The organism is Asaia spathodeae NBRC 105894, from assembly GCF_025994195.1.
Classification (GTDB): Bacteria; Pseudomonadota; Alphaproteobacteria; order Acetobacterales; family Acetobacteraceae; genus Asaia; species Asaia siamensis.
Genome location: NZ_BAPY01000073.1, coordinates 1 through 115,343, shown reverse-complemented (window position 1 = coordinate 115,343; position 115,343 = coordinate 1). Strand labels below are relative to the sequence as shown.

Below are 115,343 nucleotides of genomic sequence, written 5' to 3'. Positions count from 1 at the left end.
AAAATGAAAACGCTCGGCCTCAGTGGCCCCCTGACAATCGACACGCCAGTGACTACCCCGGCTTTCGCGTCGGCGCAGGGCCGCAGAAGCGATGGCAGCGCCAACCAGCGCGTGATCGTCGCGATCGGCGAGCGGGGTGAGATAGGTGGCAAGCGCCTCAAGCCCATCCTGATCACGGAGAATACCCGCCCCTTTATCCATCTGCTGGCCGAAACTTGCTGCCCCCAGCCGCGCCGGACGCGATGGATCCTGACAGGAATGGCGCTCGCGCGGCCCGTTATTAACGTCCCAGGCGACAGCCCGCCCCATGACGAATGCCTCAAGCAGCGAATTGCTCGCCAGACGATTGGCACCATGCAGCCCCGTGCATGCCACTTCGCCACAGGCCCAGAGCCCGGCAAGACTGGCGCGACCATGCAGGTCGGTCGCAACCCCGCCCATATGATAATGCACCGCTGGACGCACCGGAATGGGCTCGCGATCCGGATCGATCCCGTGCTGTCGGCAGGAAAGCGCAATACCGGGGAACTGGCGTGAGAAGATCTGTTTGAGCCCCTTTCCCGTCTTGCCGCTTCTGGCATCGAGAAAAACGCGATGCCCTTCGAGGCGATGCCGCGCAATCGCCCGCGACACCCGGTCACGCGACTGCAACTCGTCGGTGAAACGGGTGCCGGTCTCGTCAATCAGTACGGCACCAGCGCCTCTGACAGCCTCGCTGATCAGCGGCGAGCGCGCGCCGCCTGTTTCAACATCGAGTGCAGTCGGATGAAACTGCACGAATTCCATATCCGCCAGTTGCGCCCCGGCGCGGGCCGCTGCAGCAAGGCCGCGCCCTGTATTGCTGTTGGGGCTTGTCGCCCCGGCATAGAGCGCCCCTGCCCCGCCACACGCAAGAATGCAGGTATTGGTCGGAATAAACTGCCCCGTATTGAGCCAGACACCGCGCACCCGCCCCTCGACCGCATGGATATGTTCGAGTGTCACGCCATCGAGCACCACAATGCGTGGCAGGCTTTTCACCTGGGCAATGAGTGCCTGCATGATGCCAGCGCCGCTGCCGTCGCCGCGCACATGGGCGATGCGGGCACGCGAATGCGCGGCTTCGAGATGCAGATCGAGGCTGCTGCTCCCTTTGCGGTTGAAGGCGACGCCCCAGTCGAGCAGGGTCTCGATAGCAGAAGGCCCGGCTCCGATGATGGCCTCGACGGCCCTGCGATCGCACAGACCGTCACCGGCAGCCAGCGTATCGCGAATATGCAGTGCCACATCGTCGTCATGACCGATGGCGGCAGCCAGCCCGCCCTGCGCCAGCATGCTGGCGGCTTCCTCACCAAGCGGGGTCGGGCTGAGAACCACACAGGGCCTGTCGAGATGCAGGGCAGCGGAGAGTCCGGCGAGCCCGGCCCCTGCAATGACCGGCCAACCTGCAAACCGGGTGAGCGTCATCATCACGGCGCCCTCAGATGGCCAGCATCCGCTCGACCGCTCGACGCGCCTGCGGAAAGAGCGCCTCGGGAATGGTGACTTCCTCTTCCATGTTTTCCAGCGCGCGACGGATGGAAGACAAGGTGATGCGCTTCATATGCGGGCAGAGATTGCAGGGACGCACGAATTCCACTGCCGGGTTGAGCGCTGCCAGATTATCGCTCATCGAGCACTCGGTCACGAGCAGCACCTTGCGTGGCTGTTTTACGGCCACGAATTCCATCATCCCTGCCGTCGAGCCGGCATAATCGGCCTCGGCCACCACGTCAGGCGGGCATTCGGGATGGGCCAATACAACCACGCCGGGATGCATGCGGCGATACTGACGGATTTCGAGAGGGGTGAAGCGCTCATGCACCTCGCAATGACCGGGCCAGGTGAGCATCTCGATGCCGGTCTCGTTCTGGATGTTCTGCGCCAGAAACTCGTCAGGAATCATGATGACACGCGGCACACCGAGGCTTTCGACAACCTTCTTCGCATTGCCGGAGGTGCAGCAGATATCGGTCTCTGCTTTCACAGCGACCGAACTGTTGACGTAGGTGACGACCGGCACGCCGGGATAGGTCGCCTTGAGCGCGCGCACATTCTCGGCCGTAATGGATTCTGCAAGCGAGCACCCGGCCATCGAATCAGGGATGAGCACCGTCTTTTCCGGGTTCATGAGCTTGGCGGTCTCGGCCATGAAATGCACGCCCGCCATGACGATCACCTGCTCCTGGGTGTTCTGCGCCTCTCGCGCCAGAGCAAGACTGTCACCGCGTATGTCGGAGATGCAGTGAAAGATCTCGGGGGTCTGATAATTATGCGCGAGGATCACCGCATTGCGTTCGCGCTTCAGGCGCAGAATGGCCCTGATGTCATCGGCGAAATTCTGCTCCCAGTCCTCGCGGGTCATCAGGCGGGAAACGGGCTCGTAAAGCGCATCGCTGCGGTCTCTGACGAGGGTCATCTGATCCATGAGATCCACTCCGCTCTTTATGCTCTTATTGAGCATAATAGGGATAAAACTGTTCGTTCCCTTACATTGGGATCGCCCCCCGGTATTTCAAAGCCACGATCCCGTGATTTCGATGAATTTTCCAGCCTTTGGAAATCCGGCCGCCACGGCGTCGTTTCAGATCGATCGTGCGATGGGCAGTTTCGACCCCATGAGATGACGCGTGCCAATCACGGCGCCCTTGAAGCGATAGAGCCGCGCCGGGCGCCCCTGAGCCTGCATTTCCGCCTCGCCGGTTTCCTCCACCAGATCCTGGGCAAGAATGAGCCTGCGGAAGTTCTGTTTATGCATCGGGCGCCCGGCAATGGCCTCGACCGTGCGCTGCAACTGCCAGAGGGTGAATGTCTCGGGCATCAATTCGAACACGACGGGGCGATAGCGTATCTTCGCGCGCAATCGGGCCAGAGCCGTGGCCAGAATACGCCGCCTGTCCGACGGCATGGAGCGCCCTGGCGCGAGCCATGACGCCGGATGGCGCGATTCCGGCAAAAGCCCGGCCTCCCAGAGCAGCTCGTAACGGTGCAGCACGAGCTCGTCATTCCAGGGTTGCCCGTCGAGCCCGAAGGTTTCGGCACATCGCCACAACCGCGCCGCATCACGCCCTGCCCATCGGGAGAGCGCGCGGCCTATATCTGCATCGAGCTGCTCGGCGCCTTTTTCGCGCCGGTTCTCCCATGGGAAATACTCATAAAGCCCCCGCCAGCCTTCCTGCGCATCCTCGAGCCGGGTGAGTCCCATATAGGAGATACGGATCAGCCTTGGCTGATCCTGACCACCAGCCTCTTCCCCCGTTGCCTCGGCAAAGGTGTAAAGCTGTTCGATATGCCCGAGATGGCATTGTGTCTGCTGTTCGACCCAGAGCCTCATCCCCCGCTGCAAGGAACGATGGGCAGTTTCGAGCGGACCGGAGGGCAGATTGCGCCCATGATCGAGGGTCAGGACCAGCGGCATCTCATCCTGCACCGCAATCAGCACGGCCACGAGTTCCGAGCGTATCTCATTCATGCCGAGACGACCCGGCCTGTCGTGAGCAGAAGCAGGCCACGCAGGATTTCTGCCGGTGTCGGCGGACAGCCTCTGAGCGCCACATCGCATTGCTCCACGCCGGAGAGACCGGCCTCCATGATTCCCCCGAGCGTTGCATAATTCGTACTGAACGGCCCCTGCCCCAGCGCGCAATCGCCGATGGCAACAACGCCCTTGGGTGAGGGCATGGCTGCCCAGCGGGCCTGAAGCGCAGGCAGCAGGGCGCGCGTCACACACCCGACGACAAAAAGCAGTTCGGCATCATGGGGGGTATCGACAAAGCGTATGTCATGTCGCGCGAGATCATACGCTGCCCCCTGCAGGGCATTGGCCTCGATCAGACAACCATCACAACCGCCACCGGCAACGAGATGCAGCGTCAGGGGACGCGGTGCCGGTGGCAGGGCGCTGCGGGGCCGCCAGCGATGGGCGTCCAGAAGCGCGCGCAGGTAAATCATGGACAGATCCGCTCATTCAATTCGACCCGGATTTGACCACAAAGAATGCGCCCGAAAAACCCCCGTCCCCGTCGCGTCATCGGTTCACGCCCTGTTCGCCCGGCCCGGTCGACAGGACCGGAGCACGCCTGACCGCAACCCGAAGCCAGCGTGGCGCGCCATCAACAACGGGGGCAAATTGCCGGGCTGCGTCGTTTTGCCCATGACGATATGCACAAGTTGCGGTAAGCCGGAAACATGACCTGCGACACTGCCCTCCCTTTCGATGCCGATGCCTTGCTCGCCCTTGCCGCCCGACTGGCAGATGAGGCCGCAACGCTCATCAACGCCATTCGTGACCGTGGATTTGAGACGATCATCAAGGCCGACAAATCACCGGTAACAGAGGCTGATCAGGCAGCAGAGCGTCACATTCTGGCCGGTCTGCGCGCTGCCACCCCCAATATTCCTGCCATCGGGGAAGAGGAAGTTGCCAACGGCACCTTTGTTGAACCCGGCGAGACCTACTGGCTGGTCGACCCTCTGGACGGGACACGCGAATTCGCTGCCGGACGCAATGATTTCACGGTCAATATCGGGCTGATTCACCAGAACCGTGCCGTTCTGGGCGCCATGGCGCTGCCCGCCTATGGCCAGCTCTATACGGGTCTGGTTGGCAAGGGTGCCTGGCGTCGTGACAGCAATGGGCTGACCGAGATTTCTGCGGTTCTCCCCCCGGAAGACGGTTTGCGCATTCTCGCATCGCGCCATTATGCCGATGATCCGAGGCTGAAAGAGTGGCTGGCGGGTCGCAAGGTCGGCACGCTGGGCAATATCGGCTCTGCCGCAAAATTCGCCCGCGTGGCTGAAGGCGCCGCCGATTTCTACCCGCGCCTTGGCCCGACCATGGAGTGGGACACGGCCGCGCCCCAGGCCATTGTCGAAGCCGCTGGCGGCCATATTCTGGATGAGCAGGGGAAGCCGCTCACTTATGGCAAGCCCGGCTGGTTCAACCCGCCCTTTCTGTGCACTGGCCGTCATCCCGCAGGAGAGCACGACGCATGACCGAGATCCTGAAAGCCGATCCCGACGCCATCGCCCGTGCCGCCGCGCTTCTGCTCGACGGCAAGCTGGTCGCTTTTGGCACCGAGACCGTTTACGGGCTTGGCGCTCTGGCCACGTCGAACACGGCCGTTGCGCATATCTTCGCTGCCAAGAACCGCCCGCGCTTCAACCCGTTGATCAGCCATTTTGCCAGCACCGAAGCTGCCTTCGCCCATGTCGAGCCGACCGAACTGGCCTATCGCCTTGCCGAAAAATTCTGGCCCGGCCCGCTGACCATGATCCTGCCGCGCAAGAGCGGCTCGACCATCTGCGATCTGGCCACGGCAGGTCTGCCGACAGTGGCGTTGCGTGTGCCACGCGGCAAGACGGCCCTGGCCCTTCTTGAGGCAGTCGGTCAGCCCGTTGCCGCGCCATCTGCCAATCCCTCAGGCCGTGTCAGCCCGTCCGACGCTTTTCATGTGCTGCGCAACATGCATGGCCGTATCGATGCCATTCTTGACTCCGGCCCCTGCTCGGTCGGGCTGGAAAGCACCGTGATCGATCTGTCGCGCGAAGTGCCTTTCCTGCTGCGTCCAGGCGGAATCACGCTTGAGCAGCTCGAATCCGTGTGTGGTACGATCCGCAACCCCGATGATTATGCGACCAAGCTGCCCTCATCGCCGGGCATGCTCGCCTCGCATTACGCGCCTGGCCTGCCCGTGCGGCTGAATGCCGAGTCGGTTAGCGAAAACGAGGCCCTGCTGGCTTTCGGTGACGCGCTTCCCGGTGCCGGACTCGTCTATAATCTCAGCGAGACTGGCGATCTTGAAGAAGCTGCCGCGCGTCTTTTTGCCGGGCTGCGCTTTCTCGATGGGGAAGGCCAGCGCCGGGGGCTGCAAACCATCGCCGCCATGCCGGTACCCCGCCATGGGCTGGGCCTGGCCATTCTCGACCGTTTGCGTCGCGCGGCGAGCCCGCGCCCTGTCGCTGGTGGCGATGACGACGATCTGGAGAGCATGATCGGCTGATGTCCGGCTCGTTCGACCCAAAGGAACTCAAGGTTCTCTCGGATATTCTTGCGCTCGTTCTCGAAGAGCAGGAAGGGCAATCCATCGCAGCGCTCAGCGCGCTGCGCTCACGTGCGAAGAAAAGCGCCATGACCGGGGGGGCACTGAAAAATCTTTTTGTCGCCATTGCCCCCAATCCACCACCTCGCGCCAAACCCAGAGCGACACGCTCGACGAAGACCGCCGAGAGCGGTGCCGACACACTGGCTGCCCGCCAGCAGATCGTGACGCTCACCAATAATCTGCGCCAGATGGATCTCGAATTGCGCAATTCCCGCGCAAGACTGGAATCCGTAAGGTCGGAACTGTTTCAGACCCAGCAATCACGCGCTGAGCTTCAGTCGAAACTCCTCACCAAGGAGTCACGCAAACCTTTTGCCAGAATTCTCATCTGGTGCGGTTTTGCAGCAGGAATTCTGATCGGCATTGCAGGCACGCAGTTCATTCATTCGGTCGTGGATACACCGCGCATGGATCGCTCGATCTATCTTCGCTGAGCGAGACAAGCCGCTCCCCCTCGCGCCCGGCGGGGCGCAAGCCTCGACGAATGACTGTCCCGACTATTTGTCCTTGTTTGACGCTGCTTCGACAGCACAAAGCCCGAGAAATGGCGGTATGACCTGACGCGTCTGCTCGCAGTCAGGTTTCAGTCACGCAACCCACCCATGATGGGTCGGAGCTCAACGCGGCTCTGGCTGCGTCGCCGGACAGGCGGGCGGGGCTGGCATGAGACGAAGTAGAGCCCCATCGTGAAAATCATGTTCGATACGATCATGAAAAGACTGGCCAGCATCAATGCGCCATTGCCGGTTACGCCAACCCATAATGAGTAGATCAGAAAACCGACATTGAGCGGGCGCATACCAAACAGCATCGAACGCAGCGGATTGGCCTGACCCGGCTTGACCAGCCCGCGCATTCTCATGATGGCGAGATAGAAAGCGACGAACAGGACCCAGTTCAGAATATTGAACACGGAATCACCAATCGAGGCATAGCCGCTGATGGAAAGGATGACGATCGCAGCCAGGAAGAAGACGATCGCCCCGAGTTGCAGGCTCATCCCGAGTTCCGCCGAAGGGAGCTTTTCGGGCAACCTGTCCGAGACCGGCTGAAAGACCCTATCGAGCAGCCAGAGATCGGCCTGATTGATGCGTTCGACAAATGTGGACATGGGACTGATTTACCGCGCTCGCGCTCTTCACGCACCCGTTTTCTTCGTCGCCGCAAGAGGAGCCCCCTCCCACCGGCCTCCCCCGACAGAAGCGCAGGCATATCCCAATACAAGATAAAATCTCTGAAAGTTAATCATATAATTTTTGACAATAAATATCGTTAAAAAGATGATAATCGTTCCGAATCGACAAAGGTTATCCCTCTATGCTTCATCCGGCCCTTCTCGATCGTCTCTGCAAGACTTACGACGGCAGGAAAATTCTGGATGATATCAGCGTTTCTCTGGCGCCCGGCAGTATCAATGCGCTCCTGGGGCCTAACGGCGCCGGCAAGACGACCCTCATCGGATGTCTTCTGGGGTTGCTCGTGCCTGACTCAGGCGCTGTTCGCATCTGGGGTGAAAACGCCGACAAGCTGAGCCCTGAAACGCGGTGTCGCATCGGCTTCGTCCCCCAGACAATGACAGGCCTCACCTGGTTTCGCGTGCAGGAACTCAAGGATTATCTCTCCGCCTTTCGCAACCAGCCAGAAGGTGCGGAAGACAGACGCTGGGCAGATTGGGCGGCACTCGATCCCAAAGCCCGTATCTCGACCCTGTCAGGTGGAGAGCGCCAACGCCTTGCCATCGTGCTGGCCCTGCGCTTCTCACCCGATCTGATCATTCTCGACGAGCCGGTCGCGAGCCTCGACCCGATGGCACGGCATGATTTCATCGCGCTTTTGTCTCAGACCGTACAGCGACGCGAGACGACAGCCCTGATCTCGTCTCATATCATCTCCGATCTGGAACGCATCTGCGATCGCTTTCTTGTCATGAAGAAAGGAAGATTGATCGGCGATCTGAGCGCCGAGGTTTTTGCCGGTGAGATACGGCGCCTCGCCATATGGCCCGATACGGCGCTCGGTCTGGAGGTCTTGGCTGACCTGCCCGATGGCAGTGTCTGGGTGCGTGGCTGGCGACCTGAACTGGACGCGAGGAATCTGCCGGTTCTTGCAGGCGATATGGAAGCCTATTTTCTGGCGCTGACACGATGAACGCCACCAGAAGCCTCTCAACGACGCAAACCCTTCGAGACTGCCTGCGCTCCATGCGGCTTTATGTCTCGCCTGTTTTCCTGCGCGAGAACCCTGTCGTTATCCTGGCCGTTTTTTATACGGCTCTTTGCTTTACTCTCGCATTCCTGTTCGGGAATGTCCGGTTCTGGCATAACGGGCACTATGCCATTCCCCCTGTTCTGGCCCCGACCTGGTGGGTTTCGCTTTATGCCGGATTTTCGGCAATCAGCCTGCATTACTGGCGACAGGTTCGAACACCGACGACCTATCTCCTCAATCGGCTGCAGCGCGCTGAATATCATGCGATCCTTGTCATGGCGCTGGCCTTGGGTGTCCTGCTTGCTCTTCCTCCTCTGCTGACGGGCGCCCCTGCGGTCAACTGCTTCGCGCTGGAAGCCATTGCCATGGTTTTCTGGTGCAGCCCCAGGCCCGTCAACCGCGCAGCGGCCCTGCGAAGCGTGATGACGCCACTGGGTATTGTCAGAGCGCTCGGGTTTATCTTTCTGCTTGTTCCCAGAATGCAGAACTATCTGTTCTCCATGCCCTGGTACACCGCAATCGGCATCATGATCGTCTGTCTCGGTATGGTCCTGCACCTCTATCGTCTGAGCGATTATCGTCTGGCATCCCAAACCCCTCGCCCCATCCTTGATGGCAGCCCAAAGCGCATCTCCACTGTCATTGAGCGTCTCAGCGCCGTCATCCTCTGGCGCCCTTCATGGCTTGTCCGTCTGCCTCTCGCCGATCCTCTTCAGACCGGCAGCCCGATTGCCGTCATCCTGATGGTTGTCGTCGCAACGCTTATTTTCGGAGGCGTGACAGAAATCATTGCGTGGATGGCAGACGGGGTCGCCCCGTCTTTCATCGCCCTGCGCCATCGTTTGCCTGACCTCGCGCGTCAGAGCCTCCTTCTGATCGGCGTAAGTCTTTCAGCCTGGATGACCCAGCGCGCAGACTGGCCCTTTCTTCTGACGCTTGGGCCTTACGGAAGCAAACGCGCCTTTGCCCAGGCAGTCTATCGTCTTCATCTGCAAAGGGCCCTTCAGGCCAGTCTCATCGCGGGTACGATGATCGCCCTGACTGGATGGTTCGATCATCGGGCAACGCTCACCTGGGCTTTGGCGACAGGCTGGTCCTGTGGCGTGGCTCTGATAGGAACCAGTTGTCTGCCTACGCTCGCCTTTATCATCCCGCGGCTCAATCGTCGGGCGACAATCGCGTTTCTCAATATCGGCGCCATGGTGCTGGGATTGCAACTCGCGACATCCCTCATCCTGCAGACAGGGTTCTGGTGGCGCTGGCTGCTTGCACCGGCATCGCTCATCATTGCTGCCCTGTTTTATGTTCTTGTCCCGCCGCGTCTTGCCGCACAGGACTGGCCGATCGAACCGCCCCGTTAGCCGCAGGCAACATGGACAGACTACGACAAGCTGTTACGCTGCCTGTTATTCACCGCTTTTCCTGCCATCAGGAGTTCAACATGGCCGTGCTGCCTCATCTGCGCAAAATGCTTCTGGCGTCGAGCCTGCTCGTCGCCCCCGCACTGACCCTCCCCGCTCTGGCAGCCCCCGCCACTCCGGCCCCTCATGCCGCCACCGCAATGGACAGCGCCGTAAAGGCCACCCTGCCGAACGGGCTGCGCGTCGTGATCGTGCCCGATCGCCTTGCCCCGGTGGTGCAGACACAGGTCATCTATCTTGCCGGTTCGGCAGCTGCACCCAATGGCTTTCCGGGTACGGCGCATGCGCTCGAACACATGATGTTCAATGGCTCCAAGGCCCTCAGCCGCGACCAGCTTTCGACCGTCAGCGCACGCATCGGCAATGTCAGCAATGCCTTCACGACTGAAGACACGACACAGTTCTATTTTCAGGCACCCGCGCATTACCTCGATCTCCTGCTCAAAATCGAAGCCGATCGCATGCGCAATGTCCTGCTGACAGACGCTGATTGGGGACATGAGCGCGGTGCTATCGAACAGGAAGTCGCCCGCGACCTTTCGATGCCTTTCCAGCGCTATACGATCGCGCTGAATCGCGCCCTGTTCGGGGGCACGCCCTATGAGCACGATGCGCTGGGCACGCGTGCCTCCTTCGACAAGACCGACGCCAAACTGCTGCGCGGCTTCTATGACAGCTGGTACCAGCCCAACAACGCGATCCTGCTCATCGTCGGGGATATCGATCCCGCGACCACGCTCGACAAGGTGCGCAGCCAGTTCAGCGCCATCCCCTCGGGCAAGCTCCCCGCCCGCCCAGTGGTCGAGCCGGCCCCCGTCACACCGCAGACCATCAAGATCGACAGCGACTACGCCACAGGCATTCTGAGCATCGCCTATCGTATGCCCGGCTCGCAGAGCCCGGATTACGCAGCGGCGCAAATTCTTGCAGATGTCCTGAGCAGTCAGCGCGGCGCTCTTTTCGCTCTTGTGCCTCAGGGCAAGGCATTGGGAACCGAGTTTTCCTATAACGCCCGCGTGCATGCCGGTGTCGGCAGTGCGCTGGCCGCCTTCCCCAAGGGGCAGGACCCCAGCGCGCTGCTGGGTGAAGTGCGCGGCATTCTCGAAACGATCCGCCAGAAAGGCGTGCCTGCCGATCTGGTCGAGGCGGCCAAGCGCAAGGAAATTGCCGCTCTTGAATTCAACGCCAACAGCATTACCGATCTGACCCAGAGCTGGGCCGATGCGCTGGCCTATAGCGGCGTGAATTCACCCGCCGATCTGGTGAAGGCCTATCGCGGCGTCACGCTTGAGCAGGTCAATGCTCTTGCTGCCCGCCTGCTCGACCCGGCTCATGCTGTGACCGGCATTCTGACTCCATCGGGGGGCAAGTCACCCCAGATCGGTGGCGCCAAGGGGCCGGAATCGCTTCTGCCGCCGCCCAGCAAGAATATCACCCTGCCCGACTGGGCGGCGACGGCTCTGGCCGATCTGCCCAAGCCCGAGCCACTCAGCCTGCCCGCACGCTACACGCTCAAGAATGGCATCACCCTTCTGGTGCAGCCCGAGCATGTCAGCCATACAATCCGCCTCTACGGCTCCATCCGCCATAACAGCTACCTGCAGCAGCCCAAGGGCAAGGAAGGCGTTGCCGATCTGACGAGCGATCTTTTCCTGTTCGGCAGCACGAGCCATGATCGCCTCGCTTTCGCAGCGGCCCTCGACGCCCTCGCCTCTGATGCCAGTGGGGGTGTCTCCTTCTCTCTCAGCACGCTCAGCGCCAATTTTGACAAGACGCTGGCACTCCTGGCTGAAAACGAGCTTCACCCGGCTTTCCCCGCGCAGGCTTTCATGATCATGAAGCAGCAGGCCATCGCGACGCAGGCAGGCGTTCTGCAATCGCCCGGCTATCGCTTCCAGCGTGCCGTGACAAAAGCGCTCTCCCCCGCCGATGATCCGTCACTTCGCGAAACCACACCCCAGACGCTCTCGTCGATTTCGCTGGCTGATGTGCAGGATTTCTACAAGGCCGCCTATCGTCCCGACCTGACCACCATTGTCGTGATCGGTGACATCACCCCGGAAAAGGCCAGGGCTTCGGTCGAGTCGGCATTCGGCGCCTGGACCGCGACAGGCCCACAACCTGCGGTTGACCTGCCCGCGCGCCCCCAGAGCAAGCATTCGCAGGCGATCATCGACGACCCCGGTCGCGTGCAGGATTCCGTCTACCTCGCCCAGACCGTCGCCAGCGGCGTGAAGAACCCCGATCGCTATGCACTTGAAGTCGGCAATGAAGTTCTCGGCTCTGGCTTTTCGTCGCGTCTCATGCAGGATCTGCGCGTACGCAGCGGCATGGTCTACACCACAGGCTCCGACTTCGCCTGGTCGGCCAATCGCGGCGCTTTCATGATCTCTTACGGGTCGGACCCGGACAAGACCAGCAAGGCCCGCGATGCTGCCCTGCGCAACGTCTCGTCCATGCAATCCAGCCCAGTCTCTGACGACGAACTGCTCAACGCCAAGGCGTCGATCCTGCGCGCTATCCCGATGGAGCGCGCCAGCTTCGGCGGTATTGCCGGTCAGTATCTGTCGCTTGTCGATCTCGGCCTGCCCCTCACCGAGCCCGATGACCGCGCCAGGGCCGTCTACGCCATGAGCGCCAGACAGGTGCAGGACGCCTTCCATCACTGGGTTCGCCCTGATGAGATGGCCCAGATCATTCGTGGTCCTGCGCCGAAATAACGGGTCTTTTCGGGGCTCTGCCCCGAACCTCGCCAAAGGGCGGTCGCCCTTTGGATACCCGTTTGTCAGAAGTCTGAAGGGGCGGCGCCTGAGGCTTCAGCAATCGCCGCAGCCTCCTCTTCAAGATAGGCGGCCAGATCGCCGCCGGTCGCCGCATTCAGGTCGCGTTCGGAAATACCGACCTCACCTGCCGCAGCGACACAGGCCTGAGCAGCCTGCGCTGGCGTGCCCCAATGCTGGTGATGCGTTTCGACCCAGCTATCGAGCCATTCATCGATATCTTCGCTGGTCATGATCAGCGGGTTCCGAACAGGCGGTCGCCTGCATCGCCCAGACCCGGACGGATATAGCCTTTTTCGTCCAGACCGCGATCGACCGCACAGGTCACGACACGCACATCGGGATGACGCTCTGCAAGGCAGGCCACACCCTCAGGCGCAGCAAGCAGGCAGACGAAAATAATCTTGCGCACGCCGCTGGCCTTGATGCGATCAAGTGCCGCCGCCGCGCTGTGGCCAGTGGCCAGCATGGGATCGACCACAATGCAGTCGCGCTCGGCCACGTCATCAGGCAGCTTCATGTAGTATTCGACCGCTTCGAGCGTATCGTGATCGCGATAGAGCCCGACATGGCCCACACGGGCTGCAGGAATGAGGTCGAGCATACCGTCCAGAATACCGTTGCCCGCACGCAGGATCGACACGAAGCAGAGCTTCTTGCCGGAGAGCTGACGCCCCTCCATGCGCTCGAGCGGGGTATCGATCTCGACCGGCTCGGTGCTGAGGTCGCGCGTGGCCTCATAGCACATGAGCAGGCTCAGCTCGCGCGTCAGCCTTCTGAACCCCGCAGTCGAGGTAGAGGCCTGACGCAGACGGGTCAGCTTGTGTTGAACGAGCGGGTGGTCGAGCACGACCAGGGAGTCAGGAAGGGCAGTCATGGCGCGGTCCTTACCGAAAATTCGTTGCGCTGTCAGCTTGGTTCGAAGCGAAGCGCCACACCATTCATGCAAAAACGCAATCCGGTCGGTTTCGGCCCGTCAGGGAAGACATGACCCAGATGACCCTTGCACCCGGCGCAATGCACCTCGATACGTGTCATGCCCAGTGTCTTGTCGACCGTGGTTTCGGTCATGCCGTCGCGCGGCCTGAAAAAGGACGGCCAGCCACTACCGCTCTCATATTTGGTCGATGAGTCGAACAAAGGCTCGCCGCAGCCGGCACAATGATAGACGCCCTCGCGCTTTTCATCATTGAGCGGGCTCGAACCCGGTCGCTCCGTGCCATGCTCGCGCAGCACGCGATGCTGCTCGGGGGTCAAGGGCAGGCCACAGCTTGGCATCTGGATATCGTCGCTCATGGAAAGGATCCTTTTTCCGGGGCGGGTAGACGGAAGAATACGCCAGATATGGCGCCTCAGCGTGTTTTTTCCAGCGCCTCACTCTGCTTGCGGTTCAATTTCAGCTGGTCGACAAGACGGGTGAGAAAGTCATCGGCAATGGGGCGCGTATGATGCCTCATAGGCTGGGCTGCAAAAAGCGCACCCGATGGCAGACGATAGCCAGGCAGGACGCGCATGAGCCTGCCCTCTGCCAGAGGCTGCGCACATAATTCGAGACTGGCTGCAATGATGCCGCTGCCTGCACAGGCAAAATCGAGACGGATCGGCGCGGGTGTCGCAGCAATGCGACTGTCGAGCGGAATATCGATCTGCCCTGCCGCACATCGTCCCTCCTCCTCTTCGATCGGAATAAGTGTCCAGCCCTGCTCGCCGGGGCGGGTAAGGCAGGGAAACGAGGAAAGATCCTGCGGTATGGCGGGATGGCCCTGCCTCGCGAGAAACTCCGGCGAGGCGAACAGGGCGATATCATAGGTGCCTATACGCCTGATGCGATAATCACCCTCATTCATCTCATCTCGCCGGTGGCTGAGAAAGATATCGCATTCGGCGCGCTTGAAATCGGGCAGGCTGACGCTGGCCTCAAGCGATATCCGCATGGCCGGGTTCTGCGAAAGCATTTCCCTGACAATCGGATTGACGCAGGAAATCAGAATTTCGGGCGGCGCCGCAATGCGCAGCACACCACCGCTGCGGGCATCACGACAGAGCGCCGCCACACCATTATCGAGTGTATCAAGCAAGGGCGCCACAAAGGCACTGAGACGCTCACCCGCTTCGGTCAGACGCAGGCCGTCAGCCCCTGTTTCGACAAGACTCAAACCGAGACGGGTTTCCAGCCGCTCGACACTGCGCGAGACGCTGGTGGCATGCACACCGAGCCGTCTGGCAGCGCGCGTGTAGCTCAGACTATCGGCGACTGCGACAAAAACACTGTATTCGTTCCGGCTCATCCTGAATTTATGCAGTCATGACCTGCGTTATTGCAAGATTTCGGCCTTTCGAACTGCGTTATGATGTCTCGAATTCAGTCAGAAAGGCGGCAGTCCTTGCCGTCTCCTGACCCAAAGGAGATTTTCCGTGGCGAACACCATAATCGAACGGGCCAGAACACGTCCCGCAGCAGTCATTGGCGCGGGCACGCTCGGCAGACGCATTGCGCTGATGCTCGCGGCGCGTGGCGGGCAGGTGCGTCTGTTCGACAGCAACGCCTCAGCGGCGCAGGCCGGTCTCGACTACGCACGACAAACACTTGCGAGTGTGGTCGCCACACTCGAGGGTGGCGTGGCCGGTCAGATCGACAGCGCCCCCACGCTGGAGGCCGCAATCGACGGCGCCTGGCTGATTATCGAGGCACTTCCCGAGCGACTGGATCTCAAGATCCCTCTTTTCGGCAAGCTGTCGCAAAAAGCGGCGCCCGACGCGATTCTGGCGACGAATTCATCGTCTTACCCTTCCAGCAAGATGGCGGCGGAAGTTGCGGACAAATCTCGCATGCTCAACACGCATTTCATGATGCCACCCGAGCAGCGTGCGGTGGAACTCATGTCCTGCGGCGCCACGAGACCAGGATTGATGGAAGAACTCGCTGGCTATTTTTCGACGCTGGGGCTTTCACCCTATATCGCGCAGAAAGAAAGCATCGGCTTCATCGAAAACCGTATCTGGGCCGCCATCAAGCGTGAGGCGCTCTGCGTTGCCGCCGAAGGGGTCGCCACTCCCGAAGTGATCGACCGCATCTACTGCGAGACACAGGGCACGCCCATGGGGCCGTTCCGTGCCATGGACCGGGTCGGGCTCGATATCGTGCTGCAAATCGAGGAGCATTATGCGCGCGCCTATCCGCACCTGCCCGAGGCACCGCGTGTGCTTCTGAAAAAGATGATTGCCGAGAACCGCCTTGGCCTCAAAACGGGTCGCGGCTTCTATGATTACAGCGAAAAGGGAACCGCATCATGAGTGACGATCCCATCCTCTACACACTCGAAACCGCGCCTCCTGCCATCACGGCGCTGTCGACACGCGACGGGCGCGTCGTTGGGCATGTCGACGCACGCTGGGGAACGCCTGACGGAATCTGGGTCGACCAGGCTGCAGGTCAGATCACCTGGACGAATATGGGGGCAGACTGGGAGGCCCCCGACGGTACGATCGAGCGTGCCCGGCTTGATGGCAGTCAGCATGAGATACTGGTGGGCAAGGGCCAGATCGTCACTCCCAAGCAGCTTGCCGTCGATCAGCCCGGCGGGCATCTCTACTGGTGCGACCGCGAAGGCATGAGGATCATGCGTAGCGCTCTCGACGGAACAGCCGTCGAGGTGCTGCTGAAACGCGGAGACTATCCTCAGGACATGCCCGATTACTCGCGCCAGTGCGTGGGCATTGCCCTCGATCTGGTCAACCGTCAGATCTACTGGACGCAGAAAGGCTCACCCAAGGGCGGTATCGGCCGGATCTTTCGCATGCCCATGGCAATGGCTGACGGCGCCGATCCGGCAGACCGTCACGATATCGAGATTCTGGCCGATCATCTGCCTGAGCCCATCGACCTGCATGTCTTTCCCGGCTCCGGTCACCTTTACTGGACCGATCGTGGAGCGCCGCCGGATGGCAACAGCCTGAACATGGCGCGCATCGACCGAAGAGGGCTTTTCGACCGCAAGGTAATCCTGCGCGGCCTTGATGAGGGCATCGGCCTCGCCATCGACAAGGCAGAAAAACAGGCCTTCGTCAGCGATCTGGGGGGAACGATCCGTGTGGTCGATCTGGAGACGGGCGAGAGCCGCGTGCTGCGCCAGCAATCAGCTACGACAGGCGTCTATCTGGTTGAATGAGCGCAATTTTCCCCGGCCTGAAGAGCGTCGGGAGGGGCCAGCGCCTGCTGGCCCCTCACTTTTCTTGTGATCGCAGTAACCTCAATAAAATTGCCTCCGCCCTCGGGGGGAGAGTTCGCATAAGCGCCGAAATGCGTCATGATACGCGCAAAATTGCAGGAGACTTCTCATGTCCGCATCGCATTCCGGCACGCCACGCCCGGTCATGCTCGTCATTCTCGACGGGTTCGGTGACAGCGCAACCCATGAAGACAACGCTGTTGCCCTCGCCAACACGCCGAATTTCGACCGTCTCTGGGCCAGCTCCCCCCATGCCTATCTCAAGGCCTGCGGTGAAGATGTGGGTCTGCCCGAGGGGCAGATGGGCAATTCCGAAGTCGGCCATCTCAATATCGGTGCCGGTCGCGTGGTCATGCAGGACCTGCCGCGCATCACCCGCGCCGCACGTGACGGCTCTCTGTCCCAGAACCCGGCTCTCTGCGCCTTCATTGATGCGCTGAAAGCCAGCGGCGGCACCTGTCATCTCGTCGGCCTTGTCTCGCCGGGTGGCGTTCATGCCCATATGGATCACATCGCTGCCCTTGCAAAAATCGTGGCTGCCGCCGGGGTAAAGGTGGCCCTGCACGTGTTCTCTGACGGGCGCGACACGGCTCCCGATTCAGGCGATGGCTATATCCGCACCCTTGCAGCCGAACTGCCCGCAGGGGCGTCGATCGCGACCATCAGCGGGCGCTACTACGCAATGGATCGCGATAACCGCTGGGAGCGCGTCAGCCTTGCCTATGACGTGATCGTATCCGCCAAGGGCGAGCACGCCGCCGATGCGCTCTCCGTTCTGCCTGCCAGCCAGGCGAAGGGCGTGACCGATGAATTCGTCATCCCGACCGTGATCGGTGACTATGCCGGCATGAAGGATGGCGACGGCATTCTGTCGGCCAATTTCCGCGCAGACCGCATCCGCGAACTGCTCGACGCCATGCTCTTCCCCGATTTCGACGGGTTTGTGCGCTCGAAGATCGTCAAGTTTGCCTCTGTCTGCGGCATGACAGCCTATAGCTCGGCTCTGGCGCCGTTCATGAGTGTGATGTTCCCCAAGCAATCGATGGAGCATCTTCTGGGCGATGTCGTCTCTCAGGCCGGTCTGGCACAGCTGCGCATGGCCGAAACCGAGAAATACCCGCATGTGACCTACTTCCTCAACGGCGGGCGCGAAGCCATCCTGCCTGGTGAAGAGCGCATTCTGGTCCCCTCGCCCAAGGTCGCGACCTATGACCTTCAGCCGGAAATGTCGGCACCCGAACTGACCGATCGTGCGGTTGAGTCGATCGAGAGCGGCAAATTCGACCTGATCGTCCTGAACTTCGCCAATCCGGACATGGTGGGCCATACGGGCGTGCTGTCTGCCGCCATCAAGGCCTGCGAGGCCGTCGATACCGGTCTTGGACGTATCGTCGACGCCATCGACAAGATGGGCGGCGCACTTATCGTCACGGCCGATCACGGCAATTGCGAAACCATGCGCGACCCGGTGACGGGTGGTGTGCATACCGCGCACACGCTCAACCGCGTGCCGGTCATCCTGCATGGCGGGCGCGGCATTCCCGCGATCCATGACGGCCGTCTGGCCGATCTGGCCCCGACGCTGCTGACCCTGATGAACCTGAAAAAGCCGGCAGAAATGACCGGCAAATGCCTCATCAACGGCTAAGCCTGTACATGCCGGTCAAGAAACCGCTCCTGACCGGTTCCCTGCTGCTTGGGGTCTGTCTCATGGGACAGACCCCGATGCTTGCCGCGACCAACGCCAGACATGCCGCCCAGAGCGCCAGCCAGAAGGCCCTCGACAAGGCAAAGCGTGACCGCGAGGCTCTCCTTTCGCGCAAGGCCCACGAGGCAGCGCTGATTGACGCCCAACGCAAGGCCCAGACAAAAGCCGCTCAGGACGCTGCTTTGCAGGCGGAACGCGCGCGCCATTTTTCTGCCCTGAGCGATCAGGCTGCGACAGCGCTCGCCGAGACAGAAAAACAGATCGACAGCCTCACGCAGGAAATTGCGCAGCTCACCGAGCAGCAGAAGCGGCAAACGGCGGCTCTTGCCCGCAGACGGGCCAGCCTGCAGGCCATTCTGCCCGTGGCGCTGCGTCTTGCGCGCTACCCGAGCACGTCATTTGTCGCCCTGTCCGGTCAGGCAGATGAGTCGGTTCAGGGGCTGAGTCTCATCGCAGGTCTGGCCCGCCTCACCACCCGGCAGGCAGACGATCTTCGTGGACAGGAAGCCCTTCTTCGCCAGACCGCGCAGCATCTTGCTGAGCGCAACGAGGCACTCGAGAAAGCCAGACAGACGCAGGCACGACTGCGTGACGCCAATGCGCGCAAGATGGACGATGCGACGAAGCAACAGGAAGAAGCCGAGGCCCGTCTGAAAGAGGCTCGCGCCGAAATCGCTTCTGCCACAGCTACTGCCGCCACACTCGATGACGCGCTCACCGCCATAGACAGGACACAGGCCCGTCTGCGCGCGCGTATGGAAGAGGAAGCAAAGGCGCTTGCGCTGCAGAACCAGAAGGAAAAGGCCCAGGCCATGAGCAGCCAGGCCAGACGCCTGAGCGGTCCGGCAGGCGGCGGCATCAGCCATGGGGGCGGGCATGGCCCGGTTGCAGGCAGTATCGTCACCGCATGGCATCAGGACACGGAAAGCGGCCCGGCCACGGGCATCACCTATATGGCGCAGGCATCGAGCCCGGTCAGCGCGCCCTGCGCCGGTCAGATCGATTTTGCGGGGCCGTTTCGCTCTTTCGGCAATATGATCATTCTCGACTGCGGGCGCCATTACCGCTTTGTCCTGTCCGGCATCGGGCAGCTTTCCGTGGCAAGCGGTCAGAATGTCAGTCGCAACATGGCGCTGGGCGCCATGGACGCTGCTGGCGGGCGGCTCTTCGTGCAGCTGCGCTCTGGCAGCAAGATCATCGATCCGCGCCCCTATCTCTGACGGGAGACGCGACAGGATCGGGCAAACCGAATTGCATGATCGCGCTTGGCGAGTCTGTGTTGTTTCGACAGACTGCGTTAAGAACGCTATAGATTTCTGACTTCCGCCCGGCAGGGTTCCCGGTTTTCGGGTCCTGCAGGCAAAGAGACGCTAACAGGATCGGCTCCGGGCCGGATTCAAGGGATGAATTGCATGAAGCTCCGCACTGGTCTGCTGCTCGGAACGGCATTCCTGGCCGGAATCACCGCCGGTCCGACGTTGGAAGCCTTGATGGCGCCAAGCCTTGGGCAGATGATCAGCAGCAAGGCCTTCGCGAAGGAGGTCGCCGCCGACCCCGACAATCACAGCGAGACCCTGCGCCTGCTGACCCTGTTCGGTACCGTGCTCGATCTGGTGCGCGCCGAGTATGTCGAACCGGTCAGCGACAAGGATCTGATCAACAACGCGCTCGACGGCATGGTCGGCGGTCTCGATCCGCATAGCTCCTATATGAACGAAAAGCAGTTCAAGGACATGCAGATCCAGATCAGCGGCAAGTTCGGCGGTCTGGGCGTTCAGGTCCAGCAGCAGAACGGCCATATCCGTGTGGTTTCGCCCATCGATGGCACCCCTGCCTCGCGCGCCGGGCTCAAGCCGGGTGACTACATCACCGAAGTCGATGGCAAGTCTCTCGAAGGCATGACACTTGATCAGGCCGTCACCAAGATGCGTGGCGATCCGGGTACCAAGATCACGCTGACGATCATTCGCGCCAAGGAGCCCAAGCCGCTCAAGATCACCATGACGCGTGAAGTCGTGCATGTGCAGGTCGTGCGTTCGGCGCTCTATGGCAATATCGGCTATATCCGTATTTCCGAATTCGATGACGACACCGAAACCGCAATGCATGAGGCCTTCGACAAGCTCAAGGCCAAGGCGGGTGGCAAGCTGCAGGGTCTCGTGCTCGATCTGCGTCTCAATCCGGGCGGCAAGCTCGATCAGGCCATTTCGGTCAGTGACGATTTCATCCCGGAGGGTGAGATTGTCTCGATCCGCGGGCGTCATGCCGAAAACAACCGTCGCTGGGATGCCAAGGGCACCGATATCACCGGCAAGCTGCCGATCGTGGTTCTGATCGATGGCGGTTCGGCCTCGGCTTCGGAAATCGTGGCCGGTGCGCTTCAGGACCACCGTCGCGCTGTGCTTCTGGGCGAAAAATCCTTTGGCAAGGGCTCGGTCCAGTCACTGATCCCCGTGCCCGGTCATGGGGCGGTACGCCTGACCACGGCACGCTATTACACGCCCTCGGGGCGCTCGATCCAGGCGCTGGGCATTGCCCCGGATATCATGGTGAAGGAGAGCAAGGACGACGATGGCTACGGCTATCGAGAGGCCGATCTTGCCCATATCATCACCAATACGGGCGGCAACAAGAACAAGGCGCCGGTACGCACCGATCTGCCGTCGATTTCGACCAGCATTCCCAATGCCCCGCCGGAAAACTGGCCGCGCTTCGAACTGTCCAAGCCCGCGACGGATTTCCAGCTTCAGCAGGGTCTGCGTGTGGTGCGCGCCATGGCCTCTCTTCCCGACGAGGCGCTTCCTCTGGGTCAGCCAGCCGCCGACAAACCGTCGGACAAGAAAGACCAGAAACCGGCCCCGGCACCTGCCGCTCCGCCGGCACCAGCACCCAAGCACTGATCCTACCCCTTGCCGGCCCCCTCAGTGGGGCCGGTTTCTTATGAGCCTTCCGTCATGATCGATCCTGAAACCCTTCCCTATCGTCCCAATGTCGGCATCATGCTGTTCAATCGCGCGGGCGCGCTTTTTCTGGCCAGGCGCACTGACCTCAAGGATGTATGGCAATGCCCGCAGGGCGGCATAGACGACAATGAATCGCCTGAAGAAGCCGCTATCAGGGAGCTGCGTGAAGAAACCGGCCTGCGTCATGCCACGCTGCTCGGCAGTTTTCCCGGCTGGTTGTCCTATGATCTGCCGCCCCATCTGATCGGCAAGGCGCTGCATGGCAAATATCGCGGCCAGACACAGCGCTGGTTTGCAATGCGCATGACCGAGGAGGACAGCGCCATCGACCTGATGGGCGACGGCACCGAACCGGCAGAGTTCGACCGCTGGGAATGGGTCGCACCGCAGGACGTCACGCGTTTCAATCTGGGCTTCAAGCGACCGCTCTATGAAAAGCTTCTGCCCGTTCTCGCTGCGCTCGCCCCCGCCTTATAGGGGCGTGTTTTCCATCGCCTGCCGCGGCACATCCTGCGGGACAGCGACAGGCACGTCCACAAGGTCGAGAGACTGGTTGCGTACGAGGCGGGCGTAAAGCCCGCCCTGGGCCTGAAGCTCGGCATGGGTGCCGAGTTCGACAGCCATACCCTCGCTCATCACAATGATCAGATCGGCGCTTTTGACCGTCGAGAGACGATGCGCCACGATAATCGTGGTGCGGTCGCGCCTGAGATCGGCAAGCGTCTTCTGAACCTTGGCTTCGCTCTCTGAATCGAGCGCGCTGGTGGCTTCGTCGAGCAGCAGCAGACGCGGGTCACGCAGAAGCGCACGCGCCAGCGCCACGCGCTGACGCTGGCCACCGGACAGACGCTGCCCGCCCGGCCCGACGCGCGTATCCAGCCCCTCAGGCAGGGTGTCGGCAAAATCGACGGCAGCGGCCAAGGCTGCTGCCTCGACTTCGGCGCGGCTCGCATTCGGGCGTCCGATACGGATATTTTCCAGCACCGACATATCGAAAAGCGTGGTGTCCTGGCTGACATAGGCAATGGCATCGCGCAGATCGGCAAGACGCAGATCACGAAGATCGACCCCGTCCAGCAATATTCCGCCGCCATTCACATCATGCAGACGAGGGATAAGCGACAATGCCGTCGACTTGCCTGCGCCTGACGGCCCGACAAGCGCCACGGTCCAGCCCGGACGCACATCGAAATTCAGCCCCTTCAGGCCGATGCGTCCATCGGGATAGGCAAAATGGGCATCCTGAAAAACCAGACGACCATGACCCGGTGGCAAGGGGCGCGCATCGGGACGTTCCGCAACGGCGGGTGGCTCGTCGATCACAGAGAAAACGCGCTCAAGCCCGCCAAGCCCTTCCTGAAGGGCCGCATTCAGCGAACCAAGCGATCGCAACGGACGCGAGGCGGCGAAAAGTGCGGCGATGAAAGCGGTAAAATCGCCAAGCGTGGCGCCGCCCATGGCCGCGCGCCACCCCGCAAAGCCGAGAACGGCTGCAATAGCCGTACCACCCAGCACCTCGAGTACGGGATCGACACGGGCGCGACCGCGTGAGATGCGCCAGAACGCGTTGTGCAGCAGGGTAAGCGAACGATCGATACGCGTCGCTTCGCTGTCTTCCATGCGATAGACACGAACCTGACGCGCCAGAGCGAAGCTCTCATTGAGCAGGGTCGCCGTCTCGCCAATCTGTTCCTGCATGCCGCCAGAGGCACGACGCACACGCTTGCCGAGCTTCTGGATAGGCACAGCCGCGACGGGATAGAGCACGAGCGCAATCAGGCTCAGTTCCCAGTCGGTATAGATCATCGAGGCAACGAGGCCGACAACCGTCACCACATCGCCCAGCGCATTGACCGCGCGGATCATGGCCTCGCGTATCGACACGGCATCGGTGGTGAAACGCGCGGCCCATTGTGCCGGTGCCTCACGCTCGATACGGGCGATATCGGCCGTCAGCGCGTGGGCAAACATGCGCGATTGCAGGCCGCGTATGACCACCAGGACCAGACTCTGCACCGAAAGGGTCTGTCCGTACTGGCTGGCGGCCTTGAGCCCTGTCACCAGAACCACAAGTGCAGGCACCTGATAGAGGATGCGCGGATCATGCACGGCAAACATATCGACAGCGCGCTTGATCACGAGAGGATAAAGCGCAGTCAGACCTGCTGTCAGAATGGTCAGAACCACCACACCGGCCAGTCGGCCAACATGCTGACGCACCTCTTCGCGCCAGATACGCCAGAGCATCTGTCGGCCCTGCGCACCCTGAGGATCAATGCGGCGCAAAGGGGGCTGGCTTGCCTGCTGCGGTATTTTCATTCCTGCCATTTACCGCCCAAGGCCTTGCGGGGAAAGGGGCAGACGGTTTTTGAGTTCCCTCAGGCAGGCTTCTCGATCAGGCAGGCAGCCTCTGGCGCGCCACCAGCGCGTCACCGCCCCGATCAGCACGCCGATATCCTTGCCTGCCGGAACCCCGAGCGCCACGGCATCGCGGCCCGCAACGGGAAAGACCGGCACGACCATTGCCGCAAGCCGCGCCCGGAGTATGTCCCAGCCTGACTGGCCCTGCACACCGGAATCGGCCTGCGCAGACCAGCTTCGGTCGATCAGGCTTTCCTTCGGGTGACAGGAAAGAAGGCGACGAAGGCAATCATCGCTCAGCTCCGGCACAAACATGGCAGCCTCGGGCATGACACACCCATCCTGATCGAAGGATGTCAGGCGGTTTGCCGGGTTCATACGCGCCAGACGCTCGATCTGCTTGCCTGACAGACGCAGTTTTCCTGCCAGATCGGGCGCATCGCTCAGTACGCCCAGACGCAGAAGCCCGTCTTCAGGCAGACCGTTATCGAGCGCTCGCGCCAGCCGGTCGAGACGCGGGGCTGGAACGATCGGCGCCAGAATGCCAGCCTCATCCATATGCCCGAGCGTACGCATGAGATGCGGGCCGACCAGAATGCGCAGCATCTCGCTGGCCAGTCTTTCGCCAGACAGCCCGGCAATGAGCCCGGCACGGGCAGTTATGGCAGACAGGGCCTCTACATCCGGCTTTTCATCGCCGAACCGGGCATCGAAACGGAAAAAGCGCAGGATGCGCAGCGCGTCTTCCTCGATACGCTGACCGGCATCGCCGACAAAGCGCAGTCGATGCGCCTTCAGATCGTCCTGTCCACCGAAATAGTCGTGGATCTCGCCGTGGCGGTCGCAGAACAGCGCATTGATGGTGAAATCGCGCCTTGCCGCATCTTCCTGCCAGTCGGTCGTCCAGGCCACCTCAGCATGACGGCCGTCAGTCGTGATATCCCGGCGCAATGTCGTGATCTCATAAGGCACGCGTGCGATCAGCGCAGTGATCGTACCATGGGACAGACCCGTAGGGATGGTCTTGACCCCGGCGGCTTCCAGCCTCGCCTGCATCTCTTCTGGCGGTTCGGGTGTCGCCAGATCGAGATCATGCACATCCTGGCCGCCGAGCAGAAGATCACGCACGGACCCTCCGACCAGACGCGCCTGTGGCAGGATCGACCAGATGCGGTCGAGGCCGGAACGGTCAGGCAGGAGATCGAGAATCGTCACGTCAGATCCAGTGGAAGGGAACGAACCCCCGCCCTGTCTTCAGGATCAGGGCATGGAGGCGAGTGGAAAGAAGCAATCCTGGCTCCACACACCCATGCAGGGCCGGCAGCCAACATGACCCGGCACTGCCAGGGCAACGAGCTCATAATAGACCGGGCGCGACAATCGGGCGAGTATCGGCTTGTCACCATCGCCACGCCTGACCTGCACATAGGGAATCGCTGCACAATCCTCAGAAGGTGGGCGCTGCCAGTCGACGATCAGCGGATGGGCCGGACCGACGCAGAGCAGTTCATCCATGTTCGTGCGCAGACAGAGATTCTGCTGCCGACCGCAAACGCCTCTGAAATCGAGCTCGCGCACAATGAAGGGCACATCCTCGACCTGAATCGTTCCGTTTTCACTCGGGGTGCGCAGCCAGTACGCCCCCTCTGCGTCGCGCGTGAGCATGGAGCCAAACAGACAGAGCATCTCCTTGCGACGCACCGGAGAGCCCCGATAGAGCCATGTGCCGTCACGCTTGATGAGAAAAGGCAGCACGCGGGGTGTCGCTGCCCCTGCCGCGATCCCGTCATGGCTTTCTGCACCGGAAAGGCACTCGACCTCATGCCTGCCCTGCATCTCTGCGCAATCTGGTGTTTCTGCGCAGTCTGACGTCCGTTTTGCCACTCCGTCTTTCAACGCTCTCTCCGCTTGCGGTCCAAAAATCTCGTCTCATGCTGCAAGTTGGGTCGTCTTATGGCTTGATGAAACCCCCGGAACTGTCAGATTGACAAATATGAGCCAGAACGACCTCTCTTCCTTTTCCGCCGATAGTCCTGCCGATCTCGCCATGGCCGAGCGCCTGACCGCGCAACTCGGCGCTGTCAGAGACGCAATCGGGCAGATTGTGCTCGGGCAACGCGATGTGATCGACCGGCTTCTGGTCACCATTCTGTCTGGTGGTCACGCGCTTTTGATCGGCGCACCCGGTCTGGGCAAGACGCTGCTCGTCAGTACGGCGGCGCAGGTGCTGGGGCTCGATACACGGCGCGTGCAGTTCACACCCGATCTGATGCCCTCCGACATCACGGGCAGCGATATCCTCGATGAGGATGAAAATGGCCGTCGTTTCTTTCGTTTCGTGAAGGGGCCGATCTTCACGCAGCTTCTTCTGGCCGATGAAATCAACCGCGCCAGCCCGCGCACCCAGTCCGCCCTGCTTCAGGCCATGCAGGAATATGAGGTGGCTCAGGCTGGCACCAATCACAAGCTGCCGCGCCCCTTCCATGTTCTGGCAACCCAGAACCCGATCGAGCAGGAAGGCACCTATCCGCTGCCGGAAGCACAGCTCGATCGCTTCATGCTGCGTATCGCCCTGACCTTTCCCGAGCGTGATGCCGAGCGCGACATGCTGCTGCAGACAACCGGCGCCCTCACTGCAGAAGCGCCTGTGCTGCTTTCGGCTCGCAGTCTGATCGAGGCACAGGCGCTCGTGCGCCGCCTGCCCGTAGGCGAGAAAGTACTCGAGGCCATTCTTACCCTTGTGCGCGGGCTTCGTCCGGAAACCGCCTACAGGCCCGAACTGGCAAGCTCCCTTCTCTATGGCCCCGGCCCGCGTGCGGCACAGGCGCTCATGCTGAGCTGCCGCGCCCAGGCCCTGCTCGACGGACGACTGGCGCCGAGCCTGGACGATGTCGCCGAACTGGCCGAGCCTGTGCTCGCCCACCGTATGGCGCTGAGCTTCTCGGCCCGTGCCTCGGGGCTCAAGGTCGAAGAGCTCATCGCCAAGGCCGTTGAGGCGCTTCTCTGACCGTGAGCGGTTTTTTCGGGAAGTGGCGGCGTCAGAAAAGCGCCGCCAGCGCTTCGTCGGCCCAGACGCCCGCGCTCACGCCAGAAGCCGAGGCCCTTCTGCCTCCTCTGGTGATCGAAGCCGAACGCATCGGGCAGCAGCTTCGCGCAGGTGTGCATCATCAACATCGTGCCGGTGCAGGCGAGGATTTCTGGCAATATCGCCCGGCCCATGATCATGAGCCCGCCCATCGCATTGACTGGCGCCAGTCGGCGCGCAGCGACCAGCTCTGGGTGCGCGAACGCGAGGCCGAAGGCGCGCAGCAACTCACCTTATGGTGCGACCCCTCGCCTTCAATGGACTGGCAGTCACGCCCCGACCTGCCACGCAAGAACGCCCAGGCGCAGCTTGCTACTCTGGCCCTTGCCGCAGCGGCGCTGCATGGCGGCGAGCGCGTCGCCCTTCTGAACGGACCGGAACAGGGACGATCGGTCAGTGGCCCTCATGCGCTGCCCCGCCTCGCCCAGAATCTCGTTCTCGGCCCGTCTGTTTCCCTGCCCTCACTCGATACGCTGCGCCCCTATGGCCAGCTCATTCTGGTGAGCGATTTCCTGGTCACGCCTGACGCGATGGAAAAACTGCTGGCCGATGTTGCCGCAAGACCCGCACGCACCGAACTGCTCTGTGTGCTCGACCCGGCAGAGCGCAGCCTGCCTTATGCAGGGCGCATCACCTTCGACAGTCTCGAAGCCGAGGGCGATCTGACGCTTCCCGCCGTAGAGACGCTTGCGGAATCCTATGAGCGCGAAATGCGCGCCCATCTCGACCGGCTGTCTCATATGGCCGAATCCCATCGCGCAGGCTTCACGCTGCATCACACCGATCAACCCCTGTTGCCTGCCCTGCTCGCGCTTTATGCGCGGCTCACAGGGGGGCGTCTGCACGCATGATCTTTCTTACCCCCCTTGCGCTGATAGGGCTGGTTGCCCTGCCCGTCATCTACTGGCTGGTCAAGGCGACGCCGCCCCCGCCAAAAGAGCAGGCCTATCCGTCTCTCCAGATTTTGCGCCGCCTGCGAGCTGGCCGGGCCGATACGGCACGTTCGCCACTCTGGCTGCTTGTTCTGCGCCTGCTTGCTGTCGCTCTTCTGGTGCTTGGCCTGTCCCAGCCTGTCTGGCTTGGTCGCGATCTCAGCGCACAGCCTTCCCAGGATCTGGAGCTGGTTCTCGATAATGGCTGGGCAGCCGTCCCTCACTGGCAGGAGCGCCTGCGCGCTGCGCGCAGCCTTGCCGAAAGGCGGTTTCGCGCCGGACATGAGGTCACGCTTCTTCTGAGCGCGCCCGATGCCGATGGCAGCATGGCCGCGCCGTTTACCACCCGTGACCGCGCCCGTTTCGAAGAGCGTCTTCTCGCGCTCACGCCACATTCCTGGCCTGCGGACCGGACACAGAGCGCCAGGCAGATCGAAGCGCTTCGGGACAATACGGCGCAGGGCACCGTGCGCGACATCGTGCTGCTTTCGGATGGTGTCTCGACCCCGGCCGATTCGTCACTTGCCAAGGCGCTGCATGCCTCAGGCAGTCGCGTGAGCGACATGCGCTGGCCGGGCTGCGACACGATGCTGCTTTCGGCCCATCAGGGTGATAACGGGGCCCTGACAGCGTCTTTCAGCGCGCTGCCCTGCCCCACACGCCCTCTTGCAGTGCGGGCACGTGACGAGAATGGCGGTACGCTCGGCATTTTCCCCCTCACCGGGAAAGATGCCAGCGGCACTGACCTCCCCCTGCCGCCTCTGCTGCGCAATCGTGCCACCCGTCTGGCGCTGGAAAGCGACACGCTGCCTCTGCCCGGCCCTTCTGCGCTCTATCTGCTTGACGCAGGACAGCGCCGTCACCCTGTGGGCCTGCTGACCCCCGGCACGCAGGACACGCCCCTGACGGGTCAGGGATTCTTTCTGGCTCAGGCCATCGAGGGCGTCGGCGAACTTCATCGTGGCGCGGTGCCTGATCTGCTGAAGCAGAAGCTCTCGGTTCTGATTGCGACCGATGGCACGCTTGCCGATGACGATACCCGCAGACGCGTTGCCGACTGGGTACGTCATGGTGGCGTGCTGATACGCTTTGCCGGCCCGGTTCTCGCATCGGACCCGAATGCATCATCCCCCGACAAGGCTAGGACCCTGTTGCCCGTGCCGCTGATGGGCGGTATGCGTCAACTCGGTGGCCCCATGTCATGGGGCAAGCCGCAAGTGCTTTCGGCCTTTGCAGAACATTCGCCTTTCGACGGCCTGACCCTGCCCAAGGAAGTCACTGTCACCCGTCAGGTTCTGGCCCAGCCCACCGCCGAACTGGGCGACCATGTCTGGGCAAGACTGAGCGATGGTACGCCGCTGGTGACCGCAAGCGCCTTCGGCCAAGGTGAGCTTGTGCTGTTTCATGTGACAGGCACAGCCGACTGGTCGAGCCTGCCGCTTTCCGGACTTTTCCCCGCGATGCTCGAGCGGCTGGTTCAGCGCTCTGTCGGTCAGAAAGACCAGTCGGAACTGCGTCAGCTCGTTCCCTTCACCATGCTCGATGCGCATGGACAACTTGTCGCCCCGCCTGAAGCCGCACGCCCGCTATCGGTTGAGGCCTTTGCCACGACCAGACCCGATGTGCAGCATCCGCCCGGCTTTTACGGCCCGCGACTGTCGCGTCGTGCGTTCAATCTGGGCGACCATCTGCCCCCCATCACGCCGGAAGCCCTGATGGGGACGGCTCTGACGCCCGATCATGTCTCACTCGATCATGCACTTGCCCCGTATTCGCTGGGTGCGGCGCTGCTTCTGCTGCTGGCTGATTTTCTCGTCGCGCTCTGGCTACGCGGGATGCTCGGACGTCTGGCAATGCTTGGTCTTCTGGTCGCAGCACCAGCTCTCATGGCGCCCCACTGCGCCCTGGCGCAGGAAGATGACGAGACCCCGAAAACCCAGGCCGTCACCCATGGCACCGTGCCGGGAGCCGCGCTCGAAACCCGCCTTGGCTATGTGCTGACAGGTCATGACGATATCGATCAAGCCTCGCGCGAGGGGCTTCAGGGCCTGTCGAATTATGCCTCGGATCGCTCCTCTGCCGTGATGGGCCATCCTGATGGGGTGACCCCCGGCAAGGACGATCTGGCCTATTATCCGATGCTCTACTGGCCCATCACCGAAGACGTGCAGGAAGACCCGAAGCGCTCTGCAGCCCTGAACAGCTTCATGGCGCATGGTGGTATCCTGATGCTCGACACGCAAGGGGTCGGCTCCGAACTCTCGACGCAGGATGAAGGTCAGACACGCTCGGCGCTCAAAAGGGCTACCGCGGGTCTGGTCGTGCCGCCGCTGAGCAAGCTCGACGACCATCATGTTCTGGCCCACAGTTTTTACCTGCTTCACGATTTTCCCGGCCGCGTGCAGGGTCTGCCCGTCTGGGTGGCGCGCAGCGGCGATGACAGCAATGACGATGTCAGCCCTATCATCATCGGCGCAGGCGACTGGGCTCATGCCTGGGCCATGGATGCGCAGGGCAATACGCCCTATGCCGTCATTCCCGGCGGTGATGACCAACGCACCCAGGCCTATCGCTTTGGTGTCAATCTGCTGCTCTACGCCCTGACCGGCAATTACAAGGCCGACCAGATGCGTGTTCCCGAACTTCTGAAGAGGATGGAACAATGATCCATCTCACCTTCATGCCCCTCATCCCGGTCTGGCTGCTCGCACTGGCCGCCGGGCTGGCCGTCATTATCGGCGTCTACGCATTGCTGCGCCGGGTTCCGGGCAGTCTGGCGCGCATGCTGGCGCTGCTGCTGCTCGTCTTCTGGCTGGCCGGTCCGCGCCTGAGCCGTCCTTTCTTCGAACCGGCTCCGCAGGATGTCCTGCTGGTGGTCGATCACTCACCCTCCATGGCGCTGCGCAACCGCCTCGACAGTGCTGAAAAAGCCGCTGCTCGCCTTCAGGAAGAGGCGCACGCCATACCGGGCCTCACCCTGCACACCGTGACTGTTCAGGGTGGCGATGGCCATGGCACACGTCTTTTCGACGCCATCGATCAGGCGGACCTCCCCCCGGGACGGTTCAGCGGCGCCATTCTGCTGACCGATGGCATGGTGCATGATGCACCCTCTGCCCTCCCCCCGCTTTTCCAGCGTGACGGCAGGATTCTGCCGCTGCATGTTCTGCTGACGGGCAAGGGTGAGGAAACAGATCGCAGACTGCGCATTCTGCAGGCACCCCCTTATGCCCTCGTCGGCAAGGACGCGACCCTGCGCATGGTGGTGGACGATCTCGGCGCAGCAGGAAAGCAGCCCGTCACGCTCACCCTGCGTCAGGGAGACGAGCCGCCACGGCAAATTCCGGCCATTTCGGGCGAACCGCTCGAATTGACCGTGCCGGTCAGGCATCCGGGTGAAACGCTGATCACGCTTTCGGCTGCGCCTCTCGCCGGTGAGGTCAGCCCGCGCAACAACAGTGCCATCGTGCGCATCAACGGGGTGCGCGACAGGCTCAAGGTATTGCTGGTTTCCGGCACACCCAATCAGGGCGAGCGCGTCTGGCGTCGTCTGCTCAAGGCCGATCCTTCCGTCGATCTCGTGCATTTCACCATTCTGCGGCCACCGGACAAGGATGACGGCACGCCGCTTTCCGATCTCGCCCTGATTCCGTTCCCGATCAAGGAGCTGTTTCAGGACAAGATCAAACAATTCGATCTGATCATTCTCGATGGTTTCCACAATGCCGGAATCCTGCCGCAGGATTACCTCGCCAATATCGCCGATTACGTGCGTGAGGGCGGCGGGCTGCTGCTGACTGCCGGGCCGGAATTCACCGAGGACGGCACGTTGCAGGATACGCCTCTGGCCGACATCCTGCCCGCGCATGTGCCACCGAATGGTGTGATCAACGAACGTTTCGTACCAAAACCAACCGAGTCAGGCCAACGCCACCCGGTAACGGCGGGCCTGCCCCAGCCATGGGGACCGTGGTATCGCGGGCTGGCATCGGATTCGCTTCACGGCACGTCCCTTCTGACAGGGCCCGAAAACCAGCCGCTTCTTGTGCTCGACACCGTGCGCAAGGGGCGCGTGGCATTGCTTCTGTCCGATCAGCTCTGGCTCTGGTCACGAGGCGAAGGCGGTGGTGGCCCCCAGGCCGAACTGCTCAAGCGGCTGTCTCACTGGCTGATGAAAGAGCCTGAGCTGGAAGAAAACCAGCTTCGTGCCTCGATCAGGGAAAACAGCCTGCATATCGAACGTCACAGCGATTCGACCCGTCTGACCAGCCCTGCACGCGTGACGGCGCCGGACGGCACCAGTCATTCCGTCACCCTCAAACCAGCGACGAATGGCGTGTTTGCCAACACTGTGCCGACCAATGGTCAGGACGGTCTGTGGGTGGTGCGGCAGGACGGTCTCACGGCTGTCGCCGCACAGGCCACGCGCAACCCGATCGAGGATGCCGATCTGCGTGCCACGGCGACCATTCTCTCGCCTCTCGCCAGGCAAAGCCATAGTGCCACGCTCTGGCTGGGTGAGAACACGGTAACACCGCAGATCAGGCAGGTCACGTCCGGCAATTTTGCGGGTTCGGGCTGGATCGGATTTCCGCGTCAGCTTGTGCCGGTTGCCTCTTCGAGCCGACTGACTGAACTCTGCCCGTCCTGGCTTGCCCTTTTGGGCACGCTGGCCCTTCTCTTTATCGGATGGTGGCGCGAAGGCAGACTTCGCCGCCGATAGGGAGTCGCCAGCTTCTTAACGATCGCTTATAGTCTTCTCATGCGCCACTCGAGACGTCACATGAATGTCAAACGACTTTTTCCCCTGATGCTGACGACGGCTCTGGCCGCGTCGCCCGTGTTCTTTATTCCGTGGCATGCCGCGCATGCGCAGTCTGCCGACGATGCGGAAGCGGAACAGGAAGCCGAAGAGGCGCAGAAGAAGGCAGAGGCACGCCGTGCTGCCAAGGCTGCTGCGCCGCCATCGGCCCTTCCCGGAGCTGACTCTCAGGAATCGGATGCAGGTCACGCCAATGTCGACCTCAACCCGACTGAGGCCCTTTTCGATGCCATCAACCGTGGCTCGCTGAACGCCGCCAAGGAAGCGCTCAATCGTGGTGCGGACATGAACGCCAAGAACGTTCTGTTCCAGACGCCGCTCGATATGGCCATCGACCTCAATCGCAAGGACATCATGTTCCTGCTGCTCTCGATGCGTAACTATGGCGATAACGGTTTCGCCGCCGAAACCACCCATTCCGAGATCGAAACCGATTCCAAGGGCAATGGGCATCTGACGATCAAGGGCAAGGGCCGCAAGGGCACTTCCGCCATGGCTGTTGCGGGCAAGCCCCGGCACGATGCGTCGGGCGGTCAGCCCCAGCCCACCATCGGCTTTCTCGGCTTCGGCGGCTGAACATCGCCCTGGCGTCCGATCGCCCCGTCTCCTGACGGGGCGTCGAATACCGGCGCGGATGATCTGAATCGATCCGCGCCCCTTCCCATCTTCAGTCTATCGGCGCGTCATGGCGCAGGGAACGCGTCCAGCGCGGCAGATCAAGGGTAGATCCTGTGATCGGGGTCAACGCATCGCTTCGCACTTCAAGACGATAACGCCCCGCCTCTCGTACCCATTCCTCCCCTACGATCCGGGCGAGCAGGTGCTTTTCGATCTCTACCGCGACAGAAGCCGTCTCACCCGGTGCGAGCGAGACTTTCGAGAACCCAACCAGACGCGGCTGGAACGACGCATCACCGTCGCGCAGGGCGTAGATCTGCACGACTTCCGCACCAGCAACCGGCCCGACATTGGTCAGGACCACGCTGACGGAGGCGAGATCGGCCTCGGGTTGCAGCGGACCGTATTCGAACTGCGTATAGCTCAGTCCGAAGCCGAAGGGATAAGCGACGCTTTTTCCGGTACGGGAGAACCAGCGATAACCGACATCCGCGCCTTCGATATCGTAGTCCCGATGCACGATCGACTTGTCCACGGGCTGGCCAGGATTGGAAATGACGGTGTCCGGGTCGATCTGCTCCGGTCTTGGCAGATCCGCCTCACTCAGCGGCGTCGTATAAGGCTGACGTCCTGAAGGGTTGACCTGACCGAACAGGATTGCAGCGATGGCCTCGCCACCGCCCGAACCGACATAGAAGGCGTTCAGAATGGCAGGAACCTGCTCACGCCACGGCATGAGAACAGGCCCTCCGGTTTCCAGCACCACGATCGTCTTCGGGTTTGCCGCAGCCAGCTCGGCAATCAGCGCCTCCTGCCCATCCGGCAGGGCAAGCCCCTGCACATCCTGACCTTCGGTGCGCCACAGCTCGGCAAAGAGGATGACGACGTCAGCCTCACGCGCCTTTTCCGAGACGGCGGCATGATCCTTGCCATCGTCATAGATCACTTCCGTATTGGGCGAGAGCTGGCGGATTGCCTGAACAGGCGATGACGGGTGATAGACTTTTTCGAGTGGCACACCGGCAAATTCTGCGCCCTTGAGCTTCAGACTGCCTGTTGGCGTGACAGAGGATGACCCACCGCCGGACAGCACACCGCTATCGGCATGGGCACCCACGACCAGTATACGATCGAGCGTCTTGCGCAGCGGGAGAAGCGCATTTTCGTTACGCAGCAAAACGATACCGCCTTCAGCCGCACGCCTGGCGATTGCCTTATGCGCCTCGTAATCGATCGTCCCGCCCGGTTTCGCAGGATGATCGACAGCACCGACGGCAAACAGACTGCGCAGCTGACGGGTGATGGCGAGATCGAGACGCTCGGCAGGCACAGCGCCGGTCCTGATCGCCTCGTTCAACGGCGCACCGAAAAACGGCTCGGGATCGATATTGGCGCCGGATTGCACATCCAGCCCGGACATGATCGCCTTAACGGTCGTATGGGTGGCGCCCCAGTCAGACATGGCCCAGCCGCGATAGCCCCAGTCGTCACGCAGCACCTGGGTCAGCAGAAACGCGTTTTCCGACGCCCAGACCCCGTTGACCAGATTATAGCCCGGCATGACGGCACCCGGCTGACCGATCTCGATGGCCATTTCGAAAGCCAGCAGATCGCTCTCACGCAGGGCGGTCTCGCTGATATCGGAGCTGATCATCACACGACCCGTTTCCTCGGGATTGATCGCATAATGCTTGATGGTCGACACGACATGACAGGACTGGATGCCGGCAACCGATCCACCGGCGATATGGCCGGTCAGGAGGGGGTCTTCTGAGACGTATTCGAAAATACGCCCGCCGCGGGGCTCACGCAGCAGATTGGCGCCGCCACCCAGCACGACGTTGAAGCCTTTTGCATGCCCCTCCCGCCCGACGACCTGTCCAGTCTCTCTTGCCAGGGCAGGATCGAAAGAGGCGCCAAGCATCAGTGAGGAAGGGAGCGCCGTCGCTGTATCGCCCGGCCTGACATCGGCCAGATTGCCTATGCCCAGACTGGCATCGCTCTGCTGTTGCGCTGGCAGACCCAGCGCAGGCATGGCGGGGAAATAACCGGCTGACCCTATCGCGCCCTCGGGCTTCTTCGCGCCGTTACCGGGAATGGCCATCGGACCGGAAACCCACGACATTTTCTGGTCATGGCTCATGGCGCGGGTTGCAGCACGGGCGCGGCTGTCGGGGTCGCGGGCCGGGTCCAGCCATTCCTGAGCGTTTTCGGGCTTTTTCTCGTCCATGATCGCTTGATGCTCCTGCGGTCTCAACTCGTACCCGCCCTGCCCCATGGCTGCGTCCTTGCTGCCGGGAAGCGGGATCCGTACCAATGCGGCGGCACGATCCCCCCTCTAAACCCGGAGACGGGAGCACAGGCACCGAGGTCATCAGAAAGCAGGCCTGTTTTCTGAACGCAGAAACAGACGATGTTTTTCACAGGAAAGACGCAGAAGGACGCCCGGCAATCATTTGTAAGGTTTTTTATTTCGATACGACAATGAAGTATCGAACATCATCATCGATCGAATCCGGCCAATCGCCACCCTGAATACAAGGGGCGAATACTTTCAACTATACCGGATCCATCATCATCCCTAGGTCTTGTTATCGCAAAATCGTCAACAAGACCCGGGAGTTACCTGATCGACCTGGCGTTCAGCCAACGTTGCGCAGGGGCGTCTGGGCCTGCTCGGTACGCAGGATATCGATCTGCAGGACTTCGCCCTGGCGTTCGAAATACCAGAAGGTCCAGCCATTGCACGAAGGCGCATTGGTCAGAATGGCCCCCATCTTGTGGATCGACCCGCGATGCGAGCCGGAAACAAGACTGCCATCGGGCATGACGGTTGCGCTCAGACGACGCTGGCGGTCGAACAGCTCCGTTCCGGCAGGCAGTGCCCCCTGCTCGACGAAGCTTCCGAACGGAATCCGCGGTAGTTCGCGCTTGGCTGGGGTAATGGCCAGCTGGTCGTCCGACAGACGGGTTTCGGCCTCGACGCGTGCCCGTGCCGCCTCGATATAGTCGGGGTGGCGCTCGATACCGATGAAACGACGTCCGAGACGCTTGGCCATCGCGGCTGTGGTACCGCTGCCCGAGAACGGATCGAGCACGATGTCATCAACGACGGTCGAGGCAATCAGAACGCGATGCAGCAGGCTCTCGGGCTTCTGGGTCGGGTGAAGCTTCAGACCATGGGCATTGCGCAGACGCTCATTGCCGGTGCAGAGCGGCAGGTACCAGTCACTGCGCATCTGCATATCGTCATTGAGGGCCTTCATGGCCTGATAATTGAAGCGGTATTTGCTCTCCGGCCCACGCGCTGCCCAGATCAGGGTTTCATGCGCATTCGTGAAGCGACGGCCGCGGAAATTCGGCATCGGATTGGCCTTGCGCCATACGATATCGTTCAGGATCCAGAAACCGAGATCCTGCATAATGGCGCCGAGGCGGAAGACGTTGTGATACGAACCGATCACCCAGATCGTGCCATCCTTGGTCAGGAGGCGACGCGCTTCAGCCAGCCATTCACGGGTGAAATTGTCGTATGTGGCGTAATCGGCAAACTTGTCCCAAGCGTCATCGACACCGTCGACAACGGTTTCGTCGGGACGGCGCAGTTCGCCACGCAGCTGCAGATTATAGGGCGGATCGGCGAAAATGCAGTCGATGCTCGCATCGGGCAGGCTGCGCATCGTTTCAATGCATTCACCGCACAGGATCTGATCGAGGGGAAAATCCTGCATTAGATGGCTCCGACCATATGGGCTGCGCCAGCGAGATGGGCGCGTATAGGGGCAAATTCGCGGCGGTGATGAGGCGTGACACCAGCCTGTTTCAAACCAGCCATATGCAGGGCCGTGCCGTAACCGGCATTCTTTTCCCACCCATAGGCATTGTGGCGCTCGGAAAGACGCGTCATGAGCCGGTCTCGCGTCACCTTGGCAATGATGGACGCGCCGGCAATAGAGAGACTTTTGCGATCGCCGCCGACAACCGCCACGGCAGGGCAACCCAGATCAGGCAGGCGATTGCCATCGACGAGAGCGCAATCGGGAATGATGCCCAGATGCTGCAGTGCCCGCTTCATGGCGAGATGGCACGCCTTGCCGATATTGATCGCCTCGATTTCTGCAACCGATGCCGCGCCCAGCCCGACGCGCACCGATGGTGTCTGCATGAGGGCCGCATAGGCGGCATCACGACGCTTTGCCGTCAGCTTTTTCGAATCATCGATCAGCGTGGCCAGAGCCGCGACGGGCGGCGTCAGGAAAATTAGCGCTGCGGCGATGACGGGACCCGCCAACGGACCGCGTCCGACCTCGTCGAGGCCGACCACGCTCTTTTCAGGTGCCCCATTGGCAGATTCGAGAGCGTAGTCTGGCATGAGCGGTCGCAGGATCCTTGACGAGAAGAAACAGGTCGGACTGCCCGAGTCGCACAGTCATTCGAATCGCTTTTGAATCACCCGAATCGCGCTGTAAACCCCTGTTACGCGTCGCGGATTCTTTTTTCCTCTGTCAATACGAAGAAAGGGGACCGCATCACTGCGATCCCCCCTCCGAAATACGTCCCTGACGGGCGATATTATTTCTTCTTCGAACGACCGAAGAAGATTGCGCCAAGGATCGTGCCGACCAGAATGGCCACGCTGAGCGAGATCAGCGGACGGTCCTGCACGAAGGCGGTTGCTTTTTCGAGCGTGGTCTCGGCATCATCGTAAAGATCGGCGAATTCCTGCTGCGCCATGCCGGAAAGCTGGTCGATCTTGCCTTCGGCCTGAAGCTTTGCGTCGCCTGTCAGGCCACCGGCAGCATCCTTGAGACGGCCCTTGGCTTCGTCGAGCAGGCCTTCACCCTTGTTTTCAACTGCATCGGCCATTGTCATAATCCTTTCACTAAACGGAATGCGAAACATCCGTGACGATAAGAGCAACGAGGCATAAGCAAAACGGTTTCGTTCGGCTACACGCAATATCGGCAGCCATGCGGCGATGTGACGTAACGCAGTGTGTTTTGAATTGTTTCGTCATTGAACTAGAATTTAGCTGACGTCATGATAGGGCGGCCTCAAATAACGTATGTCTCAGACACCAGAACGCACATGTGACCGCGCCTGGATTTGGGTGATGGAAGACGAGAAGAGATGACTGACCAGACGGGCCCCGATCGGACCCAGCCTGCGCGCCATACTGCGCCCCATGCCTCAGCTTCGCCCATGCCGGGCAAGCCGCGCCGGAGGCGCCGCCTGCTCTTCGTGATTGGCGGGGTAATCGTTCTGCTTCTTGCCGTCGCGTTTCTGCGCCCGCACAGCACAACCCATCACGCTGGCCGTGGCAGCCACAAGAGCGGCGCAGGCGCGCAACGCAACAGCGATGCGAGCCCCGTTGCGGTGGCTGTGGTCAAGACCGGCAACATGCCCGAGATCCTGACCGAGCTCGGCACGGTTGTGCCCATCACCAACGTCACGGTGCAGGCGCGTGTGAGCGGCTACATCATGAATGTCGAATTCAAGGAAGGTCAGCACGTCAAGGCAGGCGACGAACTCGTGCTGATCGATCCGCGCCCCTATCAGGTGGCGCTCGAGCAGCAGCTCGGCACGCTGCAGCAGGACAAGGCCCAGCTTGCCGACGCCCAGGTCAATGCAGCGCGTTATGCCAAGCTGATCGCCCAGAACTCGATCGCGGCCATGACGGCAAAAGACGCCGAATACAAGGTCCAGCAGCTCGAAGGCACGGTCAAGCTCGATCAGGCCAATGTCGATAATGCCCGCCTCAACCTCTATTACTGCCATATCCTGGCGCCTGTTGACGGTCGCGTCGGTATCCGCGCGGTCGATATGGGCAATTACTTTACGGCAGGTCAGTCGGGTGGTCTCACCATCCTGACCCAGATGCAGCCGATCTCGGTCATCTTCACCCTGCCTCAGGACCAGCTGCCGCAGGTCATGGATCGCCTGCGACAGGTGGGCGAGCTGCCGGTCGAGGCCTGGGACAGCGCCAATCTGAACAGGATCGCCACCGGCTCGGTCAAGGCTGTCGACAGCCAGATCGACACCGCCACCGGTACGGTGCGTATGCGCGCCATCTTCTCGAACGAGGACGAGCATCTCTTCCCGAACCAGTTCGTGAATGCCCGCCTGCTGGTCGACACGCTGCATGATGTGATCCTGCTCTCGTCCAATGCGCTGCAGACGGGGCCTGACGGGCAGTTCGTCTATGTCGTGAAGGATGACAACACGGTTGAGATGCGCACCGTCACCACCGGCATTGCGAGCAATGACGTGACGGTCATCAAGTCCGGCCTCAAGCTGGGCGAGCGCGTCGTGACCGATGGCACGAACCATCTGCGCCCCGGTGCCAAGGTTACCATCCCGGCCGATGACAGCGACAAGAGCGCAGACAAGGGCGATGCCAAGTCGACAACGCCTTCCGCTCCCGCCGCCAAGCCCGCGCAGTAAGCCCGCCCATGAACCCGTCACGCCTCTTTATCGATCGTCCGGTCGCAACCTCGCTGCTGATGCTGGCGATCATGCTGACCGGGTTTCTCGGCTATCACTTCCTGCCGATATCGGCCCTGCCTCAGGTCGAATATCCCACTATCACGGTCTCGACCTTCTATCCGGGCGCTGGCCCGGATGTGATGGCCACCTCCGTCACGGCGCCGCTCGAGACGCAGCTCGGCCAGATGCCAGGCCTCGACCAGATGACCTCACAGTCTTCCGGCGGTGCCTCTGTCATCACGCTGCGCTTCGGGCTCGACATGTCGATGGATATCGCCGAGCAGGAGGTGCAGGCGGCCATCAACCAGTCCAATTCGCTGCTGCCGACCGATCTGCCTGCCCCGCCGATCTATGCCAAGGTCAATCCGGCCGACACCCCCGTTCTGACCCTTGGCATCACCTCGCGCACCCTGCCCCTTACCGAGGTGCAGGATTTCGTGAATACGCGCCTGCAGCAGCGCGTCAGCCAGATTTCGGGGGTCGGTCTCGTCACGCTTTCGGGTGGCAACCGCAAGGCCATCCGGGTCAGGCTCAATATTCCCAAGCTGACTTCCTATGGCATCGCGATCGATACGGTTCGCACCACCATCGGGACGGTCAACATCAACTCGCCTACAGGCACGTTCGACGGGCCGCATCGCTCGACCACGCTGCGCATCGATGGCCAGATCTCTTCTGTCGACCAGTTGATGAACCAGATCATCGCCTATCAGAATAACGGCCCGATCCGCCTGCGCGATGTCGGCACCGTCGTTCAGGGGCCGGAGAATGATCAGCTCGCCGCCTGGTCGGACAAGACACCTGCGCTCATCCTGAACGTTCAGCGCCAGCCCGGCGCCAATGTCATCTCGGTGGTCGATAATGTGCTGGCCGTGCTGCCGGAACTGCGCAAGACCCTGCCCCCCGGCATCGAGATCACGCCGCTGACCGATCGCACCACCACCATTCGCGCCTCGGTGTCGGATGTGGAATTCGAGCTGGCCATGGCCATGCTGCTCGTTGTCGCAGTGATCTTTGTCTTCCTGTTCAACGTGCCTGCCACGATCATCCCGAGCCTGAGCGTACCGCTGTCACTCATCGGCACGCTGGCCGTGATGTATCTGCTCGATTTCTCTCTCGATAATCTTTCGCTCATGGCACTCACCATCGCGACAGGCTTCGTGGTTGATGACGCCATCGTCGTGATCGAGAACATCGCGCGCTATATCGAGATGGGCGAAGACCGCTATACGGCGGCCGTCAAGGGATCGCAGGAGATCGGCTTTACGATCATCTCGCTGACAGTCTCGCTGATTGCCGTGCTGATTCCGCTGCTGTTCATGAGCGATGTCGTGGGACGCCTGTTCCATGAATTTGCCATGACGCTGGCCATCACCATCGTGATTTCGGCCATTGTCTCCATCACCCTCGTGCCGATGATGTGCGCCCGCCTGCTGAGCGAACGCCCGCATGATGCCGAGCACGGCACACGCTTCCAGCGCCTGGCTGCCAAGGTCGGCAACGCGATCGATCGTGTCATCGCCGGTTATGCGCGCTGGCTCGATTTCGTGCTGCGCCACCAGACGGCCACGCTCATTGTGGCGCTGGGCACGTTCGTGCTGACCTTCGTGCTGGCCATGGCCATTCCGAAGGGCTTCTTCCCCCGTCAGGATACGGGCGTGGTGCAGGGCATCACGGAAATGGCCCAGGCCATCTCCTTCGACAGCATGAAGAAGCATCAGGAAGCGGTGATTGCCGAGGTTTTGAAAGACCCCGACGTCGCCAGCGTGTCGAGCTTTGTCGGCGTCGATGGTCAGAACATGACGCTCAATGTCGGGCGTATGCTGATCAATCTCAAACCGCTGGAACAACGCACGAGCGGGCTTTCAGCCATTCTCAAGCGCCTGGCCGCCAATGGCAGCGCAACGCCCGGCGCCCGGCTCTATCTGCAGCCGGTGCAGGATCTCTCGCTCGATTCAACGGTTTCGGCCACGCAGTATCAGTTCCTGCTTGAAAACCCCGATTACGACACGTTCAAGATCTGGGTTCCCAAGCTCCTGACCGCGCTGCAGAACGAACCCGCTCTGGCCGATGTGACCTCAGACCTTCAGGCTGAAGGGCTGGTGGCCCATGTCAATCTCGACCGCACCAATGGCGCACGCTATTCGATCACGCCCCAGACGATCGATAACCTGCTCTATGACAGCTACGGCCAGCGTCAGATCTCGACGATCTACACGCAGTCAAACCAGTATCGCGTTATCCTCGAGACCGAGCCGCGCTTCCAGCACGATCTGGCGAGCCTGAACCAGCTTTATCTGCCCGGCATCTCCAGCGAGGCAGGCCAGAGCTCTTCAGGCCCCACACGACTGCCGACATCGGGGCTGGTGCCGCTGCATCAGGTGACGACCATCACAAAGGGTCTGGCACCGCTGCTCATCACGCATTTTGGCCAGTTTCCGGCAACCACGATCTCGTTCAACGTGGCCGATGGCTATTCGCTCGGTACGGCGACCAATGCCATCGATCATGCGGCGACAAGCATCGGCCTGCCGCCAGCCTTCCAGAGCGCGTTCCAGGGCACGGCAGCGGCTTTCCGTTCGTCGCTCAGCAATGAGCTCTATCTGGTAATTGCGGCCCTCATGGCGGTCTATATCGTGCTGGGTGTGCTCTATGAGAGCTTCATCCATCCGATCACCATTCTCTCGACCCTGCCCTCAGCCGCCATCGGGGCGCTGCTGGCCCTGTCGCTTTGCGGCATGGATCTGGATGTGATGGGCATTATCGGCATCGTGCTGCTGATCGGCATCGTGAAAAAGAACGCCATCATGATGATCGACTTCGCCCTTGAGGCGGAACGTCTCGACGGGCTTGCGCCTCTCGATGCGATCCGTCGCGCTGCGCTGCTGCGTTTCCGCCCGATCCTCATGACCACGCTGGCTGCGTTCTTCGGCGCGCTGCCGCTGATGCTCGGTCAGGGTGTCGGCTCCGAACTGCGCCGCCCGCTTGGTGTCGCCATTGTCGGCGGGTTGCTGCTGTCGCAGCTCCTGACGCTGTTCACCACGCCGGTCATCTATCTGCTGATGGATCGCATAGCTGCGGCCACACGCCGTCGCTTCGGTATGCGCAGCATGTCCGAGCGTCTTGCTGAACAGGGTGGCGAGTGAACATCACCCGCCCCTTCATCCTGCGGCCGGTCGCGACCTCGCTTCTGACCGCAGCGATGCTGATCGCCGGCCTTCTGGCCTATACGATGCTGCCCGTGGCCGATCTGCCCAATGTGGATATGCCCGTCATCATGGTGCAGGCCCAGCAATCGGGCGGCTCACCCACCGAAATCGCCAGCACCATCGCGGCGCCGCTCGAGCGCCATCTGGGCGCCATTGCCGGTCTGTCCGAGATGACCTCGCAATCGATGGTCAATCAGGCCCGGATCATTCTTCAGTTCGATCTGTCGCGTGACATCAATGGTGCCGCACGCGATGTCGAAGCGGCACTGCAGGCAGCCCGCGCCGATCTGCCCACCACGCTGCGCACAAACCCGAGCTATCAGAAGGCCAACCCGAACGGTGCGCCCATTCTGGTCATGGCGCTGACCTCGCCCACCAAAACGCCCGCCATGCTCTATGATCAGGCAACGAATGTGCTGCAGCAGCAGCTTAGCCAGGTGCAGGGCGTGGGCGAGGTTGAAGTGGGCGGCGGCGCGCTGCCTGCCGTGCGCGTCGAGGTCAACCCGCTTCTGCTCTACAAATACGGCATCGGCTTTGAGGACGTGCGCGCCTCTCTGGCCTCTGCCAACGCCAACACCCCCAAGGGCTTCATCGATTCCAACGGGTTTCGCTTCACCCTCGATACCAATGATCAGGCAGAAAAGGCGCAGGCCTATCGCGATCTGATCATCGCCTATCGCAATGCGCGCCCCGTGCGTCTGTCGAGCGTGGCCGAGATCAATGACAGTGTCGAAAACCTGCGCACGCTCGGCGTCTATAATGGCCAGCGCGCCGTCGTGGGGCTGGTCTTCGCGCAGGCAGGGGCCAATGTCGTCAAGACCACGGATGAGATCAAGGCGCGGCTGCCGCTCATCCGCGCTGCCCTGCCGCCCGATATCGACCTGCATATCGCCGTCGATCGCTCCAAGACCATCCGTGCCGCGCTCGATGACACCAAGCTGACGCTGATTCTGGCCGTCATTCTGGTGGTGCTGGTCGTTCTCGTCTTCCTTCAGTCGGCACCGGCCATTCTGGTGCCTGCCATCGTGGTGCCCACCTCGATCATCGCGACATTCGCAGCCATGAAGCTCATGGGGTATCAGCTCGACAACATGTCGCTGATGGCCCTGACCATCTCGACAGGCTTCGTGGTCGATGACGCCATCGTGGTGCTGGAGAATATCACCCGCTACCTCGAACAGGGATTGTCACCGCTCAAGGCCGCCCTGACCGGCGCTGGCGAGGTCGCCTTTACGGTCGTCTCCATCACGCTTTCGCTGATCGCGGTTTTTGTCCCCATCATCCTGCTGGGGGGTATTGCCGGACGCCTGTTCCACGAATTCGCCATGACGATCTCGATCACGCTGGTGATCTCGATGATCCTCTCGCTCTCTCTTACCCCGATGATCTGCGCCCTGCTGCTGCGCCCTGCAAAGACAGAACACAAGCGTGCGCGCATCGCGATCTATCTCGACCGCCAGATCACCCGCATTACCGACGGCTACGTGGTCTCTCTTGACTGGTCGCTGCGCCATCGCTGGCTCATGCTGCTGAGCCTGCCGCTCACCCTGTTCATCGCCGGCGCCCTTTTCGTGAAAATGCCGAAAGGGTTTTTCCCGGACGAGGATACCGGCATGATGATGGGCCACATCATTGGTGACCAGTCTTCCTCGTTCAGCCAGATGAGCGACAAGACCTATGAGGTGGCCAAAACGGTCTCGCAGGATCGCGACGTGGAGGCGATTGTCGGCTTTCTTGGCGGCAGACAGGCCAATCAGGCCAATCTTTTTGCCTCGCTCAAGGACAAGTCCGCGCGCAATGACACGGTGACCCAGACCATCGAAAGGCTGGGCCGCAAGTTCAGCAAGATGGTTGGCGCCGAAATCTTTTTCATGGCTCCCGGCGCCGTGCGGGCAGGAGCCCGTGGTGGCAATGCCTCCTACCAGTATGCGCTGCAGGGCCCGGATGCCGACGAGCTTTTCGCCCTGACGCCGAAAGTCGTCGAAGCCTTCCAGAAGCTTCCCGAGTTGATGGATGTCTCATCGGACCTCAGCGAAGGCGGCTCGGCGCTTGATGTGAAGATCAATCGCGACCTCTCCTCACGCTTTCAGATCACCCCGCAGCTCGTCTCCAACATTCTCTATGACGCCTATGGTCAACGCACGGCGTCGGTCATCTACAAGCCCATCAACCAGTATCATGTGATCATGGAAGCCGCACCGCGCTTCTGGAAAGACCCGACCTCGCTCAACCAGGTCTGGATCAGCACATCCGGTGGCACGGCTTCTGGCAGCGTCGCGTCGAACCGGATCCGCGTCGTCACAACCAGCACGGATTCAACCAGCGTTTCGACCGCCGATTCGAATTACCAGAACCAGATGGCCAATAGCCTGGCCGGGGGCAGCAACACCTCATCGGGTTCTGCTGTTGCGACCAGCACTGAAACGATGGTGCCGCTTTCCCTCACCTCTCATATCCTGCCCGGTACGACCGCGCTCAGCGTCAATCATCAGGGGCAATCTGTCGCCACGACGATTTCCTTCAACCTGCGTCAGGGCGTGTCTCTGGGTGATGCCGTGACCGCCATCAACGCGGCGCTGGTCAAGCTGCACGTGCCTTCTGACATCCAGGGCGGTTTTGCAGGCAATGCCGCACTGTTCCAGAAATCGGTCAATGACGAACCGCTACTGATTCTCGCTGCACTGGCAGCGGTCTATATCGTGCTGGGCGTGCTGTATGAGAGCCTGGTGCATCCCATCACCATTCTCTCCACCCTGCCCTCTGCCGGTGTGGGTGCCATTCTGGCCCTGCAGGTTTTCGGCGAGGAGTTCTCGCTGATCGCCATGATCGGCGTGATCCTGCTTATCGGGATCGTCAAGAAGAACGCCATCATGCTGATCGATTTCGCCATGCAGGCCCAGCGCGAGGGCGCCACGCCCGAAGAGGCCATCCGCATGGCGAGCGCGCTGCGGTTTCGCCCTATCATCATGACCTCGCTCGCCGCAGCGCTCGGGGCGGTTCCGTTGATCATTGCCAATGGTTATGGTGCAGAATTGCGCCGCCCTCTCGGCATTTCCATTCTCGGTGGTCTGGTGGTCAGCCAGGCCCTCACCCTTTACAGCACGCCCGCCGTGTTCCTGACGCTCGACGCCATGGGACGCGCGGTCAAACGCCGCCTTCATTCTCTCGTCGCACTCTTCCGCCCGCGCCATCAGGATCAGACTCAAGGATGACTCCCTTTCCGTCCCGCTCAGCCCGACGCTTCAGCCTCCTTGCCGCATGTTGCACGCCCCTGCTTTCAGGCTGCTTCATGGTCGGTCCTGACTATCACCGCCCTCATGCTGTCATCTCGGCAAAGTTCAAGGAGGCCCCAAAGCCACCGCCGGGCTGGGGCGTGGCACAGCCGCAGCTCGCCGAAGCCTCCAAGGGGGCCTGGTGGGAGATCTATCATGACCCGCAGCTGAACTGGCTTGAGTCGCAGGTCGCGATCTCGAACCAGAACGTCAAGCAATACGAAGCCCAGTATCGCAAGGCGGAAGCCACGATCGATTCGATACGCGCCCAGCTCTTTCCGACGCTTTCGGGCTCGTTCAGCTTCAGCCGGAACGCACAGGGTGGCAGTTCGCGCAGCGCAAGCACGGGCTCTGTGGTCAATTACTCGTCCACCACCACGGTCAATACCTGGAATACAGGTCCTTCCGCTTCCTGGACGCTCGATGTGTGGGGGCGTATTCGCCGGCAGATTCAGCAGCAGGTTACCGCCACTCAGGCCAGCGCAGCAGATCTGGCCAATGCCCAGCTCTCCTATCAGTCGCAACTGGCGAATGCCTATTTCAACCTGCGCTACCAGGACAGCCTGAAGAAGCTCTATCAGGACAATGTCGGCTATTTCCAGCAGGCCCTGACGATCGTGCAGAACCAGGTCGATGCCGGCGTGACTGACCCGAGTTCGCTCTGGCAGGCGCGTTATCAGCTGCAGCAGACACAGGCCCAGGCCACACAGGCTGGCGTGGCGCGTGCCCAGTACGAGCATGCCATTGCCGTCCTGATTGGCCGCGCCCCTGCCGATCTGAGCATTCCGGTTGGCACCCTGACGACAACGCTGCCGACGCCTCCGACGGCCGTTCCGTCGCTGCTCTTGCAGCGTCGCCCCGATATCGCTGCGGCAGAACGCAACATGGAAGGGTATAATGCCGAGATCGGCTATTACATCGCCGCCTTCTATCCGGAGATTTCGGTCAGCGCGACCTATGGCTATAGCGGCAACCCTCTGCAAACCTTGATCCAGGCAGCCACACGTTTCTGGTCGCTGGGTGCCTCATCGACCGAGACCCTGTTCAATGGTGGCGCTCGTACGGCGGCAGTGCGTTCGGCCCGTGCCGATTACGACGCCTCTGTCGCAACCTACCGTCAGACCGTGCTGACCGCCTTGCAGGGCGTGGAGGATAATCTCTCCAATCTGCGTATCCTGAACGAACAGATGATCGATCAGGATGTCGCGGTGAAATCTGCGCAGGAAGCCGTTCGCGTGTCGATGAACGAATATATTGCTGGTACGCAGACCTACACGACCGTGCTGACCAGCCAGCAGAACGCCCTGAGCTACGAAGTGCAGGCACTGGGCATTCACCAGAATATCGCCATTTCACATGTCGACCTGATTGTGGCCCTTGGCGGTGGCTGGGATGTCTCGCAACTGCCGAGCAAGGCGTCTCTCCAGACCAACAACCCGCTTCTTCCCGAATTCATGTCCAAGACGAAGCAATAAGGCTCGGGTGTTCAAAGACCGGAGCACAAAAAAAGGGGAAGGCCCAAAGGCCCTCCCCTTTTTTATTGTTCAGACTCCTGGTCGGTCAGGTCACTGCCTTGCCGACGAACACCGCAATGACGAGAAACAGCACGAACAGCGCGATGAACAGGAAGAAGAGAATCTTCGCGATACCGGCGGAAGCGGCCGAGATACCGGTAAAGCCGAACAGACCCGCAATCAGCGAGATGATCAGGAAGAAAATAGCAAGCTTGAGCATGGGAGAGCCCTCATTGTTCTGTCCGGGGTCAACGCGATGTCGCAATGAAAGTTCGTCCTGTAATCTCCTTGCGGTTACCGCATGTCTTATGGGATTTCGGGAAACACAAACACGACAGCAAATTCCTCGCACCAGAGCTCCATCGTCTCACTGAACTGGTTCAGGCGACGGAAATAACGCTCATGCTCGCGCCGCCAGTACGCGAGGCTTCTGTCGCCTTCCCCTTCCTTTGCAGCGAAATCCTCGCCCACATCGCAATAGCGTCTTTTCTTGAGGCTGCGCGTCTGCGTGATTGCCCGAGGCTGATCCCTGCCGTCACAGACGACGCTCAATTTGCCTATACGCGTCTGCTGCCCGTCGGAGGCAGCCCAACAGGTTCCGGTCTTGAGACCGCGCAGAACGAGATCGAGAAGTTCGTCGGCCAGGGCCGGACTATCGCCGAAGGAGAAGCGCTCAAGGCTTCCCCAGTCTTTTGGCGGTTTGGGAAGAAGATCAGACATCGACCCAGAAAAAAGGCGCCGTCGACAACTGTCAACGGCGCCTTGCGAGTGCAACAGATAGCCTCGCTGCGGCGGGGCCTAGTGCCCGACTGCCGTGATGCTCTCACCCCGGGCGAGCGCCTCCTGCGTATAGCGGCGGGCTTCATCAGAGATGCGCAGGGTGACTGTCATGCCAGCAGCAGCGAGATAGATCAGGGCGAAAGCCCAGATGATCCCCTCCATGCCGAAGCCGAAGACGCTCTCACAGATACCGGCAATGGCAGGACCAACCCAGGTGCTTGCACCCGCGCCCAGACCAAGAATCGAGAGCGCTGCAGCCTTCTCCTTCGGGCAGATCTGCGGCATCAGGCCGGAGAGCGGCACGAAGGCGGCTACAGTAGCGCCATAGAAGATGCCAACCGCCGCTGCAGCAGCAAAATTGCCCGGATACCAGACCGGAATGTAATAGAAGAGCGGGATCGAGACAAAACCACCGATACCGCCGAAGACCGACACGATGAACCGGTGACCCAGCGCATCAGCCAGCATGCCCGATACCAGATTGAACAGGATGTTGCTGAGGAAGATCAGGGAAAGCAGGTTCAGCCACTGCCCCTGGGTGAAGCCCAGATGGTCAATGAAGAAGGCGGGCATGATCGCAAGGAAGGCATATTCCGACGACGTGTCGATGGTGCGCACGATACCCGCAATAAGGGTCTTGGGCTCACGCCACATGATGCTGATCGAGCCAAAGAAGATGTCTTTCGTGCTCACATGGTCGGGCAGGAGACGCTTCTTGCCAGTGGGTTCATGCGTAAAGAGCAGGGCCACCAGACCACCCAGAATGACGAGGCCGAGCGAGCACCAGAATGTCGCCAGTTCGCCGATAGCAGGAATGGCATAGCGCGCGAACTGCGAGCCCAGCGTCGGCAGACCGGCCGAGAAGGAAAACCAGAACCAGCCCGCAGCGGAGCCCAGCATGTTGGCAGGCGTTGCGGCAGCAATCCAAACGAGAAAGCCGTAGGCAAAGAGCGGATAGGCAAAACCGCGCAGCGTGTAGAACAGGAGCGTCATCGTGAAGTTGTTGGGGCCGAGGCCGAGCGCGAGCAGCCCGACTTCCAGAACCGCCCAGAGGATCAGACCGATCCACATCACCTTCTTGGGCCCGTAGAGATCGGAAAGCGGCCCTGAGAACCAGGCCGAGATCATGACCGTTATACCGTAGGTCGTGAACAGCAGGTTCACGTCGCCCTGGGTATGGCCGTTATGGAGCATGAAGGTATCGAGATAGCCTGCCTCAACGCCGTCGCCGATCATGAACAGCAGCAGGCCGACGAAGCCGAAGAAGAGAGGGCGTGGAATACCGAGGATCTCTGCGATCCCGCGTCTCTGGGTGGTGGTTGCCTCAGACAAAGAAGCTCTCCTGTATCTACACGCAGCACGAGCGTTGCCGGACCTCATTGCCCGGGGCGGCATGGGATGCGTGGTGACTGGTCCTACGAGAGTGCTCGGACCTGTATGGGGGCCAGGATCGATGAACGCCGTGATGCGCCCAGATATCCGTCCTGACATCGCAATTCCGCATGAATACGGCGATGCGACCCAATCTGCTCATATATCCCACGCTTCGCGCTCAGATTGATCAGATCGGCTTGTTGAGACGGTCTTAACCGAATTGAGAAGAATTTGTAAGCCAAAAACAAAAAGGGCCGGACAGATCCCTGCCCGGCCCTCCTCGCACTCACTGAAGCGTGTAGCTTCAGGCAGCCATCGGCTCTTCACCGGACTGGTTGAACACCGGGCCGCTATCCTTGCCCTTGGCGTCAACGTCGCGGTCAACCATTTCGACAACAGCCATGTCAGCGTTGTCGCCATAGCGAACGCCAGCCTTCAGAACGCGGGTGTAACCACCCGAACGGCCCTGATAGCGCTCTGCAATGGTCGAGAACAGCTTGGTGACGATGGTCTCGTCGCGCAGCTGGGCAAAGGCCTGGCGGCGAGCGTGCAGCGTGCCACGCTTGCCGAGGGTGATCAGCTTCTCGACGATCGGGCGAATTTCCTTCGCCTTGGGCAGCGTCGTCGTGATCTGCTCGTGCTTGATGATAGCCACGGCCATGTTGCGGAACATGGCAGCGCGGTGGGTCGAGGTAACATTGAGCTTACGCCCAGCAACACCATGACGCATGATCGGGTTTCCTTACTCTACTTTCTTCCGGATGGGGCTCAGAACGTCTCGTCGAGACGCTTTGCCAGATCCTCAATGTTCTCGGGAGGCCAGGCCGGAACATTCATGCCCAGCGACAGACCCATGGAAGTCAGGACTTCCTTGATTTCATTCAGCGACTTGCGTCCGAAATTCGGCGTGCGCAGCATTTCCTGTTCGGATTTCTGCACGAGATCGCCGATATAGACGATGTTGTCGTTCTTCAGGCAGTTCGCGCTACGAACGGAGAGTTCGAGCTCGTCAACCTTGCGAAGCAGGTTACGGTTGAACGGCAGATCGTCACGCGGCTCTTCCTGACGGACCGGGCGCGGCTCATCGAAATTGATGAACAGCTGCAGCTGGTCCTGCAGGATGCGGGCTGCGAGAGCGAGGCTGTCTTCCGGCGTAACGGCACCGTTGGTCTCGACCGTGAGCAGAAGCTTGTCGTAATCGGTGACCTGACCAACGCGGGTCGGCTCAACCTTGTACGAGACCTTGCGAACCGGGGAGTAGATCGCGTCGATGGGGATAAGCCCGATCGGTGCGTCTTCCGGACGGTTTGCAGCAGCCGGGACGTAGCCCTTGCCCATGTTGACCGTGAATTCCATGCCGAGCTTCACGCCGTCATCAAGCGTGCAGATCACGAGGTCGGGGTTCATGATCTCGATGTCATGACCGGCCTGGATCTGGCCTGCACGCACTTCGCCGGGGCCAGTAGCCGTCAGCACCATGCGCTTGGGGCCTTCGCCATGCATACGCAGGGCAAGCTGCTTGATGTTCAGCACGATATCCGTCACGTCCTCGCGGACGCCCGGCACGGACGAGAACTCATGCAGCACGCCGTCGATCTGGATCGCCGTTACAGCGGCGCCCTGAAGCGAAGACAACAGAACGCGACGGATCGCATTGCCGAGTGTCATGCCGAAACCACGCTCCAGCGGCTCGGCGATCACCGTGGCTGTCTGCGTGGGCACGGAGCCGGGCGCGACTTCCAGCTTTTCCGGCTTGATAAGGGACTGCCAGTTCTTCTGGAGGACCAATGTCGTGGCCTTTCAAACAACTTGTCCCGCTGGGGCCCAACGGAACATCAACCGCGCCGGAGCGCGGTCAGAACGTGCCGGTGGCCTCTCCCGGGGGAGAAACCACCTACGGACGGGTGGTGACAGACGAGCGGCCCCCGAGGGGGCCGCAGTCAATCAGACGCGACGACGCTTGCGCGGACGGCAGCCGTTATGCGGCACCGGGGTCATGTCGCGGATCGACGTGATCGAGAAGCCAACGGCCTGAAGGGCGCGGAGAGCGCTCTCACGGCCCGAACCCGGACCCGAAACTTCGATTTCCAGCGTCTCCATGCCGTGGTCGCGAGCCTTGCGGCCAGCGTCTTCAGCAGCAACCTGAGCGGCATACGGGGTCGACTTGCGCGAACCCTTGAAGCCCTGGGCGCCAGCCGAAGACCAGGCAATCGAGTTGCCCTGGGCGTCGGAGATGGTGATCATGGTGTTGTTGAACGTCGAAAGAACGTGCGCGACACCAGAGATGATGTTCTTGCGCTCCTTCTTGCGGATACGCGGAGTTGCGGCCTTGGCCATAGTGAGGTCGTCCTGTCAGTCTTGGCAATGAGCGAAGGGCAGAGGACAGCCTGTTGGCCGCCACTCGCCACGATCCGCTTAAGATGCGCGAATTAGCGCGTAGCTTTCTTCTTACCGGCAATCGCTACGGCCTTGCCCTTGCGGGTACGGGCGTTCGTGTGCGTACGCTGGCCGCGCACCGGCAGACCACGGCGATGACGGAGGCCACGATAGCAACCAAGGTCCATCAGACGCTTGATGTTCATCGCGGTTTCGCGGCGGAGGTCACCCTCGACGCGGTAATCGCCATCGATCAGTTCGCGGATCTTCACGATCTCATCGTCGCTCAGCTCGTTAACGCGCTTCGCTTCAGGTACTTCGAGCTTGGAGCAGATTGCCTTCGCCGTCGACGGACCAATGCCGTAGATGTAGCTCAGGGCAATGACTACCCGCTTGTTCGTCGGAATATTTACGCCGGCAATACGCGCCACGCCACTCACTCCCTGCCCGACCGAGTAGGTCAGGCTCTCTTTTTGCTTCGACCCAAAGCTTGGGCCAGTTCAATCGAAACTGTTCAGTCCGCTAAAGAATCGACCGCTCTGAAAGGGTCGATCACGGCGTCTGACAGCACCTGTGTCGAGGGCGCGCAATATATCGAGCACCCCCTGCGAGTCAAATAAAACCGTTCACTTTTGCGTGATCGGCTTCATGAGCCTCATTTGTCAAGGCCTAGCGCCGCCACGATCGACGCATGCACAGCCTCAAGGCTCTGCATGCCATCAACGCGGCGCAGGCGGCCTGCGTTCTCATAATAAGGCAGGATCGGGGCCGTCTGGTCCTTGTAGACCTGGATACGACGACGCACCGTCTCCGGCTCGTCATCCGCACGTCGCGAGCCATCAGGCGCGCGACGTGACGCAAGACGGGCCACAATCTGCTCGGCATCGACCTCGATGAGGATCACGGCGTCAATCTTGACCCCACGCTCCTGCAACATGACGTCGAGTGCCTCTGCCTGGCTTTCCGTACGCGGGAATCCGTCGAGGATGAATCCCTGCGCACAATCGGCCTTGAGCGTGCGGCTCTTGATCAGGTCGATCATCACCTCGTCGGAGACAAACTGCCCGGACTCGACAATGCTCTTCACCTTGAGGCCGAGCGGCGTCCCCTCTGCCATCTCGTTGCGCAGCATATCCCCGGTGGAGATATGAGCGAGCTTGAATTCCTGCTCAAGCAGATCGGCCTGGGTGCCTTTTCCTGCACCTGGCGGGCCAAGAAGGATGATGTTCATCGACGACGCATTCCTCTCGCCTGATCCGCCTTGCCGTTACCGCGACCGCGCTGCTTGCGAATCAGACCCTGATAGCGATGGGCAACGAGATGCGACTGAACCTGGGTCATGGTGTCGATCGTCACCGAGACGATAATGATCAGACTCGTGCCACCAAAATAGAAGGGCACGTTGTAACGGCTGATCAGGATCTGCGGAAGCAGACACACCGCAACAAGATAGAGAGCACCGATCGTCGTCAGACGCGAAAGGATACGATCGAAATAACGCGCCGTGTTCGACCCCGGACGGATGCCCGGCACGAATCCACCCTGCTTGCGCAGGTTCTCAGCCGTTTCTTCCGGGTTGAACGTCACCGCGGCATAAAAATAGGAGAAGAAGAGGATCATCACCGCGTAGAAGACCATATAGAGCGGCTGACCCTGCCCGAACTCCTGCCCAAGGGTGTTGACCCAGCCAGGCACATTTTTGCCGTTCATGAAGCCCGAGATCGTGACAGGGATCAGCAGCACCGACGAGGCGAAGATCGGCGGAATGACGCCAGCCGTGTTCACCTTGAGCGGCATATGCGACGAATCACCGCCGAACATCCGGCTGCCGACCTGCCGCTTGGGATACTGGATGACCACACGACGCTGCGCCTGCTCCATGAACACGATGAACGCGATCGTAGCACCGGCAAGCACCAGGAAAAGCAGCACGAAGAAGGGCGACAATGCCCCCGTGTAGCCCAGCTGGAAGAGGCTAGAGAGCGCATGGGGCAAATTGGCAACGATACCGGCGAAGATGATCAGCGAAATGCCGTTGCCCACGCCACGCGAGGTGATCTGCTCACCCAGCCACATGAGGAACATCGTTCCGCCCACGAGGGTGATCACACTCGACAGGATGAAGAACGGACCCGGTGAAACCACCGCAAGCGTACCGGTCTTCGTCGCCATGTGCTCGAGCCCGACCGCGAGACCATAGGCCTGGAACAAGGCAATGAGCACGGTGAGGTAGCGCGTGTAAGCGTTGAGCTTCTTGCGCCCCTGCTCACCTTCCTTCTTCAGCGCTTCCAGCGACGGCAGTGCCGTCGAGAGCAACTGCACGATGATCGAGGCGCTGATATAGGGCATGATGTTGAGCGCAAACACGGCCATACGACCGAGTGAGCCACCGCTGAACATGTCGAACATGCCGATGATGCCGCCCTGGTTCTGCTGCAGCAGCTGCCCCAGGACTGTCGCGTCGACACCGGGCACCGGAATATAGGTGCCGAGGCGATAGATGATGAGCGCGCCCAGCGTGAACCAGATACGCTTTTTCAACTCGGTCGCCTTGGCGAACGAGCTCAGATTGAGATTGGCGGCAAGCTGCTCGGCTGCGGAGGCCATCCACCGGTCCTTTCAACAAAAACAGCGTCACCGCGCAGGCGCGGGACGCTGTTCATGATTACCTGTGCCCGCCCTGCACCGCAACGGCACAGAGCGTTCTTATCGGGCGATCAGGCCTCGGCGGGAGCCTCGGCCTTGGCGGCAACCTTGACAGAGCCACCAGCCTTCTCGACAGCCGCGATAGCGGTTGCGGAAGCACCGGAGACTTCGACGGTCACAGCGCGGGTCAGCTCGCCCTTTGCCAGCAGGCGGATACCGGCATACTTGCCAGTGCCAACCAGACCAGCGGCGCGCAGCACCTCTTCCGTGATCGTCACGCCTGCCTGAAGCTTGCCATCAGCCAGTGCACGGTCGATGGCGCCCAGGTTCACAGGAGCAAATTCCTTGCGGAAGATGTTCTTGAACCCGCGCTTCGGCATACGGCGATACAGCGGAAGCTGACCACCCTCGAAACCATTCAGGGATACGCCTTCACGGGCCTTCTGACCCTTGACGCCGCGACCCGAAGTCTTGCCTTTGCCCGAGCCGATACCACGACCCAGACGCTTCTTGCGGTAACGCGCACCGGCGTTATCGCGCAGTTCATTAAGGTTCATATCAACCCTCCACCTGGATAAGGTGGGCAACCTTGCGGATCATGCCGCGAACTGAAGGGGTGTCCTCCAGCTCACGCTCACTGCCGATTCCGCGCAGACCGAGACCCACGAGGGTATCAGCCTGGCCGGGCTTGCGCCCGATAGCGGAAGCGATCTGCTTGACGCGAACAGTCTTGTTCTCAGCCATGGGTCGCCTCCGCTGCGTCTTCGGTCTGCGAATCGCGCTTGGCGAACAGCTCGGACGCCTTCTTGCCACGGCGGCTTGCGACAGCGCGGGGGCTGCTGCAACGCTCGAGCGCGTCGAAGGTCGCCTTGACCATGTTATGCGGGTTACGGGTCCCGAGGGACTTCGCAACAACGTCGTTTACGCCCAGCGATTCGAAGACAGCGCGCATCGGGCCGCCTGCGATGATCCCGGTTCCGGCTTCAGCTGCACGAACCACGACCTTGCCAGCACCGAAATGCCCGAAAGAATCGTGATGAAGCGTACGGCCTTCCTTCATCGGAACGCGGATCATGGTGCGCTTAGCGCGTTCAGTCGCCTTGCGGATTGCCTCGGGAACTTCACGAGCCTTGCCCGCACCATACCCAACGCGACCCTTCTGGTCACCAACCACAACCAGAGCAGCAAAAGCGAAACGACGTCCGCCCTTTACCACCTTGGCCACGCGGTTGATGGTTACCAGCTTGTCGACCAGATCGTCGCCTTCGCGTTCCCGCTCGCGACCACCACGGCCGCCTTCTCTTGGCTCACGTGCCATGTGTGATCCTTCCTTAGAACGAAAGGCCGCCCTCACGGGCAGCTTCGGCCAGCGCCTTGACGCGGCCATGATAGAGATATGCACCGCGATCGAACACGACCGCCGTCACGCCAGCGGCGAGAGCGCGCTCTGCAACCAGCTTGCCGACAACCGAAGCGGCTTCGACATTCGCGCCGGTCTTGCCAGCTTCGCGCAGGGTCTTTTCGAGGGTCGAAGCGCTGGCGAGCGTTACGCCCTGCGCATCGTCGATAACCTGTGCATAAATGTTCTTGCCTGAACGGAAGACCGACAAACGCGGCCGGCCACCGCTCTTGCGGCGAAGCTGGAAGCGAAGCCGCTGACGGCGCCGTTCCTGCAATCCATGCTGCGTAGCCATTATTTCTTCTTGCCTTCCTTACGACGGAGAACTTCGGTCTCGTAACGCACGCCCTTGCCCTTATAGGGTTCCGGCTTGCGGAAGTTACGGATGTCGAGCGCAACCTGACCAACACGCTGCTTGTCGTTCCCTTCGACCGTAATGGCCGTGGGACGAGGCGTGGTGATCTTCACGTCGGCGGGGATCGGATAGACGACGTCATGGGAATAACCCAGGTTCATCACCAGGTTCGAACCCTGCACGCTGGCACGGAAACCCGTTCCGGTGATTTCCAGCGTCTTGCTGAAACCCTCGGAAACGCCCTTGACCAGATTAGCGACGATAGCGCGGGTTGTGCCCCACATCGTCCAGGTCTCACGCGAACGGTTACCGACCGGCTTGATCGACACCTTGCCGTCTTCGACCTTGGCCTCGACGAAACGCGTCAGCGGCATGCTCAGAGAGCCACGCTTACCCTTGGCCGTCAGCGACCCGTTGGCAATGGAAACGTCCACGCCTGCAGGAATGACAACCGGATACTTGCCTACTCGTGACATGTGATCCTCCTTAGAAGACGCGGCAGAGGACTTCGCCACCGACATTCGCGGCGCGAGCCTCGATATCCGAAAGGATACCGCGCGGGGTGGACAGGATCGACACGCCGAGACCGGCATACACGCGCGGCAGTTCCTTGATCTTGGAATACACGCGACGGCCCGGCTTGGACACGCGGTGGATTTCCTTGATCACGGGCTGGCCGTCAGCATATTTCAGCTCGATGCGCAGCTGGGAGATACCGGCACGCAGCTCTTCCGTGGTGTAACCACGAATATAGCCTTCGCGACGCAGCGCTTCCAGAACGTTTGCACGCAGCTTGGAAGCAGGTGCGATGCAAGCCGCGTGACGGGCACGCTGGGCATTGCGAATGCGGGTGAGCATATCACCCAACGGATCGGATAGGGACATTCGCTTCTACCTTACCAGCTCGACTTGACCATACCGGGGATCTGGCCGGTTGAGGCCAGGTCGCGCAGAGCGATACGGCTCAGCTCGAACTTGCGGTAGTTCGCGCGGGGACGTCCCGAAACCTTGCAGCGCAGACGGAAACGAACGCGCGACCCGTTGCGCGGCATTTCTGCCAGCTTCAGGGTTGCGTCGAAACGCTCCTCTACCGGAAGGGTCCGGTCCTTGATGATATCTTTCAACGCGGTCCGCTTCGCCTTGTCGCGCTGCGCCATATAGGCGCGCTTGGCGTTGCGGTTCACGGCGGAGATTTTTGCCATGCTAAATCTTCTCCCGGAACCTGTCGGGCCAATCCCAACGGTTTTCCAAACAGCGTGTGTATATAGGGAGCCGGGATTGCTTTGGAAAGCAAAAAACCCGGCTCAACCCGATAAATCAGGCAGTGAAGGGCAGATCGAACGCCTTGAGCAGCGCTTTTGCCTCTTCATCCGTCTTCGCCGTGGTGACGAAGATGATGTCCATGCCACGTACGGAGTCGATCTTGTCGTAATCGATTTCCGGGAACACGATCTGCTCCTTGATGCCCATGGCAAAGTTGCCACGACCGTCAAAGCCCTTGTTCGGGGGCAGACCGCGGAAGTCACGGATGCGCGGCATCGCGATCGTCACGAGACGATCAAGGAATTCGTACATACGCGTGCGACGCAGGGTCACCTTGCAGCCGATGGGCAGGCCTTCACGGATCTTGAAGCCGGCGATTGCCTTGCGGGCAACCGTCTTGACGGGCTTCTGACCGGAGATGGCTGCCATTTCGGCAACGGCGGCATCGAGCTGCTTCTGGTCGCCGGCGGCTTCGCCAACGCCCATGTTCAGGACGATCTTTTCCAGCTTCGGTACCTGCATGATGTTCTTGTAGGCAAACTGCTCGCGCAGCTGGCTACGAAGGACATCATTGTAACGCTGCTGCAGGCGCGGCTGAACGCGGATAATGGTCTCGCTCATGGTCGCCCCCTTAGCCTTCGATTACTTCGCCGGTCACCTTGGCGACGCGGACCTTGCGCCCGTCCTCGAGCTGACGGAAACCGACGCGGGTCGGCTTGCCGCTCTTCGGATCGACGAGCTTCAGGTTGGACAGATGGACCGGCATTTCCTTGGCGATAATGCCGCCTTCCTGGTTCATGCGGGTCGGCTTCTGGTGACGCTTGGCCACCGCAACACCGCGCACGATGGCCTTCTCGACCTTCGGCAGAACAGCAAGGACCTCACCGCGCGTGCCGCGCGACGAGCCGGAGAGGACCAGAACCTGGTCACCCTTCTTGATACGAGCAGCCATTATAGCACCTCCGGAGCCAGGGAGATGATCTTCATGAACTTGCGCGCACGCAGCTCACGAACCACCGGGCCAAAGATACGCGTGCCGATGGGCTCCATCGACTTGTTGATCAGCACAGCCGCATTCTTGTCGAAGCGGATGGCGCTGCCGTCAGCGCGACGAACAGGATAGGACGTGCGAACGATGACGGCCTGATGGACGTCACCCTTCTTCACCTTGCCGCGGGGAATCGCTTCCTTGACGGACACGACGATCACGTCGCCGACCGAGGCGGTTTTCCGCTTGGAGCCGCCCAGCACCTTGATGCACTGCACCTGACGAGCGCCGGAGTTATCGGCGACTTCCAGATTGGTCTCGGGATGGATCATTTCTCAGTCCCCTCTTACGCTGACGCCTGAGCCGGTGCCGTCGCCGCTGCCTCAAGGGCTGCGCCGTTACGGGTGATCACCGTCCAGGTCTTGCGCTTGGAAATCGGAGCGCATTCTTCAATGCGCACCGTGTCTCCGATCTTGCACTCATTCAGCTCGTCATGCGCCGCATACTTCTTAGAGCGACGAATGAACTTCTTATAGAGCGGGTGCATAATGCGGCGATCAACAAGAACGGTAACCGTCTTGTCCATCTTGTCGCTTGTCACTCGCCCCGTCAGGACGCGCCTCGGCATCGTCCGTCTCCTCTCAGGACTCTGCGGTGGACGTTTTTGCGCCCACCTTGTTCTTCGATTGATGCGCAACCGTCTTGATGCGAGCAATCGCACGACGGAGTACGCGAACGCGGCCGACTCCCTCTGACTGGCCCGTGGCAGCCTGGAACCGGAGGTTCAGCTGCTCACGCTTCAGGTCGAGAAGAAGGGCATCGAGCTCATCAGCGGATTTGGCGCGCAGATCGGCTACCTTGTATGCGTCAGCCATGATCAAGCCTCCCCAATCCGGGTGATGAACTTGGTCTTGATCGGCAGCTTTGCTGCGCCAAGAGCCAGTGCCTCACGTGCCACTTCAGGCGGCACGCCTTCGATTTCAAACAGCACGCGGCCAGGCTTCACGCGGGCTACCCAGAACTCGGGCGAGCCCTTGCCGGAGCCCATTCGGACTTCGGCAGGCTTCGTGGAAACCGGCAGATCCGGGAAAATCCGGATCCACACGCGACCTGCACGCTTCATGGCGCGGGTGATCGCGCGACGTGACGCTTCGATCTGGCGTGCCGTGATACGTTCGGGTTCGAGAGCCTTAAGGCCGAACGCGCCGAAATTCAACGTCGTTCCGCCCTTGGCCAACCCATGAATGCGGCCCTTGTGGGCCTTGCGAAACTTAGTCCGCTTCGGGGAAAGCATGGTGTCGTATCCTCATGCGCCTCGCGGCGCTTGTCATAATCTACTGCTCAGCGCTGCGGCGCTTGTTCCGCTGCACGACGGTCCTGAGCCATCGGATCATGGGCAAGGATTTCACCCTTGAAGATCCAGACTTTCACACCGCACGTACCATAGGTCGTCTTGGCAGTGGCGATACCGTAATCGATGTCGGCGCGCAACGTGTGAAGTGGCACGCGACCTTCGCGATACCACTCGATACGAGCGATTTCCGCACCACCGAGACGGCCGGAGCAGTTGATACGAATACCCTGTGCACCCAGACGCATGGCGGACTGAACCGCACGCTTCATGGCGCGACGGAAGGCAACGCGACGCTCGAGCTGCTGCGCGATGTTCTCGGCGACCAGGGTCGCGTCGATCTCGGGCTTGCGAATCTCGACGATGTTCAGCGCAACATCGGTCTTTGCCAGACGGCTAAGATCCTTGCGCAGAGCATCGATGTCCTGCCCCTTCTTGCCGATGACAACGCCCGGACGTGCTGCATAGATCGTGACGCGCGGCTTCTTGGCCGGGCGTTCGATCACAACGCGGGAGACGCCTGCACCCGACAGCTTACGACGCAGGTAAGCGCGCAGCATCAGGTCTTCGTGCAGCAGACGGGAATAGTCGTTGCCAGCGTACCAGCGGCTATCCCAGGTGCGGTTTACGCCGAGCCGGAGCCCGATCGGATTGACTTTGTGTCCCATATCAGGCTGCCTTCTGCTCTGCTGCGTCCTTGCCCTTGCCCTTCGGCGCAGGCGCTTCGTCTGCAGCGCGCTCGGCAACGACGATCTTCAGATGGCTGAAGAACTTCTCGATGCGCGAGGAACGACCACGGCCACGAGCGTGGAAACGCTTCATGACGATCGACTTGCCAACTTCTGCGGTCTTAACCACGAGCTGATCGACATCGAGCTGATGATTGTTCTCTGCGTTTGCAACAGCGCTCTCGAGGGTCTTGCGGACCTCCTGAGCGATGCGGCGACGCGAGAACGTCAGCGCTGCGATTGCCTTGTCTGCCGGCTGGTTGCGAATCATCGCTGCAACCAGGTTCAGCTTGCGCGGGCTGACGCGGATGTTGCGGGCAACTGCCTGCGCTTCCGTGTCAGCGAGTGTGCGAATGTGCTTCGGCTTGCTCATGATCAGCCCCGCTTCGACTTCTTGTCGGAAGCATGACCCGGGAACGTGCGCGTCGGCGAGAACTCACCGAACTTGTGCCCGACCATGTTTTCCGTCACCTGCACCGGCAGGAACTTGTGGCCATTATAAACGCCGAACGTGAGCCCGACGAACTGCGGCAGGATGGTGGAACGACGCGACCAGATCTTGATCACCTCATTACGACCCGAAGCGCGTGACGCTTCGGCCTTGCCGAACAAGTACCCGTCAACGAACGGGCCCTTCCAGACGGAACGTGCCATCTCTGTTTGCCCCCTTCTTACTTGCCGGTCTTGCGGCGACGGATGATCAGGCTGTCCGTCTTCTTGTTAACACGAGTCTTGTAGCCCTTGGTCGGCTTGCCCCACGGCGTAACCGGATGACGGCCACCAGAGGTACGACCTTCACCACCACCATGCGGATGGTCGACCGGGTTCATGACGACGCCGCGGTTATGCGGACGACGGCCGAGCCAACGGTTACGACCGGCCTTGCCGAGATGCTGGTTCATGTTGTCGGGGTTCGAAACCGCACCAACAGTTGCCATGCATTCGCCACGGACGAGACGAAGCTCACCGGACTGCAGCTTGATCTGCGCATAGCCGGCATCCTTGCCGACCAGCTGGCAGTACGTGCCAGCCGAACGGGCGATCTTGCCACCTGCACCGGGCTTCAGCTCGATGTTGTGCACGATCGTACCGACAGGCATCGCGCCCAGCGGCATGGCGTTGCCCGGCTTCACGTCGGTGCGTTCGCCAGCGATCACCTGATCGCCAACCTTAACGCGCTGCGGCGCCAGGATGTATGCCAGCTCGCCGTCTTCGTACTTGATCAGTGCGATGAAGGCGGTGCGGTTCGGGTCATATTCCAGACGCTCGACCGTACCGGCAACGTCGAACTTGCGACGCTTGAAGTCGACATAGCGGTAGGACTGCTTGTGCCCGCCGCCACGGAAACGCGACGTGGTGCGGCCGTGATTGTTACGACCGCCCGTCTTGTTCTTACCCTCGGTCAGCTGCTTGACCGGCTTGCCCTTGTAGAGCTCGCTGCGGTCGATCAGAACCGTGCCACGTGTGCTCGGCGTCGTGGGATTAAAGTGCTTGAGTGCCATGGTATCCTATCCCGCGTCAGCCCAGCTTCGCGGTGAGGTCAATGGACTGACCTTCCGCAAGCTGAACATACGCCTTCTTGATGTCCGAACGGCGACCAGGACGGCCCTTGACCATCTTGGTCTTGCCTTTCTGCACCAGCGTGTTCACGGAGACGACCTTGACGCCAAAGAGCGTCTCGACCGCAACCTTGATTTCCGGCTTAGCGGCCGTCATGGCCACGCGGAAAACAACCTGGTTGCGCTCGGAAAGGGCCGTCGCCTTTTCGGTGATGAGCGGCGCGCGAACGATGTCGAACATCGATTCGCGTGTCATACGCAGCGCCTTGTTACGGCGCGCAAGAACGATGCTCGTGGTCATGCCAGGCGCTCCTTGAGACCCTCGAGCCCAGCGCGCGTCAGCACGAGAACGTCGTGGTTCAGAATGTCATACACATTGGCACCGATCGTGGGCAGCACGTCGATCTTGGGCAGGTTGCGCACAGCGCGACCGAAAGCCACATCGACGGCACCGTCAACGATCAGGGCAGAGGACCAGCCGAGTGCTGCCAGCTTTGCAGCGGCTTCGCGGGTCTTGGTCACACCTGCTGCCTGATCGATCACGATCAGCTTGCCTGCAGCTGCCTTCTGCGACAACGCAGAGATCAGGCCAAGGCGACGCACCTTCTTGGGGAGGTCATAGCCATGATCGCGAACGACCGGACCATGAACAACGCCACCGGTACGGAACTGCGGAGCGCGCAGCGAGCCCTGACGAGCCGAGCCGGTGCCCTTCTGGCGGAACGGCTTCTTGGTCGTGCCAGAGATTTCGCCCATGCCCTTGGTGCGGTGCGTACCAGCGCGGCGCTTGGCCAGCTGCCAGTGGACGACGCGCGCCATGATGTCCGCACGCGGAGTCGCGCCGAACAGTTCCTCTGGCAGAGACACCGTGCCGGCGCTGCCATTATCGAGGGTTTTGATATCGTATTCCATCGCCCTCAGTCCTTAACCGGCGGCCGCTGCAGTCGCTGCCGGGTACGGCGCATCTGCATGGCGGGCCTTCTTGATCGCATCGCGGATCATCACCAGGCCATCCTTGGCACCCGGAATCGAACCACGAACCATGATCAGGTTGCGTTCGGCATCAACGGCTGCCACTTCGAGGTTGAGCGTCGTGATACGCTCGTCACCCATGTGACCGGCCATTTTCTTGCCCTTGAAGACCTTGCCCGGATCCTGGCGCTGACCCGTCGAACCATGCGAACGATGGCTGATGGACACGCCGTGGGAGGCTTCAAGACCAGCGAAGTTCCAGCGCTTCATGACGCCGGCGAAGCCTTTGCCCTTGCTGGTGCCGGTGACGTCGACCTTCTGGCCAACGACGAAATGGGCCGCAGAGAGCTTTGTGCCAGCCTCAAGCACGGCATCTTCTGCCACGCGAAACTCGACAAGAGTCTTCTTCGGCTCCACCTTGGTGCGAGCATAATGGCCACGCATCGGCTTGGTGACGTTCTTCACCTTAGCCTTGCTCATGCCGACCTGTACTGCCGTGTAACCGTCACGCTCCTGCGTGCGGGTATCCACAACCTCGACCTCGTCGAGATGCAGCACTGTGACCGGCACGTGTGTGCCATCTTCCTTGAATAGCCGGGTCATACCCAGCTTTTTTGCGATCAATCCGGTACGCATCGTCTGGACCTTAAAGTTTGATCTCGACATCAACGCCAGCGGCGAGGTCGAGCTTCATGAGGGCGTCCACGGTCTGCGGTGTCGGCTCGACAATGTCGAGCAGGCGGCGATGAGTCCGAATTTCGAACTGCTCGCGGCTTTTCTTGTCCACATGTGGGGAACGGTTCACGGTGAACCGCTCGATATGCGTCGGTAGCGGGATAGGACCCCGAACCCGCGCACCCGTACGCTTCGCCGTGTTTACGATTTCCTTCGTGCTGTTGTCGAGCACGCGGTGATCGTACGCCTTTAGGCGAATGCGGATGTTCTGGTTGTCCATCTTACCAATAATCCAACTCGTTGGGGTTCGGGTCTTACCCTGCTCCCTCCTGGCCCCTGGTAAAGCCGACCCCGGCCGGATCACTCCGACCGGGGCCAGCCAATTCAGGGCCCGTGCTTAAAATCAGGCGCTGATCGAAGAGACCACGCCTGCACCGACGGTGCGGCCGCCTTCACGGATAGCGAAGCGGAGACCTTCGTCCATGGCGATCGGAGCGATGAGCTCGACGTCCATGGCGATGTTGTCACCCGGCATGACCATTTCCGTGCCTTCCGGCAGCTGAACGACGCCCGTGACGTCGGTCGTGCGGAAATAGAACTGCGGACGGTAGTTTGTAAAGAACGGAGTGTGACGTCCGCCTTCTTCCTTCGTGAGGATGTAAGCCTCAGCCTTGAAGTTCTTGTGCGGGGTGATCGAACCCGGCTTTGCAAGAACCTGGCCACGCTCGACGTCTTCACGCTTCGTGCCACGAACCAGCGCACCGATGTTGTCACCGGCCTCACCGCGATCGAGCAGCTTGCGGAACATCTCAACGCCCGTAACGGTCGTCTTGATGGTGTCCTTCAGGCCGACGATCTCAACTTCGTCACCAACGTTCACAACGCCGCGCTCAACACGACCCGTGACAACCGTACCACGACCCGAGATCGAGAACACGTCTTCGATCGGCATCAGGAACGGACGGTCAACCGGACGCTCCGGCTGCGGGATGTAGGTGTCGACTGCTTCCATCAGCTCAAGCACGCGATCTTCACCGATCGTGGCGTCGCCGTCTTCAAGCGTCACCAGAGCCGAACCCTTGACGATGGGGATATCATCGCCGGGGAACTGGTAGGACGAGAGAAGCTCACGGACTTCCATTTCGACGAGCTCGAGCAGCTCGGCGTCGTCAACCTGATCGACCTTGTTCAGGAACACGACGAGAGCCGGAACACCAACCTGGCGAGCGAGCAGGATGTGCTCACGCGTCTGCGGCATCGGGCCGTCAGCAGCGGACACAACCAGGATCGCGCCGTCCATCTGGGCGGCACCCGTGATCATGTTCTTGACGTAGTCAGCATGGCCCGGGCAGTCGACGTGGGCGTAGTGACGGTTCTTGGTCTCGTACTCAACGTGAGCGGTGGAGATCGTGATGCCGCGAGCGCGCTCTTCAGGAGCAGCGTCGATCTGGTCATACGCACGGAAGGTCGCGCCGCCGGACTTGGCAAGCGTCTTCGTGATTGCAGCCGTCAGTGAGGTCTTGCCATGGTCAACGTGACCGATGGTGCCGATGTTGCAGTGCGGCTTCGTCCGCTCAAATTTAGCCTTAGCCATCATTCTCTCCATAACCCACCGCCGAATAAGCGGCGGGGAAGATTGCTAATTCGTACCGGGCGCTCCGTAAAGGGGCACCCGGGGAAACAGGTCAGCTTTTAAAGCTTACCAACGATAGTGGCTGAATGCCTTGTTGGCTTCAGCCATGCGATGCGTGTCTTCGCGCTTCTTGACGGCGGAGCCGCGATTGTTGATCGCGTCCATCAGCTCGTTGGAAAGGCGTTCCTGCATCGTGTTTTCACCGCGCTTGCGCGAGGCGTCGATCAGCCAGCGAATGGCGAGTGCCTGACGGCGCTCGGTGCGAACCTCGACGGGGACCTGATAGGTCGCACCGCCGACGCGGCGGGAGCGAACCTCTACGGCCGGCTTCACGTTGTCCAGGGCCGCATGGAACATGGCAACCGGGTCAGCCGTAGCACCACCACGGCGGCGCACGGATTCCAGCGCGCCATAGACGATGCCTTCGGCTGTGGACTTTTTACCGTCGTACATCAGGGCGTTCATAAAACGCGTGATGACGACATCTCCGAATTTCGGATCGGGAAGGATCTCACGCTTAACAGCGCGATGACGGCGACTCATGCCTGAATTTCCTCTTACTTCGGACGCTTCGCGCCATACAGCGAACGGCGCTGACGACGCTTGGCGATGCCCTGCGTGTCAAGCACGCCGCGCAGGATGTGATAACGCACACCCGGCAAATCTTTTACACGGCCGCCGCGGATCAGCACGACGCTGTGTTCCTGCAGGTTATGGCCTTCACCGGGGATGTAGCTCACGACCTCATACCCGTTGGTCAGGCGCACCTTAGCCACCTTACGCAGGGCCGAGTTCGGCTTTTTCGGGGTAACCGTATAGACGCGCGTGCAAACGCCGCGCTTCTGGGGGCAACCCTGGAGGGCCGGCACTTTATTCCGCTTGGCGGCAGGCTCGCGGCCTTTGGCGATCAACTGGTTGATGGTCGGCATACGCCCTTCCCGATCCTTGTTCACTGCGAGACCGGACCAGAGCCCGATCTGCTCGCTTCCAACAAAATGCAGCGCGCGACAGAATGTCGCCCGCTTTGACTCTTTCACTACCGGCCTGAGCCTCACCCGAAGGCGGCGGCACCGTTAGCGTTTGATGCTGTCTATCAACGGCTCAGACGCCTTACGAGACGGGGGTAGCCGAGGGCGCGAACCCTATGACCGCTCCGAACGAAAGTCAAGCATTCTCTAGAGTTCTGCCCGATTCTCGTCCGAGTCCCGTTTCGAATCGCCGGATACGAAATCGGGCGGGTATTACCCCGCCCGATCTCAAACGTAAACTAGTTTTTCCGAGGTGACGCGGCGTCTTTACTCTGCCGCGTCATCCGTCACTGCCGGGGTGGCCCGGCTGACGCGCTGACGGTCCTGAGAGGCCGCCATGGCGCGCAGCTTGTTCATCACACTACCCGTACCCGCCGGGATCAGACGCCCGACGATCACGTTCTCCTTCAGGCCATTCAGCGTATCGACCTTGCCGGCTGTTGCCGCTTCGGTAAGCACGCGTGTGGTCTCCTGGAAGGAAGCCGCAGAGATGAAGGACTGCGTCTGTAGCGAGGCCTTGGTGATGCCCTGCAGGATGGGCATGCCACGAGCAGGCTCCTCACCCATCTTCACGCGCTTCTCGTTCTCGACCTCGAACTCAATACGATCAACCGTCTCACCGATGAGGTAGGTCGTATCGCCCGGCTCGAGGATTTCCACCTTCTGTAGCATCTGACGAACAATGACTTCGATGTGTTTGTCATTGATCTTCACGCCCTGCAGTCGATAGACGTCCTGGATCTCGTTGACGAGATAATCGGACAGTGCCTCGACGCCCATGACCTTGAGAATGTCATGCGGCACGCGCGGACCGTCGACCAGCGGATCGCCCTTCTGCACGAAGTCGCCTTCCTGCACCGAGACGTGCTTGCCCTTCGGGATGAGGTAGTTGGTCTCTTCCCCGGTCTCGTCGTTCTTCACGATGATGCAGCGCTTGGACTTGTAATCCTTGCCGATCTCGATCCGGCCTTCGGTCTCTGCGATGATCGCATGATCCTTCGGGCGACGGGCTTCGAAAAGTTCGGCCACGCGCGGCAGACCACCCGTAATGTCACGGGTCTTCGAGCCCTCACGCGGGATACGTGCCAGCACGTCACCGGCATGAACCGTGGCGCCGTTTTCGATCGAAAGCAGCGAGTCGGGCGACAGGAAGTAGCGCGCCTCATTGCCATTGGCGAGACGAACGACGTTACCAGCCGAGTCCTTGAGCTGCAGGCGCGGACGAAGATCCACACCCTTGCTGCCCTGCTTATAGTCAACGACCACCTTCGAGGTCAGGCCCGTCACTTCGTCCATACGCTCGACGAGCGTGATGGAGTCGATCAGGTCGAGATATTCGACCGTACCGGCCTGCTCGGTGATGATCGGCAGGGTGTATGGATCCCACTCGGCCATCTTCAGACCGCGTGTGACATCCTGGCCCTCATTGACCATCAGACGGGCGCCGTAAGGCACACGATAGCGGGCGCGCTCGACACCCTTCTCGTCAGTCAGCAGGATTTCGCAGTTACGCGACATCACGATGGTGACGTTCTGGCTGTTCTGCACCACGTTGCGGTTGCGGATGGTCACCTTGCCGTCACGCGACGCCTCGACCATCGACTGCTCTGCACCACGTGTAGCCGCACCACCGATATGGAAGGTACGCATGGTCAGCTGCGTGCCAGGCTCACCGATGGACTGCGCGGCGATAACGCCCACGGCCTCACCGATATTGACCGGCGTACCGCGAGCAAGGTCACGGCCATAGCAGTGTCCGCAAACACCGACGCGGCTGTCACAGGTCAGCACCGAACGGATCAGGACGCTTTCAACGCCTGCCTTCTCGATGATCTCTGCTTCGGCTTCCTCGATCAGCGTGTTGCGCGGGAAAAGAACCGCACCGCTCACCGGATCGGTCACGTCAGCCGTCAGGGTACGACCCAGGATACGCTCGGAAAGCGAAGAGATGACCTCACCGCTATCCATGACCGCACGAATCGTCAGGCCACGCTCGGTGCCGCAATCGTTCTCGACGATGATGCAATCCTGCGCCACGTCGACGAGACGACGCGTGAGGTAACCCGAGTTTGCCGTCTTCAGAGCCGTATCCGCGAGACCCTTACGGGCACCGTGGGTCGAAGTGAAGTAATCGAGAACCGAAAGGCCTTCCTTGAAGTTCGCGATGATCGGCTGCTCGATGATCTCACCCGACGGCTTGGCCATAAGGCCACGCATACCGGCAAGCTGCTTCATCTGTGCTGGCGACCCACGAGCACCGGAATGGCTCATCATCCAGACCGAGTTCGTCGGCTTGCCGATGACCTGACGGGAGATCTCCTTCATCATCGCTGCCTGGACTTCGTCCGTACAACGCGACCAGGCGTCAACCACCTTGTTGTAGCGCTCGCCAGCCGTGATCAGACCATCCTGATACTGCTGCTCGAACTCCTTGATCTCGGCCTGGGTGCGCTCGACCAGTTCCTGCTTCTCGACGGGGATGATCATGTCATCCTTGCCGAAGGAGATACCGGCGCGGGCAGCGTGACGGAAACCGAGGCCCATCAGACGGTCGCAGAAAATCACTGCTTCCTTCTGACCGCAGTGACGATACACGGCGTCGATGACGTCAGACACGTTCTTCTTGGTCAGCTGCTTATTGACCAGCGAGAACGGAATGGCGGCGTTGCGCGGCAGGATCTGCGCGATGAGCGCTCGGCCCGGCGTGGTGATCAGGGTCTGACGAACGGTCTTGCCGTCGGCGTCCTGTGTTTCCATGCGCAGACGGATCTTGTCGTGCAGCTTGAGCGTGCCCTCGTTCATGGCCAGCTCGATCTCGGCCACCGATGCATAGGCAGACGGACCGGCCTTCACGAGACGACCATCGGCATCATACTCGGCCATGTCAGGCGTCGTGTGATACTCGGGAACCTCGAGGCTCAGATAATAAAGGCCAAGCACGATGTCCTGCGACGGCACGATGATCGGCTTGCCGTTCGCGGGGCTGAGGATGTTGTTGGTCGACATCATCAGCACGCGGGCTTCAAGCTGGGCTTCAAGCGACAGCGGCACGTGAACGGCCATCTGATCGCCGTCGAAGTCCGCATTGAACGCGGTGCAGACCAGCGGGTGAAGCTGAATGGCCTTGCCTTCGATCAGCACGGGCTCGAAGGCCTGGATGCCGAGACGGTGAAGGGTCGGGGCGCGGTTCAGCATTACGGGATGCTCGCGGATGACCTCTTCAAGGATATCCCAGACTTCCGGACGCTCCTTTTCCACCATGCGCTTTGCAGCCTTGATGGTGGTGGCGTGACCGTATTTTTCCAGCTTGCTGTAGATGAAGGGCTTGAACAGCTCGAGCGCCATCTTCTTCGGCAGGCCGCACTGGTGCAGCTTCAGCTCAGGACCAACCACGATGACCGAACGGCCAGAATAGTCGACGCGCTTGCCGAGAAGGTTCTGACGGAAGCGGCCCTGCTTGCCCTTGAGCATGTCAGAGAGCGACTTCAGCGGACGCTTGTTGGCACCTGTGATCGCGCGGCCACGACGACCGTTATCGAACAGCGCGTCAACAGCTTCCTGCAGCATGCGCTTTTCGTTACGGACGATGATGTCCGGCGCACGCAGCTCGATCAGACGCTTCAGACGGTTGTTACGGTTGATCACGCGACGATAGAGATCGTTCAGATCGGACGTCGCAAAACGACCGCCGTCCAGCGGCACGAGCGGACGCAGTTCCGGCGGGATGACCGGCACGAGGTCCAGAATCATCCACTCCGGGCGCGAGCCGCTCTCGGAGAATGCTTCGAACAGTTTCAGGCGCTTGACGAGCTTCTTGCGCTTGGCTTCGGACGTCGCTTCACGCAGGTCTTCACGCAGCAGGTCGCCGTCAGACTTGTCTTGATCACGACCGTCACGATCGATCAGACCCGGACGATCGGTCTCGGTGGAGAGCAGACGGGCCTTCCACAGGATCTTCTTGACCGCCTCGGCGCCGATACCGACTTCCAGGCCTTCATCGGCATAGTCGTCCATCGCGTCAAAATACTGGTCTTCCGACAGCAGCGAGTAACGCTTGAAGGGACTCGTGCCGGATTCGAGAACGATATAGCTCTCGAAATACAGAACCTTTTCCAGATCCTTCAGCGTGATGTCGATCATCGTCGCAATGCGGCTCGGCAGCGACTTCAGGAACCAGATATGCGCAACCGGCGAAGCCAGTTCGATATGGCCCATGCGCTCGCGGCGAACCTTGGCGAGCGTGACTTCCACGCCGCATTTCTCGCACACGATGCCGCGGAACTTCATGCGCTTGTACTTGCCGCACAGGCACTCATAGTCCTTGATCGGGCCAAAGATACGCGCACAGAACAGGCCGTCGCGCTCGGGCTTGAACGTACGATAGTTGATGGTCTCGGGCTTCTTGATCTCGCCGTACGACCAGGAACGGATCTGCTCGGATGAAGCGAGCTGGATTTTGATCTGGTCGAAAGACAGGTTCTGGCCCGTCTGACCAAGGATCTTCATGAGTTCGTTCATGCGCCGAAATCCCATTTCACGGAGCGGGCCGGAAGACCGGCCGCGCCCGCGTTAGCAACAAACACAGAAAAGACAGTGGCGGAAATCATCAGACGCCGCTCTGCTCCAGATCGACATTCAAGCCGAGCGACTTCAGTTCCTTGATCAGAACGTTGAAGCTCTCGGGGATACCTGCCTCGAAATCATCCTGCTCGCGCACAATGGCCTCATAGACCTTCGTACGGCCGGAAACGTCATCGGACTTGACCGTGAGCATTTCCTGCAGGGTGTAGGCGGCACCGTAAGCTTCAAGAGCCCAGACTTCCATCTCACCGAAGCGCTGACCACCGAACTGCGCCTTACCACCCAGCGGCTGCTGCGTGACGAGCGAGTACGGACCGATCGAGCGTGCATGGATCTTGTCATCGACAAGGTGATGCAGCTTCAGCATGTAGATGTAGCCCACCGTCGTGCGACGCTCGAAAGCCTCGCCCGTACGGCCGTCGATCAGCTGCGACTGACCCGACTTGTCGACACCGGCCTTGACCAGCATGTCTTCGATGTCAGGGATCGACGCGCCGTCGAACACCGGGGTCGCAATCGGCACGCCCTTGCGCAGGTTACCGGTCAGCTCGAGAAGCTGCTCGTTCGGCAGAGTCGCAATGTCGCTTTCGAACACGGCATCGCCATAGACGTCACGCAGGCTCTCGAGAAGCTCAAGCTTGCGCTCACCGGTGCGCTGGTAGTCGTCGGCAATCTTGCCGATGTTCTGACCGATATTCGCACAGGCCCAGCCCAAATGCGTCTCGAGAATCTGACCGACGTTCATGCGCGACGGCACGCCCAACGGGTTCAGCACGAGATCGACCGGCGTGCCATCCTCAAGGAACGGCATGTCTTCAACAGGAACGACGCGCGAGACGACACCCTTGTTACCGTGACGACCGGCCATCTTGTCACCCGGCTGAAGCTTGCGCTTCACGGCAACGAAGACCTTGACCATCTTCATCACACCCGGCGGCAGCTCGTCACCGCGCTGCAGCTTCTCGACCTTGCTGTCGAAACGGGCCTGAATCTTGCCAACGGCAGCATCGTATTCGCGACGCAGCGTTTCCAGCTCGGACATCACGCTGTCATCGGTGACCGTGATGTTGCGCCAGGCGCCACGCGGCTGCTCGTCCAGCACCTCATCGGTGATGACCGTCCCAGCGCGGATACCCTTGAAGCCGGCAGCTGCCGTCTGGTTGAGCAGACGCTCGCGCAGACGCGCAATGAAGCTGCGCTCCTGGATGGCGCGCTCGTCATCGCGATCCTTGGTCAGGCGTTCGATTTCCGAACGCTCGATGGCCATGGCGCGCTCGTCCTTGTCGACACCGCGACGGGAGAAGACGCGAACATCGACGATCGTGCCGCTCGTGCCAGGGGGCAGCTTGAGCGAGGTATCGCGAACGTCCGAAGCCTTTTCACCGAAGATGGCGCGCAGGAGCTTTTCTTCCGGCGTCATCGGGCTTTCGCCCTTCGGTGTGACCTTGCCGATCAGGATGTCGCCCGGATTCACCTCGGCGCCGACATAGACGATACCGGCTTCGTCGAGGTTGCGCAGGGCTTCCTCACCGACATTCGGGATGTCGCGCGTGATTTCTTCCTGACCCAGCTTCGTGTCGCGGGCCATGACTTCGAATTCCTCGATATGGATCGAGGTGAACACGTCATCTCGGGCAATACGCTCGGAGATGAGGATCGAGTCTTCGAAGTTGTAGCCGTTCCAGGGCATGAACGCGACGAGCACGTTACGGCCCAGCGCCAGTTCACCCAGCTCGGTGGACGGACCGTCAGCAATGATGTCGCCGGCATGAACCGTGTCACCCACGCGCACCAGCGGACGCTGGTTGATGCAGGTGGACTGGTTGGAACGCATGTACTTGCGCAGACGATAGATATCGACGCCCTGGGTCGAACCTGCTTCGTCGGTAGCGCGCACAACGATACGGGCACCGTCGATCTGGTCGATCACACCATTGCGCTTGGCAACGATGGTCGCACCCGAGTCATGGGCCACAGCGGCTTCCATGCCCGTTCCGACCAGCGGCGCATCGGCGCGCACCAGCGGCACGGCCTGACGCTGCATGTTCGAGCCCATCAGTGCGCGGTTGGCGTCATCGTTCTCAAGGAACGGGATGAGCGCGGCGGCGACCGAAACGAGCTGCTTGGGCGACACGTCGCAGGCCGTGACCTGCTCAGGCGGCACCAGGCGGAAGTCGCCCGAACGACGGACAGAGACTAGCTCGTCGGTCAGACGACCCGTGCTCTTGTCCTGCGCGGCGTCAGCCTGGGCAACGATCAGCTTGTCCTCTTCCATGGCGGAGAGGTATTTCCAGCCGGCCTGCAGCACGCCGTCCTGAACGAGGCGATACGGCGTTTCGATGAAGCCGTACTTGTTCACCTTCGCATAGGTCGAGAGCGAGTTGATCAGACCGATGTTCGGCCCTTCAGGCGTCTCAATCGGGCAGATACGGCCGTAATGCGTCGGATGAACGTCACGGACTTCGAAGCCAGCGCGCTCACGGGTCAGACCGCCCGGGCCAAGCGCCGAGAGACGACGCTTATGCGTGACTTCGGAGAGCGGGTTGGTCTGGTCCATGAACTGGCTGAGCTGCGACGAGCCAAAGAACTCACGCACGGCAGCAGCGGCAGGCTTGGCGTTGATCAGGTCATGCGGCATGACCGTATCGACATCGACCGAACCCATACGCTCACGAATGGCGCGCTCCATGCGGAGCAGACCGACGCGGTACTGGTTCTCCATCAGCTCGCCGACAGAGCGAACACGACGGTTGCCGAGATTGTCAATGTCGTCGATCTGGCCGCGACCGTCTTTCAGCTCGCACATGATCTTCACGGCGCGCAGGATGTCTTCCTTGCGCAGCACGCGCATGGTGTCGGGCGCATCGACTTCGAGACGCATGTTCATCTTCACGCGACCAACGGCCGAAAGGTCGTAGCGGTCGGCATCGAAGAACAGACCCTGGAACATGGCTTCAGCCGTTTCCGGGGTCGGCGGCTCGCCGGGGCGCATGATGCGATAGATATCGATCAGGGCTTCGTCACGACGGTTGTTCTTGTCAACCGCGAGCGTGTTGCGGATCCAGGGGCCATGCGAGGAGTCGACGGCAAGCATTGGCAGCTCGGTCACGCCCAATTCCTCAAGCGCTTCGAGGCGTGCTTCGGTCAGTTCTTCACCGGCTTCGGCGTAGATCTCACCCGTCTCTTCATTGACGAGGTCCTGCGCCATGAAACGGCCCAGCAGATCGGCGCGGCCGACGAGCACGTCCTTGGTCGTCTCGGCGATCTTGCGCACCATGCGAGCGGTAAGCTTGGCATCGGCTTCAGCAACAACCTCACCCGTATCGGCGTCATAAAGCGGCTCAAGCAGCTTCATGCCACGGAAGGCTTCGGGATCGAAGGGACGAGCCCAGCCCTTGGGCATGCGGGTAAAGGGCACGGTGCCGTAGAAATAGGCCAGGATTTCATCCTGATCCATGCCACGGATCGCCATGGACTCAACATCGCCACCCTCTGCCGCCTTGGCGGCGCGGGCTGCGATGGAGTGCTCGCCCTCAAGGGCATAGAGCAGCGTGGTGACCGGCAGCTTGCGCTTGCGGTCGATACGCACATAGATCAGGTCCTTGGCGTCGAATTCGAAATCGAGCCAGGAACCGCGATAGGGGATGACGCGGGCAGCGAAGAGATACTTGCCGGAAGAATGCGTCTTGCCCTTGTCGTGATCGAAGAACACGCCGGGGCTGCGATGCATCTGGCTGACGATGACACGCTCGGTGCCATTGATGATGAAGGTGCCGTTATCGGTCATGAGCGGCATGTCGCCCATATAGACCGGCTGCTCCTTGATATCGCGGATCGAGCGCGATCCGGTATCTTCATCGACGTCCCAGACGATCAGACGCAGGATAACCTTCAGCGGCGCTGCAAAGGTCAGACCACGCTGAATGCATTCCTCAACGTCATATTTCGGCTCTTCGAGTTCGTAGGAAACGAACTCGAGACGGCCACGTCCCGCAAAATCGTTGATCGGGAAAACCGACCGGAACACTTCCTGAAGACCCGTCTGCTGACGGCTGTCAGGCGCCACGTTCATCTGAAGGAACGTCTCGTAGCTTGCGCGCTGCACGTCAATCAGGTTGGGCATCGGCGCAACTTCGGGGATCCGCCCGAAGCTCTTGCGAATCCGCTTGCGTCCTGTGAACGATTTGGTGATTGCGTTCATCTATCCCTGCCCTCTCGCACCAGACCTTCGGGTCGTCCACACGCCAGGAACCCTGCCATGTCGGGCGACCGGAACGACCGGCACCGTGAATTCGTGATGTTGTTGCGTGACAACCGGCCCTTATACAGGGTTTGTCCGCAACGGCAAATCGGGCGGAAACCCGAAAGGATTTCCGCCCTGACCTGTCTCAATCCACAACCGGCCCCGCCCGAAGGCGAAGCACGGTTCGTGGGCTTGATTACTTGACTTCGACCTTGGCGCCGTTGTCTTCAAGCAGCTTCTTGATCTTGGCTGCTTCGTCCTTGGAAACGCCTTCCTTGACGGTCTTCGGAGCGCCTTCGACCAGGTCCTTGGCTTCCTTCAGACCCAGGCCCGTGATGCCACGGATTTCCTTGATCACGTTGATCTTCTTGTCGCCGGCTTCGGCGAGGATCACGGTGAACTCGGTCTGCTCTTCAGCAGGAGCAGCGGCGGCAGCCGGGCCAGCAGCAGCAACGGCAACCGGAGCAGCAGCGGAAACGCCCCACTTCTCTTCGAGCAGCTTCGAGAGTTCAGCAGCTTCGAGAACGGTCAGAGCGGACAGTTCGTCAACGATTTTGTTCAGATCGGCCATGATGATGGTCCTATATGGTAACTGGTTTTCGATTCACAACCCGCGCTCCTGAAGAGGAGCGGCGCTGCGTAAGACAATTCAGGCGGCTTCGCCGGTCTTGGCATAGGCGCCGAAAACGCGAGCAAGCTGGCCGGCCGGAGCCTGGACAACGCCTGCGATACGCGTAGCGGGGGTAGAAATCATACCCACCAGCTGCGCACGCAGTTCGTCCAGCGACGGCAGTGCGGCAAGAGCCTTGACACCATTCGCATCAAGCGTCTGGCTACCAAGGGCGCCACCGAGCACCACAAGCTTCTCATTCGTCTTGGCGAACTCGACGATCGCCTTCGCGACTGCAACCGGATCCTCAGACCACGCAAGCGCGGTCGGGCCCTTCAGCAGCGGAAGAATCCCGTCGAATTGGGTCCCATGCAGAGCGAGGCTGGCCAGCCGGTTTTTCGCAACCTTGTACGTCGCACCCGCCGCACGAACGCGTCGACGCAGCTCCGTCACATCAGCTACCGTGAGACCTTTGTTTTCGGTCACGACAACCATGGACGTGCTGTTGAACACGTTGGCGAGGAATTCGACGAAGGCCCGTTTTTCCTGACGGTCCAAATCCATTCTCCTCGTCAGTCCGGAAACCTTGGCTTCCAGACCGGGTTACCCATGGCACTTCCCCGCAATCGGAAAAGTACCGCTCGCCTGTCCATTCAATCGGAACCCAGCATTCCGGCAGGTTACCCCGCCCTGTCTGCTGGCGCCCCGTCTCCCGCTCGCGGATCTCTCTCAAGATCCCTTAGACTGTTCCGTGGAACAGCACGCCCGGTCTCGGACAGGTTCGGAAGCGGGGAAAAACTCCCCGCCCCTGCGCCGCCGCACGGTCAGACCGCGCGGCGTCATCTCTCAAATCAGGCCGTGAACGTCGCGACGTCGACGCGCACACCCGGACCCATCGTGGAAGACAGGGCTGCCTTCTTCAGATAGGTGCCCTTGGCACCGGTCGGACGAGCCTTCTGGACGGCATCGACCAGAGCCTTGATGTTCTCGACCAGCTTGTCTTCGCCGAACGAAGCCTTGCCGACGCCGGCATGGATGATACCGGCCTTCTCGGCGCGGTATTCGACCTGGCCGGACTTGGCTGCCTGAACGGCGCCCTTGACGTCCATGGTCACCGTGCCCAGACGGGGGTTCGGCATCAGGCCACGCGGGCCGAGGATCTTACCCAGACGACCGACCAGTGCCATCATGTCCGGGGTCGCAATGCAGCGATCGAACTCGATTTCACCGTTCTGGATCTTCTCGGCCAGATCTTCTGCACCGACGACTTCTGCACCGGCTGCCTTGGCTTCTTCAGCCTTCGGGCCGCGGGCGAAAACGCCAACGCGCAGGGTCTTGCCCGTGCCGTTCGGCAGCGAGATCAGACCACGGACCATCTGGTCAGCATGACGCGGGTCGATGCCGAGGTTCAGCGAGATTTCGATGGTCTCGTCGAACTTGGCCTTTGCATTGCCCTTTACCAGAGCAACAGCTGCGGCGAGGTCATACTGCTTGTCGGTGTCAACCGTCGCGCGGGCGGCGGTCAGCCTCTTGTTCTTGGCCATAGGATCAGCCCTCCACCACGTTCAGACCCATCGACTTGGCCGAACCGGCCAGCATGCGCACTGCGCCGTCGATGTCATTCGCGTTCATATCCTTGAACTTCTCTGCAGCGATCTCGCGCAGCTGCGCGGTCGTGACAGAACCGACTGCGGCGGCCTTGCCGACGGTCTGGCTGCCCTTGGAGACCTTGGCGGCCTTGAGTAGGAAGTAGGTGTTCGGCGGGGTCTTGGTGACGAAGCTGAACGTACGATCCGCATAGGCCGTGATGACGACCGGGATCGGCATGCCGGGCTCGAGAGTCTGCGTCTTGGCGTTGAACTCTTTGCAGAACTGCATGATGTTCAGGCCGCGCTGACCCAGGGCCGGACCGACTGGCGGCGACGGATTCGCCTTGCCTGCCGGGATCTGCAACTTGATGTAGCCAACAACTTTTTTGGCCATATCCGGGACTCCTTGATGGTTTGCCCGAACCGCGGTTCCAGTGAGGGGCTGCCCGCCTTACAGCTGGCGCACCCTCTCCCGCGTTCCGAATTGGAGGGGCCCCTTAACGCCCCGAAGACGCGGCTGTCAAGTCTTTCATGGGGGGATTCGCAGGCGTCGCCCCGCTCAGATCCTGATCGGCAGGGCCTGTGCGGGTATCGACATCGCCTGCAGGACGGGGGTGATGCAGCCCGTCATATTGCAGGATACCAAAGGGATTGATGTCCTTGACCGCAGGCAGGGCGACCTTGTCCCAGCCACCGCCGAGGGCCTTGATCAGACGGACACTGGCCTGCACCTGAATGGTCTGGGCCTGCACCGCATCAATGCGCGCCACAAGAGCCGCCTGCTGCGCCACAACGACGTCGAGGTAATTGGTCAGACCACCCGTATAGAGCGCCATGGTCATGCGCTGTGTCCGCAATGCGGCATCGACAGCGGCCATCTGCTGCTTCTGCTGGTCAGCAAAGGCCTGCGTCTGGGAGATGCCATCCTCGACATCCTGAAACGCCGCCAGCACGGTCGAGCGATAATGATCGGCGCTCTCGCGATATTGCGACCAGGCACGCTGCAGGGCGGCACGACGCAGACCACCCGTGAAGAGCGGCTCGACCGCCTGCACGCCATAGCTCCACATCGAATTGCCCAGACTGGCAAGGTCGAAGCCGTTATTCATGAAGCCACCGTTCAGGCTGAAGGTGACATCCGGATAAAAAGCCGCACGAGCGACACCGATAGCCCGGCTATTGGCCGCCAGATTGCGCTCGGCAGAGGCAATGTCAGGGCGGCGCTCGAGCAATTGCGACGGAAAACCCGTCGGAATACGCAGGATCGTATAGGGCAGCGTCTGATTCGTTGAGGGGGTGATATGGAAGCTGCCCGGCACGGTATTCACCATGACGGCAATGGCATGTTCCATGACCTGACGCTGGGCGCGCACATTGCTTTGCGACGCCATGGTCGCGAAGAGCTGGTTTTCCGCTCGGGAAACGTCCAGTCCGGCCGCAATCGCACCAGCCTGACGCAACCGGGTGATCTTCACGGCGGTCTGGTAGTAGCGGATCGAGTCGTCATAGACCGCGTATTGCGCATCGAGCCCGCGCAGGCCCAGATAATCCGAGGCGAGCTCTGCCTCGAGCATCAGGCGAAGATTGGCGTAATCGGCCGCGCTCGCCTGAGCCATGTTCTTCTGCATGCGCGTGGCGTTACGGATGCGGCTGAAGAAATCAGGCTCCCACGTCGCAGCCCCGCTATAGAAAACGCTGGACTCGGTTGTCGGCGAGTTCGCATTGGCGCCTCGCCACAGCCGGGTAAGCGATGTCTTGTTGTTCGACATCCCGGCTGACCCGTTGAGCTGCGGCGCCAGCTGGGCCTGTGTCTCGCGGGCGATATCGCGTGACTGGGTAAAGATTTCAGCCTGGGCCTGCAGATCGGGGTTCGAAGCCAGCATCTTTTCTTCCAGGGCATTGAGCTGGGGATCATGGAAGACCTCCCACCATTTGCCCTTGGGCACGTCATCGGCAGGCTTGCCGTCTACCAGTACGCCCTTGCCGCTCCACCCATTGGGATAGATGAATTTGGGGGCTTCATATTTCGGCGCCAGATCGCAGCCGGACAGGAGAGACAGGCAAAGAACCGCGCTTGCCACACCGCCGCGCAATGCGCGGCGCTTGAAACTCTCTCTCATCGACGCGCCCCGTTCTCGTTGCCACCATCATCGTCTTCAGGGGCGACGGGTTTCGGTGCGGGCGCAACATTCTTGCGAGGCGCTGCCGTCGCATCGTTATAGCCGCGGGTTGCGGCAACGACCTTGACCTCATCCCCTTCAAGCATATCGGCGGTCGGGTTGGCCACGATCTGGTCCTTTGCCTCGATGCCCCCCAGAATCTGGATGGTCATGCCGTAATTGATGCCGGTCTTCACGTCGATCAGATGAACATGGTTATCGACAACAGTGGCAAGCTGGGTGCCCTGGGCACGGAAAATCAGCGAATTGACCGGCACGATCAGCACACCAGGTTCACCCGGCGCGGTGAAATGCGCTGTTGCGTAGGAGTCAGGCCAAAGTGAGCCGTCCTCATTGCTGAGTTCCAGCTCGGTCGTGACCGTGCGCGTTGCCGCGTTGAAGGCCTGAGCCGTGGCGAGGAAGCTCGCATCATAAACCCGCCCCGGGAATTGCGGCAGGGTCAGTTTGGCAGCGAGCTTGTCGGAAATAACGGCCGCATAATCCTGCGGCACGGAAACGAAGACGCGCATGCGATGCGTGTCGGCAACCGTGAAGAGCTCTGATGCATTGCCACGAGAGTTGAGATCACCCCCACCCGCATTCACGTAGTCGCCCACGTTCACCAGACGCGACGTCACGATGCCATCGAACGGCGCCACGATGCGCTTGAAGTTCTCCAGTGCCTCGAAACGCTCGACCTCATGCTGTGCCTGATCGACCTGCGCCTTCTGGGCGGCGGCGTTGGCCGCCTGCACATCGACTTCCTGACGCGACACGGCCTGGGTGTCTCGCAGATCGGCCCAGCGCTTGGCCGTAATCACGGCCAGCTTGTAGCGGGCCAGCACGACATTGTAGTTGGCTTTTGCTGCCTCATACTGCGCGTCCAAGCTCGGCGTGCTGATCTCGGCCAGGAGATCGCCCGATTTCACATGGGCGCCGTAATCCTTGTACCACATCTTCACATAGCCGGAGACCTGCGCGTAGATCGGCGCCTGATACCAGGCAGCCAGATTGGCCGGCAGATCCAGATGACGCACGGCGGGGCCGGGTTGCGGGTTGATCAGGCTGACACGGGCGCGGGCATTGTCGTCAGCCTCTTTCTCGAGGCTGCTGTAATGCACCGAACGGGTGAGTATTCCCCAGGCAGCCACAAGCAGGGCAATACCCAGCACGATAAGGATGACAAGGCGGCCCCGCTTGCGGTTCGGCTCGGCACCGGGATTCTGGTGCTGGGTCATGCGTGGGCTCCCTCATCTCCGCGTTCGCGCGGCTTTCTGTAATGGACGATGGCAAAGACACAGGGGACGAACAGAAGCGTCGCTGCGGTCGCTACAATGAGGCCGCCGATAACGGCCTTGCCGATCGGGGCGTTGTCGGAATTGCTCATGGACATGGGCACCATGCCGATGATCATGGCGAGTGCTGTCATCAGCACGGGGCGGATACGTTCATACCCGGCCTCGAGTGCGGCCTTCAGCGCGTCGCCGTGAACCTCCATACGCTCACGCGCAAAGGAGACCACCAGAATGGCGTTGGCTGTGGCGGTACCCATGCACATGATGGCACCCGTCAGGGCAGGCACCGAAAGTGAGGTGTGGGTCAGGAACAGGCTCCAGGCGATACCACCCAGGGCTCCGGGCAGCGCCGTGATGATCACGAACGGATCGAGCCAGGACTGAAAATTCACCACGATGATCAGATAGACCAGCGTGATCGACATCGCGAGGCCAACGATCAGCTGCGAATAGGCATCTGTCATCGTGACAGCCTGACCACGCACGACCAGATGCGAGCCGCGCGGCAGTTCGGACTTCATGGAATCTGCCACGCGCTGCACCGAGCGTGCCACCGTGCCGAGATCGATATCCTCGTTTGAGGCGTAGATATCGAAGACCGGCATGATGTTGTAATGCGCGACTTCCGCCGGTGTGCCCGTCTGCTCGATATCGGACAGCGCGCCCAGAAGCTGGGGCTGGGCATTGGTCGGGTTGCCGTCGCCACGGTCGATCGGGAGGGTCTTCAGATCGTTGAGCGTCTGCAGGTAGTTCGCAGGCGTCTGTACGTCGATGAGCTGCGCCACACCCGAGGCGTTAAGATAATATACCTGCCCCACCTGAGCCGAACCCGACAGGGCGACGAGTGCGTTCTGCGCGATATCCTGCTCGGTGATGCCGGTGCCAAGCGCGAAGCTGCGCTTGGCGTTGATGCTGAGCGTCGGCTGCGTCATCGGCTGCTGGATCGCCACATCGGTAATGCCCGGTATGGCGGCGAGCTTGCGACGCAGTTTCTTGGCGAAGGCAAAATTGCCGTAGAGATCGCGCCCGACAACCTGCACATCGAGCGGTGCAGGCAGGCCGAAATTCAGTATCTTTGCCGTCAGATCGGCAGGCTGGAAGGTGATCTGCGTGCCAGGGAAGGCTTCGATCAGACCTGCGCGGATCTTGCGGCGATATTCGGCTGTCGGGCTCTCGTCATTCTTGAGCGAGACAGTGATATCGCAATCTTCCGTACCGACGGTTGGTGTCGGGATGAACGCCTGATTGAGCTGCGAGAAGGGCAGACCGCAGTTATTCAGCACCGCATCGATCTGGCCCGGCAGAATTTCGTGCATCTTCTTTTCGATCAGCACGGAAATCTTGCCGGATTCCTCAAGGCGCGTACCGATTGGTGCGCGCATGTGGAGCTGCAGCGTGCCGGATTTGATCTCCGGGAAGAAATCCTGCCCGACGAAGAAATACAGCCCGCTTGAGGCGATCGAGACCGCCATGAAGAACGGCACGAATTTTGCGCGCTCTTCGATCAGGCCACCGAGCACCACCTTGTAGCGCTCGCGGAAACGGGTGAAGCCGCGCTCGAAACCGCGCTGGAAACGGCCGAAAAATCCGGGCTCCTTGCCGTCATCGCCACGCTCATGGGCGGCAACCTGCGCCGCGAGCATCCAGTTTGCCATGGTGGGCACCAGCGTACGCGACAGGATGAAGGAGGCGATCATGGCGAAGATGATGGCTTCGGCCATGGGCATGAACAGCCAGCCCGCAACGCCGGTCAGCTCGAAGAGCGGCAGCCAGACGATACAGATACAGGTGGTCGAGACGAAGGTCGGGATGACGATCTGGTTGGCAGCATCGATGATGGCCATTTCCAGATCCTTGCCCATCTCCAGATGGGCATCGATATTCTCGATCATGACGGTCGCGTCATCGACGAGAATACCAACCGCCAGCGCAAGCCCGCCCAACGTCATGACATTGATCGACTGTCCGGCAAGACTCAGCCCGATGACCGAGCAGAGAATGGCGAGCGGGATCGAGGTCGCAACAATCAGCGTCGAACGCCACGAACCCAGGAAGAGCAGAACTGCCAGAGAGGTCAGAAGTGCCGCGATGATCATTTCGCGCACAACGTCTTCAACCGAATCCTTCACGAAGCCGGAGGCATCGGTCAGGATCTTGATGCTTGTGCCCTTTGGCAGGGTGTCGATGACCTGGGGCAGCAGTTTCTTGACGCCCGCCACCACGTCGAGCGTCGACGCATCGCCGCTCTTCATGATGACCATCATGACCGCCTGACGGCCCTTCACCAGCACCATATTGGCCTGTGGCGGTCCGCCGCGATGCACATAGGCCACGTCGCGCAGATAGACCACCGCATTGCCCACCTGCTTGAGCGGCAGGTTATTGAAGGTTTCCACCTCTCGGGGCTGGGCGTTGGTACGGACCATGTAATCGAATGGCCCGACACGCTGGTCGCCAGCAGGGAGCACGATATTCTGCTTGTTGAGCGCCGCGCTGACATCCACCGCCGAGAGATTATGCGCCATCAACTTGGCAGGATCGATATCGACCGTGATGTAGGGCGCAAGACCGCCATAAGGGTTCGGGATCGAAACGCCCGGCACTGAGATAAGCTGCGGCCTGATCAGGTTCGAGGCCATGTTGTACAGCTCTGACCCGTTCAGCTTGTCCGAATTGATCTGCAGCGTGAGCACCGGCACGGACGAGGCGTTATAGGCCAGGATAAGCGGCGGCGTGGCGCCTGTCGGAAGCTGCTTGATGACGGTCTGGGAAACGGAAGTGATCTGCGTCTGGGCAACCGACGTATCGGTGCCGGGCTGGAAATAGACCTTGACGATACCGCGACCGTAATACGACCCGCTTTCGATATGTTCGATATTGTTGACGGTCGTGGTCAGGGTGCGTTCGTAGTAATAGACAACGCGCCCCGACATATCCTCAGGCATGAGCCCGAGATAGGACCAGACAATCGCGACAACCGGGATATTGATGTTCGGGAAGACGTCTGTCGGTGTCTTGATGACCGACCTTACGCCGAAGATCACGATGAAAATGGACAGGACAACGAAGGTGTAGGGCCGCTTCAGCGCGGTAATGACAACCTGATTCATGCAGCTGTCCCGAGACGCGATGCCCGCCCTGCCCGATGCCTGTGCTCATAGACCGGCATGAGGAATCCCCATCCGTTTCCCGATATCATCAAGGACATTCCTTTTCCTGTTACGTCCAGAAATACAAATACGCCCGGAGGCGACAAGGAAAATTCCTTTTAAGTTCCGATCTGGAACGACCTTTCATCTCTCTGTCACAGCTCCGGCCCTGTCGGCGACAACAGCGCAGAAGCCCGCGTTCATGCGCTTTCGGAGACCGCCGAAAGCTGGAACACCATCTCGAATGCGCATCCCGGCATTTCGGGAGAACCGTCTCCATCAGCGATGGCAAGATCGACCCCGTGCAGCCTGAGAATGGCCATGACGAGGCTGAGCCCGAGTCCGCTACCCGGCACGTGGCGGCTTTTGTCCGAACGATAAAAACGCCCCAGAACAGCCTCACGTTCCGCCTCGGGAATACCGATGCCGGTATCGGCAACGCGAAGCCTGATTGCACCCGGGGTCGAGACCGCCGAGACGGTCACGCGCCCACCGGCGGGCGTGAATTTCATGGCGTTGTCGAAAAGATTGGCCAGAACCTCGACCAGCAGATCACGATCCCCGAACGTCGTCATGGTTTCGGACGTGGCGGAATCCTGCGCGATGGCATTGGTCAGCACGAGACCATTCGTCTCGGCGATGGGCTCGTACAGATCGACGATATCGGCGACGAGATCGCCCAGATTGACCTGGGCAAAGCCCGCGCGCCTGCGGCCGTTTTCGATTTCGCCAATACGCAGCAGCGCCGTGATGACGGAAAAGCACTGGTCCAGATCGAGCGTCGCCCGCTCGATGACCGAATTCAGATAATCGGCGTCATGAGGGCTCGACGTCGCCCGCTCCAGCCGCGCCCGTACTCTCGAAAGCGGTGTACGCAGGTCATGGGCGATATCGTTACCCACGTCGCGTATCTCATCCATGAGATGTTCGAGCCGATCGAGCATACGATTGACCGAACCGGCCAGGCGCTCCAGCTCGTCACGCTCGCGTGCTGCAGGCAGGCGCTCATGCACGTCGCCCTGCATGATACGGTCGATCGCCTCATGCATGGTCTTCACACGCGCCAGCGCCCTGTGGCTCAGCACGACACCCGTCAGAAGGGCGAACATCACCACAGGAAAGACCGAGAGCAGCGCACCGCGACGAATCATGTAGCGCAGTTCGGAAAGAAGGTGCAGCGAATGGGCCAGCACCAGAACACGGCCACCCGGCACCCTGACCGCCAGAAACCGCATTTCATAGGGTTCATCATCGGTGGGCGAGAGTGTCAGACGATGTACCTTGCCATCGACGATCAGCCCTTCAGGCCAGCTTTTGAGATCGCCTGCGATATGACGATAATGACCATCGAACAGCCCCACCCAGTTGATGACCACACGCAGGTCATTGGTGGCGCGCTCGCGCACCTGATATTCGAGCCGCTCGGGTGTCTCCTGCACCAGCACATCGGCTTCGCGATGCAGGATACCGCTCGATCTCTCGGCCTCGAAATGCGTCATCTGCACGAAAAGCAGGACGAATTGCAGCACCATGCCGCAGATGATCGCGGCAACGAATGCCAGCGTCAGCCGGAACGTCGCCGTCCGGAAAATGCCGAAGCGGGAGTTCTCAGAGAGCGACACGCAGCATGAACCCCGATCCTCTGATGCTGTGGATCAAGGGCGTCTCACCCGGTCCATCGACCTTGCGACGCAGCTTGCCGATATGCACATCCACCAGATTGGTCTGGGGGATGAAGCGGTAATTCCAGACATCTTCGAGCAGCATGGTGCGCGTCAGAACCTGATTGGGCCGGCGCATCAGATATTCGAGCAGACGGAATTCACGCGGCAGCAATTCGATCTCGCGCCCTTCGCGCATGACAGTGCGATCGATCAGATCCATGTCGAGGGGGCCAACGCGCAGCGTGGTCGCGCGGGTATCATTGGGGCGGCGCAGGAGTGCTTCGATACGCGCGACCAGCTCGTCCATGGCGAAAGGCTTGGTGAGATAGTCATCCCCTCCTGCCTTGAGACCCGTCACGCGGTCATCGACGGCAGAGAGTGCTGACAAGACCAGAACCGGCGACTGAACATTCTGGCTGCGCAGTTTCTCGATGACCGAAAGCCCGTCCAGAAGGGGCAACATGCGATCGAGCACCATCAGGTCGTAGGACTCACTGATGGCAGCGTCGAGCCCAGCCTGGCCGGTCGAAACATGGGAAACGGCAAAACCGCGCGCCGAGAGTTCCTCGACCACTTCACGGGCAAGAGTGTCGTCATCCTCGACAAATAACAGGCGGGCCTTGGCAGGCACCTCAGGCGGGACAAAAGAGAGGCTCTGATCCGATGTCATGCTGTCATCTCTGCCCAAACCCTTGCTGCTTCGATAGTAAATTCGGCTTAAAGCTCTTCCAGTGTCTCAAGGTCGTCGCCCGGCGCCTGTCCGTCAAGTCCTCGCAATTTGCGCCCCAGCACACGGGTACGCCGTCTGGCTTCATCGATCGTATTGCTCATGGCACCCGCGCCACGCGAGAGTTTTTCAAGCACGCCATCCATGCGCAGCATTTCCTGCCGTGTCAGCCCGAGCAGGCGCGCAATCGCATCCGTCCGCTCCTCAAGGGCCAGAGTCACATATCCGAGATGAACAGTGCGCAGCAGCGCAGGCATGAGAGACGGCCCCATGATGATCACCCGGTGCAGACGCCCGATCTCATCGATCAGCCCCGGAATGCGCGCGACTTCCATGTAAAGCCCGTCAGTGGGCAGATAGAGCACCGCAAACTCGACGGTGATGGGCGGCTGGATGTATTTCTCACTGATCTTGCGCGCTTCCAGACGCACCGCATTATCGAGGGCACGGCGGGCGATACGCTCGGCTGCCTGATCCGTCCTGTCTACGGCGTCGAGCAGACGCTCATAGGCTTCGGTCGGAAACTTGCTGTCTATGGCCAGCCTTGGCGGCACGGCACTGCGAACGGGCATGCGCAGGGCGAATTCCACAGCCTCGGTGCTGTCACCGACGCGGAAATTGCTGTCATACGACCCGGCGGGCAGAATATCGTCGAGAATGGCGCGCAGCTGCGCCTCACCCCATCCGCCACGCGTCTTGACGTTGCCGAACAGCCTCTTGAGATCGCCGATCTGGGCCGTGACAGCCGAGACCTCGCCGATCGCTTTCTGCATGGCTGAAAACTGCTCGACCACGCGCTGGAACGAGGTCTGCATCTGCTTTTCGACGGTGACGTGAAGCTGCTCGCTGACAGAGGCCCTGATCTGCGCCAGCTGTTCCGCATTTTCGCGCATCATGTCGCGCAGCATTTCGGATTGCGCCAGCCTCGTTTCGGCCAGTTCCTGACCCAGACGGTGGCTCAGGCTAGCAAGACGGTCGCTCGTATCGCTGCGCTGCTGGTCGAGCCTCGCAGCAAGGGCGCGCTCGGTCTCGACCAGCGCCTTGCGCTGGAAGTCGAGATCGGCGCTGCGCTCGGCAGCCTCACGCTCCAGCAGTACATAGATGCGCGAGAGAAGATCGCGATCAGTCCCACGCCGCGAAAGACGCGACCACAGAAAGACGGCGACGGCCAGAGCCAGAACGGCCACAAGCCAGGGGAAGAAACTGAAGAAATCCTGCGACAATTCGGGCTCCGTATTCTGCTCCCTCTATAAGAACAAAATAGGAATAGCGAAAGGCGTTTCGGCTTTGCCAGCCTCCCCCTTCACCTCAGGGCAAGGCTGGCAGGGAGCGCACTCAGGGCTGATGGATATTCCCATAGGAAGCCGCACCGATACCGGGGCAGGAGCACGGATTGCCGAGGGGCACCTGGGTCGGCATCTTGCAGGTATAGATGCCAGCCTTGCAAGTGTAGCCATAGCCAACCACCTGCATGCCCGGCGGCGTCGGACCCGGCGCTGCGGTGCCCTGGCAGGCTGCGAGCAGCATCAACCCGGCCAGACCGCCAAGAATGCGGGCGGAACGGCGAAATGATGTCGGTGATGTCATGATAATCCCTTTTCTGCTTCGGGTCCGTCACCCATCAGACTGGATGGGTCCGGACCGCTTTGCTGCGAAGAACGACCGAAAATGAAGGCAGTTTTCAGGCAGTTTTGTCACGATATTGCGCTACCACGGCATCGCAGAAAGCAGGCAGGTCATCAGGGCAACGCGAGCTGACCAGATTGCCATCGATCACGAGCTCACGGTCCAGCCAGTTTGCACCGGCATTGAGCAGATCGGTCTGGAGCGAGGGCCATGAGGTCAGGCTGCGTCCCTTGACACCACCCGCCTCGATCAGCGTCCAAGCACCATGACAGATACTGGCAATCGGCTTTCCCTCAGCCACAAAGCCACGCAGAAAGGCGACGGCCGCCTCGTCCATGCGCAGCTTGTCGGGGTTGGTTGTGCCACCCGGCAGCACGATACCCGCCAGCTCCATATCGGCGGCAACGCCGATGGCCGCATCGACCTTATGCCGCGACACCGGCGTGACATCGCCTTCCATCGCCTGGATCTCGCCCTTAGCGGGAGAGACGAGCAGCGTCCTGATGCCGGCGTTTTCGAGCGCCTGACGCGGCTGGACAAGTTCGCATTCCTCGACACCGTCGGTTGCGAGAATGGCCACGCAAAGAGTCATGAAATCGACCTTCCTGAAACGGGTCCGCATTGCTGCGGCCTCTAGATGAGCGTGGGCTCAAGACGTATCAGGACCGGACAGGTTCGAAAACCCGGAGCATCAGACGCTCAATGTCGCTCTGCAATCGCCCTGCCTGCTGCGACGCCGCTCGACCATGCCCACTGGAAATTATAGCCGCCCAGCCAGCCGGTCACGTCGACGGCCTCGCCAATGGCAAACAGCCCCGGCACATCCCGCGCTTCCATGGTCTTGGAAGACAGCACCCGTGTGTCGATACCGCCCTTCATGACTTCTGCCTTGGCGTAGCCTTCAGTGCCCGAAAGCTTCGGCTTCCAGGCCGAAATCTGGGCGGCCAGCGAAGCGATACGCTTGTCCGGCAGATTGGCGAGCGTGCAGGTGAGATCGGACAATGTATTATCGGCGATATGACGCGCCAGACGCTGGGGCAGATCCTGCAAAAGAGAGGGCGGCTCAGCGCGTGGCCGCGCCTTCTTGATGGCGCCCAGCGCTTCCCTTGCATCGCGCCCAGGCAGCATATCGATCACGGGCGCATCGAGCGGCCCGTTCTGATAGGACGAAATCTGCAGAATGGCCGGACCGGAAATGCCGCGATGGGTAAAGACCATGCCATCGGTAAAACCGATCTTGCCCATGCTGGCCCGCACCGGCAGCGAGACGCCGGCCAGTTCGGGCAGAGGGGTCTCAAATGTCAGCGGCACGAGACCCGGCACGGTTGGCACGACAGACAAGCCAAATTGACGCGCAAGGCGCAGAGACAGATCGCTCGCCCCCAGCTTGGGAATGGACAGCCCCCCCGTGGCCAGTACCACATTGCGGGCGCTGAATTCGCCCATATCGGTCTGGACATGAAAGACATCGCCCCTGGTCACGCTGCGTATGGCGGTGCTGAAACGCATCTCGCAGCCCTCAGCCTCACGCAGCAGAAGCGACACGATGTCGCGGGCCGAATTGGCGCAGAAGAGCTGCCCCTCGGCTTTTTCTTCCCACGAAATGCCGTGACGCTCCACCAGCGTCAGAAAATCGCGCGGCGTATAGCCTGCCAGCGCCGAGCGCATGAAATGGCGATTGGCTGAAAGGAAGTTATCCGCCTTTGTCGCCAGATTGGTGAAATTGCAGCGCCCGCCGCCGGAGATCAGGATCTTGCGACCGGCTTCTGCGGAGTGATCGAGTACAAGAACGGACGCCCCGCCCTCGCGCGCGGTGGCAGCCGCCATCAGCCCGGCAGCGCCCGCCCCGAGAATGACAGCATCAAAAATCTTGTTCATTCAGAAATCCAGATCGGCGTAATGCGCAGGCGGGTTGAACCCGTTCACACGGTCATTGAGCAGCGAGCGAAAGCTCGGACGCGATTTCATGCGGGCGTACCAGTCCTTGGCGGCAGGCGCCTTGGACCAGTCGATATCACCGATGAAATCGAGACAGGAGAGATGCGCTGCCGCGGCAAAATCGGCAATCGACAGCATGTTGCCCGCCAGCCACGAGCGCGTTTCTGCCAGCCAGCCGATATAATCGAGATGGAAGCGCATATTGGCATAGCCGGCGCGCAAGGCAGTTCCGTCGGGGTTGCCACGACCTGCCAGACGCTTGTCTACCTTCTCACCCAGAAGATTGCGCGAGACCTCGTGTCCGAACTTGCCCTCGAACCACGCCATCAGACGGCGCACCTCGACGCGCTCGGCCAGAGTGCGCCCCATGAGCGGTGCATCGGGATAGGCCTCTTCAAGATATTCGCAGATCACCCAGGCATTTGGAATCGACAGCCCGTTCTCTTCGACGAGCAGGGGCACATCACCCGCGGGGTTGAGCGCGAGATATTCCGGGCGATTTTCCCAGACCTTTTCGGTCTTGGGCTCATAGGGTAACCGTTTCTCGGCAAGAACAAGCCGGACCTGACGGCTTTGCGGCGAGAGCGGCAGATGGTACAGAATGCGCATCCTGCATTCTTAAGCGTCTGCCCCATGGCGAAGCAAGAGAGCTGCATAGTCAGACCGACCGAATTCCCGTTCATGAGCCCTCAGAGCGTTCCCAGACGATGACAGACCAGACGACAAGCGCCGATCTCGACCCTGCCCCCGCCAGAGCGCCGATGCGCATCAGGGCACGCGGGCGTTCCTTTCTGGCGCTCGTCCTGTCTCCCGAAGCGCCGCTCGATGCATGGCTCGAGGGGCTCGACAACCAGATCGCCCGCTCTGTCGGATTTTTTGCCGGCCGCCCCGTCATTCTCGATCTCGGCCTCGTGACACAGGATGCCGAAGGGCTCGAAGGCCTCCAGACAGCGCTGAAAGAGCGCAGCATCCACATGATCGGTATCGAGGGGGCTGACCGCAGCTGGCCGGCCCTCGCGGCATGGGACTGGCCGGCATCGCTCGAAGGTGGGCGCGCAAGCGGCGCCGTCGAGTTTCCCGAAGCCGAGGGTGAGGCCCAGGCGCCGGTCGAAGCAGCACCCCAGCGTGCTGAAAGCCTCATCATCGACCGGGCCATACGCTCGGGCCAGAGCATCATGCATCTGGATGGCGATGTCGTGGTCATCGGTTCGGTCGCCTCTGGCGCCGAACTGGTCGCTGGCGGGTCGATCCATGTTTATGGCGCGCTGCGCGGGCGCGCCATCGCAGGCGTGGGCGGTCAGCCGAATGCGCGTATCTTTGCTGCCCGCATGCAGGCTGAATTGCTGGCGATCGATGGTTTTTACATGATTGCCGAAGAAATGGACGCGGAGATTCATGATCAACCGGCGCAGGCCCTGCTCTCGGAAGATCGTGTTACAGTAACAAAACTCCCCTGAAGGGAACTATTTGCGCGCAAGAGATTGCGGCGCAAACCCTTTCCTCATTAAGATTGCGACGCCGCACCATCGGGATTGCGGTAGTTACCGTTAAAGTTTTGGTGGAGCGCACATGGCCAAGGTGCTGGTAGTCACTTCCGGTAAGGGCGGGGTCGGAAAGACGACCACGACAGCAGCACTGGGTGCCGCTCTAGCCCAGTCGGGACAGAATGTCGTCGTGATCGATTTCGATGTCGGTCTGCGTAATCTCGATCTGGTGATGGGTGCCGAGCGCCGCGTCGTGTTCGACTTCATCAATGTCGTTCAGGGCGATGCCAAGCTGTCGCAGGCGCTTATCCGTGACAAGCGCTGCGAAACGCTCTCGATCCTCCCGGCCTCGCAGACGCGCGACAAGGATGCCCTGACCGCCGAAGGCGTGGCGCAGGTCATCGACGAACTGCGTGAGAAATTCGACTGGATCATCTGCGACAGCCCGGCCGGTATCGAGCGTGGCGCACAGATGGCCATGTACCATGCCGATGTGGCCGTGGTCGTGACCAACCCCGAAGTCAGCTCGGTGCGTGACAGCGATCGCATCATCGGCATGCTCGATAGCACGACGGAAAAGGCCAAGAACGGCGAGAAGGTCGAAAAGCACCTGCTCATGACCCGTTATGACCCGTCGCGTGCCGCCAAGGGTGAGATGCTGAACACGGAAGACGTGCTGGAGATCCTGTCCATCCCGCTGCTCGGCATCGTTCCCGAGAGCGAGGAAGTGCTGCGCGCCTCGAATGTCGGCTCGCCCGTCACGCTTTCGAATCCTGAATCCGCTCCGGCGCGCGCCTATTTCGATGCAGCGCGCCGCCTGCAGGGCGAGAAGCTCGAAATACAGATCCCGATTGAGCGCAAGGGGTTGCTCGACTGGCTGTTCAAGAAGAGGGTCGCATGAGCCTGTTCGGTCTTTTCACCAAACGCAACACCAGCGCCGTCGCCCGTGATCGCCTGCAGATCCTGCTGGCCCATGAGCGGTCGGGAAATGGCAACTCCGAACTGATCAGCCAGTTACATCGCGAGATCCTTGAAGTGATCAAGCGTCATGTCGCGGTCGATCAGGACAAGGTGCAGGTCAAGCTCGATGGCGGCCTCGATGGCTGCTCGGTTCTGGAAATCGATATCGAGATGCCGCAGATCGACAAGGAAACACGACGCTCGGCCTGAAATCTCCGGGCCGGGCCAGAAACGGGAGACAAGGTTTGAGCGGTTTTTTCGGTTCCATGATCAATTCCGCCCTCGGTTCCATGGGTGACAAGCTCAGGGAAAAGCTCGGCGGTGGCCTTGGTGAGTATCTCACCAGCGAGCAAGGCCTGCAGATGCTGGTCGATCAGGCGCGCAAGGTCGGTCTCGAAGACAAGGTACGGTCATGGATCGGCTCGGGTGAGAACCTGCCGATTTCCGCTGACGAACTGCGTGCGCTTCTGACCGACGAGCAGATCCAGATGCTGGTTTCAAAGACAGGCCTGCCCGCAGGCGCCCTGCTTCCGGCACTGGCCCAGTTCCTGCCGGGCGTGGTCGACCAGCACACCAGCGAGCAGAACGGGACGCCGTCAGCCTCCTGAGAGCGCTGACAGGTTTTTGCGAAGGGCCGGATCGTGATGCGATCCGGCCCTTTCTCGTTTCAGGGCTCTTTTTCGGCTGACGCTCGGTCCTCAGGGCTCTCTTGCTGGCAAATGACTGATCGTCTTTGCTGCTCTCCGGGCACTGACGGTCTGTTTCCCGAAAACCGCTCTCCGATTCATGCTCATCATCATGGACCGAAAAGCGGAGAGACCGATCCTGCCTGTATTCACTGGGGGCGTTTTCGCCTGGTCTTCAGTCGCATCAGAAGACGCGCTTTCACGTTCAGCATGGATGACCAGAGATGTCGAAACCGCATCAGGGCCGAGGCGGTGGCAAGCATCATCACCACGTCCAGATAGGTGCTGACCTCAAACGTCGTGAGCCAGACAACGGCATCTGGCAGGGCGCTGGCAGCAACACGTATCCCGTCGCCTCGACCGTACCACGCGAAAACTGCGCCAAGCCCGATGACAGCGACCGCAATAAGGACGTGCAGATGCGTGATCCGGTTAAGCATCCGGGCTGGCATGACGACCATCAGGCGGTGCAGCAAACGCCCTGTCGGCGTTTCGTCCGATGCAGCCATCAAGGCCCAGACTGTCAGAAATACCGCAACAACCGTCATTGCCTGCCCTGCGCCCTGCCTTCTTCCTCCCTACACGTTTTCTTTGCGTCTCTGCTCGGTTTTCAGTTCATCAGGGATACGCAGCGTTACGCATCCCACCCGGCGACGCCGGAAGCCTCGTGCCCACTGTCTATTTCCGGAGCGCCTCTGGCGCCGCGTTAAGCGGCGTGAGCGGCTCAACGGGAAAACGTATCAGTAGATAGGGCGGCCTGCGGCGGTTCTGCCCCTCATTGAACGACGGCAGACGATTCCACTGGCCAAGAGTGCAATAGATCCAGTCCTTCGTGGCGCAGATGCCGTCGGGCGAAAGGATGCGTGGATCCCTCACCGCCATCGCAAAGGACCCATCCGGGTCCCGGCGCAGGATGCAGTCATGCTCGTAATTGGTCGTATAGAGACGATCATGCCGGTCGAAGCACAACCCGTCTGCCGTGCCTTTTTCACCCTCATCACGCACCAGCGCCCCGAGGGCCTGATCATCGAGAGCCTTGTCTGCAAGCGCCCTGGTCGGCAGGCTGTAAAGACGGCGGCTGGTGAGCGGCGAATAGTAAAGCCGCGATTCATCGCTGGGCAGGGCGATGCCGTCTGCCCCGCCTGAAACCATCTGCGGGTGATGGGGAATATAGCGCCTTGGTTCCCCTTCAACGATCGCCATGAAGCCCTCCACTGCCTGGGTGGAAGGGTGATGGGCCAGCACCCGTCGCGCTTCGCCAGTGGCGATATCGGCCACCACAAGCGCAGGCTCCGTGCCAAAGGATGAATCCGTCACGAATACCGTCCCCTTCTCGCCCACAGACAAGGCCACGCGCAGGTCATTCATATGACTGTCAGGCCGCATCGCAGGCGCCTTGAGCACGATGCGATGCACGATCTTGTCCGTGGCCGGATCGATGCAGATGATCTTCGCCGCCCCTTCGGGGATATCGTGCTTGGCCAGCTTGCCGTCATCAATGAGCCAGAGCCGGTTCTGACTGTCGAGCGCGAGCCCATGCACTGACATCAGCCTGTCAGCCGGAGCGCGATTTGAGGGGAGGCTTACTTCTGCGGAAGGATAGGGAATGATCTTGCCATTTTTCACCTCTCCCAGCGTCGCGCCGGGGTGGTTGTCAGCATGGCGGGGGAAGCTGACAAAAAGGCGTCCGTCGGGCAGCACCGCCACACCCGATGGCCCCGGCCCTGTAAATTCGGCCACGATATCGAATACGCCTGACGAGCTGGTGCCGTCATCGGCATTGCCGCTTGCCTCTGCCTCCCCCGTCATACCGAGAAGAGGCGCGCAGGAGGCAGCAGAGAGAAAGGACCGGCGTTTCATGGCATGGCACCTTGGCAGAAGCGTGGACGGATCAGGGCTGAACGCCCCATCGTCACGCAGGCTCCCCGATTAAAACGCTTTTCACAGCGCCAGCCCTGTCGCCAATTTGTCACGCTCTGACACAATATGGGCGGAGAACGCCGCGAAGGATTGTTATGTTATATCATACACAATAGGAACGAGATCGATCTGTTTCGCTTCCAGCCCTTGGATTGTCATGATGTCTCCCCGATCCCTGTGGTCGTCCAGCCTGCTCCTCTCCTGCTCGGTTCTGGCACTTACCCTGCCCGCCCGTGCCCAGACGAGCGACACGACCACCACGCCTGCCTCGACCCCGCTGCCTGAAACGAAGCAGGCAAAAAAGGCTCCGGTCTCGCCGTCACAGGGCACGACCGGACAAGGCGCAGCGCGTTCCACCGATCAGGCGTCGCGCACCTCTTTCGATGGCGACCAGACGGCCCCGGCCTCGGTCGAGGCCACTCATGAGGAGCACATCATCGTCAACGCGCGCCTTGATGAGATCCGCTCGGCGCTGCAATCCTCAACCGGTGCCACGACCTATCGCTTCACACGTCGCGATATCGAAACCAATCCGGGGGGTGACAACGCCCCGCTCAACACTCTTCTGCTTCAGGCCCCCGGCGTCGCGCAGGACAGTTTTGGCCAGATCCATGTGCGTGGTGACCATAACGAGGTGCAGTTCCGTCTCGATGGCGTACAGTTGCCTGAAGGGCTCAGCGTTTTCGGCCAGGCGCTCATGACGCGCTTTGCTCATTCGGCGTCGCTCACCACAGGGGCCCTGCCCAGCGAATACGGGTTTCTGCAGGCTGGCGTGATCGATATCACCACCAAGAATGGCAGCGCCGATCCCGGTGGCGATGCGTCTATCTATGGGGGCGCACGCGACTATTTCTTCCCGTCGCTGCAATATGGCGGTCATGCGGGCAAATGGGATTTCTTCGCGACCGGCGATTTCGTGCATAATCGTGTGGGCGTCGAGAACCCGACCCCCAGCTTCAACGCCATCCATGATCTGAGCAACCAGTACCATGCGCTGGGCCATCTGCGGTACACGGCGGACGAAAACACCCGTATCAGCCTGACCGGAGGCGTTTCGAACGCGCAATATCAGCTGCCTAATAATCCGGGACAGCAGCGCCAGTTCGCCAATCCCAGCTTTCTCGATTCCGCTTTGTCGCAGCAGGTCTATGGCAGCGTCGATAGCGCCAGCCTGAACGAGCGCCAGAAGGAAATCACCGATTTCGGCATCCTGTCGCTGCAGAAGGACATGGGCAAGATCAGCCTCCAGAGCTCGATCATCACCCGTTACTCCTCGCTCGGCTATTCACCGGACCCGCTGGGCGATCTGGTTTACAACGGCATCAGCCAGCACGCCGCACGCTCTGTCTTCTCGACCGGCTCGCAGACGGACGTGACCTGGAAGGCGACGCCAAAACACACGGTGCGCTTCGGCTATCAGGTCTATGTCGAGCGCAACAGCTCCAAGACGGATTCCATCGTCTATCAGCAGACAGGCGCCGAGGATGACGGCACGCCAATCTATGACGGCAGCACCACCAATGTGCATGACGGCAGCGGGCGCACGGGCTGGATGTATGGGCTCTACGCCCAGGATGAATGGCGTCCGGTGCGCGACCTGACCATCAATTACGGTCTGCGTTTCGATGGGGTTGATGAATACACACACGCCAAGCAGGTGAGCCCGCGCATCAATATCGTCTGGCGCGCCTGGCGTGGCGGCGTGCTTCATGCCGGTTATTCCCGCTATTTCACACCGCCGCCTTTCGAGCTCGTGGCCAATACCTCGCTCAGCAAATATGTCGGCACGTCCAACGAGCCCCAGACGCTGCAGAACAACACTGTGAAGGCCGAGCGTGACCATTATTTCGACGCAGGTGTCACCCAGTCTCTCCTGCCCGGCTGGCATGCCTCATTCGACGCCTATGTGAAGCTCGCCAAGAACATGATCGATGAGGGCCAGTTTGGGGCACCGATCATCCTCTCAGCCTTCAACTACCGACGCGGTCAGGTGAATGGCTACGAGCTTTCGACCAATTACGAGCACGGGCCACTTTCTCTTTACGGCAATGCCTCCTGGTCACGCGCCATCGGCAAGGATATCACCACAGCCCAATGGACCATGGACCCCGACGATCTGGCCTATATCCAGCATCGCTGGATCCATCTCGATCATGACCAGCGCTGGACGGCCTCGGCAGGTGGCAGCTACTCCTTCTTCTACCATACAGGCCACCCGACACGGATTTCAGCCTCCATGGTCTATGGCAGCGGACTGCGTGCAGATGGCACCGTGCCGAATGGCCGCTCCGTGCCGATCTACGCGACGTTCAATCTCTCTCTCGTTCAGTCCTTCAGGGATCTGTTCCGTGTGCCGTTCCTCAAGCGCACCGAACTGCGCCTGGATGTGCTGAACCTCTTCGACAAGACCTATGAAATCCGTGATGGCTCGGGCATCGGTGTCGGCGCCCCGCAATACGGACTGCGCCGCACGATCCTGACGGGTATCTCCCAGCGCTTCTGATACTGCCTCAGGGTCTCGCCCCGAACCGCCACGAAAGGCGACACCCTGCGGAACCCTATCCAGGGGGATGAAAGGGGTGTGCCCCTTTCCGGGGCGCGGGGCGGCGCCCCGCATCACCCTTACACAAGCGGAAAATGACACGCCACGCGGCGCTGGCCCGGCCGCTCCCGCAATTCCGGCCGATCAACCGCACAACGCGGCTGGGCCACAGGGCAGCGCGTGTGAAAGCGGCATCCTGTCGGCGGCGAAAGGGGGCTCGGCACGTCGCCTTGCAGGGGCGTTCCCAGCGGTTTTCCCGGCTGAGGCACAGCCTCGACAAGGGCAAGCGTATAGGGATGTGACGGTGCCGCGAGCAGCGCGAGCGTCTCGCCCTCCTCCACGATTGCGCCAAGATACATGACCGCAATGCGGTCTGAAATCTGACGCACCACGGCAAGGTCGTGGGAGATGAACAGGCAGGCCAGATCGAGATCGGCCTGAAGCTGACGCAGGAGATTGACGATCTGCGCCTGAACCGAGACATCGAGTGCCGAAACCGGCTCATCCGCCACGATCAGGCGCGGCGACAGGGCGATCGCGCGGGCGATATTGAGCCTCTGACGCTGGCCACCCGAAAGAGCCGCGGGATAGCGGTCGAAGAATGCTGCCGAGAGGCCAACACGGTCGAGCAGGGTTTCAAGACTCTGGCGAGACCAGGGGCGCCCGTGAATGCGAAAGGGCTCGGCAAGCGCGCTGCCAATGGTCCAGCGCGGGTTGAAAGCCGAGGCGGAGTCCTGAAAGACCATCTGCAACTGACCTCGCAGCGCGCGCTGCTCTCGTGCGGAGCATTGTGCGAGATCCTGGCCATCGAACAGGATCTCGCCGCTATCCGGGCGGTCGAACCCCATGAGAAGTCGGCCTAGCGTGGATTTGCCACAGCCGGACTCGCCCACGAGGGCCAGCGTCTCGCCGCGCGCCAAAGCGAGAGAAATACCATCGACGGCACGCAGGGCAGCGCCACCGCCGAGCTTGTAGATTCTTGCGACATTTTTCGCCTGAAGAAGCGTCTTCATGGCACCAGCACGCAGGCTGCACGGTGCGCCCCTTCCCCCCGCATGGGTGGACGGATGGCGCAGTCAGGCATGACTTGCGGGCAGCGTGGCGCGAACACGCAGCCCACAGGACGCGTATCCGGTGAGGGTGGCACCCCGTCAATGACCGGAAGGCGCTCTGGCCGTGGGCCAGTCATGGGCGGAATGGCGCGCAGGAGGGCTTTTGTATAGGGGTGGAGCGGCGCCTGGAGCACGTCCGCGACCGGGCCTGTTTCAATCACCACGCCGGCATAGAGCACGGCCACATCGGTGCAGCTTTGCGCCACTACGCCCATATCATGCGTGATGAGCATGACGCTGGCCTGGCGCGCGCCGATCTCCTTGAGAAGGGTGAGGATCTGGGTCTGAACCGTTACATCCAGCGCCGTTGTCGGCTCATCTGCGATAAGAAGCTCGGGATCGCAGGAGAGCGCCATGGCAATCATCGCGCGCTGACGCAGACCACCGGAAAGCTCATGCGGAAAACGCTGCGCCGTCTGCTCGGGCGACGGCACGCCCATGCGCCCCAGAAGCGACACCACACGCTCTTGCGCTGCCTGGTGCGAAAGCGTGGTATGCACTCTTATCTGCTCGACAATCTGTGGGCCGATGCGCCGCACCGGCAGAAAAGCCGTCATCGGATCCTGAAAGATCATGGCGGCGCGACGACCCCGAAACCGACGCCAGTCACGGGAAGAAAAACGGGTCAGATCTTCGCCGTCAAACCTCAGGGTGCCGCTGATCTGGCCCTGGGGCTGCAAACCCAGCACGCTGAGCCCCGTCAGGCTCTTGCCTGAGCCGGACTCCCCCACCACACCCAGTATCTGGCCCCGTTTGACGGTCAGGGACACCCCATCGAGCAGAATTCCTGCCTGTCGATGCCGCAGGCGAAGATCAGCCACGCTGAGAAGTGCCTCACCCGTCATGAGACCCCCTTCCCATGCGTGGGTCCAGCAGGCGGTAAAGCCCGTCGATCAGGGCATTCGCGATGACCACAAAGAAAGCGGCATAGAGCACTGTCGCCATGATCAGGGGCAGATCGAGCGTGCTCAGGCCCTGATAGGTGAGATGCCCGACACCGGGCAAGGCGAACACCACCTCAATCAGCAAGGCGCCACCGCCCAGCAACTGCGCAAAATCGAGACCGAAAAGGGAGAGCGCGCTCAGCCCGGAAAGGCGCAGGGCATGGCAGAACCAGAGGCGCCACGGCCCGACGCCCTTCGCGCGCGCCGTGCGAAGCGCATCGTCCTGCATGGCTGTCAGCAGATCGGTTCGAAGCACACGGCTGTAGAGACCGATGAAAGCGACAGCGAGTGTCATGGCGGGCAGGATCAGGGCCCTGGCCCAGCCAAGAGGACTGGTCATGAACGGCACATAGCCCAGCGGCGGCACCCAGCTGAAAAGCCAGCTGTCATGAAAACGGCTCTGGCTCACCAGATTGACCATTTCTCCCAGCCAGAAAACCGGGATCGACAGACCGATCAATGCGAGCAGGGAGACCAGACGATCGATCCACTCACCCTGAAACGCCGCACCGATCAGACCGAAAACAAGGGCGCCTGCGACCCAGAACAGGGCCGCCCAGAGCACGAGAGAAAGCGTGACGGGCGCCGCTGCGAACACTTCGGACACGACATTCTGGCCGTGATTGACATAGGAGGTCAGGTTTCTGGAGATGAAAAGATGGTCCATCATCGTCAGATAGCGCATGGGCAGCGGACGATCGAAACCATAGGCATGGCGCACCCGCTCTATGACCTCAGGGCTGGCCCCTCTTCCTGCAATGCGCACCGAGGGATCGGAGCCGGGTGTTGCAAAGAACACCGCAAAGACCAGCACCGAGATGCCGAAAAGTACCAGCACCATCTGGCCAAGACGCGAGACAATGCCCTTCATCTTCTGCCCCGCGCACGAAGTTCGGCCTGAGCTGCGTCACCCAGCGCGTTGAGCGCGAGCACAGTCAGGATGATGGCAACACCGGGCGCGATCGCCACAACGGGGCGGCTATAGATCAGCCCCTCGCCATCATGGATCAGGCTCCCCCAGGACGCGGCAGGGGCCTGCACGCCCAGACTCAGAAATGACAACGCTGACTCGGCAAGCAGGCAGAGCGCCATGATGAGGGGAGAAAGAACCAGCACCGTCTCCGCCAGAAGAGGCAGGATCTCGCGAAACACGATGCGCAGCGACGACGCCCCAAGCCCGCGTGCGGCCAGCACGAAACCGGCACTCGACAGGCTCCGGGTGCGGGCTCTGATGGGCCTTGCGGCATAAGGCACGTAGATGAGCGCGATAATACCTATGGGCAGCAACAGACTATCGGGTTGCACGTGAAACGGCCCGAAAGACAGATCATGGCCGACCGTCACGACGCTCAGGCTGATGGCAAAGAGATAAACCGGCACAGCCCAGAGAATATCGAGCGCCCGGGAGATGATGATATCGATCCAGCCACCGCAATAACCGGCCAGCAATCCGCAAAACGTCGCCATGACAAGACAGAGACAGGCCGCGGAGGAAGCGATCAGAAGTGACGCCCGCGCACCGTAAAGCAGACGTGCGGCAATGTCGCGCCCCTGGGAATCTGCCCCAAGCGCATAAGCCCCCCATCGCCATGACGGCCCGATAGGAGACAGGCCCAGATGAAGCGGGTTGTTATTGGGCTGCATGATATCGACACGCTTCCCGTCGCGCAGCACCGTACCCGCCAGAGAGGATTCCATCGGGTCGACCCCGACGATTCTTGCGTAAAGCGGCGCTGAAAGAGCGCAGAGGATGAGAACAAGCAGCATGCCCAACGCGGCCGCAGCGCTTTTCCGGCGGTACAGAAATCTTCCGGTCGCAGAGAAAATCATACCACGCACCAAGCCTTAGCAGCTTGCTTTGGCATCAAGGCCTGCGACAGGAGGATGAAGCAGAGACGACTGATCGGATAACCTCCCCCTGTCTGAATACGGCACTCTCAGCCGTGGCAGAACCACGGCATAATTTCAACGCAGGAATGATCGCGGACCGAGACAAAGCTGGGCGATCAGACGGCGTGACAGGGCGAGATCGGGGCAACCGGTCTGTTTGCAGGCAAGTTCGAACCCCTGCACCGCTTCGCAGGCCCGCCTCAATCCCGCGCCATCCCAACGCTCGAGGGCCTTGGTAAAACTGTCCATCTTTTTGAAGAAGACGGGCGGCTTGAGCAGCTTGATGGCTTCCTGGCGCGATTTTCCCTCATCCATCCAGTCGAGCACGCGCTGAAGTCGCGTCATCAGGGAAAGGCAAGCACGCGCGAGGGCTATGGGAGAGAGACCATCGGCAAGGGCCCGCTCGAGCGCGATATCAGCCACAGCGCGGTCACCTGCCATGGCAGCGGTCGTCGCATCATCGAGCGTGGCATTGGCCGAATCACCGATACAATCCTGCACATCATCGAGCGAGAGCTTGCCGCCCTCCCCCGCATAGAGCACGAGTTTTTCGACCTCGCTGCGCACCGCCGCCCGATCGGCGCCCAGAACGGAAGAAAGCCAGAACAGCGCCTCCCGGTCGACCGCCACAGAAGCATCGCGAAAAAGATCGCTCAGTGAGGCGATCAGTGTACGGCCCTCTTCAGGATAGCAGCCGATCGAGGCGATTTTCGGATGGGCTTCGAGAGCGCTGCGCAGTTTGGCGCGTGATGCAAGGCCGGGGGCCTCGATCACCAGCACGGTATCGCTATCGATGGCCAAGGCAGAAGTCACACGAGGAAGCAGCGCATCCTGTGCATCACGCACCCAGACCACGCGACGCCCGCCGATGAGTGAGAGCGCACCGACTTCTTCTTCCACGCGACCGTGCTGCTCCTGATCAAGCAGGGCCACACGGAACGGATCATCAAGCGAGTCAGCAACCTGACGCACGCATTGCGCGGCGCGCTCGCGGATCAGCCCCAGATCATCGCCGTAAAGCAGAACCCCGCGCCACTTGCCGATTTCGGCAAGTGTACGCGCAGTCGAACGGGCATCGATCTTCATGCGCGATCAGTCGTCGTTCTGGCTGTTCATGTCTGTGCGACCCGTCGCCGCTGCGGGGAAGCCGTCAGGACCGGCCTTTTCATAAGGCTGTCCATCCTTGGTCGGCATGGCTGTCGGATCGAAATAGGACGGTATCTCGCTCGGATTATTGCGAGAAGGCTTGATCTGCGTCTTGAACCAGGTCGCAATCTGCTGGCGAATGGCGCCAGCAAGGGTTTCGGCAATACGCGCCCTGACCGTCTCGTCATTGAGTGTCTGGGCAAGATATTGCTCGAAGGTCGCATTGAACCCATCAAGCGTCGATACATCACCCTCGGCAAGGAATTTGGGCGACGGCTCGACGGTCCACAGACGCCAATGGGCCGTGCCAAGCTCGCGATACCGACCCGAGGTATTGTCGCTGTGAATATCGATGGCTGACTGATTGACGCCAAAGCTCACATTCAGCGTGTAGCCATCAGGCGCCTTGGTGCTGGCGCCCCCAAGCTGCTCCTGCAGCGCCAGACGCAGTTCCTGCCCCTGACGTTCGGGGATTCTGGCAACGTAGATGCGCTGCAACTCATGCATGACGCGCGCCCCGCCTGCCCCGTTGCTTCCGTAAAGCGGCTGAAAACCACAGCCGCTCAAGGCCAGAGAGGCAAGCAGAACGAAACGACGCATGAAATCAGCCTGCCACCACGAAATTGACGATACGGTTCGGCACGTGGATGCGCTTGACGATCCGCTTGCCTTCGAGCATCCGCGCCACATTCGGCTCGGCCTCGGCGAGAGGCAGGACCATATCAGAGGGCGCATCAGGCGGCACCTGAATTGTGCCGCGCAGCTTGCCCATGATCTGGATGCCAAGCGTGATACTGTCGAGCGCGAGGAACTCCTCAAGCGCAACCGGCCAGGCACGCTCAACAACCATCGCGCTTTCCGGCTCGAGCAGCGCCACCATTTCCTCGGCCAGATGGGGCATCATCGGCGCAATGAGAAGCGCCAGTGCCATAGCGGCTTCGCGACGGGCTGCACCGATCCCTTCCTCATCCGTTTTCTCGGCTTCGGAAAGCGCTGCGCTCAGTTCATGCAAACGTGCCACAGCCACATTGGGCGTAAACCCTTCCAGGGCTTCGGTTACGGCCTTGATGGTGCGATGCGTCGCCTGACGCAGGCTGCGCCCGCCCTCGGCAAAAGTGGCACCCTGTGGAACCGAGGCGGCAACGGCCTGGACCAGACGATAGAGACGCTGGCCGAAACGGGCCGACGCCGCGACACCGGCCTCGGTCCATTCCATATCGCGTTCCGGCGGGCTGTCAGACAGCACGAACCAGCGCGCCGTATCGGCGCCGAAACGCTCGATGATCGCGACCGGCGACACCGTATTGCGCTTGGATTTGGACATTTTCTCGAGACGACCGAGCTGCACCGGGCCACCATTGTCACGACGCACATAGCCATCGCCCGAGCGCACGACATCTTCCGGCGCCAGCCAGCCATTCTCGTCGCGATAGCTCTCATGGGTGATCATGCCCTGAGTGAACAACCCGCCGAAAGGCTCGTCGAGATCGAGATGTCCCGTTTCATGCATGGCACGCGTGAAGAAGCGCGCATAAAGCAGATGCAGGATCGCGTGTTCGATGCCGCCGATATACTGATCGACCGGCAGCCAGGAATTGGCTGCGATCGGGTCTGTCGGTGTCGAGGCATGGGGCGCCGTGAACCGTGCAAAATACCAGGAGCTATCGACGAACGTATCGAAGGTGTCGGTCTCACGCCGCGCCGCAGCCCCGCATTGCGGGCAGGCGACATGTTTCCAGCTCGGATGATGATCGAGCGGGTTGCCAGGGCGGTCGAACGTCACATCATCTGGCAGCTTGACCGGCAACTGGTCATCAGGCACCGGCACTGCGCCACAGGACTCGCAATGCACGACAGGGATCGGGCAGCCCCAGTAACGCTGGCGCGAAATGCCCCAGTCGCGCAGGCGCCAGTTCACGACTGAACGGCCAATGCCCATTCCTTCGAGGCGTTCGATGGCCTTGCGCTTGCCTTCTGCCGTGCTCAACCCGTCGAGGAAGCCGGAATTGATCAGTGTGCCATCACCCGTGACGGCGGTCTTGCCGACCGTGAAGCTGCTTTCTTCCTGACCTGTCGGCAGGATGACGGGGCGCACGGGCAGATCATATTTACGGGCAAAATCGAGATCGCGCTGATCGCCGCAAGGGCAGCCGAACACGGCGCCCGTGCCGTAATCCATAAGCACGAAATTGGCGATCCAGACCGGTACCGTCTCGTCAGGGGCAAACGGGTTGCTGACGCGCAGCCCCGTATCGAAGCCACGCTTTTCGGCAGCTTCGATCGCCTCTTCAGACGTGCCGAGGCGCTGGCATTCCTCAATGAACGCGCGCGCGCCTTCGTTATCCTGCGCCACCTTGGCGGCAAGCGGGTGATCTGCCGCAATGGCAACAAAGCTCATGCCGAAAAGGGTATCGGGGCGTGTGGTGAACACCTCGACAGAGTCCAGATCGACATCGAACCCTTCCGGCGGCGCATGAAGCGCAAAGCGCACGCGTGCCCCTTCCGAACGGCCAATCCAGCGTTCCTGCATGACGCGCACGCGCGCAGGCCAGCGATCGAGCTTGTCCAGCCCTTCTAGCAGGGGGGCAGCAAAATCGGTGATCTTGAGGAACCACTGCGACAGGCGCTTCTTCTCGATCAGCGCGCCTGAACGCCAGCCGCGCCCATCGACCACCTGCTCATTGGCCAGCACCGTGTTGTCCACGGGGTCCCAGTTGACCGCCGATTCACGACGTTCGACCAGGCCCTTGCGCCACATATCGAGAAAAAGCTTCTGCTGATGCCCGTAATATTCTGGCAGGCAGGTGGCAATTTCACGTTCCCAGTCGAGCGAGAAACCGAGACGCTGCAACGTGCCACGCATGGCGGCGATGTTGTCGAGCGTCCACTGTCCAGGATGCACGCCGCGTTCGCGCGCCGCATTCTCTGCAGGGAGGCCGAACGCATCCCAGCCCATCGGATGCAGCACCGAAAAACCGCGCGCACGCTTGTAGCGCGCCACCACATCGCCAAGCGCATAGTTGCGCACATGGCCCATATGGAGCTGACCAGACGGATAGGGAAACATCTCGAGCACATAATATTTCGGCTTGTCGGCAGCGGGATGATCCTCCGCTGCAAAAGCGCGCGCGCTATCCCATCTGGCTTGCCATTTGGGCTCGGCCTTGTCGAAATCGTAGCCGAGTGTCTCTTGTTCCGTCATGATCTTCTATCGTTTGTTCCGGTCGCGTTTACGTCGAAAGGCCGGGAATTAATCCCGGTTGCCATTATCGGCACGAAGCTGACGCGCGCGAGCGAGAATACGGGTGGTGATGTCAGAGGTCGTGTTGGGCGCCACAGGGGTATCAACCCATTCCGTGCCCTGCTTTTCCTGACGGAAAACCGAGACGCGCAGCGCGTCGGAGCGCAGACGACGGTCAAGAATATAGGCCGCAATCTTGAACCGCTCGTTGGTGCTGGCCGGCGGCTGATACCAGTCTGTCAGGATCACGCCACCATTGGCATCGGCCGATGCGAAGGGCATGAAAGACAGGGTATCGATCGCACCACGCCAGAGATAGGCATTCACGCCACCCTTGAGCTCGTCGTCACCGCCTGTCGCGCCACGATCGACGCCCAGGAGATGGTTGCGGGGCTGGGTCAGGCTGTCCGGGTCGCGACCACCGCCACAGGCGCTGAGCGCCATCAGGGCGCAAAGCGGCAGAACGGGAAGGAACCGTCCCAGAGAGAGGGGCGCCCTGACAGGCGCATTAGGAGGGGCAATCGGCTGCAAACGAGGAGTCATGATGTCCCTATTAGACTGGCACTGGCCGCGTGTCGAAATCCCCGATCGCGATACCCGCGTCCGGCGCTGAAAACAGTTCATATCGCGCCCGCCCGGTCACGCCAAGCGGGGCAACAGCTTTATCCTTTGGGGATACTGACGCGTTCAAGCATCTCGCGCAGCCATGCCTGCATGCTGTCAGGCAGATAGGCATGGCGTGAGAGGACACCGGCGATGGTCACTTCCGGCACCAGACGCAGAAGATGACGCTTTACGCGCTCGGCCTCTTCACCCACGCCCTGCGCGGCAAGCGCAACAAGATAGTACAGCACGCCAGCCGCACTTCTCGGATAAAGGCTGACAAAAGCCGCACCGGCCTGACGCGCCTCTTCTGCATTGCCGGACAGTTCGAGCACGAGAATGCTGAACGGTTCGGACAGCACGGCGAAAGGCTGCGAGGCGCGCAAGGCGCGGAACTGCTGGATTTCTTCCAGCGCGCTGGCCTTTTCTCCCGACAGCAGGGCCTGGGTTGCCCTGAGCGCATGGATGGACGGCGAGATCGCAATCGCGGGGAAGACCCCGCCCGCACCGGTATATTCGGCCGTCAGCGCCTTCGCCTCGTCCAACTGCCCCGGCGTAAAGGTGCGGGTGATCATGGAAAGCCAGACGCCAAGCGGGTTCGCCCGAAGCTGGATCGCGACATAACCGGCCGCAGAGGCGATCTCTTCCATCTCCTCCTGCGCGCTGCCGGACCAGTTATCCTGATAGAGGAAGAAGCGGATGAGCGACCGCACATACAGGACGAAAACCGATTCCTGATCGGATTGATAGGCGCGCTCGGCGAGTTCGCTCACCTCACCCGACAGCGTGACATCGCAGCGCAGCAGCAGGGTCAACGCCCTGATAGCCATCTGGAAAGCAGAGAGCTCTGCAATCGGACGCGACATCATCCGCTGTCCCTCCGAGAGGAACAGGGACCATTGCAGCGACTTCATGACGTAGAAAAGCAGCGCGCGCTGGGCGCGTGTATCCTTCGGCAGTTCGAAACGATCTGCCCAGACAACGCTTCCTTCCTGACGCAGGCTCAGCAATCTGATGATCACATAGCCTTCTGACGTCTCGTCATGCGCGCAATTGGCACGTACCAGACCCGAAATGACGTAATCGGTGCCCGGATTATGGGTATTACCCAGAAGCGGCCCAGTCTCTCCCTGGGGAGTCTCGGGAAAAGGCACGACCGTGAAGGTCTGCAGGCCTACCAGCTTCACCTCGAGACGTTCCGTCAGCTCTGCCGCAAGGGCCTCGGCATGCTCGCCCCCCGTCGCCTTGATCGGTGCGACGGCAATCGAGCCCAGCGTGCGCAGTGGCGGGCCAGCCGATAAAAACGAGCCTTCCCCTCCCGCCGCGGCAAAAAGGCCTACGCTTTCAGCATGGCGGTCGGCATGAATCAGGGCAGGATCGGCCTCGGGAGACGCACCATGATGCGACTTGGCATAGGAATCGAAAGCGATTCGTTCCTGCAGCCCACGAACCAGCCCCATCGTTGCCGGGCCTGGCACCGTGCCAAGCTGATCCTGGAAAAGCTGAACGACCTGATCACCCAGCGCTGCGGCCTGGGCATATTCGCCCTTGGTCACCCAGGCCTGGATACGCGCGCGCCAGGCGGCTTCGTTCAGACCGTCGCGCAGCAGCAGGTGGTCGGCCGTCTCAAGGATCGCATCCGGATCGACCTGCGTGCGCAACGCACTCTCGAAAAGCTGATAGATATGACGATTGAGGCGCGTACGCTGCCCTTCGATCCACTCATTGAAAGCGGGATCGATGCCATTAAGTTCACCAAGCAGAACCTCACTCGGCGGCGGCAATTCGCGCAGGATGGACTTACCACCATTGAGAATTCGCTCGACATCGACCGAGGTCAGCGCAGGCTTGAGGGCAAGTGTGTGACGCTGGACATCGATCACATCGACACCAAGCGGGCTCAGGGCGTCAAGAAGGCGATGAATTTCCTGACGTAATGACGCACGCGCCAGATCATCAGGGCGACGGCTCCAGAGCAACTCGGCCAGATGCGACCGCGCAACGGGTTTACGATCCGACAACGCAAGTATGGCGAGCAGGCCCTTGGTCTTTCCGCCGACAGGAAGCACACTTTCGCCAGTAAGCGTTGTCGCTTCCATGCGACCGATAAGTCGCAAACGCAGCAGGGTGGAATCAGTTTTAGCAACACCACGGAGGGCCAGATCGAACATTACTTCACGCTTTCACTTCTTAAAGCCTTATATCACATTTCTATCCCGGATTTTTTACGAAACGTATTTCACACTTCAACATCGCGCGCAGTCGAGGGAAAGACGGTAATACCGGGACTGTGCTTGTCGACAATGGCCCCTTGGGGGACAAGACGCAGTAAATCTTTCGTCCCTCACAAACAGAACATCTCTACATACCCGACGTCCACCGGGCAGGAGACTTACTACAAGAAACAATCTTAGTTTGACTTATCATTATTGCAACCGATGATAGGGAACAGAAAAATTTGAAAGCCCGGCGCTTGCCTAGCCTGCGTGTGCCCCCTAGAATGGCTATGGTGGTCCGCGTAGCTCAGCAGGATAGAGCACAGGATTCCTAAAAATTGGGCGCCATGGTCGGAAACGTCATGGTGGATCTGCTCAAATTCGGGGAAAGCTCTGGCAATACGCCGTGCCAATCCCGAGCCAAGCGCCTCTCTGAAAAGAGCGGTGAAGGTGTAGAGACTGTACGGGCAGCACCTGTCGTCCGGCTTGCCGGGCCATGGTGAAGAGACAGTCCAGACCACGAACGGCATGCCGGGCGCTCTGCCCGCCCTGTCGGCGGCGAAAGCCGAAGTGGGATGAATCCTGGGGCCGTGGGTTCGAATCCCGCCGCGGACACCATTATTTCATGATCACCACAGAACCCGGGCTTTGCCTGACCCGCCCCCTCCAGGGCACTCACCGATGGCAGGCGTCAGAACGCGACCGCAGTCGTCTCAGGGGCAAACAGCGCGTGCAGGAGCAACGCGACCAGAACAACCCCGATCAACACCCCGAAAAGACGCCCGAAGAGACGAAAAGAGCCCACGACAAGCAGGAGCAGCAGCAGAGCCAGAAGCGCCGTCTGCACCTGATGAGGGATGCCCAGCGCAACAAGGCCTTTTCTGGCGGCCTCTTCGATCACGGCGATCACGGAAACGATCAGGGTAAACAGCCCCAAAATCAGGCCGACCACCACCGAGATTGCATTCTGGATCACGCTATTACCCTCCGACGCGGCCCGACCGCTGTGTTGCCACGCTTGGTTTTCATATTACCGAGATCGCTGCCCCTCACAACGCGCCATTTGCTTGCAGCCCTGAAAACCACTGCAAACCACCATGTCACCATCGACCCGTTCCGTGAGCGTCATTTGATATGCTGTGACGTAATGGCCTAGACCATGAGCCATCGGGAGCCCCTGCCAGACCGGACAGGGTCTGCCCGATGGGCTGTTTCCCGATCTGCGCCGCAATAGCGTATTGTCTGGCGGATCAGTTCAAGGCCCGGTCTTCAGGAAGGAAGAAACATCACCATGAAGCGCATGAGTATGACCACGATCATCGTCATCGCGATGCTGCTCGGCATCGGCGTAGGCGGTACGGCCCATGCGCTTATTGCCGACACCGTCATGCAGCAGCATTTCGCGCATTACCTCTCGATCGGCTCGACCATCTTTCTGCGCCTCATCAAGATGATCATCGCCCCGCTGGTTTTCTCGACGCTGGTGGTGGGCATTGGCCACATGTCCGACGCTGCCTCTGTGGGGCGCGTGGGGGCGAAGGCGATGATCTGGTTCGTAGCGGCCTCCCTCTTCTCGCTGACGCTCGGCATGGTGCTGGTCAATCTCTTCGGTCCGGGCCTTGGCATGCACCGCCTTCAGGGCGTTGCAACCTCGCCGGTTGCCACGGCTGGCATGTCGCTCGACAGTTTTGTCAAACATATCGTGCCGGATTCCGTGTTTCGCGCCATGACCGATAACGAGATCCTGCAGATCGTGGTGTTCTCGGTATTTTTCGGTATCGCCTGCGCCTCGATGCCTGAGAAAGCCCGTGTGGTCATGGAATGGACCGAAAGCCTGTCCCATATCATCCTGAAAGTGACGGGCTATGTGATGATGCTGGCACCCGTAGCGGTCTTCTGCGCCATGGCCGCCACTATCACCACGAACGGGCTCAGCGTTCTGATCAATTACGGCAAGTTCATGGGCGAATTCTATATCGCCCTCTTCCTGCTGTGGTGCGCCCTGATTGCGGCAGCGTTTCTCATTCTCGGGCGTCCGGCACGTCGCCTTGTCTCGCTGATGCGTGAGCCCTTCCTGCTTGCCTTCTCGACCGCAAGTTCAGAGGCCGCCTATCCGCTGATGCTCGACCAGCTCTCACGCTTCCCAATTTCACGCCGGATCTCGTCTTTCGTGCTGCCGCTCGGCTATTCGTTCAATCTGGACGGCACGATGATGTATTGCACCTTTGCCAGCATCTTCATCGCGCAAGCCTATGATATCAGCCTGCCCTGGAGCACGCAGATCATCATGCTGCTCACGCTGATGCTGACGAGCAAAGGTGTGGCGGGTATTCCGCGTGCCTCTCTGGTGGTGATTGCCGCGACACTCAGCCAGTTCAAACTGCCGGAAGAAGGCGTGCTGCTCATTCTCGGCATTGATACATTTCTGGATATGGGCCGCTCTGCCACGAATGTCGTCGGCAACTCTCTGGCGACCGCCGTGGTCGCCAAATGGGAGGGCCAGCTCCCGTCTGAACCCGCCCAGCCCGTCAAGGGCTGAGCGGAACAGGTCGCAGGGTCAGGCCCTGCGACGGCTCAGGGCGATCAGCCCCCAGCCAAGGGCCAGGATCAGCCCAATGAACGGTATAGCGATAACCGTGTAGGTGCCCTCGGGGTAGTCGAGGGCCATCATCACAACCACAAAGCCCAGAAAGCCGAGAGTCAGCCAGGCGGTATAGGGCGCACCCGGCATACGGAAACCGGCGCTCTCGATCTCACCGCTATTGACCAGTTTGCGCATGCGTATCTGGCAGATCAGGATGAAGCTCCAGGTGCTGATGATACCCAGGGCTGCCACATTCAGCACGATCTCGAAGACGCGCGCGGGAATGAGATAGTTCAGCCCAACGCCTACAAGATAGACGCCAACCGTGGTCAGAATGCCGACATAGGGCACTGACTGGCGGTTCATCTTGGCGAGCGCCTTCGGGGCTGATCCACCGAGCGCCAGAGCGCGCAGAACACGACCGGTCGAGTAAAGGCCCGAATTGAGGCTCGACAGCGCTGCCGTCAGCACGACGATGTTCATGACCGTATCGACATGTGGCACACCGAGTGCCTGAAAGAAGGTCACAAACGGGCTGATACCCTTGTGATAGGCCGTCCAGGGCAGCAGGCAGACCAGCAGGATGACCGATCCGACATAGAAAAGGCCGATGCGCCAGATCACGCTGTTGATGGCACGGGGAATGATCTCACGCGGATTGGCACACTCACCTGCGGCAGTGCCCACAAGCTCGATGGCCGAATAGGCAAAGACCACGCCCTGCATCAGAAACAGGGCCGGCATGATGCCATGCGGGAAAATGCCGCCATTTTCCGAGATGAGATGAAAACCGGGGACAGCGCCACCAACGGGCATTTTCAGGCCAAGCACGACGCAGCCGAAGATCAGGAAAAGCGCGAGAGCCACCACCTTGATGAGCGAAAACCAGAATTCCAGCTCGCCGAAATAGCGTACGCCAATCATGTTCATGGTTCCGACGATGCCGAGCGCCACGAGTGCAAACACCCATTGCGGCACATGATCGAACGTGCCCCAGAAATGCATGTAGAGCGCAACAGCCGTGATATCGACAATGCCGGTCATGGCCCAGTTCAGGAAGGACAACCATCCCGCTGCATAGGCCGCCTTCTCACCCAGAAACTCACGGGCATAGGAGACGAAGCTGCCCGCGCTCGGGCGATACATCACCAGTTCGCCAAGGGCCCGCAGGATAAGGAAGCAGAAAAGACCGCAAACCAGATAATCGATGGCCAGAGACGGCCCCGCCTGCTGCAGTCTCGTCCCTGCCCCGAGGAACAGGCCGGTGCCGATGGCGCCACCGATGGCGATCATCTGGACCTGACGTCGCCCCAGATCCTTGTGATAGCCCTCATCCACTTGTGGCGGCGGATGGTGATGTGACTTGGATGGAATGTCCAAAACTTTGTAATCCTGACCCAGTTGACGAATTTTCTTATGTAATCGTAACGAAATCTTTGACCTCTGCCAATCGTTTACATGAACGATGGGCCGAAGCTGGCGATAATGAAATCGAGATCACAGGGGCCTCTCTGTCAAGACATGACCCGTCCCGCAGGCGCGCTGACCCCCCGGATTTCAGGCAGGATCAGGGGCTGCCCAGATGTCACATCAATGTGTCTTTCATCACATCGATATGTCATATTCCTGAACCGTTTCCCCTCCTAGTCTGACCGGCCTGAGCGACATAGAGGGCGCAAAAGCCCGGAAACTGACGCGGAGACGAAGCATGAAGCGGTTTTTCAACACGCGCGAGACCATTGTGAAAGAAGGGCTGGAGGGCCTGCTGCGCTCCTCCTATGGAGCCGATCTCTGCCGGTTGGATGGCGCGGAAGACATTCACGTCATCCTGCGCAGGGACTGGCAGAAAGAGCGCGTCGCCGTGCTCTCCGGCGGTGGCTCGGGTCATGAGCCCGCACATGCCGGATTCGTCGGCAAGGGCATGCTGACAGGCGCAGTCTGCGGCCAACTTTTCGCCTCTCCCGGTGTCGACGCCATTCTTGCCGCCATCAGGGCTGTCACCGGCGAGGCGGGCTGCCTTCTGATCGTCAAGAACTATACCGGCGACCGTCTGAATTTCGGCATCGCAGCCGAACAAGCGAAGGCACTGGGGCTGAAAGTCGATCTGGTCATCATCGGTGACGACATCGCCCTTGGCCGCACCGACAAGGCGCGCGGCATCGCGGGCACCGTGCTCGTTCACAAGATCGCTGGAGCAGCCGCTGAAGCAGGTCAGTCGCTGGCAGAAGTCGCCGCTCTTGCCCGCAAGGTGGCAGGCTCGCTCAGTTCGATCGGTCTGGCGCTGAGCGATTGCAATGTGTTTACACCGGACCAGAAGCCACGCCTCGCCGATAACGAGGCAGAACTCGGGCTTGGTATTCATGGTGAAGCCGGGGTCGAGCGCATCCCCATGGCAAATCTCGACACCCTTATGGCGCGCACGGCAGACAAGCTTGAAGCATCCCTGCCGGATGAGGGTAACTTCATCGTTCTGCTGAACATGCTCGGCAGCGTGCCCCCTCTCGAGGCTTTTGCGCTGCTGGATGGTTTTTCACGCACGTCTCTGGCCGGTCGCACGGAATGGATCATAGGCCCGGCACCCCTCATGACCGCGCTCGACATGAACGGGTTCTCGCTGACAGCCCTGCCCGCAGACCCCGCCTTCATCGCTGCCCTTGCGGCCGATGCCGCGCCGCGATCCTGGCCGGGGCTGGCACATTTCGCGCCCGTCGCGACCCTGCCCTGCCCGGCCCTGCCGGATACTTTCGTCGATGCGCCTTCCGACGATCCCATCCTGCGCAAGCTGATCACAACAGGTGCTGAGGCGCTTCTGGCCAATGAGGCGCGACTGAACGCCCTCGACGCCAAATGCGGTGACGGTGATGCCGGATCGACCTTTGCAGAATCTGGCCGACAGATTCTCAAGGCGCTCGACTCATTGCCGCTCGCTTCACCACAGAAGCTGCTGGCCACAATCGGACGCCTGCTGGCGCGGCATAGCGGCGGCTCCAGCGGCGTTCTGCTTTCGATCCTTGCCACGACAGCGGGGCATGACGAAAACTGGCGTGAAGGTCTGCAGAAAGGCGCTGCTCAGATGCAGGCTTATGGGGGCGCCCATGCGGGGGACCGCACCATGCTCGACGCGCTGCTCCCTGCTATCGAAGCGCTCAATGCCGGAAAGTCCCTGGCTGCAGCCGCCACTGCCGCGCGCGCTGGCGCTGATGCCACACGAAGCATGAAAGCCCGCGCTGGCCGTGCCTCGTATATCCCGGCAGACCAGCTGGCAGATATTCCCGACCCGGGCGCTGAAGCCATTGCGGTGCTTTTCGAAAGCCTCGCAAAGAGTCTCTGAAAAGAGCGGCTTCGCCGTCATGGCGACGGGGAAGCCGAATTCTTCCCTGCTTTGCAGATCGGCCTCGAAAAGCAGGGAGCGCATTGTGACCAAGGCAATCGATGCAGACGATACCGCTCTGGTCACTTCCCATCCGGGCGGGCGTCTCATGTAGAGAGGCATCGCGGGTCGCAATGCACAGAAGACCTCTGGACGAGGCATTATGTGACGGTTCAGCCCACCATCTCAGCGTCGCTGCCGGAGAGA

General features: G+C 60.9%; 106 protein-coding genes (1 of these 106 running past the window's edge). 28 read left to right on the top strand and 78 right to left on the bottom strand.

The window, feature by feature from the left end:
• The 4 genes from AA105894_RS15030 to AA105894_RS15015 form a co-directional block, all read right to left on the bottom strand.
• Positions 1-1,449 carry the 5' portion of an L-aspartate oxidase gene (locus AA105894_RS15030; protein ID WP_267312448.1) on the bottom strand. Its footprint begins 48 nt before the window's first position, so the window shows 1,449 of its 1,497 coding nt (coding positions 1-1,449); it begins with the start codon at positions 1,447-1,449; its stop codon lies beyond the left edge, outside the window.
• Between the two features lie 10 nt (positions 1,450-1,459).
• Positions 1,460-2,437 (bottom strand): quinolinate synthase NadA, encoded by a 978-nt coding sequence (gene nadA / locus AA105894_RS15025; protein ID WP_371869851.1) that lies wholly within the window; start codon positions 2,435-2,437, stop codon positions 1,460-1,462.
• Positions 2,438-2,602: 165 nt separating this feature from the next.
• A complete protein-coding gene (locus AA105894_RS15020; protein ID WP_267312447.1) occupies positions 2,603-3,490 on the bottom strand; it encodes an NUDIX hydrolase in 888 nt (295 codons plus the stop codon).
• Positions 3,487-3,969: an NADH-quinone oxidoreductase subunit B family protein gene (locus AA105894_RS15015; protein ID WP_188426027.1), complete on the bottom strand. Its 483-nt coding sequence runs from the start codon at positions 3,967-3,969 to the stop codon at positions 3,487-3,489. The genes AA105894_RS15020 and AA105894_RS15015 overlap by 4 nt, the downstream gene beginning before the upstream one ends.
• A gap of 237 nt (positions 3,970-4,206) precedes the next feature.
• Between AA105894_RS15015 and AA105894_RS15010 the strand changes: the two genes are divergently transcribed.
• Genes AA105894_RS15010 through AA105894_RS15000 form a run of 3 tightly spaced genes read left to right on the top strand, consistent with a single transcriptional unit; the run spans position 4,207 to position 6,556 of the window.
• On the top strand, positions 4,207-5,013 hold the full coding sequence (locus AA105894_RS15010) for a 3'(2'),5'-bisphosphate nucleotidase CysQ family protein (RefSeq protein ID WP_267312446.1): 807 nt from the start codon (positions 4,207-4,209) through the stop codon (positions 5,011-5,013).
• Positions 5,010-6,020 carry an L-threonylcarbamoyladenylate synthase gene (locus AA105894_RS15005; protein ID WP_267312445.1) on the top strand — a complete coding sequence of 337 codons (1,011 nt, stop codon included), beginning with the start codon at positions 5,010-5,012 and terminating at the stop codon, positions 6,018-6,020. Before AA105894_RS15010 ends, AA105894_RS15005 begins: the two co-directional genes overlap by 4 nt.
• Positions 6,020-6,556, top strand: coding sequence for a hypothetical protein (locus AA105894_RS15000; protein WP_267312444.1), 537 nt, complete (start codon positions 6,020-6,022; stop codon positions 6,554-6,556). The genes AA105894_RS15005 and AA105894_RS15000 overlap by 1 nt, the downstream gene beginning before the upstream one ends.
• A 149-nt stretch (positions 6,557-6,705) precedes the next feature.
• On the opposite strand, the gene AA105894_RS14995 is transcribed toward AA105894_RS15000, so the two are convergent.
• Positions 6,706-7,233, bottom strand: a complete 528-nt coding sequence (locus AA105894_RS14995; protein ID WP_267312443.1) for a hypothetical protein — start codon at positions 7,231-7,233, stop codon at positions 6,706-6,708.
• A 206-nt stretch (positions 7,234-7,439) separates the two neighbouring features.
• On the opposite strand from AA105894_RS14995, the gene AA105894_RS14990 reads away from it, so the two are divergent.
• The 3 genes from AA105894_RS14990 to AA105894_RS14980 all read left to right on the top strand — a co-directional run bounded on the left by AA105894_RS14990 (position 7,440) and on the right by AA105894_RS14980 (position 12,471).
• Positions 7,440-8,270, top strand: a complete 831-nt coding sequence (locus AA105894_RS14990) for an ABC transporter ATP-binding protein (protein WP_267312442.1) — start codon at positions 7,440-7,442, stop codon at positions 8,268-8,270.
• Positions 8,267-9,691 (top strand): hypothetical protein, encoded by a 1,425-nt coding sequence (locus AA105894_RS14985; RefSeq protein WP_267312441.1) that lies wholly within the window; start codon positions 8,267-8,269, stop codon positions 9,689-9,691. The genes AA105894_RS14990 and AA105894_RS14985 overlap by 4 nt, the downstream gene beginning before the upstream one ends.
• An 80-nt stretch (positions 9,692-9,771) precedes the next feature.
• Entirely contained in the window at positions 9,772-12,471 is a 2,700-nt protein-coding gene (locus tag AA105894_RS14980) for a M16 family metallopeptidase (protein WP_267312440.1), read from the top strand.
• 65 nt (positions 12,472-12,536) lie between these two features.
• Here AA105894_RS14980 and AA105894_RS14975 read toward each other — a convergent pair whose 3' ends face one another.
• From AA105894_RS14975 to AA105894_RS14960, 4 genes are read right to left on the bottom strand one after another with little or no spacing between them, the layout of a single operon-like run.
• Positions 12,537-12,764 carry a hypothetical protein gene (locus AA105894_RS14975; RefSeq protein WP_267312439.1) on the bottom strand — a complete coding sequence of 76 codons (228 nt, stop codon included), beginning with the start codon at positions 12,762-12,764 and terminating at the stop codon, positions 12,537-12,539.
• A 2-nt stretch (positions 12,765-12,766) separates the two neighbouring features.
• Positions 12,767-13,408 carry a uracil phosphoribosyltransferase gene (gene upp, locus AA105894_RS14970; protein ID WP_188426037.1) on the bottom strand — a complete coding sequence of 214 codons (642 nt, stop codon included), beginning with the start codon at positions 13,406-13,408 and terminating at the stop codon, positions 12,767-12,769.
• A 32-nt stretch (positions 13,409-13,440) separates the two neighbouring features.
• The gene (msrB, locus tag AA105894_RS14965) at positions 13,441-13,827 is read right to left on the bottom strand and encodes a peptide-methionine (R)-S-oxide reductase MsrB (protein WP_188426038.1); all 387 of its coding nucleotides are present in this window, start codon (positions 13,825-13,827) and stop codon (positions 13,441-13,443) included.
• Positions 13,828-13,883: 56 nt separating this feature from the next.
• On the bottom strand, positions 13,884-14,819 hold the full coding sequence (locus tag AA105894_RS14960) for a LysR family transcriptional regulator (protein ID WP_267312438.1): 936 nt from the start codon (positions 14,817-14,819) through the stop codon (positions 13,884-13,886).
• Positions 14,820-14,946: 127 nt separating this feature from the next.
• On the opposite strand from AA105894_RS14960, the gene AA105894_RS14955 reads away from it, so the two are divergent.
• From AA105894_RS14955 to AA105894_RS14930, 6 genes are all read left to right on the top strand, one after another.
• Entirely contained in the window at positions 14,947-15,825 is an 879-nt protein-coding gene (locus AA105894_RS14955) for a 3-hydroxyacyl-CoA dehydrogenase family protein (protein ID WP_267312437.1), read from the top strand.
• A complete protein-coding gene (locus tag AA105894_RS14950) occupies positions 15,822-16,700 on the top strand; it encodes an SMP-30/gluconolactonase/LRE family protein (protein ID WP_267312436.1) in 879 nt (292 codons plus the stop codon). Before AA105894_RS14955 ends, AA105894_RS14950 begins: the two co-directional genes overlap by 4 nt.
• A gap of 169 nt (positions 16,701-16,869) precedes the next feature.
• Positions 16,870-18,408, top strand: a complete 1,539-nt coding sequence (gene gpmI, locus AA105894_RS14945) for a 2,3-bisphosphoglycerate-independent phosphoglycerate mutase (RefSeq protein ID WP_267312435.1) — start codon at positions 16,870-16,872, stop codon at positions 18,406-18,408.
• A gap of 8 nt (positions 18,409-18,416) precedes the next feature.
• Positions 18,417-19,688, top strand: a complete 1,272-nt coding sequence (locus tag AA105894_RS14940) for a murein hydrolase activator EnvC family protein (protein WP_267312434.1) — start codon at positions 18,417-18,419, stop codon at positions 19,686-19,688.
• Between the two features lie 192 nt (positions 19,689-19,880).
• Positions 19,881-21,368: a S41 family peptidase gene (locus AA105894_RS14935; protein ID WP_267312433.1), complete on the top strand. Its 1,488-nt coding sequence runs from the start codon at positions 19,881-19,883 to the stop codon at positions 21,366-21,368.
• Positions 21,369-21,422: 54 nt separating this feature from the next.
• On the top strand, positions 21,423-21,908 hold the full coding sequence (locus AA105894_RS14930) for an RNA pyrophosphohydrolase (protein ID WP_267312432.1): 486 nt from the start codon (positions 21,423-21,425) through the stop codon (positions 21,906-21,908).
• Here AA105894_RS14930 and AA105894_RS14925 read toward each other — a convergent pair.
• The 3 genes from AA105894_RS14925 to AA105894_RS14915 all read right to left on the bottom strand — a co-directional run bounded on the left by AA105894_RS14925 (position 21,903) and on the right by AA105894_RS14915 (position 25,628).
• The gene (locus AA105894_RS14925; protein ID WP_267312469.1) at positions 21,903-23,678 is read right to left on the bottom strand and encodes an ABC transporter ATP-binding protein; all 1,776 of its coding nucleotides are present in this window, start codon (positions 23,676-23,678) and stop codon (positions 21,903-21,905) included. The two genes, AA105894_RS14930 and AA105894_RS14925, sit on opposite strands and share 6 nt — an antisense overlap.
• 81 nt (positions 23,679-23,759) lie before the next feature.
• Positions 23,760-25,007, bottom strand: coding sequence for a CCA tRNA nucleotidyltransferase (locus AA105894_RS14920; RefSeq protein WP_267312431.1), 1,248 nt, complete (start codon positions 25,005-25,007; stop codon positions 23,760-23,762).
• 45 nt (positions 25,008-25,052) lie between these two features.
• Entirely contained in the window at positions 25,053-25,628 is a 576-nt protein-coding gene (locus AA105894_RS14915; RefSeq protein WP_267312430.1) for a DUF1285 domain-containing protein, read from the bottom strand.
• A 157-nt stretch (positions 25,629-25,785) separates the two neighbouring features.
• On the opposite strand from AA105894_RS14915, the gene AA105894_RS14910 reads away from it, so the two are divergent.
• The 5 genes from AA105894_RS14910 (at position 25,786) to AA105894_RS14890 (ending at position 33,207) form a co-directional block, all read left to right on the top strand.
• A complete protein-coding gene (locus AA105894_RS14910; RefSeq protein ID WP_267312429.1) occupies positions 25,786-26,799 on the top strand; it encodes an AAA family ATPase in 1,014 nt (337 codons plus the stop codon).
• A 2-nt stretch (positions 26,800-26,801) separates the two neighbouring features.
• Entirely contained in the window at positions 26,802-27,728 is a 927-nt protein-coding gene (locus AA105894_RS14905) for a DUF58 domain-containing protein (RefSeq protein ID WP_267312428.1), read from the top strand.
• The gene (locus AA105894_RS14900; protein WP_267312427.1) at positions 27,725-30,475 is read left to right on the top strand and encodes a DUF4159 domain-containing protein; all 2,751 of its coding nucleotides are present in this window, start codon (positions 27,725-27,727) and stop codon (positions 30,473-30,475) included. Before AA105894_RS14905 ends, AA105894_RS14900 begins: the two co-directional genes overlap by 4 nt.
• Positions 30,472-32,532: a VWA domain-containing protein gene (locus tag AA105894_RS14895; protein ID WP_267312426.1), complete on the top strand. Its 2,061-nt coding sequence runs from the start codon at positions 30,472-30,474 to the stop codon at positions 32,530-32,532. The genes AA105894_RS14900 and AA105894_RS14895 overlap by 4 nt, the downstream gene beginning before the upstream one ends.
• An 87-nt stretch (positions 32,533-32,619) precedes the next feature.
• Complete coding sequence (locus tag AA105894_RS14890) at positions 32,620-33,207, top strand: ankyrin repeat domain-containing protein (protein ID WP_267312468.1); 588 nt, start codon at positions 32,620-32,622, stop codon at positions 33,205-33,207.
• A gap of 91 nt (positions 33,208-33,298) precedes the next feature.
• On the opposite strand, the gene AA105894_RS14885 is transcribed toward AA105894_RS14890, so the two are convergent.
• The 4 genes from AA105894_RS14885 to AA105894_RS14870 all read right to left on the bottom strand — a co-directional run bounded on the left by AA105894_RS14885 (position 33,299) and on the right by AA105894_RS14870 (position 38,115).
• Positions 33,299-35,566 (bottom strand): beta-glucosidase, encoded by a 2,268-nt coding sequence (locus AA105894_RS14885; protein ID WP_267312425.1) that lies wholly within the window; start codon positions 35,564-35,566, stop codon positions 33,299-33,301.
• Between the two features lie 325 nt (positions 35,567-35,891).
• Positions 35,892-36,980, bottom strand: a complete 1,089-nt coding sequence (locus AA105894_RS14880) for a site-specific DNA-methyltransferase (RefSeq protein ID WP_267312424.1) — start codon at positions 36,978-36,980, stop codon at positions 35,892-35,894.
• Complete coding sequence (locus AA105894_RS14875) at positions 36,980-37,621, bottom strand: ribonuclease HII (protein ID WP_267312423.1); 642 nt, start codon at positions 37,619-37,621, stop codon at positions 36,980-36,982. Before AA105894_RS14875 ends, AA105894_RS14880 begins: the two co-directional genes overlap by 1 nt.
• Positions 37,622-37,821: 200 nt before the next feature.
• Complete coding sequence (locus AA105894_RS14870; protein WP_188426055.1) at positions 37,822-38,115, bottom strand: CsbD family protein; 294 nt, start codon at positions 38,113-38,115, stop codon at positions 37,822-37,824.
• A 264-nt stretch (positions 38,116-38,379) separates the two neighbouring features.
• Here AA105894_RS14870 and AA105894_RS14865 point away from each other — a divergent pair, with 264 nt between their 5' ends.
• The 4 genes from AA105894_RS14865 to AA105894_RS14850 are packed head-to-tail and all read left to right on the top strand — an operon-like array spanning position 38,380 to position 47,691.
• Positions 38,380-39,693 carry an efflux RND transporter periplasmic adaptor subunit gene (locus AA105894_RS14865; RefSeq protein WP_267312422.1) on the top strand — a complete coding sequence of 438 codons (1,314 nt, stop codon included), beginning with the start codon at positions 38,380-38,382 and terminating at the stop codon, positions 39,691-39,693.
• Positions 39,694-39,701: 8 nt separating this feature from the next.
• Complete coding sequence (locus AA105894_RS14860) at positions 39,702-42,881, top strand: efflux RND transporter permease subunit (RefSeq protein ID WP_267312421.1); 3,180 nt, start codon at positions 39,702-39,704, stop codon at positions 42,879-42,881.
• Positions 42,878-46,156 (top strand): efflux RND transporter permease subunit, encoded by a 3,279-nt coding sequence (locus tag AA105894_RS14855; protein WP_267312420.1) that lies wholly within the window; start codon positions 42,878-42,880, stop codon positions 46,154-46,156. The genes AA105894_RS14860 and AA105894_RS14855 overlap by 4 nt, the downstream gene beginning before the upstream one ends.
• Positions 46,153-47,691 carry an efflux transporter outer membrane subunit gene (locus AA105894_RS14850; protein WP_267312419.1) on the top strand — a complete coding sequence of 513 codons (1,539 nt, stop codon included), beginning with the start codon at positions 46,153-46,155 and terminating at the stop codon, positions 47,689-47,691. Before AA105894_RS14855 ends, AA105894_RS14850 begins: the two co-directional genes overlap by 4 nt.
• An 85-nt stretch (positions 47,692-47,776) precedes the next feature.
• Here AA105894_RS14850 and AA105894_RS14845 read toward each other — a convergent pair whose 3' ends face one another.
• The 49 genes from AA105894_RS14845 to fzlA all read right to left on the bottom strand — a co-directional run bounded on the left by AA105894_RS14845 (position 47,777) and on the right by fzlA (position 91,047).
• The gene (locus AA105894_RS14845; protein ID WP_023978976.1) at positions 47,777-47,950 is read right to left on the bottom strand and encodes a DUF1328 domain-containing protein; all 174 of its coding nucleotides are present in this window, start codon (positions 47,948-47,950) and stop codon (positions 47,777-47,779) included.
• An 86-nt stretch (positions 47,951-48,036) separates the two neighbouring features.
• Entirely contained in the window at positions 48,037-48,450 is a 414-nt protein-coding gene (locus tag AA105894_RS14840) for an ASCH domain-containing protein (protein ID WP_267312418.1), read from the bottom strand.
• A gap of 78 nt (positions 48,451-48,528) precedes the next feature.
• Positions 48,529-49,890 carry an MFS transporter gene (locus tag AA105894_RS14835; RefSeq protein ID WP_267312417.1) on the bottom strand — a complete coding sequence of 454 codons (1,362 nt, stop codon included), beginning with the start codon at positions 49,888-49,890 and terminating at the stop codon, positions 48,529-48,531.
• Between the two features lie 298 nt (positions 49,891-50,188).
• Positions 50,189-50,614 carry a 50S ribosomal protein L17 gene (gene rplQ / locus AA105894_RS14830; protein WP_062164123.1) on the bottom strand — a complete coding sequence of 142 codons (426 nt, stop codon included), beginning with the start codon at positions 50,612-50,614 and terminating at the stop codon, positions 50,189-50,191.
• Between the two features lie 38 nt (positions 50,615-50,652).
• Complete coding sequence (locus tag AA105894_RS14825; RefSeq protein ID WP_023978980.1) at positions 50,653-51,672, bottom strand: DNA-directed RNA polymerase subunit alpha; 1,020 nt, start codon at positions 51,670-51,672, stop codon at positions 50,653-50,655.
• 156 nt (positions 51,673-51,828) lie between these two features.
• The gene (rpsK, locus tag AA105894_RS14820; RefSeq protein ID WP_023978981.1) at positions 51,829-52,221 is read right to left on the bottom strand and encodes a 30S ribosomal protein S11; all 393 of its coding nucleotides are present in this window, start codon (positions 52,219-52,221) and stop codon (positions 51,829-51,831) included.
• A gap of 92 nt (positions 52,222-52,313) precedes the next feature.
• Complete coding sequence (gene rpsM, locus AA105894_RS14815; RefSeq protein ID WP_023978982.1) at positions 52,314-52,691, bottom strand: 30S ribosomal protein S13; 378 nt, start codon at positions 52,689-52,691, stop codon at positions 52,314-52,316.
• Between the two features lie 224 nt (positions 52,692-52,915).
• Positions 52,916-53,491, bottom strand: a complete 576-nt coding sequence (locus tag AA105894_RS14810) for an adenylate kinase (protein WP_267312416.1) — start codon at positions 53,489-53,491, stop codon at positions 52,916-52,918.
• A complete protein-coding gene (secY, locus tag AA105894_RS14805; protein WP_188426062.1) occupies positions 53,488-54,867 on the bottom strand; it encodes a preprotein translocase subunit SecY in 1,380 nt (459 codons plus the stop codon). The genes AA105894_RS14810 and secY overlap by 4 nt, the downstream gene beginning before the upstream one ends.
• A 110-nt stretch (positions 54,868-54,977) precedes the next feature.
• Positions 54,978-55,463 carry a 50S ribosomal protein L15 gene (gene rplO, locus AA105894_RS14800; protein WP_267312415.1) on the bottom strand — a complete coding sequence of 162 codons (486 nt, stop codon included), beginning with the start codon at positions 55,461-55,463 and terminating at the stop codon, positions 54,978-54,980.
• Position 55,464: 1 nt separating this feature from the next.
• Positions 55,465-55,650 (bottom strand): 50S ribosomal protein L30, encoded by a 186-nt coding sequence (rpmD, locus tag AA105894_RS14795; protein ID WP_025840910.1) that lies wholly within the window; start codon positions 55,648-55,650, stop codon positions 55,465-55,467.
• On the bottom strand, positions 55,643-56,224 hold the full coding sequence (gene rpsE / locus AA105894_RS14790) for a 30S ribosomal protein S5 (protein WP_188426064.1): 582 nt from the start codon (positions 56,222-56,224) through the stop codon (positions 55,643-55,645). The genes rpmD and rpsE overlap by 8 nt, the downstream gene beginning before the upstream one ends.
• A 13-nt stretch (positions 56,225-56,237) precedes the next feature.
• Entirely contained in the window at positions 56,238-56,600 is a 363-nt protein-coding gene (rplR, locus tag AA105894_RS14785; protein ID WP_035446907.1) for a 50S ribosomal protein L18, read from the bottom strand.
• Positions 56,600-57,136, bottom strand: a complete 537-nt coding sequence (gene rplF / locus AA105894_RS14780; protein ID WP_188426065.1) for a 50S ribosomal protein L6 — start codon at positions 57,134-57,136, stop codon at positions 56,600-56,602. Before rplF ends, rplR begins: the two co-directional genes overlap by 1 nt.
• Before the next feature lie 10 nt (positions 57,137-57,146).
• Positions 57,147-57,545, bottom strand: a complete 399-nt coding sequence (gene rpsH / locus AA105894_RS14775) for a 30S ribosomal protein S8 (RefSeq protein ID WP_188426066.1) — start codon at positions 57,543-57,545, stop codon at positions 57,147-57,149.
• 11 nt (positions 57,546-57,556) lie between these two features.
• Entirely contained in the window at positions 57,557-57,862 is a 306-nt protein-coding gene (gene rpsN / locus AA105894_RS14770; RefSeq protein ID WP_188426067.1) for a 30S ribosomal protein S14, read from the bottom strand.
• A gap of 115 nt (positions 57,863-57,977) precedes the next feature.
• Complete coding sequence (gene rplE / locus AA105894_RS14765) at positions 57,978-58,544, bottom strand: 50S ribosomal protein L5 (protein ID WP_188426068.1); 567 nt, start codon at positions 58,542-58,544, stop codon at positions 57,978-57,980.
• A gap of 10 nt (positions 58,545-58,554) precedes the next feature.
• Positions 58,555-58,875: a 50S ribosomal protein L24 gene (gene rplX / locus AA105894_RS14760; protein ID WP_025840917.1), complete on the bottom strand. Its 321-nt coding sequence runs from the start codon at positions 58,873-58,875 to the stop codon at positions 58,555-58,557.
• Positions 58,875-59,243 (bottom strand): 50S ribosomal protein L14, encoded by a 369-nt coding sequence (gene rplN / locus AA105894_RS14755; RefSeq protein WP_025822040.1) that lies wholly within the window; start codon positions 59,241-59,243, stop codon positions 58,875-58,877. The genes rplX and rplN overlap by 1 nt, the downstream gene beginning before the upstream one ends.
• A gap of 14 nt (positions 59,244-59,257) precedes the next feature.
• Complete coding sequence (rpsQ, locus tag AA105894_RS14750) at positions 59,258-59,539, bottom strand: 30S ribosomal protein S17 (protein ID WP_025885438.1); 282 nt, start codon at positions 59,537-59,539, stop codon at positions 59,258-59,260.
• A gap of 13 nt (positions 59,540-59,552) precedes the next feature.
• Positions 59,553-59,786, bottom strand: coding sequence for a 50S ribosomal protein L29 (gene rpmC, locus AA105894_RS14745; RefSeq protein WP_025822036.1), 234 nt, complete (start codon positions 59,784-59,786; stop codon positions 59,553-59,555).
• A gap of 2 nt (positions 59,787-59,788) precedes the next feature.
• The gene (gene rplP / locus AA105894_RS14740) at positions 59,789-60,205 is read right to left on the bottom strand and encodes a 50S ribosomal protein L16 (RefSeq protein ID WP_023978997.1); all 417 of its coding nucleotides are present in this window, start codon (positions 60,203-60,205) and stop codon (positions 59,789-59,791) included.
• 47 nt (positions 60,206-60,252) lie between these two features.
• Positions 60,253-60,930 (bottom strand): 30S ribosomal protein S3, encoded by a 678-nt coding sequence (gene rpsC / locus AA105894_RS14735; RefSeq protein ID WP_023978998.1) that lies wholly within the window; start codon positions 60,928-60,930, stop codon positions 60,253-60,255.
• Between the two features lies 1 nt (position 60,931).
• On the bottom strand, positions 60,932-61,363 hold the full coding sequence (gene rplV / locus AA105894_RS14730; RefSeq protein WP_188426069.1) for a 50S ribosomal protein L22: 432 nt from the start codon (positions 61,361-61,363) through the stop codon (positions 60,932-60,934).
• Positions 61,364-61,365: 2 nt separating this feature from the next.
• Positions 61,366-61,644 (bottom strand): 30S ribosomal protein S19, encoded by a 279-nt coding sequence (gene rpsS / locus AA105894_RS14725; RefSeq protein WP_023979000.1) that lies wholly within the window; start codon positions 61,642-61,644, stop codon positions 61,366-61,368.
• A gap of 17 nt (positions 61,645-61,661) precedes the next feature.
• Positions 61,662-62,492, bottom strand: a complete 831-nt coding sequence (rplB, locus tag AA105894_RS14720) for a 50S ribosomal protein L2 (RefSeq protein ID WP_188426070.1) — start codon at positions 62,490-62,492, stop codon at positions 61,662-61,664.
• Between the two features lie 16 nt (positions 62,493-62,508).
• On the bottom strand, positions 62,509-62,805 hold the full coding sequence (locus AA105894_RS14715) for a 50S ribosomal protein L23 (protein WP_188426281.1): 297 nt from the start codon (positions 62,803-62,805) through the stop codon (positions 62,509-62,511).
• 41 nt (positions 62,806-62,846) lie between these two features.
• Positions 62,847-63,461 (bottom strand): 50S ribosomal protein L4, encoded by a 615-nt coding sequence (gene rplD / locus AA105894_RS14710; RefSeq protein ID WP_188426071.1) that lies wholly within the window; start codon positions 63,459-63,461, stop codon positions 62,847-62,849.
• Between the two features lie 12 nt (positions 63,462-63,473).
• The gene (gene rplC / locus AA105894_RS14705; protein ID WP_025822021.1) at positions 63,474-64,157 is read right to left on the bottom strand and encodes a 50S ribosomal protein L3; all 684 of its coding nucleotides are present in this window, start codon (positions 64,155-64,157) and stop codon (positions 63,474-63,476) included.
• A 10-nt stretch (positions 64,158-64,167) separates the two neighbouring features.
• Positions 64,168-64,476 carry a 30S ribosomal protein S10 gene (gene rpsJ, locus AA105894_RS14700; protein WP_007282720.1) on the bottom strand — a complete coding sequence of 103 codons (309 nt, stop codon included), beginning with the start codon at positions 64,474-64,476 and terminating at the stop codon, positions 64,168-64,170.
• A gap of 123 nt (positions 64,477-64,599) precedes the next feature.
• Positions 64,600-65,790, bottom strand: a complete 1,191-nt coding sequence (gene tuf, locus AA105894_RS14695) for an elongation factor Tu (RefSeq protein ID WP_188426282.1) — start codon at positions 65,788-65,790, stop codon at positions 64,600-64,602.
• 105 nt (positions 65,791-65,895) lie between these two features.
• On the bottom strand, positions 65,896-66,372 hold the full coding sequence (gene rpsG, locus AA105894_RS14690) for a 30S ribosomal protein S7 (RefSeq protein ID WP_025822017.1): 477 nt from the start codon (positions 66,370-66,372) through the stop codon (positions 65,896-65,898).
• 14 nt (positions 66,373-66,386) lie between these two features.
• Entirely contained in the window at positions 66,387-66,758 is a 372-nt protein-coding gene (gene rpsL / locus AA105894_RS14685; RefSeq protein ID WP_023979007.1) for a 30S ribosomal protein S12, read from the bottom strand.
• A 366-nt stretch (positions 66,759-67,124) separates the two neighbouring features.
• Positions 67,125-71,375, bottom strand: a complete 4,251-nt coding sequence (gene rpoC / locus AA105894_RS14680) for a DNA-directed RNA polymerase subunit beta' (RefSeq protein ID WP_267312414.1) — start codon at positions 71,373-71,375, stop codon at positions 67,125-67,127.
• A gap of 88 nt (positions 71,376-71,463) precedes the next feature.
• Positions 71,464-75,639 (bottom strand): DNA-directed RNA polymerase subunit beta, encoded by a 4,176-nt coding sequence (rpoB, locus tag AA105894_RS14675; protein WP_267312413.1) that lies wholly within the window; start codon positions 75,637-75,639, stop codon positions 71,464-71,466.
• A gap of 238 nt (positions 75,640-75,877) precedes the next feature.
• On the bottom strand, positions 75,878-76,252 hold the full coding sequence (gene rplL, locus AA105894_RS14670; protein ID WP_023979011.1) for a 50S ribosomal protein L7/L12: 375 nt from the start codon (positions 76,250-76,252) through the stop codon (positions 75,878-75,880).
• A gap of 78 nt (positions 76,253-76,330) precedes the next feature.
• Positions 76,331-76,849 (bottom strand): 50S ribosomal protein L10, encoded by a 519-nt coding sequence (gene rplJ / locus AA105894_RS14665; protein WP_062165691.1) that lies wholly within the window; start codon positions 76,847-76,849, stop codon positions 76,331-76,333.
• Between the two features lie 293 nt (positions 76,850-77,142).
• A complete protein-coding gene (rplA, locus tag AA105894_RS14660; protein WP_267312412.1) occupies positions 77,143-77,835 on the bottom strand; it encodes a 50S ribosomal protein L1 in 693 nt (230 codons plus the stop codon).
• 4 nt (positions 77,836-77,839) lie between these two features.
• Complete coding sequence (gene rplK, locus AA105894_RS14655) at positions 77,840-78,274, bottom strand: 50S ribosomal protein L11 (RefSeq protein WP_023979014.1); 435 nt, start codon at positions 78,272-78,274, stop codon at positions 77,840-77,842.
• A gap of 103 nt (positions 78,275-78,377) precedes the next feature.
• On the bottom strand, positions 78,378-80,000 hold the full coding sequence (locus AA105894_RS14650) for an efflux transporter outer membrane subunit (protein ID WP_267312411.1): 1,623 nt from the start codon (positions 79,998-80,000) through the stop codon (positions 78,378-78,380).
• Positions 79,997-81,277 carry an efflux RND transporter periplasmic adaptor subunit gene (locus AA105894_RS14645; protein ID WP_188426076.1) on the bottom strand — a complete coding sequence of 427 codons (1,281 nt, stop codon included), beginning with the start codon at positions 81,275-81,277 and terminating at the stop codon, positions 79,997-79,999. Before AA105894_RS14645 ends, AA105894_RS14650 begins: the two co-directional genes overlap by 4 nt.
• Entirely contained in the window at positions 81,274-84,444 is a 3,171-nt protein-coding gene (locus AA105894_RS14640; RefSeq protein ID WP_267312410.1) for an efflux RND transporter permease subunit, read from the bottom strand. Before AA105894_RS14640 ends, AA105894_RS14645 begins: the two co-directional genes overlap by 4 nt.
• Positions 84,445-84,683: 239 nt before the next feature.
• Positions 84,684-86,105, bottom strand: a complete 1,422-nt coding sequence (locus tag AA105894_RS14635; protein ID WP_267312409.1) for a sensor histidine kinase — start codon at positions 86,103-86,105, stop codon at positions 84,684-84,686.
• Positions 86,092-86,817, bottom strand: coding sequence for a response regulator transcription factor (locus AA105894_RS14630; RefSeq protein ID WP_267312408.1), 726 nt, complete (start codon positions 86,815-86,817; stop codon positions 86,092-86,094). Before AA105894_RS14630 ends, AA105894_RS14635 begins: the two co-directional genes overlap by 14 nt.
• A 47-nt stretch (positions 86,818-86,864) precedes the next feature.
• Positions 86,865-88,097, bottom strand: a complete 1,233-nt coding sequence (locus AA105894_RS14625) for a DNA recombination protein RmuC (RefSeq protein WP_371869845.1) — start codon at positions 88,095-88,097, stop codon at positions 86,865-86,867.
• Between the two features lie 112 nt (positions 88,098-88,209).
• Complete coding sequence (locus AA105894_RS14620; RefSeq protein ID WP_267312407.1) at positions 88,210-88,461, bottom strand: hypothetical protein; 252 nt, start codon at positions 88,459-88,461, stop codon at positions 88,210-88,212.
• A 94-nt stretch (positions 88,462-88,555) separates the two neighbouring features.
• Positions 88,556-89,092 carry a type 1 glutamine amidotransferase domain-containing protein gene (locus AA105894_RS14615; protein ID WP_188426080.1) on the bottom strand — a complete coding sequence of 179 codons (537 nt, stop codon included), beginning with the start codon at positions 89,090-89,092 and terminating at the stop codon, positions 88,556-88,558.
• A gap of 107 nt (positions 89,093-89,199) precedes the next feature.
• On the bottom strand, positions 89,200-90,378 hold the full coding sequence (locus AA105894_RS14610; RefSeq protein ID WP_267312406.1) for a BaiN/RdsA family NAD(P)/FAD-dependent oxidoreductase: 1,179 nt from the start codon (positions 90,376-90,378) through the stop codon (positions 89,200-89,202).
• Complete coding sequence (fzlA, locus tag AA105894_RS14605; RefSeq protein ID WP_188426082.1) at positions 90,379-91,047, bottom strand: FtsZ-binding protein FzlA; 669 nt, start codon at positions 91,045-91,047, stop codon at positions 90,379-90,381.
• Positions 91,048-91,145: 98 nt separating this feature from the next.
• On the opposite strand from fzlA, the gene minC reads away from it, so the two are divergent.
• From minC to AA105894_RS14585, 4 genes are all read left to right on the top strand, one after another.
• Positions 91,146-91,895, top strand: a complete 750-nt coding sequence (gene minC, locus AA105894_RS14600) for a septum site-determining protein MinC (protein WP_267312405.1) — start codon at positions 91,146-91,148, stop codon at positions 91,893-91,895.
• 112 nt (positions 91,896-92,007) lie between these two features.
• On the top strand, positions 92,008-92,823 hold the full coding sequence (minD, locus tag AA105894_RS14595; RefSeq protein ID WP_188426084.1) for a septum site-determining protein MinD: 816 nt from the start codon (positions 92,008-92,010) through the stop codon (positions 92,821-92,823).
• Complete coding sequence (gene minE, locus AA105894_RS14590) at positions 92,820-93,092, top strand: cell division topological specificity factor MinE (protein WP_127100476.1); 273 nt, start codon at positions 92,820-92,822, stop codon at positions 93,090-93,092. Before minD ends, minE begins: the two co-directional genes overlap by 4 nt.
• A complete protein-coding gene (locus AA105894_RS14585; RefSeq protein ID WP_373316788.1) occupies positions 93,026-93,490 on the top strand; it encodes a YidB family protein in 465 nt (154 codons plus the stop codon). Before minE ends, AA105894_RS14585 begins: the two co-directional genes overlap by 67 nt.
• Positions 93,491-93,717: 227 nt before the next feature.
• On the opposite strand, the gene AA105894_RS14580 is transcribed toward AA105894_RS14585, so the two are convergent.
• Both AA105894_RS14580 and AA105894_RS14575 read right to left on the bottom strand, forming a co-directional pair.
• On the bottom strand, positions 93,718-94,116 hold the full coding sequence (locus tag AA105894_RS14580) for a hypothetical protein (RefSeq protein WP_267312403.1): 399 nt from the start codon (positions 94,114-94,116) through the stop codon (positions 93,718-93,720).
• A gap of 130 nt (positions 94,117-94,246) precedes the next feature.
• The gene (locus AA105894_RS14575; RefSeq protein WP_267312402.1) at positions 94,247-95,428 is read right to left on the bottom strand and encodes an SMP-30/gluconolactonase/LRE family protein; all 1,182 of its coding nucleotides are present in this window, start codon (positions 95,426-95,428) and stop codon (positions 94,247-94,249) included.
• 217 nt (positions 95,429-95,645) lie between these two features.
• Between AA105894_RS14575 and AA105894_RS14570 the strand changes: the two genes are divergently transcribed.
• Positions 95,646-97,991: a TonB-dependent receptor gene (locus AA105894_RS14570; protein ID WP_267312401.1), complete on the top strand. Its 2,346-nt coding sequence runs from the start codon at positions 95,646-95,648 to the stop codon at positions 97,989-97,991.
• 119 nt (positions 97,992-98,110) lie between these two features.
• Here AA105894_RS14570 and AA105894_RS14565 read toward each other — a convergent pair whose 3' ends face one another.
• From AA105894_RS14565 to AA105894_RS14520, 10 genes are all read right to left on the bottom strand, one after another.
• Positions 98,111-99,043, bottom strand: coding sequence for an ABC transporter ATP-binding protein (locus AA105894_RS14565; protein ID WP_267312400.1), 933 nt, complete (start codon positions 99,041-99,043; stop codon positions 98,111-98,113).
• A complete protein-coding gene (locus AA105894_RS14560) occupies positions 99,040-99,987 on the bottom strand; it encodes an ABC transporter ATP-binding protein (RefSeq protein WP_267312399.1) in 948 nt (315 codons plus the stop codon). The genes AA105894_RS14565 and AA105894_RS14560 overlap by 4 nt, the downstream gene beginning before the upstream one ends.
• Entirely contained in the window at positions 99,977-100,957 is a 981-nt protein-coding gene (locus tag AA105894_RS14555; protein ID WP_267312398.1) for an ABC transporter permease, read from the bottom strand. Before AA105894_RS14555 ends, AA105894_RS14560 begins: the two co-directional genes overlap by 11 nt.
• Positions 100,954-101,853, bottom strand: coding sequence for an ABC transporter permease (locus AA105894_RS14550; RefSeq protein ID WP_267312397.1), 900 nt, complete (start codon positions 101,851-101,853; stop codon positions 100,954-100,956). Before AA105894_RS14550 ends, AA105894_RS14555 begins: the two co-directional genes overlap by 4 nt.
• 198 nt (positions 101,854-102,051) lie before the next feature.
• Positions 102,052-103,062 carry a DNA polymerase III subunit delta gene (gene holA / locus AA105894_RS14545; RefSeq protein WP_267312396.1) on the bottom strand — a complete coding sequence of 337 codons (1,011 nt, stop codon included), beginning with the start codon at positions 103,060-103,062 and terminating at the stop codon, positions 102,052-102,054.
• A gap of 6 nt (positions 103,063-103,068) precedes the next feature.
• Entirely contained in the window at positions 103,069-103,722 is a 654-nt protein-coding gene (locus AA105894_RS14540) for a hypothetical protein (protein WP_267312395.1), read from the bottom strand.
• 4 nt (positions 103,723-103,726) lie between these two features.
• A complete protein-coding gene (gene leuS / locus AA105894_RS14535; protein ID WP_267312394.1) occupies positions 103,727-106,324 on the bottom strand; it encodes a leucine--tRNA ligase in 2,598 nt (865 codons plus the stop codon).
• A gap of 48 nt (positions 106,325-106,372) precedes the next feature.
• Positions 106,373-106,906 carry a DUF3576 domain-containing protein gene (locus tag AA105894_RS14530; RefSeq protein WP_267312393.1) on the bottom strand — a complete coding sequence of 178 codons (534 nt, stop codon included), beginning with the start codon at positions 106,904-106,906 and terminating at the stop codon, positions 106,373-106,375.
• Positions 106,907-107,025: 119 nt separating this feature from the next.
• Complete coding sequence (locus AA105894_RS14525; protein ID WP_267312392.1) at positions 107,026-109,137, bottom strand: hypothetical protein; 2,112 nt, start codon at positions 109,135-109,137, stop codon at positions 107,026-107,028.
• A 736-nt stretch (positions 109,138-109,873) separates the two neighbouring features.
• Entirely contained in the window at positions 109,874-110,158 is a 285-nt protein-coding gene (locus tag AA105894_RS14520; protein ID WP_267312391.1) for a hypothetical protein, read from the bottom strand.
• A gap of 315 nt (positions 110,159-110,473) precedes the next feature.
• On the opposite strand from AA105894_RS14520, the gene AA105894_RS14515 reads away from it, so the two are divergent.
• Positions 110,474-111,721, top strand: coding sequence for a dicarboxylate/amino acid:cation symporter (locus tag AA105894_RS14515; RefSeq protein ID WP_267312390.1), 1,248 nt, complete (start codon positions 110,474-110,476; stop codon positions 111,719-111,721).
• An 18-nt stretch (positions 111,722-111,739) separates the two neighbouring features.
• On the opposite strand, the gene AA105894_RS14510 is transcribed toward AA105894_RS14515, so the two are convergent.
• Positions 111,740-113,146, bottom strand: a complete 1,407-nt coding sequence (locus tag AA105894_RS14510) for an amino acid permease (RefSeq protein WP_267312389.1) — start codon at positions 113,144-113,146, stop codon at positions 111,740-111,742.
• A 328-nt stretch (positions 113,147-113,474) separates the two neighbouring features.
• Here AA105894_RS14510 and AA105894_RS14505 point away from each other — a divergent pair, with 328 nt between their 5' ends.
• Positions 113,475-115,097, top strand: a complete 1,623-nt coding sequence (locus AA105894_RS14505; protein WP_267312388.1) for a dihydroxyacetone kinase subunit DhaK — start codon at positions 113,475-113,477, stop codon at positions 115,095-115,097.
• Positions 115,098-115,343: the final 246 nt, after the last annotated feature.

Bases quoted from the DNA above. Each gene is read 5' to 3' on its own strand.
- AA105894_RS14550 (WP_267312397.1), bottom strand. From the start codon at position 101,853: ATGCTGCTTGTTCTCATCCTCTGCGCTCTTTCAGCGCCGCTTTACGCA.
- minE (WP_127100476.1), top strand. From the start codon at position 92,820: ATGAGCCTGTTCGGTCTTTTCACCAAACGCAACACCAGCGCCGTCGCC.
- secY (WP_188426062.1), bottom strand. From the start codon at position 54,867: ATGGCCTCCGCAGCCGAGCAGCTTGCCGCCAATCTCAATCTGAGCTCG.
- AA105894_RS14880 (WP_267312424.1), bottom strand. From the start codon at position 36,980: ATGCAGGATTTTCCCCTCGATCAGATCCTGTGCGGTGAATGCATTGAA.
- msrB (WP_188426038.1), bottom strand. From the start codon at position 13,827: ATGAGCGACGATATCCAGATGCCAAGCTGTGGCCTGCCCTTGACCCCC.
- AA105894_RS14910 (WP_267312429.1), top strand. From the start codon at position 25,786: ATGAGCCAGAACGACCTCTCTTCCTTTTCCGCCGATAGTCCTGCCGAT.
- rplV (WP_188426069.1), bottom strand. From the start codon at position 61,363: ATGAGCAAGCCGAAGCACATTCGCACACTCGCTGACACGGAAGCGCAG.
- rplF (WP_188426065.1), bottom strand. From the start codon at position 57,136: ATGTCACGAGTAGGCAAGTATCCGGTTGTCATTCCTGCAGGCGTGGAC.
- AA105894_RS14575 (WP_267312402.1), bottom strand. From the start codon at position 95,428: ATGAAACGCCGGTCCTTTCTCTCTGCTGCCTCCTGCGCGCCTCTTCTC.
- rplB (WP_188426070.1), bottom strand. From the start codon at position 62,492: ATGGCACTCAAGCACTTTAATCCCACGACGCCGAGCACACGTGGCACG.
- AA105894_RS14610 (WP_267312406.1), bottom strand. From the start codon at position 90,378: ATGAACAAGATTTTTGATGCTGTCATTCTCGGGGCGGGCGCTGCCGGG.
- AA105894_RS14570 (WP_267312401.1), top strand. From the start codon at position 95,646: ATGATGTCTCCCCGATCCCTGTGGTCGTCCAGCCTGCTCCTCTCCTGC.
- rpsJ (WP_007282720.1), bottom strand. From the start codon at position 64,476: ATGGACAACCAGAACATCCGCATTCGCCTAAAGGCGTACGATCACCGC.
- rplQ (WP_062164123.1), bottom strand. From the start codon at position 50,614: ATGCGTCATGGTGTTGCTGGGCGTAAGCTCAATGTTACCTCGACCCAC.
- AA105894_RS14560 (WP_267312399.1), bottom strand. From the start codon at position 99,987: ATGACGGGTGAGGCACTTCTCAGCGTGGCTGATCTTCGCCTGCGGCAT.
- rplD (WP_188426071.1), bottom strand. From the start codon at position 63,461: ATGGAATACGATATCAAAACCCTCGATAATGGCAGCGCCGGCACGGTG.
- AA105894_RS14505 (WP_267312388.1), top strand. From the start codon at position 113,475: ATGAAGCGGTTTTTCAACACGCGCGAGACCATTGTGAAAGAAGGGCTG.
- AA105894_RS15005 (WP_267312445.1), top strand. From the start codon at position 5,010: ATGACCGAGATCCTGAAAGCCGATCCCGACGCCATCGCCCGTGCCGCC.
- AA105894_RS15020 (WP_267312447.1), bottom strand. From the start codon at position 3,490: ATGAATGAGATACGCTCGGAACTCGTGGCCGTGCTGATTGCGGTGCAG.
- rplN (WP_025822040.1), bottom strand. From the start codon at position 59,243: ATGATCCATCCCGAGACCAATCTGGAAGTCGCCGATAACTCCGGCGCT.
- gpmI (WP_267312435.1), top strand. From the start codon at position 16,870: ATGTCCGCATCGCATTCCGGCACGCCACGCCCGGTCATGCTCGTCATT.
- rplA (WP_267312412.1), bottom strand. From the start codon at position 77,835: ATGGCCAAGAACAAGAGGCTGACCGCCGCCCGCGCGACGGTTGACACC.
- rplP (WP_023978997.1), bottom strand. From the start codon at position 60,205: ATGCTTTCCCCGAAGCGGACTAAGTTTCGCAAGGCCCACAAGGGCCGC.
- holA (WP_267312396.1), bottom strand. From the start codon at position 103,062: ATGAAGATCGATGCCCGTTCGACTGCGCGTACACTTGCCGAAATCGGC.
- AA105894_RS14960 (WP_267312438.1), bottom strand. From the start codon at position 14,819: ATGAGCCGGAACGAATACAGTGTTTTTGTCGCAGTCGCCGATAGTCTG.
- rplR (WP_035446907.1), bottom strand. From the start codon at position 56,600: ATGGCTACGCAGCATGGATTGCAGGAACGGCGCCGTCAGCGGCTTCGC.
- AA105894_RS14950 (WP_267312436.1), top strand. From the start codon at position 15,822: ATGAGTGACGATCCCATCCTCTACACACTCGAAACCGCGCCTCCTGCC.
- AA105894_RS14555 (WP_267312398.1), bottom strand. From the start codon at position 100,957: ATGAAGGGCATTGTCTCGCGTCTTGGCCAGATGGTGCTGGTACTTTTC.
- AA105894_RS14985 (WP_267312441.1), top strand. From the start codon at position 8,267: ATGAACGCCACCAGAAGCCTCTCAACGACGCAAACCCTTCGAGACTGC.
- AA105894_RS14930 (WP_267312432.1), top strand. From the start codon at position 21,423: ATGATCGATCCTGAAACCCTTCCCTATCGTCCCAATGTCGGCATCATG.
- AA105894_RS14615 (WP_188426080.1), bottom strand. From the start codon at position 89,092: ATGACTCTTTGCGTGGCCATTCTCGCAACCGACGGTGTCGAGGAATGC.
- AA105894_RS14895 (WP_267312426.1), top strand. From the start codon at position 30,472: ATGATCCATCTCACCTTCATGCCCCTCATCCCGGTCTGGCTGCTCGCA.
- AA105894_RS14835 (WP_267312417.1), bottom strand. From the start codon at position 49,890: ATGAGGTCCGGCAACGCTCGTGCTGCGTGTAGATACAGGAGAGCTTCT.
- minD (WP_188426084.1), top strand. From the start codon at position 92,008: ATGGCCAAGGTGCTGGTAGTCACTTCCGGTAAGGGCGGGGTCGGAAAG.
- rplE (WP_188426068.1), bottom strand. From the start codon at position 58,544: ATGAGCGAGACCATTATCCGCGTTCAGCCGCGCCTGCAGCAGCGTTAC.
- rplK (WP_023979014.1), bottom strand. From the start codon at position 78,274: ATGGCCAAAAAAGTTGTTGGCTACATCAAGTTGCAGATCCCGGCAGGC.
- rpsS (WP_023979000.1), bottom strand. From the start codon at position 61,644: ATGGCACGTTCCGTCTGGAAGGGCCCGTTCGTTGACGGGTACTTGTTC.
- rplX (WP_025840917.1), bottom strand. From the start codon at position 58,875: ATGGCTGCTCGTATCAAGAAGGGTGACCAGGTTCTGGTCCTCTCCGGC.
- rpsL (WP_023979007.1), bottom strand. From the start codon at position 66,758: ATGCCGACCATCAACCAGTTGATCGCCAAAGGCCGCGAGCCTGCCGCC.
- AA105894_RS14565 (WP_267312400.1), bottom strand. From the start codon at position 99,043: ATGAAGACGCTTCTTCAGGCGAAAAATGTCGCAAGAATCTACAAGCTC.
- AA105894_RS14915 (WP_267312430.1), bottom strand. From the start codon at position 25,628: ATGCAGGGCAGGCATGAGGTCGAGTGCCTTTCCGGTGCAGAAAGCCAT.
- AA105894_RS14810 (WP_267312416.1), bottom strand. From the start codon at position 53,491: ATGAACATCATCCTTCTTGGCCCGCCAGGTGCAGGAAAAGGCACCCAG.
- AA105894_RS14640 (WP_267312410.1), bottom strand. From the start codon at position 84,444: ATGAATCAGGTTGTCATTACCGCGCTGAAGCGGCCCTACACCTTCGTT.
- upp (WP_188426037.1), bottom strand. From the start codon at position 13,408: ATGACTGCCCTTCCTGACTCCCTGGTCGTGCTCGACCACCCGCTCGTT.
- AA105894_RS14925 (WP_267312469.1), bottom strand. From the start codon at position 23,678: ATGCTCTGGCGTATCTGGCGCGAAGAGGTGCGTCAGCATGTTGGCCGA.
- AA105894_RS14900 (WP_267312427.1), top strand. From the start codon at position 27,725: ATGATCTTTCTTACCCCCCTTGCGCTGATAGGGCTGGTTGCCCTGCCC.
- rpsG (WP_025822017.1), bottom strand. From the start codon at position 66,372: ATGAGTCGCCGTCATCGCGCTGTTAAGCGTGAGATCCTTCCCGATCCG.
- rpsE (WP_188426064.1), bottom strand. From the start codon at position 56,224: ATGGCACGTGAGCCAAGAGAAGGCGGCCGTGGTGGTCGCGAGCGGGAA.
- rpsK (WP_023978981.1), bottom strand. From the start codon at position 52,221: ATGGCCAAGGCCGCAACTCCGCGTATCCGCAAGAAGGAGCGCAAGAAC.
- rpsQ (WP_025885438.1), bottom strand. From the start codon at position 59,539: ATGCCGAGGCGCGTCCTGACGGGGCGAGTGACAAGCGACAAGATGGAC.
- AA105894_RS14850 (WP_267312419.1), top strand. From the start codon at position 46,153: ATGACTCCCTTTCCGTCCCGCTCAGCCCGACGCTTCAGCCTCCTTGCC.
- AA105894_RS14935 (WP_267312433.1), top strand. From the start codon at position 19,881: ATGAAGCTCCGCACTGGTCTGCTGCTCGGAACGGCATTCCTGGCCGGA.
- rpsH (WP_188426066.1), bottom strand. From the start codon at position 57,545: ATGTCCCTATCCGATCCGTTGGGTGATATGCTCACCCGCATTCGCAAT.
- AA105894_RS14990 (WP_267312442.1), top strand. From the start codon at position 7,440: ATGCTTCATCCGGCCCTTCTCGATCGTCTCTGCAAGACTTACGACGGC.
- minC (WP_267312405.1), top strand. From the start codon at position 91,146: ATGACAGACCAGACGACAAGCGCCGATCTCGACCCTGCCCCCGCCAGA.
- AA105894_RS14525 (WP_267312392.1), bottom strand. From the start codon at position 109,137: ATGTTCGATCTGGCCCTCCGTGGTGTTGCTAAAACTGATTCCACCCTG.
- rplC (WP_025822021.1), bottom strand. From the start codon at position 64,157: ATGCGTACCGGATTGATCGCAAAAAAGCTGGGTATGACCCGGCTATTC.
- AA105894_RS14620 (WP_267312407.1), bottom strand. From the start codon at position 88,461: ATGACATCACCGACATCATTTCGCCGTTCCGCCCGCATTCTTGGCGGT.
- AA105894_RS14890 (WP_267312468.1), top strand. From the start codon at position 32,620: ATGCTGACGACGGCTCTGGCCGCGTCGCCCGTGTTCTTTATTCCGTGG.
- rpoC (WP_267312414.1), bottom strand. From the start codon at position 71,375: ATGAACGAACTCATGAAGATCCTTGGTCAGACGGGCCAGAACCTGTCT.
- AA105894_RS14650 (WP_267312411.1), bottom strand. From the start codon at position 80,000: ATGAGAGAGAGTTTCAAGCGCCGCGCATTGCGCGGCGGTGTGGCAAGC.
- AA105894_RS14530 (WP_267312393.1), bottom strand. From the start codon at position 106,906: ATGACTCCTCGTTTGCAGCCGATTGCCCCTCCTAATGCGCCTGTCAGG.
- fzlA (WP_188426082.1), bottom strand. From the start codon at position 91,047: ATGCGCATTCTGTACCATCTGCCGCTCTCGCCGCAAAGCCGTCAGGTC.
- AA105894_RS14940 (WP_267312434.1), top strand. From the start codon at position 18,417: ATGCCGGTCAAGAAACCGCTCCTGACCGGTTCCCTGCTGCTTGGGGTC.
- AA105894_RS14540 (WP_267312395.1), bottom strand. From the start codon at position 103,722: ATGCGTCGTTTCGTTCTGCTTGCCTCTCTGGCCTTGAGCGGCTGTGGT.
- rplO (WP_267312415.1), bottom strand. From the start codon at position 55,463: ATGAACCTTAATGAACTGCGCGATAACGCCGGTGCGCGTTACCGCAAG.
- AA105894_RS14875 (WP_267312423.1), bottom strand. From the start codon at position 37,621: ATGCCAGACTACGCTCTCGAATCTGCCAATGGGGCACCTGAAAAGAGC.
- AA105894_RS14630 (WP_267312408.1), bottom strand. From the start codon at position 86,817: ATGACATCGGATCAGAGCCTCTCTTTTGTCCCGCCTGAGGTGCCTGCC.
- rpoB (WP_267312413.1), bottom strand. From the start codon at position 75,639: ATGAACGCAATCACCAAATCGTTCACAGGACGCAAGCGGATTCGCAAG.
- rpsC (WP_023978998.1), bottom strand. From the start codon at position 60,930: ATGGGACACAAAGTCAATCCGATCGGGCTCCGGCTCGGCGTAAACCGC.
- AA105894_RS14840 (WP_267312418.1), bottom strand. From the start codon at position 48,450: ATGTCTGATCTTCTTCCCAAACCGCCAAAAGACTGGGGAAGCCTTGAG.
- AA105894_RS14515 (WP_267312390.1), top strand. From the start codon at position 110,474: ATGAAGCGCATGAGTATGACCACGATCATCGTCATCGCGATGCTGCTC.
- AA105894_RS15000 (WP_267312444.1), top strand. From the start codon at position 6,020: ATGTCCGGCTCGTTCGACCCAAAGGAACTCAAGGTTCTCTCGGATATT.
- leuS (WP_267312394.1), bottom strand. From the start codon at position 106,324: ATGACGGAACAAGAGACACTCGGCTACGATTTCGACAAGGCCGAGCCC.
- AA105894_RS15010 (WP_267312446.1), top strand. From the start codon at position 4,207: ATGACCTGCGACACTGCCCTCCCTTTCGATGCCGATGCCTTGCTCGCC.
- AA105894_RS14580 (WP_267312403.1), bottom strand. From the start codon at position 94,116: ATGACGGTTGTTGCGGTATTTCTGACAGTCTGGGCCTTGATGGCTGCA.
- rpmD (WP_025840910.1), bottom strand. From the start codon at position 55,650: ATGGCTGAGAACAAGACTGTTCGCGTCAAGCAGATCGCTTCCGCTATC.
- AA105894_RS14995 (WP_267312443.1), bottom strand. From the start codon at position 7,233: ATGTCCACATTTGTCGAACGCATCAATCAGGCCGATCTCTGGCTGCTC.
- rpmC (WP_025822036.1), bottom strand. From the start codon at position 59,786: ATGGCTGACGCATACAAGGTAGCCGATCTGCGCGCCAAATCCGCTGAT.
- AA105894_RS14645 (WP_188426076.1), bottom strand. From the start codon at position 81,277: ATGACCCAGCACCAGAATCCCGGTGCCGAGCCGAACCGCAAGCGGGGC.
- AA105894_RS14975 (WP_267312439.1), bottom strand. From the start codon at position 12,764: ATGACCAGCGAAGATATCGATGAATGGCTCGATAGCTGGGTCGAAACG.
- rplL (WP_023979011.1), bottom strand. From the start codon at position 76,252: ATGGCCGATCTGAACAAAATCGTTGACGAACTGTCCGCTCTGACCGTT.
- AA105894_RS14865 (WP_267312422.1), top strand. From the start codon at position 38,380: ATGACTGACCAGACGGGCCCCGATCGGACCCAGCCTGCGCGCCATACT.
- AA105894_RS14715 (WP_188426281.1), bottom strand. From the start codon at position 62,805: ATGACACGCGAATCGATGTTCGACATCGTTCGCGCGCCGCTCATCACC.
- tuf (WP_188426282.1), bottom strand. From the start codon at position 65,790: ATGGCTAAGGCTAAATTTGAGCGGACGAAGCCGCACTGCAACATCGGC.
- AA105894_RS14980 (WP_267312440.1), top strand. From the start codon at position 9,772: ATGGCCGTGCTGCCTCATCTGCGCAAAATGCTTCTGGCGTCGAGCCTG.
- nadA (WP_371869851.1), bottom strand. From the start codon at position 2,437: ATGACCCTCGTCAGAGACCGCAGCGATGCGCTTTACGAGCCCGTTTCC.
- AA105894_RS14860 (WP_267312421.1), top strand. From the start codon at position 39,702: ATGAACCCGTCACGCCTCTTTATCGATCGTCCGGTCGCAACCTCGCTG.
- AA105894_RS15015 (WP_188426027.1), bottom strand. From the start codon at position 3,969: ATGATTTACCTGCGCGCGCTTCTGGACGCCCATCGCTGGCGGCCCCGC.
- rpsN (WP_188426067.1), bottom strand. From the start codon at position 57,862: ATGGCAAAAATCTCCGCCGTGAACCGCAACGCCAAGCGCGCCTATATG.
- AA105894_RS14870 (WP_188426055.1), bottom strand. From the start codon at position 38,115: ATGGCCGATGCAGTTGAAAACAAGGGTGAAGGCCTGCTCGACGAAGCC.
- AA105894_RS14845 (WP_023978976.1), bottom strand. From the start codon at position 47,950: ATGCTCAAGCTTGCTATTTTCTTCCTGATCATCTCGCTGATTGCGGGT.